Origin of the sequence: Paraburkholderia lycopersici (assembly GCF_900096975.1) — a bacterium.
GTDB lineage: Bacteria > Pseudomonadota > Gammaproteobacteria > Burkholderiales > Burkholderiaceae > Paraburkholderia > Paraburkholderia lycopersici.
Map to the genome: position 1 here is coordinate 1 of NZ_FMYQ01000002.1, position 115,343 is coordinate 115,343.

At 64.6% G+C, this 115,343-nt stretch carries 98 protein-coding genes and 5 pseudogenes (1 of these 103 running past the window's edge); 54 read left to right on the forward strand and 49 right to left on the reverse strand.

What is annotated here, in order from left to right:
• The 3 genes from BLU17_RS02915 to BLU17_RS02925 all read left to right on the forward strand — a co-directional run.
• Positions 1-984, forward strand: a 984-nt coding sequence (locus tag BLU17_RS02915; protein ID WP_143189164.1) for a cytochrome c oxidase subunit 3, incomplete at its 5' end; no start/stop codon positions are given.
• The gene (locus BLU17_RS02920) at positions 981-1,424 is read left to right on the forward strand and encodes a hypothetical protein (RefSeq protein WP_091994225.1); all 444 of its coding nucleotides are present in this window, start codon (positions 981-983) and stop codon (positions 1,422-1,424) included. The genes BLU17_RS02915 and BLU17_RS02920, both read left to right, overlap by 4 nt.
• Positions 1,406-2,743, forward strand: a complete 1,338-nt coding sequence (locus BLU17_RS02925) for a c-type cytochrome (RefSeq protein WP_245746704.1) — start codon at positions 1,406-1,408, stop codon at positions 2,741-2,743. Before BLU17_RS02920 ends, BLU17_RS02925 begins: the two co-directional genes overlap by 19 nt.
• A 49-nt stretch (positions 2,744-2,792) precedes the next feature.
• On the opposite strand, the gene BLU17_RS02930 is transcribed toward BLU17_RS02925, so the two are convergent.
• Entirely contained in the window at positions 2,793-3,101 is a 309-nt protein-coding gene (locus BLU17_RS02930) for a hypothetical protein (RefSeq protein ID WP_091994231.1), read from the reverse strand.
• A 2-nt stretch (positions 3,102-3,103) separates the two neighbouring features.
• On the opposite strand from BLU17_RS02930, the gene BLU17_RS02935 reads away from it, so the two are divergent.
• From BLU17_RS02935 to BLU17_RS02945, 3 genes are all read left to right on the forward strand, one after another.
• The gene (locus BLU17_RS02935; protein ID WP_091994233.1) at positions 3,104-3,295 is read left to right on the forward strand and encodes a hypothetical protein; all 192 of its coding nucleotides are present in this window, start codon (positions 3,104-3,106) and stop codon (positions 3,293-3,295) included.
• 17 nt (positions 3,296-3,312) lie between these two features.
• On the forward strand, positions 3,313-4,032 hold the full coding sequence (locus BLU17_RS02940; protein ID WP_091995038.1) for an MgtC/SapB family protein: 720 nt from the start codon (positions 3,313-3,315) through the stop codon (positions 4,030-4,032).
• A 250-nt stretch (positions 4,033-4,282) separates the two neighbouring features.
• The gene (locus BLU17_RS02945) at positions 4,283-4,684 is read left to right on the forward strand and encodes a CBS domain-containing protein (protein ID WP_245746706.1); all 402 of its coding nucleotides are present in this window, start codon (positions 4,283-4,285) and stop codon (positions 4,682-4,684) included.
• Positions 4,685-4,716: 32 nt separating this feature from the next.
• Here the strand turns inward: BLU17_RS02945 and BLU17_RS02950 are convergent, their stop codons facing one another.
• Both BLU17_RS02950 and BLU17_RS02955 read right to left on the reverse strand, forming a co-directional pair.
• On the reverse strand, positions 4,717-5,682 hold the full coding sequence (locus tag BLU17_RS02950; RefSeq protein ID WP_091994235.1) for an NADP-dependent oxidoreductase: 966 nt from the start codon (positions 5,680-5,682) through the stop codon (positions 4,717-4,719).
• Between the two features lie 17 nt (positions 5,683-5,699).
• Entirely contained in the window at positions 5,700-7,496 is a 1,797-nt protein-coding gene (locus BLU17_RS02955) for a thiamine pyrophosphate-requiring protein (protein ID WP_091994236.1), read from the reverse strand.
• Positions 7,497-7,781: 285 nt separating this feature from the next.
• On the opposite strand from BLU17_RS02955, the gene BLU17_RS02960 reads away from it, so the two are divergent.
• The 3 genes from BLU17_RS02960 to BLU17_RS02970 are packed head-to-tail and all read left to right on the forward strand — an operon-like array spanning position 7,782 to position 12,151.
• A complete protein-coding gene (locus BLU17_RS02960) occupies positions 7,782-8,948 on the forward strand; it encodes an HlyD family secretion protein (protein WP_091994237.1) in 1,167 nt (388 codons plus the stop codon).
• Between the two features lie 10 nt (positions 8,949-8,958).
• Complete coding sequence (locus tag BLU17_RS02965; RefSeq protein WP_091994238.1) at positions 8,959-10,539, forward strand: DHA2 family efflux MFS transporter permease subunit; 1,581 nt, start codon at positions 8,959-8,961, stop codon at positions 10,537-10,539.
• 1 nt (position 10,540) lies between these two features.
• Complete coding sequence (locus BLU17_RS02970; RefSeq protein WP_091994239.1) at positions 10,541-12,151, forward strand: efflux transporter outer membrane subunit; 1,611 nt, start codon at positions 10,541-10,543, stop codon at positions 12,149-12,151.
• On the opposite strand, the gene BLU17_RS02975 is transcribed toward BLU17_RS02970, so the two are convergent.
• On the reverse strand, positions 12,148-12,996 hold the full coding sequence (locus BLU17_RS02975; protein WP_245746707.1) for a CHAD domain-containing protein: 849 nt from the start codon (positions 12,994-12,996) through the stop codon (positions 12,148-12,150). The genes BLU17_RS02970 and BLU17_RS02975 overlap by 4 nt on opposite strands.
• Positions 12,993-15,083 carry a catalase HPII gene (gene katE, locus BLU17_RS02980; protein WP_091994240.1) on the reverse strand — a complete coding sequence of 697 codons (2,091 nt, stop codon included), beginning with the start codon at positions 15,081-15,083 and terminating at the stop codon, positions 12,993-12,995. Before katE ends, BLU17_RS02975 begins: the two co-directional genes overlap by 4 nt.
• A 142-nt stretch (positions 15,084-15,225) precedes the next feature.
• Here katE and BLU17_RS02985 point away from each other — a divergent pair, with 142 nt between their 5' ends.
• The 5 genes from BLU17_RS02985 (at position 15,226) to BLU17_RS03005 (ending at position 21,727) form a co-directional block, all read left to right on the forward strand.
• The gene (locus tag BLU17_RS02985; protein WP_091994241.1) at positions 15,226-16,806 is read left to right on the forward strand and encodes an FAD-dependent oxidoreductase; all 1,581 of its coding nucleotides are present in this window, start codon (positions 15,226-15,228) and stop codon (positions 16,804-16,806) included.
• Positions 16,806-17,741, forward strand: a complete 936-nt coding sequence (locus tag BLU17_RS02990) for a cation diffusion facilitator family transporter (RefSeq protein WP_091994242.1) — start codon at positions 16,806-16,808, stop codon at positions 17,739-17,741. Before BLU17_RS02985 ends, BLU17_RS02990 begins: the two co-directional genes overlap by 1 nt.
• A gap of 118 nt (positions 17,742-17,859) precedes the next feature.
• Positions 17,860-18,450 carry a (2Fe-2S)-binding protein gene (locus BLU17_RS02995; RefSeq protein ID WP_091994244.1) on the forward strand — a complete coding sequence of 197 codons (591 nt, stop codon included), beginning with the start codon at positions 17,860-17,862 and terminating at the stop codon, positions 18,448-18,450.
• Positions 18,447-19,451 carry an FAD binding domain-containing protein gene (locus tag BLU17_RS03000; protein ID WP_091994246.1) on the forward strand — a complete coding sequence of 335 codons (1,005 nt, stop codon included), beginning with the start codon at positions 18,447-18,449 and terminating at the stop codon, positions 19,449-19,451. Before BLU17_RS02995 ends, BLU17_RS03000 begins: the two co-directional genes overlap by 4 nt.
• On the forward strand, positions 19,448-21,727 hold the full coding sequence (locus tag BLU17_RS03005) for a xanthine dehydrogenase family protein molybdopterin-binding subunit (RefSeq protein ID WP_245746708.1): 2,280 nt from the start codon (positions 19,448-19,450) through the stop codon (positions 21,725-21,727). The genes BLU17_RS03000 and BLU17_RS03005 overlap by 4 nt, the downstream gene beginning before the upstream one ends.
• 173 nt (positions 21,728-21,900) lie before the next feature.
• Here the strand turns inward: BLU17_RS03005 and BLU17_RS03010 are convergent, their stop codons facing one another.
• The gene (locus tag BLU17_RS03010; protein ID WP_091994250.1) at positions 21,901-23,625 is read right to left on the reverse strand and encodes a dihydroxy-acid dehydratase; all 1,725 of its coding nucleotides are present in this window, start codon (positions 23,623-23,625) and stop codon (positions 21,901-21,903) included.
• A gap of 187 nt (positions 23,626-23,812) precedes the next feature.
• On the opposite strand from BLU17_RS03010, the gene zwf reads away from it, so the two are divergent.
• The 4 genes from zwf to BLU17_RS03030 all read left to right on the forward strand — a co-directional run bounded on the left by zwf (position 23,813) and on the right by BLU17_RS03030 (position 28,121).
• The gene (gene zwf, locus BLU17_RS03015) at positions 23,813-25,402 is read left to right on the forward strand and encodes a glucose-6-phosphate dehydrogenase (protein ID WP_091994252.1); all 1,590 of its coding nucleotides are present in this window, start codon (positions 23,813-23,815) and stop codon (positions 25,400-25,402) included.
• 22 nt (positions 25,403-25,424) lie between these two features.
• The gene (locus tag BLU17_RS03020; RefSeq protein WP_091994254.1) at positions 25,425-26,240 is read left to right on the forward strand and encodes an ROK family protein; all 816 of its coding nucleotides are present in this window, start codon (positions 25,425-25,427) and stop codon (positions 26,238-26,240) included.
• 498 nt (positions 26,241-26,738) lie between these two features.
• Positions 26,739-27,269, forward strand: coding sequence for a cytochrome b (locus tag BLU17_RS03025; protein WP_091994256.1), 531 nt, complete (start codon positions 26,739-26,741; stop codon positions 27,267-27,269).
• 117 nt (positions 27,270-27,386) lie between these two features.
• Positions 27,387-28,121, forward strand: coding sequence for a metallophosphoesterase family protein (locus BLU17_RS03030; protein ID WP_091994258.1), 735 nt, complete (start codon positions 27,387-27,389; stop codon positions 28,119-28,121).
• Between the two features lie 25 nt (positions 28,122-28,146).
• Here BLU17_RS03030 and BLU17_RS03035 read toward each other — a convergent pair whose 3' ends face one another.
• Entirely contained in the window at positions 28,147-29,868 is a 1,722-nt protein-coding gene (locus BLU17_RS03035) for a dihydroxyacetone kinase family protein (RefSeq protein ID WP_091994260.1), read from the reverse strand.
• A 359-nt stretch (positions 29,869-30,227) separates the two neighbouring features.
• Between BLU17_RS03035 and BLU17_RS33590 the strand changes: the two are divergent.
• The 6 genes and pseudogenes from BLU17_RS33590 to BLU17_RS03070 all read left to right on the forward strand — a co-directional run bounded on the left by BLU17_RS33590 (position 30,228) and on the right by BLU17_RS03070 (position 37,530).
• Positions 30,228-31,096: pseudogene (locus tag BLU17_RS33590) on the forward strand (DUF2345 domain-containing protein).
• A complete protein-coding gene (locus BLU17_RS03050) occupies positions 31,093-32,760 on the forward strand; it encodes a hypothetical protein (RefSeq protein WP_143189166.1) in 1,668 nt (555 codons plus the stop codon). Before BLU17_RS33590 ends, BLU17_RS03050 begins: the two are co-directional and overlap by 4 nt.
• A complete protein-coding gene (locus tag BLU17_RS03055) occupies positions 32,651-33,718 on the forward strand; it encodes an Imm71 family immunity protein (protein WP_091994270.1) in 1,068 nt (355 codons plus the stop codon). Before BLU17_RS03050 ends, BLU17_RS03055 begins: the two co-directional genes overlap by 110 nt.
• Positions 33,719-34,411: 693 nt before the next feature.
• On the forward strand, positions 34,412-36,049 hold the full coding sequence (locus BLU17_RS03060) for a GGDEF domain-containing protein (RefSeq protein ID WP_091994273.1): 1,638 nt from the start codon (positions 34,412-34,414) through the stop codon (positions 36,047-36,049).
• Positions 36,050-36,121: 72 nt separating this feature from the next.
• Positions 36,122-37,051 (forward strand): annotated as a pseudogene (locus BLU17_RS03065) (EAL domain-containing protein); the annotation flags it as partial.
• 152 nt (positions 37,052-37,203) lie between these two features.
• Positions 37,204-37,530, forward strand: a complete 327-nt coding sequence (locus tag BLU17_RS03070) for an RcnB family protein (RefSeq protein WP_091994277.1) — start codon at positions 37,204-37,206, stop codon at positions 37,528-37,530.
• Positions 37,531-37,600: 70 nt separating this feature from the next.
• Here BLU17_RS03070 and BLU17_RS03075 read toward each other — a convergent pair whose 3' ends face one another.
• Together BLU17_RS03075 and BLU17_RS03080 are read right to left on the reverse strand one after the other, a co-directional pair.
• Positions 37,601-37,981, reverse strand: a complete 381-nt coding sequence (locus BLU17_RS03075) for an SHOCT domain-containing protein (RefSeq protein WP_091994279.1) — start codon at positions 37,979-37,981, stop codon at positions 37,601-37,603.
• A gap of 111 nt (positions 37,982-38,092) precedes the next feature.
• The gene (locus tag BLU17_RS03080) at positions 38,093-38,653 is read right to left on the reverse strand and encodes a DUF308 domain-containing protein (RefSeq protein ID WP_143189167.1); all 561 of its coding nucleotides are present in this window, start codon (positions 38,651-38,653) and stop codon (positions 38,093-38,095) included.
• Positions 38,654-38,767: 114 nt separating this feature from the next.
• On the opposite strand from BLU17_RS03080, the gene BLU17_RS03085 reads away from it, so the two are divergent.
• Entirely contained in the window at positions 38,768-40,618 is a 1,851-nt protein-coding gene (locus tag BLU17_RS03085; RefSeq protein WP_091994283.1) for a beta-galactosidase, read from the forward strand.
• A gap of 2 nt (positions 40,619-40,620) precedes the next feature.
• On the opposite strand, the gene BLU17_RS03090 is transcribed toward BLU17_RS03085, so the two are convergent.
• Positions 40,621-42,591, reverse strand: a complete 1,971-nt coding sequence (locus BLU17_RS03090; protein WP_091994286.1) for an enterotoxin — start codon at positions 42,589-42,591, stop codon at positions 40,621-40,623.
• A gap of 267 nt (positions 42,592-42,858) precedes the next feature.
• Here BLU17_RS03090 and BLU17_RS03095 point away from each other — a divergent pair, with 267 nt between their 5' ends.
• The 3 genes and pseudogenes from BLU17_RS03095 (at position 42,859) to BLU17_RS03105 (ending at position 44,409) form a co-directional block, all read left to right on the forward strand.
• Positions 42,859-43,164, forward strand: a complete 306-nt coding sequence (locus tag BLU17_RS03095; protein ID WP_091994290.1) for a hypothetical protein — start codon at positions 42,859-42,861, stop codon at positions 43,162-43,164.
• Positions 43,165-43,212: 48 nt separating this feature from the next.
• Positions 43,213-43,398 (forward strand): annotated as a pseudogene (locus tag BLU17_RS03100) (succinylglutamate desuccinylase); the annotation flags it as partial.
• Between the two features lie 318 nt (positions 43,399-43,716).
• Positions 43,717-44,409, forward strand: coding sequence for a phosphatase PAP2 family protein (locus BLU17_RS03105; RefSeq protein WP_091994293.1), 693 nt, complete (start codon positions 43,717-43,719; stop codon positions 44,407-44,409).
• A gap of 33 nt (positions 44,410-44,442) precedes the next feature.
• On the opposite strand, the gene BLU17_RS03110 is transcribed toward BLU17_RS03105, so the two are convergent.
• From BLU17_RS03110 to BLU17_RS03120, 3 genes are all read right to left on the reverse strand, one after another.
• Complete coding sequence (locus BLU17_RS03110) at positions 44,443-45,885, reverse strand: aldehyde dehydrogenase family protein (protein ID WP_091994296.1); 1,443 nt, start codon at positions 45,883-45,885, stop codon at positions 44,443-44,445.
• 11 nt (positions 45,886-45,896) lie between these two features.
• On the reverse strand, positions 45,897-47,087 hold the full coding sequence (locus BLU17_RS03115) for a fumarylacetoacetate hydrolase family protein (protein ID WP_091994299.1): 1,191 nt from the start codon (positions 47,085-47,087) through the stop codon (positions 45,897-45,899).
• An 87-nt stretch (positions 47,088-47,174) separates the two neighbouring features.
• Entirely contained in the window at positions 47,175-48,959 is a 1,785-nt protein-coding gene (locus tag BLU17_RS03120) for an IlvD/Edd family dehydratase (protein WP_091994302.1), read from the reverse strand.
• A gap of 346 nt (positions 48,960-49,305) precedes the next feature.
• Here BLU17_RS03120 and BLU17_RS03125 point away from each other — a divergent pair, with 346 nt between their 5' ends.
• From BLU17_RS03125 to BLU17_RS03145, 5 genes are all read left to right on the forward strand, one after another.
• Complete coding sequence (locus BLU17_RS03125; RefSeq protein WP_091994304.1) at positions 49,306-50,658, forward strand: MFS transporter; 1,353 nt, start codon at positions 49,306-49,308, stop codon at positions 50,656-50,658.
• Between the two features lie 272 nt (positions 50,659-50,930).
• Complete coding sequence (locus BLU17_RS03130) at positions 50,931-51,713, forward strand: substrate-binding periplasmic protein (protein WP_091994308.1); 783 nt, start codon at positions 50,931-50,933, stop codon at positions 51,711-51,713.
• An 8-nt stretch (positions 51,714-51,721) separates the two neighbouring features.
• On the forward strand, positions 51,722-54,469 hold the full coding sequence (locus tag BLU17_RS03135; RefSeq protein ID WP_091994311.1) for a bifunctional diguanylate cyclase/phosphodiesterase: 2,748 nt from the start codon (positions 51,722-51,724) through the stop codon (positions 54,467-54,469).
• A gap of 205 nt (positions 54,470-54,674) precedes the next feature.
• A complete protein-coding gene (locus tag BLU17_RS03140) occupies positions 54,675-55,958 on the forward strand; it encodes a sensor domain-containing diguanylate cyclase (RefSeq protein ID WP_091994313.1) in 1,284 nt (427 codons plus the stop codon).
• Between the two features lie 22 nt (positions 55,959-55,980).
• Positions 55,981-56,367, forward strand: coding sequence for an MAPEG family protein (locus BLU17_RS03145; RefSeq protein WP_091994315.1), 387 nt, complete (start codon positions 55,981-55,983; stop codon positions 56,365-56,367).
• 189 nt (positions 56,368-56,556) lie between these two features.
• Here BLU17_RS03145 and BLU17_RS03150 read toward each other — a convergent pair whose 3' ends face one another.
• The 13 genes from BLU17_RS03150 to BLU17_RS03210 form a co-directional block, all read right to left on the reverse strand.
• Complete coding sequence (locus BLU17_RS03150; protein WP_091994318.1) at positions 56,557-58,101, reverse strand: methyl-accepting chemotaxis protein; 1,545 nt, start codon at positions 58,099-58,101, stop codon at positions 56,557-56,559.
• Between the two features lie 73 nt (positions 58,102-58,174).
• On the reverse strand, positions 58,175-58,594 hold the full coding sequence (locus BLU17_RS03155) for a PaaI family thioesterase (RefSeq protein ID WP_091994320.1): 420 nt from the start codon (positions 58,592-58,594) through the stop codon (positions 58,175-58,177).
• A gap of 46 nt (positions 58,595-58,640) precedes the next feature.
• Positions 58,641-59,417 (reverse strand): enoyl-CoA hydratase/isomerase family protein, encoded by a 777-nt coding sequence (locus BLU17_RS03160; RefSeq protein ID WP_091994322.1) that lies wholly within the window; start codon positions 59,415-59,417, stop codon positions 58,641-58,643.
• Positions 59,418-59,425: 8 nt separating this feature from the next.
• Positions 59,426-60,088 carry a 4-carboxy-4-hydroxy-2-oxoadipate aldolase/oxaloacetate decarboxylase gene (locus BLU17_RS03165; protein ID WP_091994323.1) on the reverse strand — a complete coding sequence of 221 codons (663 nt, stop codon included), beginning with the start codon at positions 60,086-60,088 and terminating at the stop codon, positions 59,426-59,428.
• Positions 60,085-60,756: an RraA family protein gene (locus BLU17_RS03170; protein WP_091995044.1), complete on the reverse strand. Its 672-nt coding sequence runs from the start codon at positions 60,754-60,756 to the stop codon at positions 60,085-60,087. The genes BLU17_RS03165 and BLU17_RS03170 overlap by 4 nt, the downstream gene beginning before the upstream one ends.
• A 39-nt stretch (positions 60,757-60,795) precedes the next feature.
• On the reverse strand, positions 60,796-61,449 hold the full coding sequence (locus BLU17_RS03175; RefSeq protein WP_091995046.1) for an RraA family protein: 654 nt from the start codon (positions 61,447-61,449) through the stop codon (positions 60,796-60,798).
• 42 nt (positions 61,450-61,491) lie between these two features.
• Complete coding sequence (locus BLU17_RS03180; RefSeq protein WP_091994326.1) at positions 61,492-62,490, reverse strand: DODA-type extradiol aromatic ring-opening family dioxygenase; 999 nt, start codon at positions 62,488-62,490, stop codon at positions 61,492-61,494.
• A gap of 41 nt (positions 62,491-62,531) precedes the next feature.
• Entirely contained in the window at positions 62,532-63,761 is a 1,230-nt protein-coding gene (locus tag BLU17_RS03185) for a CaiB/BaiF CoA transferase family protein (RefSeq protein WP_091994329.1), read from the reverse strand.
• Positions 63,762-63,772: 11 nt separating this feature from the next.
• Positions 63,773-64,219 carry a Zn-ribbon domain-containing OB-fold protein gene (locus BLU17_RS03190; protein ID WP_245746709.1) on the reverse strand — a complete coding sequence of 149 codons (447 nt, stop codon included), beginning with the start codon at positions 64,217-64,219 and terminating at the stop codon, positions 63,773-63,775.
• A 2-nt stretch (positions 64,220-64,221) separates the two neighbouring features.
• Positions 64,222-65,385: a thiolase domain-containing protein gene (locus BLU17_RS03195; RefSeq protein ID WP_091994334.1), complete on the reverse strand. Its 1,164-nt coding sequence runs from the start codon at positions 65,383-65,385 to the stop codon at positions 64,222-64,224.
• A complete protein-coding gene (locus tag BLU17_RS03200; RefSeq protein WP_091994337.1) occupies positions 65,382-66,527 on the reverse strand; it encodes an acyl-CoA dehydrogenase family protein in 1,146 nt (381 codons plus the stop codon). The genes BLU17_RS03195 and BLU17_RS03200 overlap by 4 nt, the downstream gene beginning before the upstream one ends.
• 17 nt (positions 66,528-66,544) lie before the next feature.
• Complete coding sequence (locus BLU17_RS03205; protein ID WP_091994340.1) at positions 66,545-67,726, reverse strand: acyl-CoA dehydrogenase family protein; 1,182 nt, start codon at positions 67,724-67,726, stop codon at positions 66,545-66,547.
• A 16-nt stretch (positions 67,727-67,742) separates the two neighbouring features.
• Positions 67,743-69,893 (reverse strand): acetate--CoA ligase family protein, encoded by a 2,151-nt coding sequence (locus BLU17_RS03210; RefSeq protein WP_091994343.1) that lies wholly within the window; start codon positions 69,891-69,893, stop codon positions 67,743-67,745.
• 315 nt (positions 69,894-70,208) lie between these two features.
• Here BLU17_RS03210 and BLU17_RS03215 point away from each other — a divergent pair, with 315 nt between their 5' ends.
• The 7 genes from BLU17_RS03215 to BLU17_RS03245 are packed head-to-tail and all read left to right on the forward strand — an operon-like array spanning position 70,209 to position 76,888.
• Positions 70,209-70,952 (forward strand): GntR family transcriptional regulator, encoded by a 744-nt coding sequence (locus BLU17_RS03215; protein ID WP_245746710.1) that lies wholly within the window; start codon positions 70,209-70,211, stop codon positions 70,950-70,952.
• Between the two features lie 39 nt (positions 70,953-70,991).
• Positions 70,992-71,369 (forward strand): RidA family protein, encoded by a 378-nt coding sequence (locus BLU17_RS03220; RefSeq protein ID WP_091994346.1) that lies wholly within the window; start codon positions 70,992-70,994, stop codon positions 71,367-71,369.
• A 54-nt stretch (positions 71,370-71,423) separates the two neighbouring features.
• Entirely contained in the window at positions 71,424-72,428 is a 1,005-nt protein-coding gene (locus BLU17_RS03225) for an amidohydrolase family protein (protein WP_091994349.1), read from the forward strand.
• A gap of 2 nt (positions 72,429-72,430) precedes the next feature.
• Positions 72,431-73,669, forward strand: coding sequence for a Rieske 2Fe-2S domain-containing protein (locus BLU17_RS03230; RefSeq protein ID WP_091994352.1), 1,239 nt, complete (start codon positions 72,431-72,433; stop codon positions 73,667-73,669).
• Positions 73,670-73,704: 35 nt separating this feature from the next.
• Entirely contained in the window at positions 73,705-74,706 is a 1,002-nt protein-coding gene (locus BLU17_RS03235) for a PDR/VanB family oxidoreductase (protein ID WP_091995052.1), read from the forward strand.
• Positions 74,707-74,726: 20 nt separating this feature from the next.
• Positions 74,727-75,530: a crotonase/enoyl-CoA hydratase family protein gene (locus BLU17_RS03240; RefSeq protein WP_091994355.1), complete on the forward strand. Its 804-nt coding sequence runs from the start codon at positions 74,727-74,729 to the stop codon at positions 75,528-75,530.
• A gap of 23 nt (positions 75,531-75,553) precedes the next feature.
• A complete protein-coding gene (locus BLU17_RS03245; protein WP_091994357.1) occupies positions 75,554-76,888 on the forward strand; it encodes a 3-hydroxyacyl-CoA dehydrogenase in 1,335 nt (444 codons plus the stop codon).
• Between the two features lie 76 nt (positions 76,889-76,964).
• Here BLU17_RS03245 and BLU17_RS03250 read toward each other — a convergent pair whose 3' ends face one another.
• The 3 genes from BLU17_RS03250 to BLU17_RS03260 form a co-directional block, all read right to left on the reverse strand.
• Positions 76,965-77,708, reverse strand: coding sequence for a GntR family transcriptional regulator (locus tag BLU17_RS03250; RefSeq protein WP_091994360.1), 744 nt, complete (start codon positions 77,706-77,708; stop codon positions 76,965-76,967).
• A gap of 494 nt (positions 77,709-78,202) precedes the next feature.
• Entirely contained in the window at positions 78,203-79,345 is a 1,143-nt protein-coding gene (locus tag BLU17_RS03255; RefSeq protein ID WP_091994363.1) for a porin, read from the reverse strand.
• A 79-nt stretch (positions 79,346-79,424) separates the two neighbouring features.
• On the reverse strand, positions 79,425-80,819 hold the full coding sequence (locus BLU17_RS03260) for a spinster family MFS transporter (protein WP_091994365.1): 1,395 nt from the start codon (positions 80,817-80,819) through the stop codon (positions 79,425-79,427).
• Positions 80,820-81,734: 915 nt separating this feature from the next.
• Here BLU17_RS03260 and BLU17_RS03265 point away from each other — a divergent pair.
• Complete coding sequence (locus BLU17_RS03265) at positions 81,735-82,298, forward strand: thioredoxin family protein (protein WP_091994368.1); 564 nt, start codon at positions 81,735-81,737, stop codon at positions 82,296-82,298.
• 84 nt (positions 82,299-82,382) lie between these two features.
• Here the strand turns inward: BLU17_RS03265 and BLU17_RS03270 are convergent, their stop codons facing one another.
• Positions 82,383-83,426 (reverse strand): alpha/beta fold hydrolase, encoded by a 1,044-nt coding sequence (locus tag BLU17_RS03270; RefSeq protein ID WP_091994371.1) that lies wholly within the window; start codon positions 83,424-83,426, stop codon positions 82,383-82,385.
• A 539-nt stretch (positions 83,427-83,965) separates the two neighbouring features.
• Positions 83,966-84,583, reverse strand: a complete 618-nt coding sequence (locus BLU17_RS03275; RefSeq protein ID WP_281247794.1) for a TetR/AcrR family transcriptional regulator — start codon at positions 84,581-84,583, stop codon at positions 83,966-83,968.
• A 154-nt stretch (positions 84,584-84,737) separates the two neighbouring features.
• Between BLU17_RS03275 and BLU17_RS03280 the strand changes: the two genes are divergently transcribed.
• The gene (locus BLU17_RS03280) at positions 84,738-85,508 is read left to right on the forward strand and encodes an alpha/beta fold hydrolase (RefSeq protein ID WP_091994377.1); all 771 of its coding nucleotides are present in this window, start codon (positions 84,738-84,740) and stop codon (positions 85,506-85,508) included.
• A gap of 454 nt (positions 85,509-85,962) precedes the next feature.
• The gene (locus tag BLU17_RS03285) at positions 85,963-86,265 is read left to right on the forward strand and encodes a hypothetical protein (protein WP_091994380.1); all 303 of its coding nucleotides are present in this window, start codon (positions 85,963-85,965) and stop codon (positions 86,263-86,265) included.
• A 290-nt stretch (positions 86,266-86,555) separates the two neighbouring features.
• Here the strand turns inward: BLU17_RS03285 and BLU17_RS33595 are convergent, their stop codons facing one another.
• The gene (locus BLU17_RS33595; RefSeq protein WP_281247795.1) at positions 86,556-86,930 is read right to left on the reverse strand and encodes a permease; all 375 of its coding nucleotides are present in this window, start codon (positions 86,928-86,930) and stop codon (positions 86,556-86,558) included.
• A gap of 144 nt (positions 86,931-87,074) precedes the next feature.
• On the opposite strand from BLU17_RS33595, the gene BLU17_RS03295 reads away from it, so the two are divergent.
• From BLU17_RS03295 to BLU17_RS03305, 3 genes are all read left to right on the forward strand, one after another.
• Entirely contained in the window at positions 87,075-87,494 is a 420-nt protein-coding gene (locus BLU17_RS03295) for a MarR family winged helix-turn-helix transcriptional regulator (protein ID WP_091994383.1), read from the forward strand.
• An 89-nt stretch (positions 87,495-87,583) separates the two neighbouring features.
• Complete coding sequence (locus tag BLU17_RS03300) at positions 87,584-88,891, forward strand: chloride channel protein (protein ID WP_091994387.1); 1,308 nt, start codon at positions 87,584-87,586, stop codon at positions 88,889-88,891.
• A gap of 151 nt (positions 88,892-89,042) precedes the next feature.
• Positions 89,043-89,444 (forward strand): hypothetical protein, encoded by a 402-nt coding sequence (locus BLU17_RS03305; protein ID WP_091994390.1) that lies wholly within the window; start codon positions 89,043-89,045, stop codon positions 89,442-89,444.
• A 1-nt stretch (position 89,445) separates the two neighbouring features.
• Here the strand turns inward: BLU17_RS03305 and BLU17_RS03310 are convergent, their stop codons facing one another.
• Entirely contained in the window at positions 89,446-90,462 is a 1,017-nt protein-coding gene (locus BLU17_RS03310) for a 2-hydroxyacid dehydrogenase (RefSeq protein WP_281247796.1), read from the reverse strand.
• A gap of 602 nt (positions 90,463-91,064) precedes the next feature.
• Here BLU17_RS03310 and BLU17_RS03315 point away from each other — a divergent pair.
• Both BLU17_RS03315 and BLU17_RS03320 read left to right on the forward strand, forming a co-directional pair.
• Complete coding sequence (locus BLU17_RS03315; RefSeq protein ID WP_091994396.1) at positions 91,065-92,549, forward strand: NfeD family protein; 1,485 nt, start codon at positions 91,065-91,067, stop codon at positions 92,547-92,549.
• Positions 92,546-93,319, forward strand: a complete 774-nt coding sequence (locus tag BLU17_RS03320) for a slipin family protein (RefSeq protein WP_091994399.1) — start codon at positions 92,546-92,548, stop codon at positions 93,317-93,319. Before BLU17_RS03315 ends, BLU17_RS03320 begins: the two co-directional genes overlap by 4 nt.
• A gap of 51 nt (positions 93,320-93,370) precedes the next feature.
• Here the strand turns inward: BLU17_RS03320 and BLU17_RS03325 are convergent, their stop codons facing one another.
• Positions 93,371-94,273: an aspartyl/asparaginyl beta-hydroxylase domain-containing protein gene (locus tag BLU17_RS03325; RefSeq protein WP_091994401.1), complete on the reverse strand. Its 903-nt coding sequence runs from the start codon at positions 94,271-94,273 to the stop codon at positions 93,371-93,373.
• Positions 94,274-94,709: 436 nt separating this feature from the next.
• Here BLU17_RS03325 and BLU17_RS03330 point away from each other — a divergent pair, with 436 nt between their 5' ends.
• A complete protein-coding gene (locus BLU17_RS03330) occupies positions 94,710-95,492 on the forward strand; it encodes an HAD-IIB family hydrolase (protein WP_091994403.1) in 783 nt (260 codons plus the stop codon).
• A gap of 257 nt (positions 95,493-95,749) precedes the next feature.
• Here the strand turns inward: BLU17_RS03330 and BLU17_RS03335 are convergent, their stop codons facing one another.
• Positions 95,750-96,193 carry a winged helix-turn-helix transcriptional regulator gene (locus BLU17_RS03335; protein WP_091994406.1) on the reverse strand — a complete coding sequence of 148 codons (444 nt, stop codon included), beginning with the start codon at positions 96,191-96,193 and terminating at the stop codon, positions 95,750-95,752.
• A gap of 110 nt (positions 96,194-96,303) precedes the next feature.
• Here BLU17_RS03335 and BLU17_RS03340 point away from each other — a divergent pair, with 110 nt between their 5' ends.
• From BLU17_RS03340 to BLU17_RS33600, 3 genes are all read left to right on the forward strand, one after another.
• Positions 96,304-97,548 carry an MFS transporter gene (locus tag BLU17_RS03340; protein WP_091994408.1) on the forward strand — a complete coding sequence of 415 codons (1,245 nt, stop codon included), beginning with the start codon at positions 96,304-96,306 and terminating at the stop codon, positions 97,546-97,548.
• 21 nt (positions 97,549-97,569) lie between these two features.
• On the forward strand, positions 97,570-98,928 hold the full coding sequence (locus BLU17_RS03345; RefSeq protein WP_091994411.1) for a pyridoxal phosphate-dependent decarboxylase family protein: 1,359 nt from the start codon (positions 97,570-97,572) through the stop codon (positions 98,926-98,928).
• A 202-nt stretch (positions 98,929-99,130) separates the two neighbouring features.
• On the forward strand, positions 99,131-99,289 hold the full coding sequence (locus BLU17_RS33600) for a zinc-binding dehydrogenase (protein WP_281247799.1): 159 nt from the start codon (positions 99,131-99,133) through the stop codon (positions 99,287-99,289).
• Here the strand turns inward: BLU17_RS33600 and BLU17_RS03355 are convergent.
• Positions 99,286-99,759, reverse strand: a complete 474-nt coding sequence (locus BLU17_RS03355) for a MerR family transcriptional regulator (RefSeq protein WP_245746714.1) — start codon at positions 99,757-99,759, stop codon at positions 99,286-99,288. The two genes, BLU17_RS33600 and BLU17_RS03355, sit on opposite strands and share 4 nt — an antisense overlap.
• Between BLU17_RS03355 and BLU17_RS03360 the strand changes: the two genes are divergently transcribed.
• Complete coding sequence (locus BLU17_RS03360; RefSeq protein ID WP_091994417.1) at positions 99,758-100,555, forward strand: alpha/beta fold hydrolase; 798 nt, start codon at positions 99,758-99,760, stop codon at positions 100,553-100,555. The two genes, BLU17_RS03355 and BLU17_RS03360, sit on opposite strands and share 2 nt — an antisense overlap.
• A 448-nt stretch (positions 100,556-101,003) precedes the next feature.
• Here the strand turns inward: BLU17_RS03360 and BLU17_RS03365 are convergent, their stop codons facing one another.
• The 6 genes from BLU17_RS03365 to BLU17_RS03390 form a co-directional block, all read right to left on the reverse strand.
• Complete coding sequence (locus BLU17_RS03365) at positions 101,004-102,707, reverse strand: ABC transporter ATP-binding protein (RefSeq protein WP_091994420.1); 1,704 nt, start codon at positions 102,705-102,707, stop codon at positions 101,004-101,006.
• A 9-nt stretch (positions 102,708-102,716) separates the two neighbouring features.
• On the reverse strand, positions 102,717-103,691 hold the full coding sequence (locus BLU17_RS03370) for an ABC transporter permease (protein ID WP_091994423.1): 975 nt from the start codon (positions 103,689-103,691) through the stop codon (positions 102,717-102,719).
• A gap of 55 nt (positions 103,692-103,746) precedes the next feature.
• On the reverse strand, positions 103,747-104,727 hold the full coding sequence (locus tag BLU17_RS03375) for an ABC transporter permease (RefSeq protein ID WP_091994425.1): 981 nt from the start codon (positions 104,725-104,727) through the stop codon (positions 103,747-103,749).
• A gap of 31 nt (positions 104,728-104,758) precedes the next feature.
• A complete protein-coding gene (locus BLU17_RS03380; protein WP_091995057.1) occupies positions 104,759-106,360 on the reverse strand; it encodes an ABC transporter substrate-binding protein in 1,602 nt (533 codons plus the stop codon).
• 316 nt (positions 106,361-106,676) lie between these two features.
• The gene (locus BLU17_RS03385) at positions 106,677-108,041 is read right to left on the reverse strand and encodes an LLM class flavin-dependent oxidoreductase (protein WP_091994428.1); all 1,365 of its coding nucleotides are present in this window, start codon (positions 108,039-108,041) and stop codon (positions 106,677-106,679) included.
• A 56-nt stretch (positions 108,042-108,097) separates the two neighbouring features.
• Positions 108,098-109,333, reverse strand: coding sequence for an acyl-CoA dehydrogenase family protein (locus tag BLU17_RS03390; protein WP_091994431.1), 1,236 nt, complete (start codon positions 109,331-109,333; stop codon positions 108,098-108,100).
• Positions 109,334-109,984: 651 nt separating this feature from the next.
• Here BLU17_RS03390 and BLU17_RS03395 point away from each other — a divergent pair.
• The gene (locus tag BLU17_RS03395; RefSeq protein WP_091994434.1) at positions 109,985-111,184 is read left to right on the forward strand and encodes an acyl-CoA dehydrogenase family protein; all 1,200 of its coding nucleotides are present in this window, start codon (positions 109,985-109,987) and stop codon (positions 111,182-111,184) included.
• Between the two features lie 202 nt (positions 111,185-111,386).
• Here the strand turns inward: BLU17_RS03395 and BLU17_RS33605 are convergent.
• From BLU17_RS33605 to BLU17_RS03425, 7 genes and pseudogenes are all read right to left on the reverse strand, one after another.
• Positions 111,387-111,643, reverse strand: a pseudogene (locus BLU17_RS33605) (LysE family transporter); the annotation flags it as partial.
• Between the two features lie 160 nt (positions 111,644-111,803).
• Positions 111,804-112,023: pseudogene (locus BLU17_RS33610) on the reverse strand (transposase); the annotation flags it as partial.
• Positions 111,987-112,310, reverse strand: a complete 324-nt coding sequence (locus BLU17_RS33615; protein WP_245746715.1) for a hypothetical protein — start codon at positions 112,308-112,310, stop codon at positions 111,987-111,989. The pseudogene BLU17_RS33610 and the gene BLU17_RS33615, both read right to left, overlap by 37 nt.
• A gap of 264 nt (positions 112,311-112,574) precedes the next feature.
• A complete protein-coding gene (locus tag BLU17_RS03410; RefSeq protein ID WP_091994436.1) occupies positions 112,575-113,186 on the reverse strand; it encodes a nitroreductase family protein in 612 nt (203 codons plus the stop codon).
• Positions 113,183-114,517: an LLM class flavin-dependent oxidoreductase gene (locus BLU17_RS03415; RefSeq protein ID WP_218136991.1), complete on the reverse strand. Its 1,335-nt coding sequence runs from the start codon at positions 114,515-114,517 to the stop codon at positions 113,183-113,185. The genes BLU17_RS03410 and BLU17_RS03415 overlap by 4 nt, the downstream gene beginning before the upstream one ends.
• An 83-nt stretch (positions 114,518-114,600) precedes the next feature.
• Entirely contained in the window at positions 114,601-115,272 is a 672-nt protein-coding gene (locus BLU17_RS03420; RefSeq protein WP_091994441.1) for a class II aldolase/adducin family protein, read from the reverse strand.
• Positions 115,273-115,338: 66 nt separating this feature from the next.
• On the reverse strand, positions 115,339-115,343 hold the 3' end of the coding sequence (locus BLU17_RS03425) for an ABC transporter ATP-binding protein (protein ID WP_091994443.1). 817 nt of this gene lie beyond the right edge of the window; 5 of the gene's 822 nt are visible here — the last part of the coding sequence; its start codon lies off the right edge, out of view — the gene reads right to left on this strand; its stop codon occupies positions 115,339-115,341.

The following is a 115,343-nucleotide window of genomic DNA, read 5'->3' on the forward strand; positions in this document are numbered from 1 at the left end:
CCGCCGCCGTACAACTTCGCGATCCTGCCGAGCGTGCGCTCGCGCGATCCGCTCTGGCAGCCCGACGCGAACGTGCCGCGCACGGGCTACCTGCTTCATCGCGGCCGCGAGGCGCTGGGCGTGACCCCGCTCACGGGCGAACCCGACGTCATCCTCAAGATGCCCGACGACACCTGCGCGCCCTTCGTGCTGGGCGTGGCCGCGACGCTCGTGTTCGTCGGGCTGCTGCTGCATTCGACGTCGTTCACGGCGCTCGCCGGACTGGCGTGCGCGCTGGCGCTGCTGGTGTGGCTGTGGCCGCAACGGGCGCTCGGTCAGCGCGAGCCGTTCGCGCCGCAAAGCGCCGCGCCCGCCGGCAAGACCGCCGGCGACGTCGCCGCGCGGAGCGAAGACGAAACGCTCGCGCTTCCGGTGGGCAGCGCCGGCGAGCACGCGGGCGGCTGGTGGGGTGTGCTCACGCTCGTCGTGACGGAGGCCGCGCTGTTCGGCTATCTGCTGTTCTCGTACCTCTACCTTGCCTCGCAAAGCGCGCAGCCGTGGCCGCCCGAGGGGCTGCCGAAGCTCGGCGTGAGCGGCCTCAACACGGCGCTGCTGCTCGCGAGCAGCGTCTTCGTATGGCTCTCGGGCGCGTTCGTGCGGCGCGCGCGTGCGTGGCCGGCGTTCTGGTCGATGATCGCCGGCATCGCGCTGGGCGTGGCGTTCGTGACGATCCAGTTCTTCGAATGGCACGACCGCCCTTATGGCCTCGCCTCGAATCTCTATGGTTCGTTGTACTTCACGATCACAGGCTTTCACATGGCGCACGTGATGGCCGGCGTGGCGATGCTCGCCGCGCTCGCGTTCTGGATCGCGCGCGGCTATTTCGACGGCAGACGCAACGCCGCGCTCACCATCGGCGGCCTGTATTGGCACTTCGTCGACATCGTGTGGCTCTTCATCTTTTCCGTGCTCTACCTCTCGCCATACTGGATGCGAGGACGATGATGCAGCCCGCCGCCCCTACGCCAGGCCGTGCGCCCGTTCCCGCGCGCATCGCACCCACGCTCAGGCAGCACGTCGCCGTGTGGTATGGCCTGCTCGGCGTGCCCGCCGTCTGGGCGGGCCATGTGCTTTTTTGCCAGGCGCTGGCGGCGACGGCCTGCGCGGGCGGCGTTCCCCAACGCAACGTCGAGCCATGGCACGTGGTGCACTGGACGCTCGCGTTCGTTTCCGCCGCCGCGTTCGCGCTTGCGCTCGCCGGCGCGCTGCTGGCGTGGCGCGCCTGGCGCGAAAGCGCCGCGCTCGATTATCCGCAACGCGACACCTTCCGCTTTCTTGCGTGGAGCAGCGCCGCGGTTGCCGTGGCGTTCACGATCGGGCTCGTCTTCACGATATCGGTACTCCTCGCGTTGCCGCTCGAGCGCCTATGCGAGGCATTGAAATGAACGCGCGCATGGTCGCGAAAGCGCGGCGCGCCGTGCATCTGGCGACATACGTGGCCGTGCTCGCGCTGCTCGGCGGCTGTGAGCGCGACGCCCCGTTCGCGACGACGAAGCCGCCCCCCGACGCCGCCCAGATCGCGCTGGGCGAGAAGCTCGCCAAAGCCGGCGACTGCGCTTCGTGCCACGACTCCGCCCGACGCGAGCCGTTCGCGGGAGGCCTCGCCGTGAATTCGCCGTTCGGGCCCATCTATGCGAGCAACATCACGCCCGACCCCGTGCATGGCATCGGCGATTACACGCCGGCGCAATTCGCGGCCGCGTTGCAGCGCGGCGCGGCGCCCGGCGGCAAACGGCTCTATCCGGCCATGCCTTATCCGTCCTTCGCGGCACTCGACTCGCACGACGTCAACGCCCTTTACCAGTACTTCATGTACGGCGTGAAGCCGGTGGCCAACGCCACGCCGCAAACGCATCTGCCGTTTCCGTTCGACCAGCGCTGGGTGATGACGTTCTGGCGCCTCGCATTCGCGCAACACGGACGCTTCGAGCCCGACCCGGCGCGCTCCGCGCAATGGAACCACGGCGCGTGGCTCGTGCAGGGCCTCGGCCACTGCGGCGCGTGCCACACGCCGCGCGGGCCCGCGTACAACGAAATGGGCTACACGCAGAGCAGCCCGCTCTATCTCACGGGCGGCGTAATCGATCACTGGTATGCGCCGAACCTCACGGGCGATCCCGGCAGCGGGCTCGGCCGCTGGAGCGCCGACGACATCGCCGTCTTCCTGCGCGACGGCCACAACGGCCGCGCCTATGCGTTCGGCGCGATGGCGCCGGTCGTGGAAGCGAGCACGCAATACCTGAGCGACGACGATCTGCACGCCATCGCGGTCTATCTGAAGTCGCTGCCCGCGCGCAAAGCGAGCGGCCACTACGCCGGCACGCCCGCCGCGCGCGCCGCCACGATGGCGGCGCTCGAGGGCGGCACGCCGGAAAGGCCTGGCGCGGGGCTCTATCTTTCGTACTGCGCGAAGTGCCACGCGGCCGACGGCGACGGCAAGCCCGGCCAGGCGCCCCCGCTGGCAGGCAGCTCGCTCGCGCTTGCCTCCGATCCGACGAGCATGCTGCGCCTCATCGTCGAAGGCAGCGAAAGTCCGCAAACGAGCGGCGGCGGCACGCCGCGCAAGATGCCCGCGTTCCGCACGCCATTCACCGACAGCGAAATCGCCCAGGTTGCGAGCTTCGTGCGCGGCGCGTGGGGCAACGATGCCGCGCCCGTCGCCCCCGCCGAGGTCACGCGCCTACGCGACGCCATTCATCGCTGAAAGGAGAAATGGGAAGCACCGCGCGCCGATCAGGGACTGGACGTCGAACTCACTGCCCCTTCGTGTCGCTGCTCGCGTCGGCGCCCGGGGTGTTGGTCGTGTCGTTCATCGGCTTCGTCGTGTGCTTCTTGTGATGCGTGCGATGCGTAGACTTGTGCGTGGCGCCGGTGGCGGAAGGATTCTGCTCCACACCCTGCGTTTGCGACGGATAAACCCCGCTCGCGCCGCCGGTCGCTTCGCCCGCCCCGGTGCTGCTGCTGCCGCCAGCCCCGCCGCCGCTGCCTTGCGCGAGGGCGAATCCCGACGTTGCAAGGGTGACGCTCACGAGTGCCGGAATGAAATAGTGTCGTCGCTTCATGGTTGGGTTTCCTCATCATCGTGTTGAAGGAAGTGCGGGCGGCCGTACTGAAACCACCCGCGCCGGATCTGACCCGCGCATGGGGTGTGCCGCGATTGGCAAGCGCCTTCAAATGGCGCTTCGAACAGGTCCGCTGCAAGGGCATGCGTCTTGCGCCCGTGATCGAACCCCATGCCTTTCCCGATTGCCCATGATGCAAGCCGCCGCCCTCATGAATCCGATGCCTTCCGCCGTGAGCTGGCCCGATTTCGCGGCGCGACTAGCCGTGGCCGTGGCGGCCGGCGCGCTGATCGGCCTGAACCGCGGCGAGTCCGGCAACGCGGCCGGGCTGCGCACGACCATGCTCGTCTGCCTCGCCGCATGCCTTGCCATGCTGCAGGTGAACGTGCTGCTGACGCAGCATGGAAAACCGCAGGATTCCTTTGTGACGCTCGACCTGATGCGTCTTCCGCTCGGCATTCTCTCGGGCGTGGGCTTCATCGGCGCGGGGTCGATCCTGCACAAGGACGGGCTCGTGCAAGGCGTCACCACCGCGGCGACCATGTGGTACGTCACGATGATCGGGCTTTGCGCGGGGGGCGGACAGTACGTGCTCGCCGTCGCGGGCACGGTGCTGGGACTCGTCGTGCTGCGGACGCTCCAGCATATCGAGCACCGCCTGCCGCGCGGCCGGCGCGCCCACGTCACGCTGGGCCACGACGCCGGCGACGACGCGCGCAGACTGATCGACGAAGCATTGCGGGGCCGACGTTGCCGCGTAGCGCTGCTAGGCGTGACGCATCACACGGCGGAAACCGCTGCACACCGGCGTCTCGACGCCTCCTTCGAGGTGCGCTGGCAAGCACGCCCGGACGATCACGCCGTGGAGACGGCGCTTTCCGCCCTCGTCGCGCGCGTGCACGAAGAGGCCTCGTGGACGATCGAGCGGTGAGCTTGCCGCGTAGCGCTGCCGCCCTGGCTCAAGGCGCGCTGCGATGGCCCTTCGACTACGCGGTCAGCAGCGTCGCCATGCGAGGTCACGGTGCGCTTGCATCACTACGCGTAACGCTTGAAACCGGCACCCGCGCGAGCCGGCGCCCGCGATTTCCGCCTTCCGCCGCTCGCGGCACGCGCGATGCGCGCTTGTGTCTTTTTGTGTCTTTGCATCGACAGCCTGTTCGGGAGGAATGCATGAGCCAGATATGCGAAATCATGTCGCGGGAACCATCAACGAAGCGGCGGAGTTGATGCGGCGTCACGATATCGGCGCGCTACCCGTGTGCGACGGCGGCCGCGTGGTCGGCATGGTGACCGATCGCGACCTCGCGGTGCGCGCACTCGCGAGCCGCCGCGCGCCGCACGACCCCGTCGCGCGCGTCGCCACCGAGGGCGTCGAATGGTGCGACGACGACGAAGACGTCGACGTCGTGCAGCGCCGCATGGGCGAGGCGCAAGTGCGCCGCCTGCCGGTGGTAAGCCGCCGCCGCGAGGTGGTCGGCGCGATGTCGATCGGCGATATCGCCACGCGCTGCGCGGGCACGCAGCGCGAACGCGTCACGAACACGCTGGAAGACGTCTCGCAACGGCGCCGCAGCGGCGTGTGATCTGGCGCCACGAACGCGCGGCGCCGCCGGGATCACAGCGCGTCGTGCCACTCCCGCATCACCACGAGCTTGCCGTGCAGATGCGACGCGGCGAGGCGCTCAAACCCCCTGGGCGCGTCGTCGAAGTCGAAGCGCTCGACCACCTCGACCTTTACGGCGCCTTTTTCGACGAGATCGACGATATGCGCGAGCTGCGCGCCGTCGGGCCGCGCCGTGTAGCGCGTGGCCCGCGCGCCATGGCGTGCTGCTTCGGCCTGCGAAGGTTCGCTCAAGGTCGAAACGAGCGCGCCGCCGTTCTTCACGACCTGCCACGAACGCTCCTGGGTTGCGCCGCCCACGAGGTCGAAGACGAGGTCCACCTCGCCCGTCGCGTCTTCGAAGCGCTGCGCGTGATAGTCGATGACTTCGGTCGCGCCGAGCGCCATCAGCGAGGCCCGTTCGCCCGCGGATGCGGTAGCGACGACGCGCGCGCCGCAATGGCGTGCGAACTGCACGGCAAAGCGCCCCACGCCGCCGCTCGCGCCCTGGATCAGCACGCGCTCGCCGCTTTGCAGCTTGCCGTGGTCGAAGAGCCCCTGCCACGCCGTGAGCGCAGCAAGCGGAATGGCGCCGGCCGCGTCCACGGCGCATTTCGCCGGCGCGCCCGCCAGCACCGTCGCGGGGGCGACCACGTAGTCGGCGAGCGCGCCCTGCCCCTGGCCCACGAACGCGCACACGCGTGCACCGAGCGGCCACGCCTGCGCGCCCTCGCCTCTGCGCACCACCACGCCGGCCACGTCGCGGCCCAGCGTAAAGGGCAAATCGTCTTGCGAAATGAGCGGATAGCGGCCTTGCAGCGTCTTGAGGTCGACAGGATTGAGCGCGGCGGCCTGAACCTCGATCAGAACCTCCCCGCGACCGGGCTCGGGCACGGGCACGCTCTCCTGGCGCAGGGCTTCCACGCCGCCGAAGCGCGTCACGCGCCATGCGAGCATCGTGTTGGGTACGTCAGCGTCCATCAATCGCTCCTTGGGGATCAAGACTTCTTGCCGGGGATGACGCTCGCCATCACCTGGCGCGCCGTGTTGGAAATCACGCTGCCTTCGCTCGGGTCGCCTTCCATGAGCGCCCGCGCGAAATGGCGCGCCTGATCGATCGTCACGTGCGGCGGCAGCGGCGGCACCTCGGGATCGGTCTTCACTTCGATCACGACCGGACGCACCGTGGCAAGCGCCTGCTCCCAGGCCTCGCCCAGTTTCTCCGCGTCGTCCACGTAAATGCCGGTGAGCCCGATCAGCTCCGCGAAGCGGTGATACGGCACGTTGGGAATGTCCTGCGAGGCCTCGAATTTCGGATCGCCCTGCATGACGCGCTGCTCCCACGTGACCTGGTTCAGGTCCTCGTTGTTGAACACGCAGCAGATCCAGCGCGCGCTATCCCATTGTTTCCAGTACTTCGCCACCGTCACGAGCTCCGCCATGTTGTTCATCTGCATGGCGCCGTCGCCCACCAGCGCGATCACAGGCCGTCCGGGATGCGCGAACTTCGCCGCAATGGCGTAGGGAACGGCCGCGCCCATCGAGGCGAGGCCGCCGGAAAGCGAGCACATCATGCCGCGGCGGATCTTGAGATCGCGCGCGTACCAGTTCGCGCACGACCCCGAATCGCTCGTGACGATCGCGTCATCGGGCAAGCGCGGCGAAAGCTCCGTCACCACGCGCTGGGGGTTCACCTTGCCGCCAGTCGCCGCATGTGCTCGCTCTTCGAGCACGCGCTGCCAGCGCTCGTTTGCGTGGACGATGCGATTGCGCCAGCTCGTGGCGTTCTTCTGCTCGAGCAGGGGCAGCAGCGCGCGCAGCGTGGCCGCGCTGTCGCCGACGAGACTCACCTCCATGGGGTAACGCACGCTGAGCATGCCTGCGTCGATGTCGATCTGCACCGCGCGCGCGTCGCCTTCCTTCGGCAAAAACTCCGAGTACGGGAAACCGGACCCGACCATCAGCAACGTGTCGCACGCGTTCATCATCTCGTCGGTCGGCTTGGTGCCGAGCAGGCCGATGCTGCCCGTCACCCAGGGAATGTCGTCGGGCACCGCAGCCTTGCCGAGCAGCGCCTTCGCCACGCCCGCATGCAGACGCTGGGCCACGGCGATGACTTCGTCCGTGGCGTGCATCGCGCCCGCGCCCACGAGTATGGCGACGCGGTTCCCCGCGTTGAGCACGTCGGCCGCGCGCGCGAGATCGGCCTTGCGCGGGACGACCTCGGGCGCGGCATAGCCGACGCCGGAATGCGCGGTGCCGTGCTTGCGCGCGGGCGCTTCGTATTCGAGCTCCTGGAGATCGTTGGGCAGCACCATGGCCGTGACCGTGCACCGCGAGAGCGCGATGCGCACCGCGCGGTCCACCACGTGGCGCACCTGCCCCGGCACGCTGGGCTGTTGCACGTACGCACCCGCCACGTCCTTGAACATGGAAACGAGATCGAGCTCCTGCTGATAGTGCGCGCCCAGGGCGGCGCGCGCCTGCTGACCCGCGATGGCGAGCACGGGCATATGGTCGAGGCGCGCGTCGTAGAGCCCCGTGAGCAGGTGCGCTGCACCCGGGCCCGACGTCGCGATGCACACGCCCAGTTCGCCCGTGAACCTGGCGTGGGCGCTCGCCATGAAAGCGGCCATTTCCTCGTGGCGCGCCTGCACGAATTCGATCTTGCCCTTCGCGCGCTGAAGCGCGCCGAACACCCCGTTGATGCCGTCGCCGGGGTAGCCGAACACGCGTCGCACGCCCCATTCGTGCAAGCGGTCGATGATGAAGTCGCTCACCGTAGTCGTCGCCATTTGCCGTTCTCCTTGCCGATGGTCCGATCCATCTGCGAGATTTGAAACCTGGGGACCGCAAGCGCCGGTCCGTCCGGCGTCACACGCGCAAACGTCGAACCCGGCAGGCACATTTCAGCCACGCGACGGGCATGTCGATTGCTCAGCAGGCACCGTCTCGCCGGGCGAGGCGCACGCCGGGACCCCACCGCGATTCATCCTTTCCGGGGAAAGCGCATTCACCAGAGCGCCGCATGAACTTTTTGCCTTTTTCAGCCGATTTCACCGACGAGCCGGGAGCCGCCCATGGCTGAGCGGCGAGGATCTGGCGGCATTGGCGCATGGTCGCGCGCGCATCGAGGCACGCCGCGGCGCGCGGACGCGGCCAGGCAGCGGAATGACGACGACGCGAAAAAAGGCGAGCAAAGCCGCAAGAGCCCCGGCAAAAAGCCGTTGATCGTGCTGGGCGTCGTGCTGCTCGTGATCGCGATCGGCGCGTTCATCTGGTGGTTCGTCACGCGCAACGAGGTGAGCACCGACGACGCCTACACCGACGGCAACGCCATCACAGTCGCGCCGAAGGTGTCGGGCTATGTCACGCAACTGAACATCGACGACAACGTGTACGTCCACAAGGGCGACCTGATGGTCGAGATCGACCGGCGCGACTACGCGGCCCAGGTCGCCCAGGCGCGCGCGCAACTGGGGCTCGCGAAGGCGCAGTTGCTTTCGGCGCAGGCCCAGCTCGACATCGCGCGCGTGCAGTATCCCGCCCAGTACGAACAGGCGCGCGCGCAGATCGAAACGGCCAGCGCGAACTATGCGCGCGCGCAGGCCGACTACGACCGGCAGCACAGCGTCGACCCGCGCGCGACGACGCAGCAGAACATCGACACGGCCAACGACCAGCAGCGCGTCACGCACGCCGACGTCATGAGCGCGCGCGCGCAACTGAAGACGGCGAGCCTCGTGCCGCAACAGATCCGCCAGGCCGTCGCCGCCGTGGATGCGCGCCGCGAACAGGTCGCGCAGGCCGAGGCTCAACTCGACACGGCACAGCTCAATCTCGCGTGGTGCGATCTGCGCGCGCCCTCGGACGGCTGGATCACACGGCGCAACGTGCAGTTCGGCAGCTTCCTGCAGGCGGGCACGTCGCTCTTCTCGATCGTGACGCCGCAGTTCTGGATCACCGCGAATTTCAAGGAGTCGCAGCTCACGCGCATGCGCCCCGGCGACAAGGTGAAAATCAGCGTGGACGCCTACCCGAAGCTGGCGCTGCACGGCCACGTGGACAGCATCCAGCTCGGCAGCGGCTCGCGCTTTTCCGCGTTCCCCGCCGAAAACGCCACAGGCAACTTCGTGAAGATCGTGCAGCGCGTGCCGGTCAAGATCGTGATCGACGACGGCCTGCCGGGCAACCGGCCGCTGCCGCTGGGGCTGTCGGTCGAGCCTACCGTTTATCTGGGGCGGTGAGCGGCCGGCCATGAGCGATTCGCACAGCACCTGGCGCCCCGCAGGCAACCCCTGGCTGATCGCGATCGCTGTCACGCTCGCCGCGTTCATGGAAGTGCTCGACACGACCATCGTGAACGTCGCGCTGCCGCACATCGCGGGCACGATGTCGGCGAGCTACGACGAGGCCACCTGGGTGCTCACGTCCTACCTCGTCGCCAACGGCATCGTGCTGCCGATCTCGGCGTTCTTCGGACGCGTGCTCGGGCGCAAGCGCTACTTCTTGCTCTGCATCGTCGCGTTCACGGTGTGCTCGTTCCTGTGCGGCGTCGCGACGAGCCTCGGCCAGCTCGTCGTCTTTCGCGTGGCGCAGGGCTTTTTCGGCGGCGGCCTGCAGCCGAACCAGCAGTCCATCATTCTCGACACCTTCGACCCGAGCCAGCGCGGCCGCGCCTTCTCGATCTCGGCCGTGGCGATCGTCGTCGCGCCCGTTCTCGGTCCGACGCTCGGCGGCTGGATCACCGACAACGCTTCGTGGCGCTGGGTCTTCCTCCTGAACGTGCCCGTGGGCATTCTCACGACGCTCGCCGTCACGCAGCTCGTCGAAGACCCGCCGTGGGTGAAGCGCGAAACGCAACAGCGCATGAACTGGCGCACCGTGGACTTCTGGGGCATCGGGCTCATCGCGCTCGGCCTCGGCTGCCTGCAGGTCATGCTCGATCGCGGCGAGGACGACGACTGGTTCTCGTCGCCGTTCATCGTCACGTTCGCGGTGCTCGCGGTGCTCGGCATGATCGGCGCTGTCTTCCGGCTGCTCTATGCCAGGCACCCGGTCGTGGACCTGCGCTGCCTGCGCGATCGCAATTTCGCCGTGGGCTGCTGCATGATCGCCGCCTTCGCCGCGGTGCTTTATGGCAGCGCCGTGATCGTGCCGCAGCTCGCCCAGCAGCAACTCGGCTACACGGCCACGCTCGCGGGCCTCGTGCTTTCGCCGGGGGCGCTGCTCATCACGATGGAGATCCCCGTCATCAGCCGGCTGATGCCGCATGTCCAGACGCGCATGCTCGTCGTGGCCGGATTCGTTCTGCTCACCGTGGCACTCGTCTACGCACGCACGCTCACGCCCGATGTCGACTACGTGACCCTCGTGAAGCTGCGCAGCGCGCAATCGTTCGCAATCGGCTTTCTGTTCGTGCCCGTTACGACGCTCGCCTATCTCACGGTGCCCAGGAAACTCAACAACGACGCCTCCGCGATCTTCACGATGTTCCGCAACGTGGCCGGCTCGATCGGCATTTCGGTTTCGACGGCGCTGATCCGCGAGCGCTCGCAAGCCTGGATGGCTCACCTCTGCGCGTATATGTCGCCGCTTTCGCAGAGCTATCAGGACACGCTCACGCGCGAGGCGCATACGGTCATGCAAAGTAGCGGCGCGCCGCTCGCGCAGGCCATGCAGACGGCGAACGGCCATCTCTACGAGACGTTCGTTTCGCAGGCAACGATCCTCGCCTACATCGACGTGTTCGGCATTCTCGCGTGCTTCTGCGTGGTGTTCGCGCCGCTCGCGCTGCTCTTTTCTCCCGTGAAGGCGTCCGGTTCGGGAGGGCACTGAAATGCGCGCGCTCGACTTCACGCTCGCCGCCATGCTCGCCGCCTCGCTGTGCGCCTGCACCGTGGGCCCCGATTTCAAACCGCCGCGAGCGAACGCGCCCGGCGACTGGAACGCCATGCAAAGAAGCGCGGGCGCGGAGCCTCGGCAAGCGCAGCAGCCGGCGCCGGCCTCGACGCCCACGGTCGAGTCCGACCCCGACCCGCGCTGGTGGCGCAGCTTCGGCGATCCAACGCTCGACGCGCTGATCGGGCGCGCGCTGAACGGCAACCCCGACCTGCAGATCGCGGTGGTGCGAATCGCACAGGCGCGCGAGCAAATCCGGCAAGCCGTCGCGCAAGGTCTGCCGAACGTGCGCGCGAGCGCGAGCTACAAGCGCGAGCAACTGGGTGCCAAGGGCTTCCTCGAATCGTCTGGCGTGTACGACAAAGTCGATGCGCTTGGCGCACCGGACTCGCCCGTCGACAGGATCGCGCCGGGTTCGGGCGCAACAGTCGAACGCGGCGTGCAGGGCGTGCTCGACCAGATCACCGCGCCAGTGAACCTGTGGCAATCGGGATTCGACGCGTCATGGGAACTCGACCTCTTCGGGCGCGTGCGCCGCTCCGTCGAGGCGGCGAATGCGCAAGCCGATGCCGCGCTCGAATCGCAGCACGACGCCCAGGTCTCGCTCGAAGCCGAAGTGGCGGAGACCTATCTGCAACTGCGCGGCGCACAGATGCTGCACGCGACGGCCGAAGACCTCATTGCCCAACAGCGCGAAACCGTCGAACTCGCGCGCAGCGCGGCAAAACATGGCCTCCAAAGCGAACTCGACGTAGAGCGCTCGCAGGCCGAGCGCGCACAAACCGAGGCTTTGCTGCCGCAATACGATCAGCAGATCGCGCAGTCGCTCAACGCGCTCGCGGTACTGGCAGGCGAAGCGCCGGGCGCACTCGACGCCGCCCTCACGCCGCCGGGCGCGCTGCCCGCCACGCCGCCCACGGTGCCGGTGGGCCTGCCCGCCGCGCTCGCGCGCCGCCGCCCCGACATTCGCCGCGCCGAGGCCACGCTCCACGCCGCGACGGCCAACGTGGGCGTGGCCGTCGCGCAGTTCTACCCCGATATTTCGCTCACCGGGCAGATCGGCACGCGCGCGAGCTCGCCGCACGATCTCGCGCACTGGGCGAGCCTATTCTGGTCGTGGGGGCCGAGCGTTTCGATGCCGGTGTTTCAAGGCGGCGCGCTCGTGGCGAACCTGCGCCTCTCGAAGCTCCAGCAGGTCGAAGCGGCGCTCGACTATCGCAAGACCGTGCTGGGCGCGCTGCGCGACGTGAACAATGCGCTCGACGTCTATCGCACCGACCAGGTACGTCTCCTCTCGCTCAACGAGAGCGTCGCCGCGCAACGGCGCGCCTACGATCTCGCGCGCGCGAGCTATCGCAAGGGTATCGTGTCGTTCATCGACCTGCTCGATGCGCAGCGGCAGTTGAGCAGCGCCGAGCAAAACGCCCAGCAAGGCGAACTGCAGGTCTGCACCGATCTCGTTTCGCTGTACAAGGCGCTGGGCGGCGGCTGGGAGGACGGCGGCCCGCTCGCTTCGGGAACGTCCGGAACGTCCTCCTCAGCGCCCTAGCCGAGAAGCTTCGACGCCGCGCGGAACCGGTGCTTGCGCTCGCGCTTGAGCGCCGCGAGCGCGGCGTCGGCGTTGGCGGCATCGGCGAAGACCTCGCGGTGCTGCGCGAGCAACTGCTCGCTCGCGACGGCATCGTTTAGCTTACCGAATCGATCTTGAAGCTTTTTGAGGGACTTCACGCCACGAGACTCGCGGCGCGGTAGCGTCGGCTCGAAGAATTCCAGCAGATAGCGCAAGCGTTTCGCGCCTTTGCGCACCTCGTGCCACGGGGCGTAATCGCTGCGTTTCGCCTCCTGCGCACGACGCATGCGCTTGCCCAACGTGCGCCGCGCCGCCTTTACGCGCTCGCGCGCGAGGCGCCTGATCGGCGAGCGATGCGCCGACGTGTTGAGCTCGCGGTTCGCGTCATGCAGCATGTCGCGCAGCGCATGCTTGAGGTCGATCGCCGAAAGGGTCTGGCGGACTCGCTCGCGAGCCGCGTGCCGTGCGGCGGCGAGGCGCTCGTCAGCGAACGCCGAACCGCTTTCGGCGTCGGCGCGCTCGAGCAGCGCGATCGCGATGTCCCAATCGCGCGCCTCGCCGGCCGCCGCGGCGGCGCGCTTGAGAAGGGCCCGCCGCGGCTCGACGAATGCGCACCCGAGCAACGGCCGCCACGCCCACAGCAGCGTTCGCAAGCGCCGCAACGCGACGCGAAGCTTGTGCAGGTTCTCCGGATCGGGGTCGAGCGATGCGGCCCGCGCCAGCGCCTCGCTCACCATCGGCTGCGCGTAGCTGGCGAACTGCGATTGCGCGTCGTCTCGCCCGCCCGCCGCGCCCTCCGCCTCCGGTTTCGTGCCCGCGCTCACGCCGGCACCGCCTGCGCGTCGCGCGACCACACGCGATGCTGCCCCGCCGTCTCGATGAATGCCTTCAGCACACGCTTGAGGTCGGCGGCGTCGCCGCTCGCCACGCCATCGGCCGGATCGGGCAATTGCGCGGCGGCCAGCACGAGCCGGCCCGTATCGACCGCGCCGATCGCCTTCAGGTGCTTGAACGCTTCGAGCACGAAATGGCGCGCGTCGCCGGACTGCGCGAGCGCTTCCGTGGCCGGCTGGCCGCCGGGCACGAACACCGCGTCGAACATGACCGAGGGCATGCCAGTGATGGTTGCATCGGGCGCGACGTCGCCGATGGGCGCGAGCGTCGGCGCGATGACGAGCGCCGTCGCCCCCTCCAGCGCGAATGCGTCGCGCAGTTGCCTGAGCATGGCGGGGTCGGCGCCGGGCGCGGTGAGCAACGCGATCTTGCGCGTCTTGATGCCCGGCTGCACGCGATTGAGAAGACTCAGCGCGGGCGAGGCCGGAGTCTTAGGCTTGCCTGGCTTGCTGCCCGCTTTGGGTTTCGGCAAACCGAGCGCTTGCGCCACGCTTGCGGCGAGATCGGCGTCGATGTTCGCGAGAATGTCGTTGACCTGACGCTCGCGAATTTCCGGCTTCGTGACCTTGCCCAGTTCGAAGGTGTAAGCCGCCTTGATGTGCGCTTTCTCGGGCCCGGACATGCTGTTGTAGAACATCGTGGCCTGCGAGAAGTGATCCTTGAACGATTCGCTGCGCGTGCGGATTTTCACGCCGTCCATGCGCTCCTGGTAACTTTCGAAGCCGCCGTCCGCCGGCAGCGTTTCCTTCGGCCAACCGTCGCTCACCGAATTCGGCTCATAAGAAGCCTGTCCGACATGGATGGTCTGCCGGTGCATGGCGTCGCGCTGGTTGTTGTGGAACGGACACACAGGCCGGTTGATCGGTATCTCGTGGAAATTCGGGCCGCCGAGCCGGCTGATCTGCGTATCCGTATAGGAGAACAAACGCCCTTGCAGCAAGGGGTCGTTCGTGAAATCGATGCCCGGCACGATATGGCCCGGGTGGAACGCCACCTGTTCCGTTTCCGCGAAGAAGTTGTCCGGATTGCGATTGAGCGTCATCTTGCCGATGATCTTCACCGGCACGACCTCCTCCGCAATGAGCTTGGTCGGATCGAGCAGATCGAAATCGAACGCGTGCTCGTCGCTCTCCTCGACTATCTGCACACCAAGCTCGAACTCGGGGTAGTCGCCGCGCTCGATCGCCTCCCACAAATCGCGCCGATGAAAATCGGGGTCCTTTCCCGCGATTTTCTGGGCCTCGTCCCAGAGCAGCGAATACGAGCCCAGCACGGGCCGCCAGTGCCATTTGACGAAGCGCGCCCTCCCCTCGGCGTTGACGAAACGGAACGTATGGACACCGAAGCCTTCCATGGTCCGCAGGCTGCGCGGTATGGCGCGATCCGACATGGCCCAGATAACCATATGCGCGCTTTCCGGCACGAGCGAAACGAAATCCCAGAACGTATCGTGGGCAGTGCCGCCGGTGGGCATTTCGTCGGGCGCCTCGGGCTTGACCGCATGTACGAAGTCGGGGAATTTGATCGCATCCTGAATGAAGAAGACGGGCATGTTATTGCCGACCAGATCGAAATTGCCCTCCTCCGTGTAGAACTTCGTGGCGAAGCCGCGCACGTCGCGCACGGTGTCCGACGAGCCGCGCGGGCCCTGCACCGTCGAAAAGCGCACGTATACCGGCGTTTCCTTTGCGGGGTCCTGCAAAAAGGCGGCGCGCGTGAGTTCGGCCTGCGACTCGTACACCCGGAACACGCCATGCGCGGCCGAGCCGCGCGCGTGAACGATGCGCTCCGGGATGCGCTCATGGTCGAAGTGCGTGATCTTTTCACGCATGATGAAGTCTTCGAGCAGCGACGGGCCGCGTGCGCCCGCCCGCAGGGTGTTCTGGTTGTCGGCGATCTTCACGCCCTGGTTGGTGCGCAGCGCCTCGCCGTCCGCATGCGCGCGGAACCGGTCGAGGCTCTGCGATTTCGCGTCAGTGGGCTGTGGCTTGCCGTTGGGGCGATTGCGGTGCGGCATGGATGGCTCCTGTGAAAAATCGGTGGGCTGGCCTGCTGGGAGAGCAAGCGATGTGCCGCCGCTGCGGCGTTCGGGCGCGTGAGATGCGGCACGCCGTTTGCGCGAGCGCGCCAGTAAGAGGAACGAGCGAGTGGAGCGCACGATGGCGCGATGGATCAAGGCACTGGACCTGGCGGCGTTGCCCGCGCCGGGCATGCGGCGCGTCTCGCTCGAGGGGAAGGCGGTGCTGCTCGTCAACGCCGGCGACAAGATTCGCGCATTCGGGGCCGATTGCCCGCATGCGGGCGCGCCGCTCGAGCAAGGCGCGCTCTGCGAAGGGCGCATCGTGTGCCCATGGCACAAGGCGGCCTATTCGATCGAGACAGGCCAGTGGCTGGAGCCGCCCGCACTGGAAGGACTGACGTCGTACCCCGTGCGCGTGGAAGCCGGTGCCGCGTATGTCGAACTGGCCCCCACGCACGCGGCGACGGCTCACGCACCGCTGTCGCGCAACGCGGCGGGAGGCCGCCTCGCCGTCATCGGCGGCGGAGCGGCGGGAGCGGCAGCCGTCGCCACGCTGCTGGAAAGCGGCTTCCGGGGCGAGGTGACGATGTTCGCCGCAGAGTCGCAAGCGCCCTACGACCGCACGTGCCTGAGCAAGTTCGTGCCCGCGGGCGAGATGGCCCCCGACGAAGTCCCGCCCATCCTGCCCGACTGCGTGACCCGCGATGCGCGACTGCGGATCGACCACAGCGAGGTAAGACGATTCGATGTCCAAAGTAAATGCGTCACGCTCGCGGAGGGTCGCGAACTCGTGTTCGACGCGGTGCTCATCGCGAGCGGATCGGTGGCGAAGCGTCCCGACATACCGGGCGCGCAACTGGGCCACATTTACACGCTGCGCAACGTGAGCGACGCCGGAGCCATCCTCAATGCGCTCTCGCCCGGCGAGCACGCGGTGATTCTCGGCGACAGCTTCATCGGGCTCGAAACGGCCTCGGCGTTGCGCAAACGCGGCGTCGAGGTCACGATCGTCGCGCCGGGCGGCCTGCCGCTGCAACGCCCCCTCGGCGCGCGCGTGGGCGCGATGTTCCGCGACTGGCACGAAGCGAATGGCGTAGTGTTCCGGCGCGCGAAGGCGGTGCGCTTGACGGGCGCGCACGACGTGGAAATGCTCGAACTCGACGACGGCGGCTCGCTGCGCGCGAAAGCGGTGATTGCCGGCATCGGCGTGCGTCCCGCTACGCGGTTCCTGAGCGGCATCGAACTCGACGACGATGGCGGCGTCAACGTCGACGCCACGATGCGTGTAACACGCGATGTCTATGCGGCGGGCGACATCGCGTGCTTCGTACCGCGCGGCGCTCCGTCGGGCGGCGCTCCGCTGCCCGGCACGATGCACACGCCGCAACGCATCCGCATCGAGCATTGGCGCGTTGCCCAGCAACAGGCGCGCGTCGCCGCGCTCAACATGCTGGGCGGCAACGCGCGCTACGAGGGCGTGCCGTTCTTCTGGACCCAGCACTACGACAAGCGCGTCGACTACCTGGGCCACGCCGGGCACTGGGACGACCTGCTGATCTCGGGCCGCCCCGGCGACGCCCGCTTCAGCATCCTCTATTCCCGGCTCGGGCGCCTCCAGGCGGCGCTGGCCTGCGGCCATGAACGCGAAATGGCGCTCCTGAGCGAGCGCATGCGCGAGCCCATGTCGACCGGTGCCGCGCGCGACGTTCTGAGGTTCTGATGCGGCGCGGCGCAGCGCCCGCCCCGGTTGCGCGCGCCGTCTACTACGCGCTCGCCTCGAACGTCGTGGTGGCGCTCTGCAAATTCGCCGCCGCTGCCTACACCAATTCGGGCGCCACGCTCGCCGAAGCGGCTCACTCGAGCGCCGACTGCCTGAACCAGGTGCTGCTCATCGTGGGGCGGCGCGCGGCCCTCGGGCCGCCCGACGAGCAGCATCCGCTGGGCTTCAGCCGCGAGACGCATTTCTACGCCATGCTCGTCGCGCTGCAGTTCTTCATCGTGGGCGGCCTCGTTTCCATGGCGATCGGCGCGTGGCGTCTCTGGCATCACAGCGGCGTGGATCACCTGCAGGTCGCTTTCGGCGTGCTGGTCGTATCCGCGCTAGCCGAGGGCAGCGCGTTGCGCGCGTCGATCCGCTCGATCGACAGAAAACGCCGTGCGGGCGGCTTGTGGCGCTGGTTCCGCGAAACCGGCGAACTGGAAAACATGCTCTCGGTCGGCGAGGACGCCGCGGCGCTCGTGAGCCTGCTCGTCTCGATCGCCGGCACCGGCCTCGCCGCGCTCACCGGCCGGCCGGGCTTCGACGCGCTCGGCAGCATAGGCGTGGGCGGCGTGATGATGGCGACGGCCGTGTTCTCGCTTCGCGAGATCAAGTCGCTGATCGTCGGCGAGGCCGCGCGCGCGAGCGTACGCCGCGCAATGCACGCATGGCTCGACGCGCGCCCCGAGATCGGCCGCGTCGTGAGCCTCGTAGTGCTGCGCTGGTCGGACAGCCTGCTCGTCGCCGTGCAGGCCGAACTCGTCGAGCGCCGCGACGCCGTGGCGCTCGTGCGCACCATCGACCACATCGAGCACGATCTGCAGAAGGCATTTCCGGCGGCGCGCTGGGTGTTTTTCGAGCCCGAACTGCGCGAACACGGCGAACACCCGCTCTGATGCGCCCGCGAACCGGCAATCGAGGGGGCGACCAGGAAGGCCCCGTGAGCGGGCAAGCGTATTGCGCACAGCGTCGGCGAACCTCTCTAACCCCTGATCGAACCCCAACGAGGCCGCCATGCATACAGCCACCCGCACCCGCGCGCCGCGCGCGCACGACGCACAGGACAGCCAAAACGAAGCGCATCGCCAGAACGGGGCCGCAAGTCCGCCCGACGCCGTGCCGATCGAGCTCACGATCAACGGTGCGCGACACGCGCTGCGCGTCGAACCGTGGACCAGCCTGCTCGATCTGCTGCGCGAGCAGCTTCAGCTCACCGGCACGAAGAAGGGTTGCGATCACGGCCAGTGCGGCGCGTGCACCGTGCTCGTGAACGGCGTGCGCATCAACGCGTGCCTCGCGCTGGCCGCGGCGCACGACGGCGCCGACGTCACCACCGTGGAAGGGCTCGCGCAGGATGGCGCATTGCACCCGGTGCAGCAGGCGTTCGTCGATCACGATGCGTTTCAATGCGGCTATTGCACCCCAGGCCAGATCTGCTCGGCCGTGGGGCTGCTCGCCGAAGGGCACGCCCACTGCCGCGACGAAGTGCGAGAGCAGATGAGCGGCAATCTGTGCCGCTGCGGAGCCTACGTCAACATCACGAACGCCGTGGAGGCGGTGCGCCGCGCACAGCGTCTCGCCGCGAGCGAAGGAGACGAACCATGAACCGCTTCTCGTATGAACGCGCGAAGAGCGTCGCGGACGCGGTGCGCCTGCACGCTGCGACGCCCGGGGCCGTGTTTCTCGCCGGCGGCACGAATCTCGTCGATCTGATGCGCGAGAACGTCATGCGCCCCGCCGCGATCATCGACATCACGCGGCTGCCGCTGCGCGATATCGAGCAGACGCAAGACGGCGGCCTGCGCATCGGGTCGCTCGTGACCAATAGCGCGCTGGCATGGGACGCGCGCGTGAGCGCACGCTACCCGCTTCTCGCGCAGGCGCTGCTGGCGGGTGCGTCCGCGCAGATCCGCAACGCGGCGACCGTCGGCGGCAATCTGCTTCAGCGCACGCGCTGTCTGTACTTCTACGACCCCGCGACATGCTGCAACAAGCGCGCACCGGGCAGCGGCTGCGCCGCGCTCGACGGCGTGAACCGCATGCATGCGATCTTCGGCGCAAGCGAGCATTGCATCGCCACGCACCCGTCCGATATGTGCGTCGCGCTCGAAGCGCTTGATGCGACGCTGCACGTAGCCGGCCGGCGCGGCACGCGCACGCTGCCGTTCGACAGCCTGCACCGGCTGCCCGGCCGCACGCCGCACCGCGAGACGACGCTCGCCGACGAGGAACTCATCACCGCCATCGAGTTGCCGCGCGAAGGTTATGCGCGGCACAGCACGTACTTGAAGCTGCGCGATCGCCAGTCGTATGCGTTCGCGCTGGTTTCGGTGGCGCTGGGCGTGCGCGTCGAGGACGGCGTGATGCGCGCGCTCGGTTGCGCGCTGGGCGGCGTGGCTCACAAGCCCTGGCGCAACGGCGAAGCGCAAGCGCTTCTGATCGGCCGCGCCGCCGACGATACGCGCGCGATAGCGCGCTACGCCGACGCCGTGGTCGCCCAGGCGGACCCGCGCCCAGGCAACGCATTCAAGGTCGATCTCGCGCGGCGCGCCATCGTGCGCGCGTTCGAAGTCGCGCTTGCGTCCAACGGGGAGGAATCGGCATGAGCACCGTTTATGAACCTCGTAGCGGCATGCGCGCGGGCGCTCACATCGGCGCGCCGGTCTCGCGCGTGGACGGTCGAAGCAAGGTCACCGGCGCCGCGCGCTACGCCGCCGAATTCGGCGCCCCCGGACTCGTACACGGCGCGGTCGTGAACGCGACGATCGCACGCGGCGAAATCGTCTCGATCGACGCGTCCGCCGCGCAAGCGTTGCCCGGCGTGCTGCACGTTCTCACGCACGAGAACCGCCCCGCGCTCGCAGAAGACGACGCGGCCTGGAAGGATCAGATCGCACCGGGCGGTACGCCGTTTCGCCCGCTCGCCGGCACGCGCGTCCGCTGGGCGGGCCAACCCGTTGCGCTCGTCGTGGCGCAAACGCGCGAGCTCGCGCACTATGCGGCCTCGCTCGTGCGCGTGCGTTATCGCCGCGAGCCGCATCGGACCGAACTCGCCAGCGTGTTGACGGACGCCGTCATCCCTTCCACCGGGAAGGGCGGCTTCGAGCCGCCGCCCGAGCCGCGCGGCCACGCCTACCGGGCGCTCGCCTCCGCCCATGCGCGTACCGACGCGTTCTACAGCACGCCCATGGAGTTCCATCAGCCGATGGAAATGCATGGCTGCACCGTCGTGCCCTCCGCCGACGGGCGCTTCACGGTCTACGAAAAGACTCAGGGCGTGAGCAACACCCAGCAGTACCTGATGAAGGTATTCGGCCTGCAGCAGGATCGCGTGCGCGTGATTTCGCCGTTCGTGGGCGGCGCCTTCGGCTCCGGCCTGCGTCCGCAATATCATCTGCCGCTCGCAATGATGGCCGCGCGCACGCTGCGCCGCCCCGTGCGCGTCGCGCTCACGCGCGCGCAGATGTTTACGTTCGGCCACCGGCCGGCCTCGATCCAGCACGTCGCGCTCGGTGCGCGCAGCGACGGCCGGCTCGCAGCGATCGTTCACGAAGCCGTGGGCGAGACCTCGCAGTTCGAGGACTTCACCGACGTCGTCGTCAACTGGGCGGGGCAGCTCTATCGCGCGCCGAACGTGCAGCTCGGCTACAAGCTCGGGCGGCTCGACGTCTACACGCCGCTCGACATGCGCGCGCCGGGCGCCACGCAAGGCCTCTATGCGCTCGAATGCGCTATGGACGAACTCGCGGTTGCCCTGGAAATGGACCCGCTCGAACTGCGCATCCGCAATTACGCCGACGAGGACCCGAGCAAGCACTTGCCGTATTCGAGCAAGGCGCTGCTCGACTGCTACGCGCAAGGCGCGGAGCGCTTCGGCTGGGGCGCGCGCATCGCGACGCCGCGCGCGATGCGCGACGGCCACGAGCTGGTGGGCTACGGCATGGCGACCGGCATGTGGGACGCCATGCAGACCGAGGCCAGCGTGCGCGCCGTGCTCAACGCGCAAGGCCGCCTCGAACTCTCCAGCGCCACGGCCGATATCGGCACGGGCACCTACACCGCGATTTCGCAGATCGCCGCCGATGCGCTGCACATGGGCATCGACAACGTCGCGTTTACGCTCGGCGACACGTCGCTGCCGCCCGCGCCGATCGAAGGCGGATCGTGGACCGTGTCGTCGGTCGGCAGTGCCGCTTCGGCCGCCTGCGCGCAGTTGCGCTCGCGGCTCGCTCAACTGCTGCCCGCGCATGGCGGCGTTGCGTTCGCCAATCTCGACCCCGCCATGCTCGACGCAGCGCTCGTGATCGAGGACGGCGAAGTGCGCGTGCACGGCGCGACGGGCCGTGAGCGCGCGCGCGTGCGCATGGCCGACCTGCTCGCCGACGCGGGCATGAAAACGCTGGAAGAACAGGTCACGCTCAAGCCCGAAGCAATCCAGAAGCGCTTTTCGATGGCGACGCATTCGGCTGTGTTCGCCGAAGTGCGCGTCGACGAAACGCTAGGCGTGGTACGGGTCGCGCGCGTGGTGAGCGCGATCGCCGCTGGCCGCATCGTCAATCCGAAGACGGCCGCGAACCAGATCGCGGGCGGCGTGGTCTGGGGTATCGGCATGGCGCTGCAGGAGCACGCGCAGTTCGACCATACGCTCGGGCGCATCATGAATCACAACCTCGCCGAGTACCATATGCCCGTCAATCGCGACGTCGGCGAAATCGACGTGCTGTTCGTGGACGAGCACGACGACGTGGTGAATCCGCTCGGCGCGAAAGGCGTAGGGGAAATCGGCGTGGTAGGCGTGGCCGCCGCGATCGCGAACGCGGTTTTCAACGCCACGGGCAAGCGCGTGCGCGATCTGCCGATCACGCTCGACAAGCTGCTGTGAGGCGCGGATACGCGGCGCGCGCGGCAGTCGTGGTGCGCGCCGCACAGGCATGGGCCGGGCATATCGCGCCCGATCTCGCGCGCAAGGGCAACGGGCTCGCCTTCCGGCACGCCGACGCGCAACGCTACGCGCTCACCCGAGATCGCCGCGCGCACGCGCGAGAACCAGCGGTGTTACGTCAAGAACCGGAAATCGCACCCCTCGTCGGCCTGCAGGATTTCGCGTTCGTAAAGACTCGCGTAGCCACGCTTATGCCGCCATTGCGCGCGCGGCGGCTGCGCCTGGCGGCGCCGCTCGAGTTCCTCCTCGGGCACGAGCAGTTCGAGCGCGCGCTGCGACACGCTCAGGCGAATGCGGTCGCCGTTCTTCACGAGAGCGAGCGGGCCGCCCGAGGCCGCGTCGGGCGTGATGTGCAGCACGATCGTGCCGTATGCGGTGCCGCTCATGCGCGCGTCCGAGAGGCGCACCATGTCCTTCACGCCCGCGCGCGCGAGCTTGCGCGGAATCGGCAGGTAGCCCGCTTCGGGCATCGCGGCTTCGCTCGCGGGGCCCGCATTCTGCAGCACGAGGAAGTCGTCGGCGGTTACGTCGAGCGCATCGCTGTCGATGCGGTTCGCCAGATCCTCCAGCGAGCCGAATACCACCGCGCGCCCTTCTTTTTCGAACAGCGCCGGTTCGGCCGCCGAGCGCTTCAAGATCGCCCCGCGCGGCGCGAGATTGCCGAACAGCGCGACGAGCCCCCCTGTTTCGCGCACGGGCTGCGCCGCGGGCCGCACCACTTCGCGGTCCACCCAGCTCACCGCGTCGAGCCGCTCGCCGAGCGTTTCGCCCGTGACCGTGCGGCAATCCAGATGGAGCAGCGACTTGAGTTCGCGCAAGATCGCGGGCACGCCGCCCGCTACGTAAAGATCCTCCATGTAGTGGGCACCGGTCGGCTTCAGGTCCACGAGCACCGGCGTGGTCTCGCTCAGTTCGTTCAGGCGGCGCAGATCGACCTTGATGCCCAGACGCCCCGCGATCGCCGTGAGGTGGATCACGGCATTGGTCGAGCCGCCAATCGCCAGCAGCACGCGCAGGGCGTTCTCGACGGACTGGTGCGTGATGATCTCGCCCGGACGGATCGGGTTCGCGATCAGGCCGAACGCCACGCGGCCCGTCTCTTCGGCAATGCGCAGACGGTCGGCGTCGACGGCCGGGCACGCCGCGCTGTTCGCGGGCATCATGCCGAGCGTCTCGGCGATGATCGCCATCGTGCTCGCCGTACCCATCACCGCGCAGGTGCCCGCTGTCGAGGCGAGGCGCCGCTCGACGGCGTCGATTTCGTCGGCGTCGATCTGCGCGGCGCGGAAGCGGGCCCAGAAGCGGCGGCAATCCGTGCAGGCGCCGAGGCGCTCGCCGCGATGCCGGCTCGTGGACATCGGCCCCGCCACGAGCTGCACGGCCGGAATGTCCGCGGAGGCCGCGCCCATGAGCTGCGCGGGCACCGTCTTGTCGCAGCCGCCCAGCAGCACGACCGCATCCATGGGCTGCGCGCGCGTCATTTCCTCGACGTCCATCGACATCAGGTTGCGGAACTTCAGGCTCGTGGGCGTGAGAAAGGTCTCGCCGAGCGAGATGGTCGGAAATTCGATGGGCAGGCCGCCCGCCGCCAGCACGCCGCGCTTGACCGCCTCGATCATTTCCGGAAAGTGGCGGTGACAGTTGTTGAAGCCGCTCGCCGAATGCGCAATGCCGACGATGGGGCGATCCAGCATTTCGCGGCTATAGCCCATCGAGCTTGCGAAGGTGCGGCGCAAATAGACGCTGAATTCGCGGTCGCCGTAATTCGTGAGGCCTTTGGCAAAGCCGGTTGCGCTCGCCTCCGGCTTGTTCGGCTTGTTGTCGTGCGATTCACTCATCACTTTTCCTCGCCAGGGATTCCTGCAGTCGAACGACGACTCTACACCTCGCGCGCCGCCAACGCGGCCCGTCGCGCGACTTTACAGAACGCCTTCACCGGCGCATTGAACTTCGCTGCGCGACCACGCGGTCATTCAAGGTATTGCAATTGCTGCTCGCTTTATTTCGGTCAAATGAAGCGAAATCATGTCGACAAACCAGCCTCCCCACGATGCCTCCCGCACGACGCAGAGCGCGAAAGTGCCGTCGCATCCGCATGGCGCCGCCTCGCCGGCCGGCAGACATCCCGCGCCGCCCTGTACGCTCGTGATCTTCGGCGCGGGCGGCGATCTGACAAAACGCCTCCTGGTGCCCGCGCTGTACAACCTCGCCGTCGACCGCCTGCTCGACGACGGCATGCAGATCATCGGGGTCAATCATGGGGAGCGCGAAACGAAGGCGTGGTGCGACGACCTGCACGACGCGCTGCAAAAGTTCGCCGCCGACAAGGCCAGCACCTTTCACGCGGGCAAGCTCGACGACAGCGCGTGGAACTGGGTCGCGCAGCGTCTCTCCTACATGGCGGGCGAATTCGAGGACGACGGCACGTATCGGCGCCTCGCGCAGCAACTCGGCGGCGAGGCGCGCGGCGGCGTCGTGTTCTATCTCGCGGTGGGCGCGCGCTTTTTCGAGCCCATCGTCGAACGTCTCGGCAAGGCCGGCTTGCTTAGCGAAGGCGATGGCATGTTCCGCCGCCTCGTGATCGAAAAACCCTTCGGCGCCGATCTCGCTTCGGCGCGCGATCTGAACCGGCATCTGCGGACGTTCGTGAAGGAGTCGCAAATCTATCGCATCGACCATTTTCTCGGCAAGGACACGGTGCAAAGCATTCTCGCGCTGCGCTTCGCCAACGCGATGTTCGAGCCGGTCTGGCGGCGCGAATATATCGACAGCGTGCAGATCACGGCTTCGGAAGTGATCGGCGTGGAAGGCCGCGGCAAGCTCTACGAGCAGACCGGCGCGTTTCGCGACATGGTGCCGAACCATCTTTTCCAGCTGCTCGGCATGGTCGCCATGGAGCCGCCCAACTCGTTCGACGCCGAAGCCGTGCGCGACAAGAAAGCCGAAATCTTCGCGGCGCTCAAGCCGCTCACGCCCGATGACGTGGTCTTCGGACAATATGCGAACGGCCCCGGGGGCGTGGCTTACCGCGACGAACCGGACGTCGCGAAAGACAGCCGCACCGAAACCTACGCCGCCGCGCGCGTACAGATCGACAACTGGCGCTGGGCGGGCGTGCCGTTCTATTTGCGGACCGGCAAGCGGCTCACCGCGCGGAGCACGGAAATATCCGTACAACTAAAGAGTGTGCCGTTTCTCCTGTTCCGCGATACGCCTGTCGTATCGCTCACGCCCAATATCCTGACGCTGCGCATCGATCCCTCTCACGGCATGAGCTTCGATTTCAACGTCAAGACGCCGGGGGCCGTCGTGCAGATCGGCGCGGTGCGCTCGTCGTTCGACTACGACGATTTCTTCGCGGAGCAAGCCAATGTCGGCTACGAAACGCTGCTGTACGATTGCATGCTCGGAGATCAAACGCTCTTTCAGCGCGCCGACGGCGTGGAGGCGGCGTGGGCGGCGGTGGATGGCGTATTGCATCGGGCACTCGGCGCCGCGCTTCCCGTGCATGAATACACCGCGGGCACCGAAGGTCCCGCCCAGGCCGACGCGCTGCTCGCGCGCGACGGCGGCGCATGGCGCGCGCTCGCGCAAGCTGCACCAAAGAAGCCGTGAACCAGACAGCAATGGAGAACGTATGGCCCCAAAACAGAAAGTGACGAATCTGACACCCACCGCACCGGTCGTCGAAAGCATTCTCGCCATCGACATCGGCGGGAGCGGCCTGAAAGCCGCGATCATCGACATGGACGGCGCGATGCGCACGGAGCGCGTGCGCGTGGCCACGCCGCATCCCTGTCCGCCCGCCCTGCTCGTCGATACGCTTCACGCGCTCGTCGAGCCGCTTATCAAGCAGTATCCGCCGGCGCATGTGTCGATCGGCTTCCCTGGTTTCGTGCGCAACGATCGTGTGCTGACGGCGCCGCACCTCGGGCCGCAAGACTGGATCGACGTGCCGCTCGCCGAAATGATCGGCAAGCGCCTCGGCATCCCCTCGGTGCGCATGATCAACGACGCCGAAATGCAAGGGCTCGCCGCCATCGAAGGCCGCGGCCTCGAATTCGTCATGACGCTCGGCACGGGCGTGGGCACGGCCATGTTCCGCGACGGCGAGCTGATGCCGCATCTGGAGCTCGCGCATCATCCCGTCAGCAAGAAGCACGCTTACGACGAGTACATCGGCGACGCCGCGCGCCGCAAGGCCGGCAACAAGCGTTGGAACGCGCGCGTCGCGAAGGTCGTCGGCATACTCGAATCGCTCGTGCACTACGACAAGCTGTGGATCGGCGGCGGCAACGCCTCGCATCTCACGTTCGAGCTGCCGCCGAACGTGGCGACCGTGCCCAACGCCAGGGGCATCGAAGGCGGCGCACGCCTCTGGCATCCGCGTTCGGTGCGCGAAACGCGGCAGCTTCCCGAAGCGGCGCTGCGCGCCGGCAAGTCAGGAGCCTAGCCGGCTTTTCCCGCGGTTTCCGAGGTCAGGCATCGCGTCCCCGTCGCGGGCGTTGCGCGAGGCGAGGTTCAGCGTCTTGCGCTGGCGTGCTCGTCCGCCATGCCTGCCCGTTTGCCGGCCGGCGCGGCCGAAAATAGCCGCCCTTGTTTACGGCGACGGTTCCCTTGCCGGGCCGGGAGAAACCGGTACGGCCGCCCGCATCGTATGCCACGTCATGATGCAATGCATGTGGGCGTCAAAATCGGGGCTGGCTTGAGAATAGTGTCGTACCATTCAGCAGCGTGCCCGCGCCGGAGGGCGTAGCAACGGATCGAAGCCGGCCACGGAATCGAGCGCACTCTGCGGAGCCGGTGCGACAATCGTCCGGCGTACCATGAGACGCTGCCTGCGCAGCGGCAGCGCTTCGGTCGGGTAGGGCCCGCGTGCTTAATGGTCTGTTAAGTCTCGTGTTTCTACAATCGTCGGTTTCAACCGCGCAGTCCTCCACAGGGAGCCCTCATGCAAAACGCCGCCAACTCGCGTTACGACTTCGTGGCGCGTCTGCTTCACTGGCTGGTCGTCGTCATCGTCGCGACGCAGTTCGTGATTGGCTGGACCATGCCGGACGTGCACCGCGACACGCGGCCCGTCGGCGAAATCGCGTGGCATCTGGGCGTCGGCACCGCGCTCCTCGCTGCCATGGCCTGCCGTCTGCTCTGGCGCGCGACTCATCGTCCGCCGCCCGACGAACAGTCTCCGCTGATGCGCACCGCGGCAGGCCTCACGCATTTCGGCCTGTACGTCCTGCTCGTTGCGGTGCCGGTGCTAGGATGGATCAACGCCTCGTCGCGCGCGTGGGCCGTCATGCTGTTCGGCGTTCTCCCGTTACCCGCGCTCTCGCCGGCGGGCTCCTCGTTCGGGCACGCCATGGGCGACGTGCACAGCGTGCTCGCGTGGGTGCTGTTCGGGCTCATTTGCCTGCACGTCGCCGCGGCGCTCTATCATCGCTTCGTGCTCAACGATCGCGTCCTGCAGCGCATGAAGCTCTAAGGCGGCCTCGGCGAGCAGACCGCCGCGAAGCACGAACGAACGAGCCGTGGACACGAGGCAGCGGATCGTCCAGAATCGGCCACTTGAGCCCTTCCGCGGGTCGCAACCGTCTGCACCATGAAAATCGCGGCACTTTCCGATATCCACGGCAACCTGCCCGCACTCGAAGCGGTGCTCGACGACATCGGGCAGCGAGGCGCGGACGTCGTCGTCAACCTTGGCGACATGCTCTCTGGCCCGCTTTATCCGTCGCAAACCGCCGACCGGCTCATGCAGCTTGGATTGCCTACGATTCGCGGCAATCACGAAAGACAGTTGCTCGCGGCGGATCCGTCGCGCATGGGGCCGTCGGATCGCTTTGCCCGCGCGGCGCTAAGCCGCGCACATCTGGCGTGGGTTCGCGAATTGCCCGCCACGCTATGGCTCGAAAGCGACGTGCTCCTCGTGCATGGCACGCCGCAGGACGACCTCTCGTATTTCCTCGAAACGGTCACCGCAGACGGATGCCGAACGGCCACGCATGGCGAAGTCGGACGCCGCGCCGCCGATGTCGAAGCAACGTTGATCCTATGCGGCCATACGCATTTGCAACGGTCGATGAAACTCGCGGACGGCCGCCTCATCGTGAATCCGGGCAGCGTCGGCCTGCCGGCTTACGAGGACAGCCACCCCTTTGCTCATCGCATGGAAACGGGCTCTCCGCACGCCCGTTACGCGAGCATCACGAGAACGCCGGACGGCTGGGAAGCGGTATTCCGAACCGTCGAGTACGACTGGCATGCCGCCGCCGAACAAGCGGCCTCGAACGGCCGGCCCGACTGGGAAGCCGCGCTTCGCACCGGCTATTGCTGAAGCACCGCCTCGGCTCGCGAACGCATCAGTCCGCTGCGATATGCGGCTGTAGCGCCTTGAGCCAGCACGCCACCACGACCGCCCCGCCATCGGGCGTGCCGATGGCGCGCGCGCCCAGGTAGCTTGCCCTCCCCGCCCGCGGCGTCATGCGCGCCGTATCCTGCGCGCCGGATTCCGCTGCGCGCACCGCGTCCGCCCATGCCTCGGTAACGGAGCGCGCCGACTGCAGGCCGTGTTCCAGCGCCTCGACGGCGGGCACGAGCGCGTCCAGCATCGTGCGGTCGCCCGGCTTCGCGCCGCCAAGTTCGCCGATCGCCTCGGCTGCGCAGCGCATCGCGTCCACCCAATCGCGGGCGTTGGGCTGGGCGCGCCCGGCCAGCCTGCGAGAGGCGCGCAGCAGCGCCGTCGCGTAGAACGGCCCCGAGCTGCCCGCTATCGCGCGGCGCAACGCGGCGCCGGTTGCGGCAAGCGCGCCGTCCGGCGTGCCGAGCGCGCTCGCGGGCAGGGTCAGCAAGGCCTGCGCCGCGCGCTTCATGCTGGCCCCGAGATCGCCGTCGCCAGCGCGGGCATCGAGGTCGGTGAAGCGCGCCTCGTTCTCGATGAGCGCGTGCGCAACGGCATGAAGCGCCGGCTCGAGCCGGCGCGCCCACGGCCCGTTGCCCGCGTCCGCACGCGCCGCCGCCGGTTGCGCGCGCGAGTCGGAGGACACGTGCGCCGGCTCCACGCGGATCTCGCGATTGAGCGTCCCGACACCGGGCCACGCGCACGCTTCGGTATCGGCGTCGAGCAGCGCGAGCCTTGCATCGTCGAGCCGCAGAACGGAGATCGAGCAGCCCGGCATGTTGAGCGCCGAGAGGAACGTGCCCGCCCACGCGCGCTCCACGACGACGCCCCGGCGCGAGAGGCCCTCGAATGCGTCGCGCATGACGATCGACAGTTCCATTGCGGGCGTCGCGCCAAGCCCGTTCACGAGCAGGGCCACGCGCTCGCCGCTTTTCAACTTCAGTTCCCCGGCGATATTGGCGAGCAGCGTTTCCGCGAGATCGCCGGCGGCCATCGGAATCGTGCGCTCGACGCCCTTTTCGCCGTGTATGCCCATGCCTAGCTCGATCTCGTCGTCGGCGAGGCGAAAACCGGCCTGTTGCGCGCCGGGCAATGTGCAACCGTCGAGCGCCACGCCCATTGTGCCGAGGTTCCGGGCCGCATCGCGCGCGATCGCCGCGACCTGCGCCAACGCGTCGCCGCGCGCGGCGGCGGCGCCCGCGATCTTGTGCACCAGCACGGTTCCCGCAATGCCGCGCCGCTGGCCGCGCTCCGTGCGAGCGCGCAGCGACACGTCGTCAGCCACGACGACGATTTCGACGGGAATGCCTTCGGCTCTCGCCAGTTCGGCTGCGAGACCGAAGTTGAGCCGGTCGCCCGTGTAGTTCTTCACGACGAGCAACGCGCCGTTCGGCCCCGCGGTCGCGCGAATCGCGGCGAGCACCGCGTCGGTAGAGGGCGACGTGAAGACCTCGCCGCACACGGCGGCGCTGAGCATGCCGCGCCCGACATAACCGCCGTGAGCGGGCTCGTGACCGCTGCCGCCGCCCGAAATCACCGCGACGGGACGCGCCGGCGGATGCGCCAGCGCCTTGCGGACCAGCACGTTTTCGTCGCCGAGCACGGCGACATGCGGGGCAGTCCGCGCGATCCCTTCGAGCATTTCGCGGACGACACGCGACGGATCGTTAACGAGTTTCTTCATGGCTCCCTCGAAAGAGTGACAGAGGCAGTGGTTGCGCATTTTGGGCGAGATCGTCTATTGAAGCACGGGCATGAACGCCCTGCAGATTCATGTTCCCGCGAACGTGAAACCTGGAGCGGTGCGCCCTTGTTCATCGAGGTCAGGCATGGAGTGGCGACGTGCCCCTCTTCATCCGATACATCCGCTGGGTAAGGCCTGCGTTTTTTTCATCCCGCCAGGTTACAGGTCTCGCCGCGAGTACCTGGCGCCTTCTAACCTTCCCAGGGAAAGTCAAAGACTGGTAAATGGAGCCAGTGCGCGTTGATCGATACCGATCTTTAAAACTTATCCGATTGTTTTTTTAAGGCGCGCGAAGAACGATGAATGTATTCAGGTCGAGCTTTGCTTGTCCTTTCGGTGTAGCAGTGCAAACCCGCTCCATCAAGCAGCAGACCGCCGACCTTCGCGGCACGGCAAAGAGCGCCCCCAATGACTTCCCGGAGTTTGCCAGTCCGCTTATTGCGCTTTCCAGTCCTGCGGGTATCGGAACTTCCACGGCGGGCAGCACGCATATCCAGAGCGACGAGGACACCGCCATCACGACCGGGCGCAGCATTGGCTTTGCGGTGGGCAAGTCGTTTCACGCCGCAGTGCTCGAAAGGATTTCGCTGTTCGTGCGCAAGGCGGGAATGATGCTCGTCGCCGCGTCAGGAAAAATCTGTATCGAGGCCCAGGGAGACGGCATCGACGTGACCGCGAAGAAAGAGTTCATATCGCGAGCGAGGACGGCTGGATCAATCTGACCGCCATGAAGGGCATACGCCTGAATGGTGCGGGAACGACCGTGGAACTGAGCGTCGCCGGGTTGCTTGGCGCTACGAACGGGTTGTTCCTCGTCCACGCTGACGACCACAAGACCGACGGACCGCAATCCACGCCCCCTGCGTTCCCGCCGAAGGCTTACACCGACAGGTCGTCACTGTCGCATCTATATCACGACGGCGAACCGGTTCAGGGCGCGAAGTTCGACATTCATTACGACGATGGCAAACGCTACAGCGGCACGCTTGACAGCGCGGGTCATGCCGATCTGAGCGACGCACCTCTCGGTGCGGGCCGGATGAAGATCGGGTCGGATTCGCGCCCATTGCAGGTCAAGGCCAATGACCCCAATCCCGACTACAAGTCGCGCTGGGGAGAAAGCGATTTCAGTGCATCCGCAAACAAGCAGAACAATGGTGGCGTATGAGTGATATGACGGTGAGCAACCCCGCAGAAAATCGCATTGGGGCAATCGAGACGGGAAAACGGATATGGGCCAATGCCGCCGCTGCGGCCGATTGGATCGGCGGCGCGTTGAAGGGGGAATTCGGCCAGCAGCAGACCACTGGCCAGATTGTCTTCGATGCAACGATCAGCATGTTTCCGGTCCTGGGCGAAGGTACGGCGGCACGCGATACCGTCGCGATCATCATGCATATGGCCGACAAACGGGAGGCGATGGAGGACCGTTGGGCATGGATCAAGCTGGTACTCTGCCCGATTGCCGTTGTCCCGATCTTTGGCGGAATCCTGAAGGGTATCGGAAAGCTGGTCATCCGCGCCCTTGAGAAGTCTGAAGACCTGGCGAAGCTGGCCGAAGAGGTCGTCCGGTTCGTGAACCGCATGTGCCACGGTAACGCCTATGAATGGCTGCGCAAGCTGGATTTCACAAAATACGAAGTAAAGGTCGTCGGCGGGCTGACGGAAGCGCTGGACCGCTTCTCGGGGGCCTGCCGGTATATCGTGCGCAACATGGGGAACGCGCTACCTTCGCATGTCGTCACGTATCTGTCGGGCTTGCCTGCGAAACTCCAGCCGATCCGTAACGCGGCAAACCGGATGGTTCCGCAGGCGCTGCGCGACCTGAACGACTGCCTTGCCCGCGTGCGCGCACATATGGTTGAGGGCACCTGGGCGGATATATCGGTCGGGTCCGGCAAGGTGACGACGCGTGAGGGCGAAGGGCAGATGGTGGCGGCTGCTCGCGACGCCGGAAAGGAGGCACATCCAGCCGCGAAGCTCGCGGATTATAGCCATGTCGAGGGGTGGCCGGATTTAAGGAGAGGCAGCCACATTGCACAGGATGAGAATACTGGTGCAAAAAGCTATACCGTTATCAAATCGTTCAGCGACCAGGCACCGATTGAGGCCGTGACGCTTGCGCCGGGCAAGTACAACCTGGCGCGCGTGCTGGATAACACGAGGCGCACGACGAAATCACGCTACAAGCTGAAAGGGACGATCTCGACGCGTACCAAGCGTTCCCCTAACTGGCTACCGCGCATGGCGAAGAACGGGCGCGAGTGGCGCGAGAAGTGGGCCGTCAAGATGGATTGGAATCATAACGGCGCGTATATCCACCTGGATCATATTCCGACCCGCACTGAGCTTATGGCAATGGGCGTGGCGGATATTCCAGCAGACTGGAACGGGTTGCGCATCTGGAAGGGGATGGTATCGAGCCAGTACGACAAAGAACTGGGCCGATGGCTTGAAGGCGGCGAGACCCAATACATCATCGATTTCAGCCATCCCTATAACAAGGTGCTGGAGGACTACGTCAAGAAGCTGATCGCGATGCCAACCAACTGGAAGGATGTGACTTTTTGCCGGTTGACCGGGTGGCAGTCCGCCCGCTGGACAAGGATGAAATCCTGCCGAAGGTCGTCCCGCAGGGCTATACGAACCGTGCGCCTGCGGTTGCTGGTCGCGCATTGCCCAGCCATGACAGCGCTCAGGCGCAAAAGTGAGGAATACCGGTATGTCAGACTTTATTTATGTCGCGGGAAAAAACGACGATTCGGCGCGCGACCGCGCGTTCTACCTGCTCAGGAAGTACACGAGCGCCACACTGTTACGACACGCGATTGACTTGTACCGCGAATTCCTGCGCGACTTCGAGAGGGAAATCAAGCGGCCTGAAGTCGAAATCGACTATAGCGATGATCTTGTGGAGTTTATGCGTTTCCTTCAACCGATGGAGTATGCCGAACCGTTATTGACGAACCCTGCGCGGCGCGCGGAAGCATTCGGCATGCTGCGCGAAGGCGTCAAGTTCAGCAGCTACATCTGGGGTCGAAAGTATGAGGAGCTTGGCGCGGCTGATCCATCAGACCTGTTCTACAAACTTGGATATCGGGAAGACAAGACGCAATCAATTGGTATATTTGGAAAAGCGTCGTTGGCTAGTTCGCTAATATCGTTGATGCTCACAACGATTAATAAGGAATCGGTTCTGTATTTAAACGATGAACCTGACTCCCGTTCTGTAATGCGCTGGACCTACGAAAGCATTTTCTTTGACGATCTGCCCTTCAACCGGATTCCGCCCATCCGCTTTCCCACGCATCTTCCTACCTGCCCGCCGCGTAACGAAGACAATATGGACGAGGTATGGAGCGGCCGCGAGATTCCCGTGACGGGCATCTGGGAACCGTGGGCGATTGATCCGAAGATCGGTGTTCGTTGCCCCAACTACTATCTCGCGGGCGACATCGCGAGCCAGTATCAGATCGAAGGCACCGATACGCTGGAGGATGTTCGCTGGCGGTTGATCTGGAAGGACTTGCGCTACCCGAGCGGTCAGACTCCAGTCGAGGAGGATGACTACTTCGCGCCGGCCCCGTCCGCCAACCTTAACGCACCGGTCGTGCGTCAGGCACGTCCAGGCGAAGTGTGTCCCGAAAGTGGCGAATGGTACGCGCCGCACCTGAACAACAGGACGTTCAGGATGAGCACAGGCGAAATCATGCCCGGACCGGAGTTTGCGTCTACGGGAGCCGTAATCTGGTATCTCAAACCGCGCCCGGATAGCGGTAGCACACTTTAACGTTGGTAACTGCCACGTTTGGGTGGAGCGCTCAAAGTACCGAATTTTCGATATTCTGATTTTTTCACCCAAATCCTTGCCGCAATAGTTGGGGTAGCATCGCGACCATTGTGATATGGAGTTAGCAAAATACGGAAACAGTTATATCCATGATCTCATCTACGGCGGGCATATCGAACGAAGATCGAATAATGTCGAGAGAAGCGGAATCCGGTTTTCAAAAAGATTGGATTTTTGTCATCGGTTGGACTTCGTGGAGCGGCTGAAGCAGAAGGATAAAATCTTATCAGCCGCAGATAATGACAATGCTTTCTATCGCGACAATCAGCGTGTGACAGTTCGACGACTTCGCGATTTCGTGGACGGCTGGAATCCGGCTGTCAAAGACGAATGGCGCGTCAGTCGTATTCTCCGATATCGATCTCCAGCAGGCTAGCGCACCTTCCAGGTAAAAACACCAATTAAACAGGCACATCAAACCGGTTATTCGGGCAGTAGCGTCGATTGCAGTTCTGTCCCTGCTTTCGCTGTCCTCACGCCCAGAACGCCATGGTCCATCTGCCCGCCCCCGCGCTGACGCCAGTGCCTTCACAAGTAACCTGCCCACTCATGCGGAGCGACGTTGCGCCAGTGACGACGTGCCCGAAAGCGTTGCGCCGCAATGAACGTAGCTGAAACACCTGGACCCATCGCGTGCGGACCCCGTCGCGCGCCCGGCAACGCCAGGGCATCGCCCTGGCGGTTGCACTGATACTGTGCCTCGCAGCAGGCGCGATCCTCAGCGCGAACCTCTCCCGCGGCACGGCAGATTCGCGTCTCCGTAACGAACTGAACGTCACCTCGGAACTCGACGCGCTGCTCACGCTGCATATCGCCGCCAACACCGACTTCCTGAAAGGCGTGGGCACGGCAGGTTACGCCTCGCGCGCGTGGCCAATCAAACGGGCCGCGGCCGTTGCCGGCATCTACGACCGGCTCGAGCACGACTTCACCGGCACGCCGCGCAACGAGCGCGCGGTCCGCGAGCTGCGGCAACTCAGCGCCGTGTGGCCCGAGGAACTCGACGCCGCCGCGCGCAATATCGCGCTGGCCGACGCCGGCGCGAAGCTCGAGCCCGGCCTTCTGCAGCGCGCGAACGAAACGCTCAGCTCCATCATGTCGCATCTCACCGAACTGCGGACCGTGCAGCGCGAGCGGATCAGGATCATGCAGTTCGGCGCCCAGGCCCAGCTCGCCCGCCAGAAGATCTCGCTCATCGGTACGGCGACGGCCGGCGCGCTGCTGTTCCTCTTCACGCTGTTCACGAGCCATCGAGCGGCATCCGGTGGCGATGCTCATCTTCGACGTCAGGCCAGGGACCATTTGCGCATTCGCGGCCGGGCCCTGGAGGCTTCGCGCAACGCCGTGATCATTTCGAAAAACGCCGATGGCGGGAACGTCGTCACTTATGCGAACGGCGCGTTCGAGCGCATCACGGGGCGAACGGTGGCGGAAGCCAACGGTGCCGAGCTTTGGAAGATCCTCGATTGCGAAGCATCGGGTCCCCACGCCGATATCATTCGGAGTGCAATTCAATCCGGTAGGAAGGTTTCAGAACTGCTCAAGTGCTACAAACCGGATGGATCGTCCTATTGGGCCGAACCGCATATCGCGCCGGTTCTCGACGAGTGCAATCGTCCGACGCATTGCGTCACCGTGTTCAACGACGTTTCCGAGCGCATTCGCTATCAGGAACAATTGCGCATGCAGGCCAACGAAGACTCGCTTACGCATCTTCCGAACCGGCTCGGCCTCAAGGCGAGGCTGAACGAAATGGTCAGAACCGCGCTCGCGGAACAGCAAAAGCTCGCGCTGGTATTCATCGATCTCGACAACTTCAAGGAAGTCAACGACTCGCTCGGCCATACGGCGGGCGACGAAGTGCTGTGCGAAGCGGCACGCCGCCTCTCTGCGAATATCGCGCACGGCGAGATCGTGTCGCGCTATGCGGGCGACGAATTTGTCGCCGTACAGCACGGCCGGGGCGACGTGGAGAGTTTCGTCGGCGTCGCGGAAAAGATGAAGGAATCGCTCACGCATGGGCTCCTCATCGGCAACAAGGTGATCGTGCCGCATGCCTGCGTCGGCCTCGCGGTGTTTCCCGACCATTCCAGCTATCCTGATTCGCTTCTCAAGCATTCCGACTCGGCCATGTATCGCGCCAAGTCGGTCGGACCCGGCACCATGCAGGTCTTCGAACCTGCTATCGCCACGCAGAATCTGGAGCGGGCGAGCCTCGCGCGGGCGCTGCGCGTTGCGGTGTCGTCGCGCGCGTTTTCCGTTGCCTGGTAGCCGCGAGTCAATCCGACGACGGGTGAAACGACAGGCTTCGAGGCACTCGTTCGCTAGCGCGACCCCGAACGCGGTCAGGTCAGCCCGGCGCGCTTCGTTCCGCTCGCCGAAGAAAACGGCTCGATCGTGCAAATCGGCGAGTTCGTGCTCGAGGAAGCGTGCCGCCAGGCACACGCATGGGCACGCCAGTATCCGGACATCGTCGTGTCCGTGAACGTGTCGCCCGTTCAGTTCGTGCGCTCGGATTTGACCGCTACGGTGGCCGCTACGCTTGCGCGCACGGGCGTCAGTCCGCGCAACATCGAACTGGAGATCACCGAAGGCGTTCTCATGGCGCCCCGCTCGCTCGCCACGCTGCGCGCCCTTCGCGAGATGGGCCTGTCGATTGCCATCGACGACTTCGGCTCGGGCTATTCGAGCCTTGCGTATATCCGCAGCTTCATGGCCGACCGGCTGAAGCTCGACATGTCGTTTGTGAACGGCATCGGCCATTCGCGCGCCGACGAGGTCATTGTGAAAGCCGTGCTGGCCCTCGGGCAAACGCCAGGCATGCGCGTGGTCGCCGAAGGCGTGGAGACGCTGCGCCAACTCGAATTCCTGATCGAGAACGGCTGCAATGAGGCCCAGGGTTACTGGTTCGCGCGCCCTGTGGACGTAGCTGCGGCGCAGGCCTATCTGGAAGCGAGTCACGCGCCCGGCGTCCCCCAAAGCCAAGTTGCTCCAGAGGCTGACGAACCGCGTTTGCGGCAGCGTCCTCGCCGGCGCGATTCGCAGCGCGCTGCGTGCGCTGCCATCCGCTCGCCACACCGCTCGACGATACCGTCAACGCGCACCTCCGCCGAGCGGATCGCTTCCATCCGCAACTTGGCACGCGACGCCAGGTGTTATCAAACAATATCGAGCAAATGCATTCACAGGAATTACCCGAAACCGACACAAAATCCTCCACTCCTAAATTTCTTGAAGTCGCAATTCCCTCTACTACTATGGATAGGCAGTTAACATCCCTAAATTATTCTATTTCTCTGCTTTCACCTACCCTTTGAGGGCAGGTTTGCACAGTCGGTTATCGTGGCTTTCAGGATGTTCCATAACCGAAGAAGCCATCGATCATGGCGCCGTCAATCACCTTCTTGCCTCAAGGAGATCGGATCATGAAAAGCCAACTCGTCCTTTCTGTCATCGCTGCGCTTCTCGTCGGTTTCTCTTCTTCCGCGCTCGCGCAAGGCACATCCGGCGGGGATCAAAGCCAGGGGACAGGTCGCCAGCAGGTCATGCCAACCATGCCGCATCGCGACTGGCACGAGGGCCAGCAGGTGCCTTCGAAATACCGGCACTACAATTTCATCATGAACGACTGGAAGTCTCATAACCTCGACGCCCCCAAGCGCGGCCAGCAATGGCTAGGCGTCAACGGCGACTACGTGCTCGTCAATAGAAGCAACTGGAAAATCTCGAAAATCGTTTCGGGCACTGAGTAAGAGAGGTTATTCGTTCACCCGCCGTTTTTGCCTGCTCCAGGCGTGGGCGATGCCCTGCCTGGAGCAGGCATCAATCGACGAGCCGAGAACGCAGGCGCTTGTATTCGTCTTCCGTAATCGAGCCTGCTGCCTTTAGACGATCGAGCTTTTCGATTTCATCAGCGACACTGTAGCCAACGATGTGGCGCAGTTCCTCGCGTGCCTTTTGCGCTCGCTCCTGGTTGCGGGACGCCATGTCTCTACCCTGCGTGAGGATATAGGCGAATATGCCGATATAGGGAAGAACGATGAGAAATATTACCCAGATGATCTTCAGAAAACCCGATATGTCGGTTCGCCGAAACAGATCGCTTGTGATCGTGATGAAAAGCCAGAACCACAATATGAACATGAATATCGAAAAAGCATCGATAATGAAGTTTGAAAACGTAAAGCCGTTTGCGACGATCATGAAAGTTCTCCCTCGGGTGCGTGAGGCAAACTGCAACTGCGCGTTGATGTTCGCGTCATAGGCGCCATGACCCCGCTAGCAGGCATAAAGGCGGCCTCCGCCAGTGCCCATTCAGGTCAGGCCCTTCTTGCGCTCGCGTCCAGCAAGCGGTACGACAGCCATCGAAATGAGATCGAGGCCGAGGAACAACCCAAGCAGGGGAAGCGGCACACTCGGGAAATTGGCGGCAAGAAAGATGGCGAGCAGGAAGGACAGCGCAGCGCCGACAAGACTTATATTGTTGATCTTCACGTCCTCGCCAAGCGAGGCAATGATCTTGAAGAAGCCGTCGAGCACGAAGAATATCATCAGCATCACGGTAAGACCGCGCGCCCGTGCGCTGTCGTTTACCAGAATGAGGATGCCGATGAGAACGGGTACGATAACGGGAGGAATTCTCCTGATGAAGAGCTTCCAGCCTCGCGCAGTAAAGAGATTCAGGGCGTGCACGAAGCCGCAAAAGAGCAGCATTCTCGCAATGAAAAGTGTACCGATCAAAGATCTTGTCGTGAGCGACAGGATGATGCAGAGAATTCCCGCCACGACGAGAAGGGTTGAACTCGCAATCGGGAAAAAAGCACGCTTTTTCATATTCGAATGTAACTGCATCAATACGGTTACATAGCTCGACATGTATGACTTATGTGTATGCTTATCGAATTGCAGGCTTTAGCGAAATTAAGCGTTCTACTATCGGCCGTGGAAGTATAGTGCGTCACCCTGCAAATACAAGGGCGCGAGTGCATCATGAATTCCGAACGCAGCCACACCTTCTCGTTCAGTCCCGACGGCGAACACTTCCTGATCGACGGCAAGCCGTTTCAGATCCGCAGCGGCGAGATGCATCCGGCGCGCATCCCGCGCGCGTATTGGCAGCATCGAATTCTCACAGCGAAAGCAATGGGGATGAACTGCGTCTCGTTGTACATCATGTGGAACTACCACGAGACGCGTGAAGGCATATTCGATTTCCACAGCGGCAACCGCGATATCGAGTCGTTCATCCGCTTGTGCCAGTCGGAAGCGATGTGGGTGCTGCTGCGCCCAGGCCCATACGTGTGCGCCGAGTGGGACCTTGGCGGCCTCCCTTCGTATCTGCTCGGCGACCCAACCATTCGCCTGAGAACCGACTCCGCCACCAGTCCTCGCTATATGTCGGCCGTAGCGCGCTACATCGATGAACTGGTCCCGCGCATCAAGCCATTGATGATCGAAAATGGCGGACCGATCCTGATGATCCAGATCGAGAACGAGTATGGATCGTATGCGAGCAATCCGGCTTACCTCGAAGCCCTCAGACAGCTCTGGCTAAAGGGAGGCATAGCCGGGCCGTTCTATACCGAAGACGGTCTCCCGCAACTGGAGCACAACCGCACCACGGTAAGCGGCGGTGCGATCGCGCTAAGCAACGGAAACGCGGCAACAATCGCGGCCGTGCGCCGCGCGTTCCCCACCGTACCCGCAATGGCTGGAGAGGCGTACCCCGGCTGGCTTACCCATTGGGGCGAAGCAACGTTCGCGGGCTCGGACTACGATCTCTCCGATACCCTGACGGCGTTCATGCAGTCGCAGCTATCGTTCAACCTCTACGTCATCCATGGGGGCACGAACTTTGGTTTTTACGCGGGCGCGAACGTGGACGAATCGGGCAACTACCAGCCCGATATCACAAGCTACGATTACTGCGCGCCGATCAGCGAGCAAGGCATGGTGACGCCGAAGTACGTGAAGTATCGCGAGATCATAGCCAGTTATCTGGCCGATCCATTGCCGGAGATACCCGATGCGGTCGCCACGCTCGGACATACCGACACGGCGATCTCGACGCCGGCACTGTACGCGTCAATATGGGACAACCTGCCTGCGGCCCTGCCGCGCGATCAGAGCGTCGATCCACAGCCGTTCGAGCACCACGGTCAGGCTTTTGGCTTCATGCTCTACAGGAAAACGTTGCAGACGCATGCAAATGCAGTGCTGGATATCAGCAGCGTTCACGACTACGCGACAGTTTTCCTCGGCGAGAAGTACGCGGGCGGTGTTTCGAGAGCGCCAATCCCGCGCGGGTACGCGCGGGCGTTACGCATGATGCATCGTGCGCCGCTTGCGCTGCGTTCCGCGATGCAGGATTGCAAGCCTCGCGGTCCCGTTCCGCTCGAGATTCTTGTCGAGGGCATGGGGCGCGTCAATTTCGGCCCAGAGATGGCCGACCGCAAAGGGCTGCTGGAGCCAGTCCGGATGCAGCAAGCCGATGGCTCGATTTTGCCGTTGCAGGATTGGGAAATCTTCCTGCTGCCGATGGACGAAGCATTTATCGAGAGTCTGACGGAACGCTGCACGAACCCGCTCAAACCCGGGCTTTTTTTCAAGGCGGTACTGCGGCTGGATGAAATCGGCGACACGTGGCTGGATATGCGCGACTGGACCAAGGGTATCGTGTGGGTCAATGGTCACAATCTCGGACGCTACTGGAACATCGGCCCGCAACAACGCTTGTTTTGCCCCGCGCCGTGGCTCACTCGAGGTGAGAATGAGGTATTGGTCTTCGATCTGCACCAGATCGAAGCAAAGCCGTTGCCACTGGCAAATTCGTTGTACTAGCGCTAGCGCGGCGTTCCCTCGGCCAGCGGCACGAGTTCCAGCGTAAGCACTTCGAACGGCGCGAGCTGGACCTCGTGCGGCACGTCCGCTTCCATTACCGCCGGAGTCGTCGCACAGGCCACTGTGCGCCAGCGGGTTCGTGAATGGAATCGTCCTGGCACCGCGGCCGGCAACTCCAGATGGCGCCGCAAATCGATTGCGAAGCGTTGCGTACAACGGTGCGGATTGCGTAGCGTCACGCAGGCCTTGTGCGGCGCCCACGCGGCCCAACCGTAGACGGCCTGTTCGTCGGGCGCTCCGCCTATCCAGTGGCTGTCGCGCAAAACGTCGGCATTCTCGCGCGCCCACCTGGCGGCGGCGGCGAGCTCGTCCCAATCGCTTGCGCCAAGCAGTGCCGGCGTGATGTACAGCTCCTGCAACTGCGTGCCGCTCGCGAAGAAGGAGCGCACCTCATTGGCGAAAGCATCGCCTGCAGACGTATTGAGACGCGGATTGCACTGTGCATAGACAATGCCGTGCAGCATCAGCGAATTGACGGGAAAGAACGGACTGCGCAGCACGACGTTGCGATACGTCTGCGCGTCGCGGTACGTGATCCAGCGCTCGCGGTTCGTGCCGCTGCCGGCGAGGCCGTCGTCGCTGCCGCCGCGCCAGATCGCGTCTACATCACGCAGCCAGAATGGCGACGGATGCGTTCCTGTCGAAAGATTGATGAACGTGTCCGGCCTTGCCGCGCGAATGTCCGCGATAAGCTGGATCGCGGCATCCCAGTCGCTGTCGAAGAGGCTGCCCGGAAACACCCGATCGGCATTGCCAGTGCCGTCGAACTTGAACTGGTTCACGCCGTCCCGCATGAGCAAGTCCATGACGACTTCGCGAAAGCGCTGGAAATATCTCGGCCCCGACAACGCGAAGCCGCCATCGATAACCTCATAACCGGCGACGATACCTCGCCTCACGCGCTCATGTTTCGGCGCGCCGTAGCCGCCCCAAGGCGAAAGCCATACGCCGGGCGCGGCGCCATAGCGTCGCGCGGCGGCGCGTAATGCGGCGAAACCATGCGGAAACGCCTTGCTGAAATGCCAGCCGCCGTCGAGGTCGTCCCAGCCATCGTCGAACAGAAACGAATCGATCTGCACGGCGCGCGCGGCATGCAATTCGCCGCCAATCGTTTCGATACGCTCCAGCGCCGCGTCCTCCGTGTAGGGCGTGAGGTAGCCGATATCCCCCCAGCTGTTGTAGTGCAGAAATGGGCGATAGGGCCTCGCCCGCTCCCGCTCCAGGTAAGCGGCGAACTCGCGCCGCCGCTGACCGTCTGCCGCCACGCCGGCTACCGCGGAATAATCCAGTGTGCGGTTCCTTTTCAGCGGCAACGTGCGTTGCAGCGTAAAGGAGACGCTACCGTCGCCCTCATGACTAGCTGCCAGCGGCATCTCGAAGCCGAGATAGAAATTGCCGGCGATGATTGGCGTGCCGTTTCGCTCGCCACTGAACTGTGCGCCGGCAACCCGCGCCTCCAGCAACGAAACGACAATGATGGCTTCATCCCGAAGAAGCGCCGTAACCGCGATCCCCATGCGCAGATAGCGTGAATGCACGCGTTGCTCTACGCTCCATTGAATCTTCAGGCGGCCTTGCGGGTCGGTCAGAGTGAAGCTCACACGCCGCCCTGCGGTTCGTTCGGCTAGTCGGGATGCGTGGACCTTGGGGACGAGTGCCTCTTCCCTCACGGGCGCAACGATCCTCGCTTCAGTCGGGCCGACGGTAGTCCCGTCTGCGAACGTGAGCAAAAATGGCGCGACGATGGGCAGCGCATCTCCGCGAGTGCGATCGATCAACGAAAAGTCGGTGAGCTGCGCATTACCGAATGTCCAGCGCAATGCAATTACGCCGTTGCCGAACGAGCTAGCACCGCCTTTCGTCCGGAACACGGGCATGCCGTCTTGTGGGGACGAAGCTTCGATGGCGCGCATGGCGGACCTGCCTCGATCAGTGGAGCTTCCATAGATTAGTGACAATGATCGCGCTGGGCAACACGCTCAAGCGAACGAAAGTTCCAGCCCTCAGTTCGCGCGCAACGTAACTGGCCACTACCTTATGTGAACCTTAAAACTGTCGAACGCATTCCATGCTTTACCGCTGGTTACACGATTGACAATTCCGAGGGTCTCTTTCGCGTCCGCTACGACTAGAATCCGCTTCCATCACAACCGCGTCGGTTGACTGGAACAGAGATCTTTATGAATCGCCTGACGTTTTATCTTCTCGCAGGGCTGGCAGGAACATGTGTGAGCACGGCGGCATTCGCTCATGCCGATGTCGGCGTCTATCTCGGTGTTCCCGGGCCGGTCTACGCAGCGCCTCCGTCGGTGTATGAGGCACCGCCCGTGGTCTATGAAGCGCCGCCCGCAGCAGTTTACGAAGCCGCGCCGGTGTACGGCTACGGCTACAGCTACCGTTACGACCGTGACGACGACGAACGCCGCTGGCACGACCATGGACATCACCGTGGCTGGGAGCATCATCACGGCGACGACGACGATTGACCGGCATCCCGGATAGGGACTGACATGATCGCCTTTATCGGCGTGCGGGTGGAACCGGGCCAGCCGACCGCCGACATCGTCGATCCGCTCACCGATCGCGTCGTCACCGCCACGAGTTCCGTCACCGGCGCGCTATATGCACGGCAACGTGCACGCTTTGCCACCGCCGGGATGGAAGTGGCGTGGGTCGCGGGAGCCACCCCGCTTCGCAGCGGCTCACTGCTGCCGAACTAAGCGGATTGCCTCGGTTTAAAGGGGGCCATGCCGCTGAGCCGAATGATCGGACACGTCGTTCGAAAGCGAAACGATATGTGACCAACCGTAACAATAGCCACGGACCTACTCACCGGTGGCGATATCAGGCCTTTCCCGCGCGGCCAGAGCGGCGGCAAGCGCATTTTACACTTGCTTTCGATTCTTTACCTACGCGCGATGATTTCAAACATACGATGAAAAACGCCTTGCGCGTCAGGCACAAAGGCGGCCCGCGAATAACGCCGCGGGCCGCCTTTCTCATTCGTAATCCAATCAGCGGAATGGCCCACACAATAAATGAACCGCTTCGACACCGTCATTCTGGGAGTTCTCACTCAAGCCCATCTTGCCCCGTTGCTCAATCACGCGATTCGGGTAATGGCGGGACTCTATACGTTCAAAGGTTACTTGCTGATCCCGCTATTGTGGTGGATCTGGTTCCAGCCGAGCGAACGCCGCGAATGGCGGCGCGAGATGGTGATCGCCACGCTGGCGAGCGGCCTGATCGCGCTCGCGGCGGGGCGCCTGCTCGCGCGTTTTCTGCCGTTTCGCCAACGCCCGCTTTTCAATCCGGAACTGCATCTGCATTTCGCCTCGTCGTCGCTGAGGGCGGCCGGACTGACCGACTGGAGTTCGTTTCCAAGCGATCACGCCATGCTGTGGGTGGCGATCGCGATGGGAATATTCCTCGTATGGCGCGTCGCCGGGATATTGGCGCTTTTATATGCGGCAGTGGTCATCTGTTTGCCGCGTGCATATCTGGGCTATCACTACCCGACGGATCTGCTCGCGGGTGCCGCGATCGGCGTGGTGATTACGTGGCTCATGACGCGCGACGCGGTCAGGAAACGAACCGCCGCGCCCCTTCTGCTCTGCAGCATGCGCTATCCCGGGCCGGCCGCAATGCTCGGGTTTCTCGTGTGCTTCGAGCTCGTCACCCAGTTCGACGATCTTCTGCGACTCGCCCATTCGGTGTTGCATGCGACGTGACGGGCGGCGCCGAAAGACGCCGCCCGCGTCCGCTCAAACCGTGCCCGGATTGATATAGGCCGTCTTGACCGTAGTGTAGAACTCGCGCGCATAGCTGCCCTGCTCGCGCGGACCATAACTCGATCCCTTGCGCCCGCCAAACGGGACGTGATAGTCCACGCCCGCCGTTGCGGTATTCACCATGACCATGCCGGCCTGCACATGACGACGGAAATGGTTAGCATAACCGATCGACGTCGTGCAGATACCGGCCGACAAGCCGAACTCCGTGTCGTTCGCCGCGGCGAGCGCTTCATGGTAGTCCTTGACCTTGATGACCGAAGCGACCGGGCCAAACACCTCTTCGCGGTTGATCCGCATCCCCGCCGTCGTGCGGGTAACCAGCGCGGGCGCGAGAAAATAGCCGCGCGTCGCGCCTTCAACGCGTTCGCCGCCAAACACCTCGCCGCCCTCCTCGCGCGCAATCGCAATATAGCGCTCGTCCTGCTGAAGCTGCTTGTCGTCGACCACAGGCCCGATATGGGTCCCGTCCGCCAGCGCGTCGCCGGTCTTCAGCGTTTTCATGCGTGCCTTCATGGCCTCCACGAAGCGGTCGTGAATGCCTTCGGTCACGATGAACCGGCTCGACGCCGTGCATCGCTGGCCCGTCGAGAAGAACGCGCCATTGATGCACGCCTCCACGGCCACGTCGAGGTCGGCGTCGTCGAGCACGACCATGGGATTCTTGCCGCCCATTTCCAGCTGGAACTTCTTGCCCGTCGCAAAGCACTTCGCGCCGATCGCGCGGCCCGTCGCGACAGAGCCGGTGAAGCTGACGGCATCGACATCAGGAGAGCTGACTATTGCCTCTCCCACCACCGATCCACGGCCCATCACCAGGTTGATGACGCCGGCCGGCGCACCGGCCTCGGCAATGATCTTCACGAGCTCCCACGTGCTGGCCGGCACGAGGTCCGCGGGCTTGATGACGACCGTGTTGCCGTAAGCAAGCGCGGGCGCGATCTTCCACGCGGGAATCGCGATCGGAAAGTTCCAGGGCGTGATGAGCCCGATGACGCCGAGCGGCTCGCGCGTCACCTCGACGGTCATTCCCGGCCGCACCGAAGGCACGATCTCGCCATCGAGGCGAAGCGCCTCTCCAGCAAAAAACTTGAAAATCTGCCCGGCGCGTCCGACCTCGCCGATTGCCTCGGGAAGCGTCTTGCCTTCTTCGCGCGCGAGCAACCGGCCCAGCTCGGCCTTACGGGCGAGAATGACGCTGCCCACCTGATCGAGCAGGTCGAAACGTTGCTGCGGCGTCGAAAGCGACCACTGCGCGAAGGCCTTGCGCGCGGCGGCAATGGCGTCGCGCGTCTGCGCCCCGTCGGCCTGCGCGAATTCGCCGATCGCGTCGTCGAGGTTGGAGGGGTTGAGGTTGGTGGAGGCCGTGGCGCCGCGCACCCACTGGCCACCGACGTAGTTGTCGAACCGGTTCATGTTGTCTTTCCTCATTCAGTGGCTAAGAGCAATCCGCGTGCGGCGAGATTGCGGTAAAGCGCGCGCACGCCGAAGGTCCACGGTGCGAGTTCCGTGCTTAACCGTACGGTGTTGGTCAGCGCGCCGAGTTGCGGCGTGGAGATGGTGACCTTGTCGCCGAGGTGATGGGTAAAACCGCCGCCTTCCGCGTCGCGGTCCTTGATGGGCGAGAACATGGTGCCGAGAAAGAGCATGAAGCCGTCCGGGTACTGATGATGCGGCCCCCACGTCTGCGCAACGAGGTCGGCCGGGTCGCGGCTGATTTCGCTCATGTGGCTCACGCCTTCGAGCACGAAGCCGTCGTCCGCGCCCTTCACGCGCAGCGAGACACTGGCCTCGCGGACCGAGTCGAGACTGAACGATTCGTCGAACAGACGCACGAACGGGCCGATGGCGCACGACGCGTTGTTGTCCTTGCACTTGCCGAGCAGCAACGCCGAACGGCCTTCGATATCGCGCAGATTGACGTCGTTGCCGAGCGTCGCGCCGGCGATCTCGCCACGGCTATTGACGGCGAGAACGATTTCCGGCTCGGGGTTGTTCCAGTTCGACACGGGCAGCAACCCGACGTCCGCGCCAAACCCCACCGCCGACATGGGCTGCGACTTCGAAAAGACTTCCGCGTCGGGGCCGATGCCCACTTCCATGTACTGGGACCACGCACCGCGCCGTTCGAGTTCTGCCTTGAGCTTCATTGCCGCCTCGGAGCCGGGCTCGAGCTTCGAGAGATCGGTGCCGATCGTCGCGGCAATGGTCTCGCGAACCTCGCGCGCCTTCGCGGGATCGCCGCCCGCCTGCTCCTCGATCACCCGTTCGATGAGACTGACCGCAAACGTCACGCCGCACGCCTTGATGGCCTGAACATCGTTGGGTGCGAGCAGGCGAAGCGTGGGTTCCCCGTTGCCCGGCAGATTCGCGTCGACGAGTTTCCCGACCGGACCGAGCGACTCCCCCGTCACGGTGCGCGCAAACCGGGCAATGTCCTCGCGGTCGAAAAGGTCTGCGGTAGTCGGCGCGCTGCTCGTGACGTCGAGGACTTCGCCATTGCGAACGAGCACCACAGAGGGTCCTTCATGCTCGCCCGCCTTGCGCCACACGCGGCCAACGAGAAGCGCCCGCTCGACATCGACGGGAAGCCAGTTTGATCGGGAATTCGAGGTCATGGTGCGAAATGTCTCCAGTTCATGTGCGCCGCTCATGCGGCAGGGCGAGCCCGATGCATCCAGGCCGGCCCGATCCGGGTTGGCGGCCTAGTGTGAGTGGCGCGGATTTCCGCGTTCGGCGATGACTTTCAGGTAGAGCGTGGCGGGTTCGAGGCACCCGCCCGTCGACAGTTGGCCCACCGTCTTGCGATACAACGCCTGCCACGGCGTCTGCGCGGGCGGGATGGCAAAGCTCGCGGTTTCGCGTCGTCGCGCCAGCTCTGCTTCGTCGACGAGCACGTTGACGCTGCGCGCATTCAGATCCACGCGAATGCGGTCGCCCGTTTGCAACAGCGCGAGCCCGCCGCCCACGGCGGCCTCGGGAGACATGTTGAGAATGGACGGGCTTGCCGACGTACCGCTTTGCCGGCCGTCGCCCATCGTCGGCAGCGACGTGATGCCCTGGCGCACCAGTTCGGCCGGCGGCGCCATGTTCACGACCTCGGCGCTGCCCGGATAACCGACGGTGCCGGCGCCGCGAATCACGAGAATGCAGTGCTGGTCGATTTCGAGCGACGGATCGTTGATGCGCGCGTGATAGTCCTCCGGACCATCGAACACGATCGCTCTCGCCTCGAACGTATTCTCCGCGCCCGGCTCGCTCAAATAGGTCTGCCGGAACGCGTCGCCTACCACCGACATCTTCATGATGGCGCTGTCGAAGAAGTTGCCCGAAAGCACCATGAATCCCGCGCCATGCCTGAGCGGCTCGTCCGTGGTCTTGATGACTTCGCGATCAGGTTCGGGCGTGCTGTCCGCAATCGCGCCAATGGTAAGGCCCGACACGGTCAGGCAATCGCGATGCACGAGGCCGGCGCGATCGAGTTCGCGCAGCACGCCGGGCACGCCGCCTGCCCGGTGAAAACTCTCGCCCAGATACTCGCCCGCCGGCATGCAGTTCACGATGAGCGGCACCTGCTCGCCAACGCGCTGCCAGTCTGCCAGACTCAGTTCCGTGCCCATATGCCGCGCAATCGCGATGAGATGCGGCGGACAGTTCGTGGACGCGCCAAGTGCCGAAGCGACCACGATGGCATTCTCGAACGCCGCTTTCGTCATGATGCGCGACGGCCGCACGTCGTCGCGCACGAGGTCGACGATGCGCTTGCCCGTTGCGTACGCCATCTGGCCGCGTTCGCGGTAGGCTGCGGGAATGCTGGCGCAGCCGGGCAGCGACATCCCGAGTGCTTCGGCGAGGCTGTTCATGGACAGCGCCGTGCCCATCGTGTTGCAGTGGCCGATGGACGGCGACGAAGCCGTGGTCAGCTCCATGAAGCCCTCGTAATCGATTTCGCCGGCCGCCAGCAGATTGCGCGCGTGCCAGATGACCGTGCCCGAACCGACGCGCTGACCACGATGCCAGCCGTCGAGCATCGGGCCGCCCGAGAGCACGATGGCCGGCATATCGACCGTCGCCGCGGCCATCAGGCACGCGGGCGTGGTCTTGTCGCAACCCGTGGTCAGTACGACACCGTCGAGCGGGAAGCCGTGAAGAATCTCGACGAGACCGAGATAGGCGAGGTTGCGGTCGAGCGCGGCGGTGGGCCGGCGGCTTTGCTCCGCAAGCGGATGGACGGGAAACTCCATCGGAATGCCGCCCGCGTCGCGAATGCCCGCCTTGGTGCGCGCCGCGAGTTCGATATGGTGGCGATTACAGGGTGCGAGGTCGCTGCCCGTTTGCGCAATGCCGATGATGGGGCGGCCCGATTGCAGTTCTTCGCGGGTCAGCCCGTAGTTCATGAAACGCTCGACGTAAAGCGCCGTCATGTCGGCATGCGCCGGGTCGTCGAACCACTCCTGGCTTCGCAGGCGCCGTGGATTGGGCTGGGTCATGTCTCTTGCTCCGTTGTACCTTGTCTCGACGATGTGGCGGGCGCTGACGAACGCTCACGAACACACCCATAAATAAGCCGATAGCGCTTGCCGAAGTGTTATCGGTAACATTCAAGATGTTAGCACTTTGCGCCGCATCTGTGGACCGGGTCAGACTACGCGCTTTTCCGCTAAATGACCAGGCGACGGGCGGCCGAGGCGGAATCCCCTGGGTTGCCGCGGAGCCGCGTGCCGTGCTAACGTGGTGCGCCGTTTTGTTACCGGTAACATATTTGGGATGCACCAGCAGGTAACGCTCGTCGCAGCGACACCGTTCGATGGCACATTTAAAAGGAGACACAAGCCCATGCCGACCATGACCCAGATTGCGGATTCGCCGCCCGCCGTCAACGAGACCGAAGAACAGCTGTACCGCAAGGTCTTGAAGCGCATTCTGCCGATATTGCTTCTGTGCTACGGGGTCGCCTACCTGGACCGCGTGAACGTCGGTTTCGCGAAGCTGCAGATGCTCGACTCGCTCGGCTTGAGCGACAGCGTCTACGCCGTGGGTGCGAGTATCTTCTTCTGGGGCTATTTCCTCTTCGAGATGCCGAGCAACCTGCTCCTTCACCGCTATGGCGCGCGCTTCTGGATTGCGCGCATCATGGTGACGTGGGGCATCGTCTCTTCGTCCCTCGCGTTCATCTCGCCGCTCGCCGGCTTCTTTCACGTCCAGCCCTCGACGATGTTTTACGTCCTCCGGTTTCTGCTCGGCGTATGCGAAGCCGGCTTCTTTCCGGGCATCATCCTTTACCTGAACTACTGGTTTCCGGCGCGGCGCCAAAGCGTGGCAATGTCGGGATTCCTGATCGCCATTCCCGTGAGCCTCACGTTAGGCGGCATCCTCTCCGGGTGGCTAATGGAGAACACCCACGGCCTGCTCGGCCTCGGCGGCTGGCAGTGGATGCTGCTGCTCGAAGGCGTGCCCTCCATACTCGTTGCCTTCGTGGTGCTCTTTCGCATGGGCGACGGCATTCAATCGGCAAAATGGCTGAGCGCTTCCGAAAAGGCCATGCTGCAAAGGAATCTCGAGCACGAAAGCGCAAAGAAAACACATAGCGCGGCAGCGGCGCTCAAGAGCCCTCGCGTCTGGCTGCTCACCTTCATCCTGCTGACATTCAATACCGGTTTTTACGGCCTGGCGTTCTGGCTGCCCTCCATCGTCAAGGCGTCGGGCGTGAAGAGCACGTTCAATGTCGGCCTGCTGACCGCCATTCCCTATCTCAGCGCGGTCGTCGCGATGATCTGGAACGCGTCGCACTCGCGCAAGACGGGCGAACGCCGGCTGCACGCGGCAATTCCTGCCTGTATCGGCGGCATCAGCCTGATCCTGAGCGCGCTTTCCGCGCACAACGTACCGATTTCAATCGCATTCCTGACCATTGCGACCTGCGCGATTCTCGGCCTGATGCCCATTTACTGGACATTCCCGGGCCAGATCCTCTCGGGCACAGCGGCCGCGGCAGGTATCGCGCTCATCAACTCCGTCGGCAACCTCTCGGGCTTTACGGGCTCGATGATCACGAGCGTGGCAAAGGACCTCACGGGCGACATCAACAACGGCACGTATGCGCTCGGAGCCTGCCTGCTGATCAGCTGCGTCCTTATTCTGTCGATTCCGAAGAACATGTTGAACGGGGACCCGGCCGAAGGAAGCTGATCGGTTTGCTAACTTGCCAGAATGGATCGCCGCCACCAGCACGCTTGCGCGAAACTTCTCTACACCATCATTAATCGGCAATAGAGCGCCGGCCTTGTGGCGGCGCTTTTTTTTGCGTGAGCGATTTGTCCGCGCATCCGTCCCGTGCACAATAAGCGTGCGAAAGAACTTCGAGCAGCCTCAAGAAAAAGCGGCGCACTGCCGATAACACGTACAGACTGTTTTCCGCCCGACAGACTGTACGCAGGCTACTCTCACGCAACGGAGACGCTGTGATTCGAAACTGCCTTGGAGGGCTGCTGCTGGCGCTTGGCTGTCTCGGGACCGCGATTGCGGCGGGACCCGACTGCTCGCGCTCATTTACGCTTGCCTTACACGATCACGGGTTGCTCTATTCCGTCGACACGGACACCGGCATCGACAAGGACTTCGCCGACGAACTGGCGCGCCGCAGCGGCTGCCAGATCCGCGTGAGCCTGATGTCGCGGGCGCGTATCTGGAAGCTGATCGAATCGGGCGCGCTGGATTTCAGCCTCTCGGGCATTGCCAACGACGAGCGCAATCAGTACGCGGATTTCGCCTGGTATTTCAGCAACAAGTACTATCTGCTGGTGCGCAAGGATTCGGGCATCCACCAACTGGATGATTTCGAACACAACGACAAATTTCAGCTTGGCGTGATTCGCAGCTTCCGCTACAGCGCATCGGCCAACCGGCTGGTCGATTCGCTGGCCGCGCAAAACCGCGTCAGCCAGGCCGGCGGTCTGGAGCCGCTGTATGAAGCGCTGATCCTTGGGCGCATCCAGGGCATGATCATCGAGCCTTTCGATTATCCCGCCATCGATGAGGCGAAGATCCGGGACGTGACGAATATCGTGGAGTTCGACGACCCTCCCATTCCGCATGGCCTCATCATGTCGAAGAAAGCGCTCTCGCCCGAGGAACGCGAAAAGTGGCGGGCACTGGTCAACGAAATGATTGCGGACGGGACGGTCCGGCGCATTTTCGTGAAGTACTTCAAACCCGACCTCGCTGATTCGATGGTCCCCTTCTAGACGCCGCCATGACCCGGACGCGCCTCGTTCTGCTCCCGCTGTTGATCCTGGCCGCCGCGCTCGGCGTGACGTGGGCGCTCTGGAATCACGAACGGCAAGCCGCGCGACACGAACTCCTCACGCAGTTCGATTTTTCGCTAGGCGACGCGGTGAGCCGCATCGAGCAGCGCATGGGCACATACGAACTTCTGCTGCGCGGCGTGCAGAGCCTCTTCGCCGCCAGCGGCAACGTGGACCGCGATGCGTTTCGCGCCTATGTCGGCACGCTCAATCTCGACGCCAATTTTTCGGGCATCCAGGCCATCGGCATCATCGAATGGGTGCCGGAGATGCAAAAGGCCGCGCATATCGCGGCCATGCATCAGCGCGGATTGCCCGGCTATACGATCCAGCCCGACGGCCAGCGCGAAGACTATGCGCCCATCATCCAGCGGGAGCCGTATATCGGCGCCAATCGCGCGTCGCCCGGCTTCGACGCCTGGGCCGACCCCGTGAGGCGGCGCGCCATGGAGCAGGCGCGCGACACCGCCATGGCGACCATTTCGGGCAAGGTGCGCCTCTCGGTGGATACCGGCCCCAACGCCAGTCCCGGCTTCGTCATGTACCTGCCGGTCTACGCACACGGGCAGACGCCGGAAACCGCAGTGCAGCGGCGCGCCCAACTGGTCGGCTGGGTCTATGCGTCCTTCCGCATGCACGACGTCATCGCAAGCCTTTACGGCGAAGAACCACCCGGCCTTTCCATGGCCATCTACGACGGTGTGGAAACTTCGCCTCAAGCGCTGCTGTACAAGACCTCCGGCGCACCCGGCATTCACGTGCCCTCGGACCTCTCGGCCAGCGAATATCTCGTCGTCTGCGGCCACGACTGGCTGCTGAAGATGACGGCGCGCGACGGCTTCAAGGCGCGTTTCGGCCGCGACGCGGCGACACTCATCGCGATTACCGGCACCGTCCTGAGCCTGCTGCTCGCGCTCCTCACGAGGCTCATGATGACCGGCCGCAGCCGCGCGATACGGCTAGCCTCGTCGATGACGAAGGAACTGCGCGAGAGCGAGGAAAAATTCCGCGCCATCGCGGACTGCACGGTCAACTGGGAAATCTGGTGGTCGCCCGAAGGCAAGCCGCGCTGGATCAACTCGGCGGTGGAGCAGTACATCGGCTATACCGTCGAAGAATGCATGGCCATGAGCGACTTCGCCCGCACCGTGATCTATCCGGGAGATATCGCCCATGTCGAGCCCGAGTTCCGCGGGGCGCAACGAGGCTCCCGTGGCGACAACCTCGAATTCCGGTGCGTGCGCAAAGATGGGTCGCTGATGTGGCTCTCGGTGTCCTGGGTGCCGATCACCGATTCCAGGGGCGACTTCATCGGCTTTCGCACGAGCGGGCGCGACATCACCGAGCGCAAGATCGCCGACGAGCGGATCAAGGAACTGGCGTTCTTCGACGCGCTGACCGGATTGCCCAATCGCACGCTGCTGCTCGATAACCTGAAGGACGCCATTGCTGCGAGTGCACGCAACGGCACCAGCGGTGCGCTGCTGTTCATCGATCTCGATCACTTCAAGACGCTGAACGACACGCTGGGACACGACAAGGGCGACCTGCTGCTGCGGGAAGTGGCCAAGCGCCTCGCGGCGAGCGTACCCGCGGGCGACACTGTGGCGCGGGTGGGCGGCGACGAGTTCGTCGTGGTGGTCGGCAAGCTGAATCCGGACCGAAACGAAGCGGCGCAGCAAACCGAAGACCTCGGTCAGCGGATTCTCGCCGTTCTTGGCAATCCTTACCGACTCGGCGACATCGACTACCGCAGCACCGCAAGCATTGGCGCAACCGTTTTCCAGGGGCTTCAGACATCGACCGACGACCTCATGAAACAGGCCGATCTCGCCATGTACAAGTCCAAGGAAAGAGGGCGCAACGCCGTGCGGCTTTTCGATCCCGACATGCAGACGGTCGTGGTCGAGCGTGCCGCGCTCGAGGCGGCGCTGCGCGACGCCATCGAAAACGACGAGTTCGTGCTTCACTACCAGATGCAGATCGACGGCGACCGCGTAACCGGTGCCGAGGCGCTGGTGCGCTGGCTTCATCCCAAGCGCGGACTCGTGTTCCCGGCCGATTTCATTCCCGTGGCGGAAGAAACCGGGCTGATCGCCAAGCTGGGCAACTGGGTCCTGCATGCCGCCTGTATCCAACTGGCGCACTGGGCCACGCGGCCCGACACGGCGCACTTGACGATTGCCGTCAACGTGAGCGTCCAGCAGTTGCACAAACCCGACTTCGTGGACGCCGTGCTGACGACGCTCCACCGCACGGGCGCGAGACCGGACAGGCTGAAACTGGAGCTGACGGAAAGCGTGCTGGTCGACAACGTGCAGGAGATCATCGAGAAAATGGAAGCGCTGAAGGCCCACGGCATCGTCTTCGCGCTGGACGATTTCGGCATCGGCTATTCTTCGCTTTCCTATCTAAAGCGCCTGCCGCTCGCGCAACTGAAAATCGACCGCTCTTTCGTGCGCGATGTCCTTGTCGATCCCAACGACGCCGTGATTGCGAGAAGCATCGTGGCGCTGGCGCACAGCCTTGGAATAGGCGTGATCGCGGAAGGTGTCGAAACCGAAGAACAACGTGCCTTCCTCGCTTCGGCGGGGTGCTACGCATATCAGGGTTACCTCTTCTGCCGGCCGGTTCCCATCGAGGCGTTCGAAGCGGCGCTCGGCCGGATGGAGGCACGGCAGTGTCTCGCGGAGTGACTGCGTAACGCCGTTCGACGCGCCACGCATCGCCAAATCGACGGGAAACTTTCCTCACTGCGCAGAACGCGCAATCCGATATGTTCGAAAACGTGCCGAAGCCGCGTCCAATGCGCGATGTACAACGTTGCCTGCCATCGTCGTGCAATGAGGACTACTATATCGTCAGTGTATTGGTATTGGGCAACCGGATCGAGGAGGCTCGATGGCCGACTGGTCGAACATGATTCGCGATTTCGTCGACGAAATCGCTGCGAGCGTCGCGATGATTGGCCGCGACGAACGCGGCCAGTTCGTCGTTTCTGCATGCAACGATCATTTCATGCAGATGACGGGCGGCAAGCGCGGCACCATCAAATCGTTTCCGGCCTCATTCGACACGCTGATTCCCAATTACGCGCGGACGGAATTCCGCCAGAAACTGGGCGAATGCTTCGAATCGGGGGTCGCGCGGGAACTGGAACAGGCCTACGATCTAAGGGACGGAACGCACTGGTGGCGCTTGTCGTTGAAGCCGCTGCGTCAGTCGGAAGGCGGAAGCCCCGTGCTCGAAATCATGGTCACGGGCCTCGAAATCACGACGAAGATGCTGTTGACGCACGAACTCGAAGTCAGCACGTCGCGGTTTCGTTCCGTCGTGGACGCGGCCTACGACGCGATCATCACGATCGACCAGCAGCACTGCATTACGCTCTTCAATCGTGCCGCCGAGCGTTTGTTTGGCTATTCAGCCGAGGAAATGCTCGGCCAACCCATTACGCAACTATTGCCCGACCGCTATCGCGCCAATCATTCGCAGTATGTTCACCAGTTTGCCCGCTCGCCCGTGCGTTCCCGGCAAATGGACGAGCGTAACCGCGTATATGGGCAGCATCGTGACGGCTCACCGCTGCCCGTCGAAATTGCGATATCGAAAATCAATGTCGGCGGACTGATCGAATTCACCGCCGTGATTCGCGATATCGCCGACCGTGTTCAATTGATGGATTTGCTCCAGAAACAAGCCGTTACCGATGAATTGACCGGCCTGCCCAATCGCAGAGAGTTTTCCGATACCGTAGAGGCGTTTTTGGGGTCGGACAACAAGCTTTCGGTTTTCATTCTCGATATCGATTTCTTCAAGAAGATCAACGATAGCTACGGACACGATGTCGGCGACGAAGTGCTGCGCGTCATGGCAAAGGTCGTGATGAACGCCGACAAGCGCATCGACGTGTTTGCCCGTTGGGGCGGCGAGGAGTTCGTCGCCGCGCTGCCGGGCCTCGATATCGAGGAGGCAACGGCCGTTGCCGAGGACTTGCGCCTGACGATCGAGCAGCAGAATTTTGCGCACACCTGGCGACTCGACAAACCCATTCCGTTTACGGTGAGCATTGGCGTGACCGAACGCTTGCCTGGCGAGCATGACGTCGGCGCGATCGTCAAGCGTGCGGATCTGGCGCTGTATCGAGCCAAGGAGAGCGGACGCAATCGCGTGGAAGTTGGCTGAACCAACCGACAAGGAGCGTGGAATGGACAGAATCGCGCTCTCCTGCGTAGCCGTCCTGGGCTTATTGCTGTTCGGCCTCGGGCTGTCCATTTCCATGCTGCGGTTTCGCGAGCGCACGCTTTCGGGCGGCGCGCCGGACCCGTCGGATCTGCTGCACAAGTTCGTCCGCGCGCACGCGAACACCGCCGAATATGTTCCGTTCTTTGCGGTGCTTTTTCTTTATCTGGGCGCGCATTCGCCAACGCCCGCCACCGTGGCGCTGATGGTGGCCGCGACTGTGTGCAGGTGCCTGCTCGTCGTTGGCCTCATTGCCTTCCCGAGCATGGCGAAGCCCAATCCGGCGCGATTCGTCGGCGCGCTCGGAACCTACGCAGCCGGTATCGCACTCAGCCTCGCGTTGTTGCATTGAGCGGCAACGGCCAGCGCACGCCGGGAACAAACCTTCGTTGCGCGTGCAACTTCTGCGGTTTTTTCTTCGTTTCGACGTGATCGTGTTCGCGCTGCGAGCCCGGTATTTTCGCCGTGACACGGCGTTTGCGGTTGATATGCGGGGTTGGCGGTTAGTTGCGTCATGGCGTCGACCGAGCAGCCGCCCGGACTACGCCGAAGGAAGCGCGAAGCGCGCAATTGCTTCGCGCAGGCTCGCGGCCTGATCGCGCAGCGAATGCGCCGCTGCTGCGGCCTCCTCGACCAGCGCCGCGTTCTGCTGCGTCACCCGGTCCATTTCGCTGATCGCCTCGTTCACCTGCTCGATACCGGCGCTCTGCGCCGACGACGCCGCGCTGATTTCATCGAGGATTGCATGCACGCGCGTAACCGACCGCACGATGTCGCCCATCGTCTCGCCGGCATTCGACACTTGCTCCGCGCCGGCCTCCACAGCCTGCGTCGATGCATCGATGAGATTCTTGATATCGCGCGCCGCTGCCGCCGAGCGTTGCGCGAGGCTACGCACTTCCGCCGCGACCACGGCGAAGCCGCGCCCGTTCTCGCCAGCACGCGCCGCCTCGACCGCCGCGTTGAGCGCGAGAATGTTGGTCTGGAACGCAATACCGTCGATCACGCCGATGATGTTTGCGATCTCCCGCGAGCTGTTCGTGATGTCGCCCATGGTATGCACCACGCCGTCCACGGCGTTGCTGCCGCGCCTCGCAACCTCGGCGGCTGCGCTCGCGAGATGCGCTGCCTGCCCCGCGCTTTGCGCATTGCGCTTCACGTTGGCCGTTATCTCGTCCATGCTTGATACCGTCTGCACGAGCGCGGCGGCCTGCTTTTCCGTGCGGCTCGACAGATCGGCGTTGCCCGAGGCGATTTCGCGCGCGCCGACGTTGATGTTCTCCGCGCCGGCCTGCACGCGTGACACCGTCTCGACAATTCCGTCGCGCATGGTGGCAAGCGCCAGCATGAGGCTGGGCTGGCCGCTGCTGCGCACCGGCACCTGCTCGACGAGGTCGCCTTGCGACATGCGCCGCGCCGCCTCGACCGCCACCTCCATCTCACCGCCGAGCGCACGCATGATGCTGCGCACCACGAACGCCATCACCAGGGTGGAAGCACCTGCAAGCAGCGCGGTAACGACGAGCCAGCGCAACAGATTTGCATAGAACTCCGTATCGATATCGTCCATGTACATACCCGTGGCGATGTACCAGTCCCACGGCGCGAAGCGGACCACGAAGTTGGTCTTGACCGGATGTACGTCGCTGTGTGGCTTGCGCCCCACGTAGTCGGCAAAGCCGCCGCCGTGCTGGTTGCCAGCGGCCACGAGCTTGGGAAACAGAGGCTGGCCGGCTCCGTCCATCATGCGGCTCGCGTCCTTGCCGGCCATTTGCGGCAGAAACGGATTCATCACGATCACAAGATGCGAATTGATGACCGCGACATAGCCATCGTCGCCGTAGCGCAGTCCGCCCAGCGCAGAAAGCGCCTGCTTGCGCGCCTCGTCCTCGCTTAGCGCCCCCTGCTGCGCGAGATGGTAGTAATGGTCGGTCAGACTTTGGGCTTGCTGGACAAGCGATCTCAACTGGTTTCTACGATCGTCGAGCATGGTCGAGCGCGTCTGCCACGCGCCAAATCCGCCGACCAGCACGAGACCGATCCACAGAACGGCGATCATCGAAACGAGCTTGCGGTTCAAGGTCATATTGGAATTTTTATAAGGATGGCGAAACAGAATCCGCAAGTACCTGTCCGGACTCCCCGATACGCGCGGTGCCTCAGCGCACGACGACCATGCACACCGCCGTCGCCGTCGCGACGAGTTTCTCCTCCTGCCACAACTCGCCGTTCACGTTGCATACACCCCGCCCTCTGCGCACGAGCGTCGCCCGGCCGGTCAGCTTGCCTGGCTTTGCAGGCCGCAGGAACGAGGCGTTCAGGTTCAGCGTCGCGCAATGCTCGCCCTCGGCCAGCGTGGAAACGACCAGTGTCGCCGTCACGTCGTCGAGCATGGCGCACAGCATGCCGCCCTGCACCTGGCCCGCTGGATTCAGGAATGGAGCGCCTCCCTCGTACTCTGCCTCCAGCGAGGCTTCGCCCAGCGATATAAACGTACCGCCGAGCATGGCCGTAATGGGCGGCGGCGAGCCGCGCTCGCCATACAGCCGCGCAAGAACGGGCTTTTCGTCGATGTCCATTGAAGGTCTCCCTGTTTGCCTGCCGCGAAGCGCAGCTATTCACTATTCATTCGCCACGAAACACCGGCTTGCGCTTTTCCTTCCACGCGAGCGATCCTTCGCGCAGGTCCTGCGAAGTGTCCGCCCGTGCCACGTCGCGCTGAAACTCGTCCTCGTCCAGCGTGCCGTTCGCGATCCGGTTCAGATGTTTCTTCATGCCGAGCAGCGCGAGCGGCGCCATGCCGGCCAGTTCGATACTCAGGCGCTCCACTTCGCCGTCCAGCGTTGCGGGCGCAACGACCGCATCGAGAAAGCCGCAAGCCAGCATCTGCGCGGCATCGAGCGTGGCGGCGCGCAGCAACAGATTTTTCGCCACATTCAGGCCGAGTCGCGAGACGTAGCGCTGCAGGCCGCCACGATAAAAAAGCAGCCCAAGCCGTGCCGCCGGAACGAACATCTGGCTGGCTTCAACCCCAATGCGAAAGTCGCAGGCGAGTGCGAGATCGGTCGCGCCGCCAAAAACGCCGCCGTTTATCGCGGCGATCGTCACGGGGCGCGCCTGCTCCAGTTCGTTCGCGAGCGCCTCGAAGCTCGCCCCCGCGTTTTCGTCGGCCACGCTGCCGATGTTGAAGCCGGCGCAAAAGTGCCGCCCTTGCGCGCACAGACGCAGCACGAGCACGTCGCGCGCGACGTTCACGTCGCGAATAAAACCGCGCAGCGTGGCGAGGTCTTCCGGTTCGAGGCGATTCGCCATTTCAGGGCGTCGCAACGTGACCGTCGCGATCGGGCCCGCAACGGTAAGCTCAGGCGCGAGCCCGGGTGAATGGGCGGGTTTCGAGGTCATCTCCAGCCTTAGTGGAAATTGTAGATCTGCATGGTCGTTTCGCCGGTCTCGATGCGTTTGCAAATCGTCGCTTCGTCGGCTTCGCGCTGCGCGCCCCTGGCCACGACCTCTGCCGCTCGCGCGCGCGGGATGGCCACCACACCGTCACGGTCCCCGACGATCAGATCGCCTGCACATACCGTAACGTTTCCGATCCGCACCGGCTCGTTGATCCAGCCGATCGCGCCATAGTCCTTACCCGTGCCGCGAATGGAGAGTCCGCGCGAGAACACCGGAAAACCGATGCTTTCCAGCAGGTCCGCGTCGCGCACCGCGCCGTCGATCACGAGACCCGCGAGCCCCCGCACCTTCGCGGCGGTCGTCATCACCTCGCCCCAGTAGCCATGCTCGTACACGCCGTTCGTGTAGACCACGAGCACATCGCCCGGCTGTGCGAGCGCAATCGCGCGGTGCAGCCAAAGGTTATCGCCGCCGGGCGAATGCACGGTGACAGCCGTGCCGCAAATCCTGAAGTCCGGCGCGACGGGCTTGATTGCCGCGGGCAATGCGCCGATCTTCCCGCCGGCTTCGTGCAGCGTGGCAGCGGGCACGCTGCGCGCGGCCTCGACCACGCTTGCTTCGACGCGTTCGATCGCAGTGCGAATCGTCGTCGCGCTATCGTGCTCTTTCATGCTTGTTTCTCCCGCGTCTGCAACTGGTGGTACTTGAACTGCTTGCGCGCCTCGTCCAGATGCATGCCGCTGCGGCAGGCCTCGCGAATCGCGTCTTCCGCGCGGTGAATCGTCTCCGCTGCTTCGAGCACGGCGTCCTCGTGTTCGCGCGGAATCACGATCACGCCGTCGGCGTCGCCGCGCAGAATGTCGCCGGGCTGCACGCGCGCCTCGCCCACATTGACCGGAATATTGGTCGCCTCCACCTGCACGCGGTCCTTGCCCGTGCGCATCCAGTGATCGCGGCTGAAGATCGGGTAGCCGAGCTTCAGGCACAGCGACACGTCGCGGCAGATGCCGTTGATTACCGTGCCCGCAATGCCGCGGCGATGCGCGATTTCGGTAAGGATGTCGCCCCACACGGTGGCATCTTCGCGGCCGCCGTTATCGAGCACGATGACGGCGCCCTCGGGTACGTCGTCGATATAGTCGCCCACCGTGCCGGGCGGATTGGCGGCGGGACCGTACTTGAGCGTCCAGGCGCGGCCCGCCAGGCGGAAGTCCATACTGCGCGCCTTGATCCTGTAGCACTGGCCGTTGATGCCGAGCTTGTCGAGCGCGTCGGAAAGCGTGGCCGTGTCGAGCTTGCCTGCACGTTCCACATTGCGGTCGTCGCGGTTATCGTTCATCGTCATGGTTCCGGAAAGTGTCGTGAATTGCGGATGCGCTCAGGCAAGCATGTGTTCGTAGTTGCCGCCCATTACCTTGCCGACTGGCGTGCCCGCGAGAATCGCCTTGGCCATCGCGGCTTCCCTGGCGACGATCATCTCGGCGGTTTCGAGCACGGCGTCGATGTCGGCTGCGCGGATGAAGATCACCGCACTGTTGTCGGCCACCACATAGTCGCCCGCCTCCACCCGCACCTCGCCGATCTGAACCGGTACGTTGGTGCCCTTTTCGACCACGCGGCCACGCGCCGTGCGCGCCGTGGTCGCGCGACTGAATACGGGCAACTCGTAGCCGATGGCTTCGTCGATATCGCGCACGTGGCCATCCGCGACCACGCCCGCAACTTCGCGCACCTTGGCGGCCAGCGAGAGCAGGCCGCCCCAGCATCCTGCTTCCACGCCGCTGCGCTGCTCGACCACGATCACGTTGTCGGCGTTGGCCTGTTCGATCGCGGTGCAGCCGAGATGCACGGGCGGCCCCGGCGGCGCGACGCCCGTGCCGAGCTTGACGGTGATCGCACGGCCAGCAATGCGGCGCTCGCCCGAGCGCTGCGGCAGGCCGCTAACCACGCCACCCAGTTTCAGTTTGTCGAGCGCATCGGAGACGGCGCAGCAGTCGAGCCGCCGCAAGCGCTGTACGTTTTGGTCAGCCATGTCGTTGTCTTCCATGTATGTCTTGAGCCGATTGAGGCGGGATCAGTCGAGCGTGCGCCACGCCGCGAAGCAAAGGCCGGTTCCGGTCAGCGCAGGACTGCGGTAGCCCGGCGTGTACGACACCCATTCGAGATCGAGCGACTTGACAGCCTCGACCGCGATGATCCAGTTGCGAATTTCGGAACTGCCCGCCTGCAGTTGCTTCGGATCTAGCGCGGCAAGCCAGGCGCTGTCCTTGCGGCGGATCGCATTGATGATGCCGTTGTCGAGGTCCTCGTCCACCACGAAGTGCGAGAGGCCGCCCGAAGCGAGCACGCCAACGCGCAGGTCTTCCGGGTAGGCTTCGATCAGCTCGCGCAACGCGGCGCCAAGCTGAATGCAGCGGCGTGGCGTGGGCTGATTCGGCGGATCGAAGGTATTCACGATCACCGGAATCACCGGCAAATCGAGGCCTTGCAGGTAGCGCCGATGAATGAACGAGAACGCGTGTCCCTCGTATTGGCCGCGTTCGAGACCATCCATCGCCGCGATGTCGAAGTCGCGCTCGCAAAGCTCGCGGATCACCCAGCGCGCCATTGCTGATTTGACGGGATAGTGCGCGTCCCCGTCCGGCTCCTGACGCATGGCGCGCGCCCGCGCGTACCAACTGTCGTTCGGGCTCGTCTCGCGCTTCGCATTGCGAATCGTCTCTCCGTAGTAGATGGCAAACGCCGGATTGTTCGTGGTTCGAAACAACTCCGTCTGGTCGTCGCCGACCACGATCAGCACGTCGAGCTTCGCGGCGCGAATGCGCTCGCGCAATTCGTCCATTGCCGCTTCGGCCCGATCGTAGCGCTCGCCCATGCGTTCCGGCGTGACCATCGCTTCGGCTTCCGCGGGTGCGCGCTCCAGCAGGTCATCGTATGTGACGTGATTGCCGCCCTTGTCGAAATAGTGTGGATTCTTCGGGTCCACCGCGCGAAAGCCGTGCTGCCAGTCTTCGCGCTGCGAAACCAGCATGATGCTGTGCGACGAGCCGAATGCGGCTACGAGGCGTGCCATGTCGTCTCCTTCTCCTGTACGTTGTTGCTCTGCTCGAGCGCTCAGACGACGAACGCCGCGCGCCACTGTTCGATTTGCTCGTCCGCGTAGCCAAGCTCGCGCAGAATGGCCTGCGTATGCTCGCCCTGCTCGGGCGCGAGCCGGGGCGACGCTTCGCGCGGGTAGCGCGAAAGACGGAACGGCTGGCCGACGAAAGCGACTTCGCCCTTGCCCGGCAGATCGACAGGCCACGCCATCCCGAGATGCTTGACCTGCGGGTCCTCGAACACCTCGTCGATGCGGTGAATCGGCCCGCAAGGCACTCCTGCCTTGATAAGGACTGCGGTCCATTCTTTCGTCGTGCGCGTCTTGAAGACTTCGCTCACGGCGTGGTTCACGGCGTCGCGATTCTCCACGCGGGCCGGATCGGAGTCAAAACCCGGCGCGCGCGCGAGATGATCGAGGCCGAGCGCCTCGCACAGGCGCGTCCACATGGTCTGACCGATGGCCGCGAGATTCAGGTAGCCGTCCTTCGTCCGGAACACGCCGGTGGGCACCGTGAGCGGATGCTCGTTGCCCACCTGCTGCGGCACCTTCTTGTCCACGAGCCATTGCGCGGCCTGGAAATCGAGCATCGCGAGCTGTGCTTCGAGCAGTGACGTCTGTACCCACTGCCCCTCGCCCGACGCTTCGCGCTCGAGCAACGCCGTGAGAATCGCCATTGCGCAGAAGTGGCCCGCACAAAGGTCCGCAATCGGAATACCCACGCGCATCGGTCCTTCGCCCGGCTTGCCCGTCACGCTCATGAGCCCGCCCATGCCCTGCGCAATCGAGTCGAAGCCCGGCCATTTCGCATACGGTCCGTTCTGGCCAAAGCCCGAAATGCTCGCGTAGACAAGGCGCGGGTTGATCGCACGCAGCGCATCGGGGCCGATGCCGAGACGGTCTTTCACATCAGGCCGGAAGTTCTCGATGAATACATCCGCGCGCTTGACCAGCTCATGCAGAATCTCGCGGCCCGCAGGGTCCTTCATGTTCAGCGTGAGGCTTTCCTTGTTGCGATGCAGATTTTCGTAGTCGGCGCGATTGTGGTCGCGCCCGCCGATCATGTCGTCGCCGCCGGGCGCGCCGGGCGGAATCTCAAGCTTGATCACGCGCGCACCCATGTCGGCGAACAGACGCACGGCGGTCGGTCCCGCGCGCACGCGCGAAGCGTCGATGATCGTGAAGCGTGACAGCGCGCCTTTACGATCCCGTCCAGTTGCCTGCGTATCCTTCAAATCCTGGCTCATGGTCGCCTCCCTCAGGCCGGAGTAAACATCGCAACGGGATAGCCACCGTCGCTGGGCTTGAACACCACTTGCACGCGTTGGCCAATGGCGAGGGACGCCGGATCGCAGTCCACGAGATTGGTGAGCATCGTCACGCCTTCGTCGAGCGTCACGTAGGCGAGCGTGTAACGCGCTTCGTCCTTGCCCATCGTGCTGTGCGAATAGATCGCGCCCATGCCCTTCGACTCGATCCACCCGGTATTCGCGCTCAGGCAGTGCGGGCAGATGTCGCGCGGGTAATAATGCGTCTCGCCGCAGTCGGCGCAGTGCTTTACGAGCAGACGCCCTTCACTCGCCGCCTCCCAGAACGGCAGCGCCTCGGGCAACGCCCGCGGCGCGGGGACGCGGCGCGGACCGGCGGGCTTCGCCGCTTTCGCTGCATGCTGCCCTGATTCCATATTGCGATTAGTCGTACTCATCGTTAAACCCGTTCCAAAATGAGCGTTGCGGCCGTGTGCCGCGAGGCGAGCGCACCGCCGATGCCGTTCGCGAGCGCAATGTCGCAGTTCGGCACCTGCACGGCTGGGTGCGCTTCGCCACGCAACTGGCGCACGGCTTCGATGACCTTCGTCACGCCGCCGCGGTTTGCCGGATGGTTGTTGCACAGGCCGCCGCCGTCGGTATTGAATGGCAGCTTGCCGACGCCCGAAATCAGGCCGCCGTCCTGCACGAACTTGCCGCCCTCGCCCTTCTTGCAGAAGCCGAGATCTTCGAGTTGCATGAGCACGGTGATCGTGAAGCTGTCGTAGAGCGACGCGTACTTGATATCGGCCGGCGTCAAGCCCGCTTCCGCGAACGCCGCCGCGCCCGACCATCTGGCCGCCGACCACGTCAGATCGATCCGGCCGCCCGCCGCATGCCTGGGCGCTTCGCCCGTGCCGCGCACTTTCACGAGCGGGCGCTTGAGCTGCTTTGCGATCTCGGGGCGGGCGACGATGAGCGCGCCTCCGCCGTCGGTCATGACACAGCAATCCAGACGATGCAGCGGGTCGGCGACCATCGGCGAATTCACGACATCCTCGACGGTCACGACGTTGCGCAGCATGGCGTGCGGATTGTGCTGCGCGTGATGCGAGGCCGCGACCTTGATCCACGCGAGCTGCTCGCTAGTCGTGCCGTATTCGTACATGTGGCGCTTTGCCACCATGCCGTAAAGGTTCTGCGTGGCCGGGCCGAACGGCAGCTCGAACTGTACCTCGGGTGCGTCCGGGTCCGGCGCCTTCAGTGCAAGCGCCGCGCCCGCTGCGCGCGGACGGCCCGCGAGCGTGATGAGCGCCACGTTGCAGCGGCCTGCTGCAATCGCCTCGGCCGCGTGCGCGACGTGGAGAATCGGCGCAGAGCCGCCGCACTCGGTCGAATCGACATGGCGCAGCTTCAGGCCAAGGTATTCGGCGATCGTCGTAGTGCCAAGGCCGGGCGCGTCGCCTGCGCAGAAGTAGCCGTCGATGTCGTCTTTCGTCAGGCACGCGTCTTCGAGTGCGCCCTTCGCAACGTCGGCGTGCAGGCGCACGACGGAAAGATCATCGGCCTTGCGCGTGGGATGTTCGTACGCGCCGACGATATACGCTTTTCCGTTCAGGCTCATACGTTCTCCTCATCAAGGCGATGCGACGTAAAGCGGTTCAGTTGCCACGTCGCGTCTCCGTAGGTCATGTTGATCGCGAACATGCGCTTGGCGTAATGACCCGCGCGGCACTCTTCTGTCATACCCATTGCGCCGTGCAACTGGATCGCCCATTCTCCCGCGTTCTTGCACGCATCGCCGATAAAAGCCTTCGCCGCCGAGACAAATCGGCTGCGGCGCGCCGGGTCGCTTTCGTCGACCGCCATCGCGGCTGCGCATGCCATCGACTTGCCCTGTTCGAGCGCGATGAGCGTGTCGGCGATGCGATGCTGGAGCGACTGGAACTTCGCGAGCGGCGCGCCGAACTGCGTGCGCGTCTTCAGATGCTCGACGGTCAGTTCGAGCAGCGCCTCCAGCGCGCCGACCGATTCCGCGCACAGCGCGGCGTTCGCGCGGTCAAGCGCTGCTTCGACGAGCGCGCAGGCCTCGCCCGCCTCGCCGATCAAATCGGCCGCGGTGACGGCCACGTTCGCAAAGCTCACGTGGGCCGCGCCACGCGCATCGATCGTTGCGAAGCTACGCCGCGTGATACCCGGCGCATCCGCATCGACGAGGAAAAGCGACAGGCCATGCCTGCTGCCGCGCTCGCCCGACGTCCGTACCGCCACGACAAACGCGTCGGCGACCCCGCCGTCGAACACGAGCGTCTTGGTGCCCTCGATGCGCCAGCCGTCGCCGGTTTCCGTCGCCCGCACCGCGAGGCGCGAGAGGTCGTAGCGCGCGTCGGCTTCGCCCACCGCGAGCGCGAGCACCTTATCGCCGCACGCGGCTGCTTCGAGCCATTGCGAACGCTGCGGCGCGCTGCCCGCCACACCGATCAGCGCGGCGGCGGGCATGCCGCTCGCCAGCCACCCGGCGCCACCCAGCGCGCGGCCCAGTTGCTGCGCGACGAGCATGGTTTCCACCGCGCCGTAACCGCTGCCGCCGAAGTCGGGGGCGATCGTGAGGCCGGTGACGCCGAGTGCGGCGAGGCCCGCGCGGCGGCGCGCCGCGAGCGCCGCGTCCTCGGCATTGCCGCGCTGGTGCGCGGGATATTCGCCGTCGCAGAAGCGGCGTACCGCATCCTGCAGCGCGACGTGATCTTCGGTCAGAGAAAAGTCCATGATTTATCGTGTCCGCTTCAGGCGTTGAACAACGCGCGGCTGATCAGGTTGCGCTGCACTTCGTTGGTGCCGCCGTAGATCGACAGCTTGCGCGCGTCGAAGTAGTTGGCCGCGATGGCAATGACGTCCTCGGAGCTCGGCGCCTCATGGCCCGCCTGGTCGAGCAGCGCGGCCTCGTCGAATGCAATGGCGTCGGGGCCGGCGATGTCGGCAAGCAATGCATAAATCGCCTGACGCAGTTCGGTGCCGCGCACCTTGAGCATCGAAGCCTCGACCGCCGGCACGCGGCTTTGCTGGTTCGCGCTCAGCATGCGCAGGCCCGTGAATTCGAGCGCCATCAATTCGATCTCGAGACGGCTCACGCGCGCCTCGAAAAGCGGGTCGCCGGCGATTCCCTGCCGCTTGCCGAGCTGCTTGACGCGCGCAAGCTGCTGTTTGCACGAACCGATGCCCGCAATACCGGTACGCTCGTGTCCAAGCAGGTACTTGCCATATGACCAGCCCTTGTTCACCTCGCCCACGAGGTTCTCGACCGGTACGCGCACATTGTCGAGATAGACCTCGTTGAGATCGGTGCCGCCTTCGAGCATGCGGATGGGGCGCAATTCGACACCCGGCGACTTCATGTCGACGAGCAGGAACGAAATGCCCTCCTGCGGCTTCGCGTTCGGGTCGGTGCGAACGAGCGCGAACATCATCTCGCACCAGTGCGCGTACGAAGTCCAGACCTTGTGCCCGTTCACGACGAAGTGATCGCCGTCGCGAACGGCAGTCGTGCGCACACTGGCGAGATCCGAGCCCGCGCCCGGTTCCGAAAAGCCCTGCGCCCACCACGTTTCGCTGCGGCGGATGGCGGGCAGGTAGCGCGCTTTCTGTTCAGGTGTGCCGAACGCGTTGAGCACGGGACCCAGCATGTTGATGCCGCTCGCGATGATGCGCGGCGCACCGCCGAGCAGCGTTTCCTCGTCGAAGATGTAGCGCTGCAGCGGCGTCCATCCCGGGCCACCTGCTTCTTTCGGCCACGAAGGCGTGATCCAGCCGCGCTCGTAAAGGCGCGTGTACCACTCGACGTAGTCGGCGCGCTCAAGGCGCAGGCCCAGCTCCGCCTTGCGCTTGAGTCCCGGCGACAGGTTCTTCTTGACGAACTCGCGCACCTCGGCGCGAAACGCTTCGTCCTCCGCGGAGAATTCCAGTCTCATTGATTCATTGTCCTTATCAGTGATGTGCGGCGTCTCGCCCACCGCACACGACGAGCGCATCGAGCGCGAGCACACGGTCGGGATAGGCCACGAGCGGGTTCACGTCGATCTCGGTGATCTGCACGTTCGCGCGCATCTGCGCGCCGATCGCGGCGACGGCCTTCGCGATGGCGGCCACGTCCACGCCTGCCGCGCCGCGCACGCCGTCGAGCAGCGCCGACGCCTTCAGCCGACGCAGTTCCGCGACGATGTCGGCTTCGGCCATGTCGGCCGGGATCAGCCGCACGTCCTTGAGCGCCTCGATCCAGATGCCGCCGAGACCCACCAGCACGACGGGTCCCCATTCGGCATCGCGCTTCGCCCCGACCACGAGTTCGAGACCGCGCGGCCCCATCGCCTCGACGAGCGCGCCATCCAGCGTCAGCTCGGGGCGATGCGAGGCCACGCTCGCATGCAGCTTGTCCCAGCCGCTGCGCAGCGCGTTCGCGTCGGCGAGGCCCACCACCACGCCGCCCACGTCGCTCTTGTGCGGCAGCTCGCTCGCCTGGGCTTTCAGTACGACCGGGTAACCAATTTCCTCTGCAATCCTGATCGCTTCGTCAATCGACTTCGCGAGCCGGCCAGGCGGCACGGGAAGGCCCGCGGCGGCGAGCCATTGCTTGCCCTGATATTCGGCGTAAATGCCGTTCGCGGGCACGGGGCACGGCAGCGCGATTGCCGCGGGTTGCACCGTTTGCGCGCGCTCGGCACGCTGCAACGACTCGCCATAAGCGGCCACGCGTGCGCAGGCCCGCAGCGCGCGGTCGGGCGAGCGGAAGAACGGCACGCCGCTCTCGGCAATCGCCTCGACGAAGAACGGCTCCAGTGCGTTGTTGTCGCCCATCACCGCGAGCACGGCCGGTTTGGTTGCGCGCGCAAGCGCCGGCACGAGATGGTCGGCCTTGTCGCGCTGCGCGATGGACGGACCGCCCATGATCGAAAGCACGAGGCTGCCGATGTTCGGATCCGCGAGCACGGTGTCGATCAGCTCACCGATCAAGCCCGGATTGCGCACGCCGATCGTCGTATAGTCGAGCGGGTTGTCGGCCACGGCGAAGTCGGGCAGCAATTCGGTCAGCTTCTTGAGCGTGGGTTCGGTAAGCTGCGGCAGACTCAAGCCGATGTCGTCCGCAAAGTCGAGCGTGATGTTCTTCACCGCGCCCGATGCCGTCATCACCGCCGTGCCCGCCGCGGGCGGCACGGGGAAGCGCGCGAGGATCGTGGTGGTGTCGAACAGTTCGTCGAGCGAATCGACCACCACCACGCCTTCGCGGGCAAGCAGCACACTCGCCGTGGTGTGGTCGCCCGCCAGAGCGCCCGTGTGCGACTGCGCCGCTTCGCGGGCCCGCGCGCTTTTGCCGGGCATCAGCATCACGATCGGCTTGCCTGCCGCGCGCGCTTCGCGCGCCAGTGTGAGGAACGTTTGCGGCCGCCGCACCTGCTCGGCGTAGACGGCGATCGCGCTGGTTTGCGCGTCGGCGACGAACCACGCGAGATAGTCCTCGATGCCGAGCACGGCTTCGTTGCCGGTGGAAACCGCCGCCGTGATCGGCTGGCCGCGACCCATGAACGCGTCGCGCAGATTCGCCGCCATGGCGCCGCTTTGCGCCACCACGCCCACGCCCTTGCGGCCCGCGCACGGGTATGGCGCGAGCGCCTCGAAGGTTACCGGCACGCCTTCCTCGAAGTTGGCGAAGCCCATGCAGTTCGGCCCGATCAGCGCAATGCCCGCGGCATTCGCGGCTTCGGTCAGCGCCCGCTGTTTCGCGCGGCCCTCCTCGCCCGCTTCGGCGTAACCCGAAGCGAAAATCACCGCCGCACCCGTGCCGAGCGCGCCCAGCGTGCGCACCGTGTCGAGCACGCCGGCTTCCGGAATGCAGAGCACCGCGAGATCGATGCCTTCGGGCAGCGCCCCGACACTGTTCACGCAGGGGCGGCCGTTGATTTCCTGGCTGCTGCGCGACACGAGATGGATCGCGCCCGCATAACCGAAGCGCTCGAGGTTCTGCAGCACGAAGTTGCCGAACGAGCGCGGGTCGGCGGAAGCGCCGACGATCGCGATCGAGCGCGGCTTGAGCACGCGTTCGACGGGCAGCACGACGGCGGCTTCGGGGAGTGACTGACTCATCAGGGCATGCCTCTTCTTGATTGCTTGATCGGGATACCGGAACGGTCGCCCAGGATCGTTTCGATGAGGATCATTCTGGCATACCAGAACAGCATTCTCAATACACCAGAGGCTCATTTCCATGCCTGGCGTTTTCCCCTAGTCACCCAGGGAATAGTCATGGCATCAGCCATATATCACTGATTTATATGCAATTTCTCTTGTCGACAGGTGACATCAGGGGCCACACGCGTCGGTATAAGAAAAACCCCAACTTGAATACCACAACGTCAAATTGGTATATTTGCTTTACCCGAACACCACAACCGCGTCTCCATGAAACCTGTAGTCGACCTGTCCGTCGAGCTTGAGGGCGCCGCGCCCGACCTGCCCGCAGCCGCGCCGCGCATGCGCGCGAGTCTCGCGAACGACATTCGCGAGATGTTGCAGGCCGAGATCGAAACGGGCCAGCTCGCGCCCGGCACACCAATCGACGAGCGCGCGCTCGCTGCGCGGTTCAACGTATCGCGCACGCCGGTGCGCGAAGCGCTTCAGCATCTCGCGGCGCGCGACCTCGTGGTGATTTCGCCGCGCCAAGGCATTACGGTGGCGCGGCTCTCCATTGCGAAGGTGCGCTCGATGCTCGAGTACATCGGCGAACTGGAGGCGCTTTGCGCGCGTTTTAGTGCGCGGCGCGCGAGCACCACGCTACACGAGGCGCTCGATCGCGCGCTCATGGCCTGCCAGCAGGCCGCGGTGGAAGGCGACGCGGGCAAATACGCACGCGCCAACGCGGTCTTTCACGACACGATCTACGACGGCAGCCGCAACGAGTGCCTTGCAGACCAGATCCGCTCGGCGCGACGCCAGTCGGAACGCTACCGTGTGGCCGACCTGCGCAACCGCAGCCAGATCAGCCGCTCGTTGCAGGAGCACTTCGAGATAGCCCGCGCGATCCAGGCCGGCGACGAAGCAAAGGCCGCCGACCTGATGCGCCGCCACGTTCCCGCAGGCACGACCGGCTTTTCCGAATTTCTCGCGGCCGTGCCGCGTCATTTCTTCGACTTCGGCACCGACTGACAAGCCTGGTCATCCTGAATAATTTGAAACGGAGACAACATGCCTCGCTCGATCGATGTCCCAGGCCTCGCGCACAACGCCCCGATTCCGGTGGGCGCGCGCGTGGCCAACGTGCTGTGCTCGTCGGCGATTGCCGGCAAGGACCCGGCCACCGGCAAGCTCGCGGGTGCGAGCGCCGACCAGGCCCGCCTTGCTTTCGACAACCTCAAGCGCTTTCTCGACGCGGGCGGCGCAACGCTCGCGGACGTCGTGAAGCTCACCGTGTACGTGAAGGACGACAGCGTGCGCGAGCACATCAACGCGTACTGGCTCGCGTTCTGGCCCGACCCGGCGCAGCGGCCCGCGCGTCATGTCGTCGTGCACGAACTGCAGCACGGCATGGCGCTTCAGCTCGAAGCCATGGCCGTGGCGTACTGAACTCCGGCTCATTCCCGCAACGCAAAGCACACCTCCATTGAAAAAGGCCCCAACGTGATCATCGACTCCCACGCCCACGTCGTCATGCCGCCCGAGAGCTTCCGTTACATGGCGGAGCTCATCGGCGGCCGCGCCAATCCGTCCACGAAGCCCAATGTGCCCGACGCCTCGGTGCGCAAGGCCGCCGAAGAACTCGTGCGCAGCATGGATTCGGTCGGCACCGACGTGCAGTTCATCTCGCCGCGCCCTTATCTGCAGATGCATTCGGTCAAGCCTGGGCGTGTGACGGAGCTCTGGTCGCGCCACTGCAACGACCTGATCGCGCGCTTCGTCGCGATGTTCCCCGACCGCTTCCGCGGCGTGGCAGGCCTGCCGCAGTTCATGAACGAGTCGCCGGAAGTGCGCGTGGTGGCGGAGCTCAAGCGCTGCGTGAACGAACTCGGTTTCGTGGGTTGCCTGCTGAACCCGGACCCGACCGAATCCGAAGGCCCGACACCGCCGGGTCTCGGCGATCCGTTCTGGTATCCGCTCTATGAGGCAATGACGGCGCTCGACGTGCCCGCGCTCATTCACTCGGCCGGAAGCTGCAGCCCGCGCGAGTCGTACACGCTCAAGTTCATCAACGAAGAGAACATAGCGGTCATCTCGCTGCTCGAATCGGACGTGTTCCAGAAGTTTCCGAACCTGAAGATCGTGGTGGGCCACGGCGGCGGCGCGATTCCCTACCAGATGGGCCGTTTCCGTTCGTGGGCCGTGCGCCGCAATCACCCGCAAACCTTCGACGAGCAGCTTCGCAAGCTTTATTTCGACACCTGCAACTATTCGAAGGAATCGATCGAGCTGCTGCTCAAGGTCGCCGGCGCCGACAACGTTCTGTTCGGCACCGAAAAGCCGGGCACGGGCAGCGCGCGCGACCCGGTCTCCGGCCGCGACTACGACGATATGAAACCGGTGATCGAAAGCATCGAATGGCTCACCGAAGCGCAGCGCCGCAACGTGTTCGAATGCAACTGCCAGCGCGTCTATACGCGCGCGTTCCGCCAATATAAGGAGGCCTGAACATGGCCATGACCGTCGAAGAGAACGAATTGCTCACGCGCGTCGAAAACGGCGCGCCCATGGGCGAAATGATCCGCCAGCATTACTGGATCCCGGCGGTGCCCTCGGCGAAGCTCGAGGCGGACGGCGCACCCGTGCTGGTGCGCCTGCTCGGCAGGAACTACGTGGCATTTCGCACGACCGACGGCAAAGCCGGCGTGATCGACGAGCTTTGCCCGCACCGCAAGACCTCGATGATGATGGCGCGCAACGAACACAACGGCCTGCGCTGCATTTTCCACGGCTGGAAGGTGAATGTGGAAGGCCAGGTGGTCGAGGCGCCGAACCAGGTGGGCGATCAGGCGCAGTTCTGCAAGCGCGTGAAGACGAGCCAGTATCGCGTGGAAGATCGCGGCGGCATCATTTGGGTGTGGCTCGGCAAGGGCGATACCCCGCCGCGTTTTCCCGACCTGCCGTTCACGCAACTGCCCGCCGATCAGCGCTCGGTCACGAGCGTCGAAGTCCCCACCAACTGGGTGCAGGGTGTGGAAGCCTCGATGGATTCGTCGCACGTGGGCGTGCTGCACGAATCGACCACGCAGATCACGGCGGGCGGCGGCAACGAACGCATGCATATGACGAAGGCGCTCGCGCCTCGCCTCGAATTCGAAGAGCGCCCTTATGGCTATCGCTATGCCGCGCTGCGCGACCTCCCCGACGACAAGATCTACGCGCGCGTGAACAATTTCGTGATGCCGTGGTACGGCATCATCTGTGCGCCTGACGCGAACAGTCCGAGCACGGTGTTCTTTTCGACGCCCGTGGACGACGTCACGCACCGCGCCTGGTTCGTGCATTTCAATCCCACGCGCAAGCTCGGCATGACCGTGATGTCGGCTACGCCGGACGTATGGAACTTCCCGCCACTGCCGCCGGGCACGCGCGAGCAGAGCTTCGGCCAGAACCGCGACCTCATGAGACGCGGCCACGCCACGGGCTTCCATCAGCACCTGGGCACCGAGGACTTCGCAATGTTCCTTGGCCAGGGCCCGATTGCGGACCGCACCACCGAGCAGCTCTGCTCCGCCGACGGCGCCGTGCTGCGCGTGCGCGCGCAACTGCTCAAATCGGCGCGGGAGTTCATGGCCGGCAAGACGCCCACGCTCGCGGACAACCCCGACCTCGACTACTCACGCGCGATCTCGATTGGCGGCGTGTTGCCAGCGGGCACCGACTGGCGCGTGCTGACCGAAAGCGCGTAAATCGCGCGTAACCCCGTATTTCCGGAATGACTTCGATGCTCGCCCCGATGTTCGCCCACTCGCTTCTCACGCTGCGCGTCGCCGCGGTCGACGCTCCGACTTCGCTCATCAAGTCGATCACGCTCGAAGCGGCCGATGGCGCGCTGCTACCCGGCTTCGAGCCGGGCGCGCACCTCCAGGTCGAGATCCCGCCCGCGACGGCGGGCGGCGCAGCGCAGTGGCGCTCGTATTCGCTGATCCATCTCGACCCCGCCGTCGATCCGCGCAGCGGCGTGCGCGCATACCGCCTCGGCGTTCGCCGCGAAGACGAGGGCCGGGGCGGTTCGCGCCACATGCATGCGCTCGAGGTGGGCGCCACGCTCAACGTGCGCGCGCCGGTCAACCACTTCGCGCTCGCCGCGCCGCCGCGCGTGCTGCTCATCGCGGGCGGCATCGGCATTACGCCGATCGTCTCGATGGCGACCGCGCTCGCCGCGCAGCAACGCGACTTCGAGCTGCATTTCAGCGGCCGCACGCGCGAGGCGCTGCCGTTCGTCGACGAGTTGCGTGCACTCGCCGGAGCGAATCTCGTCCTGCATGCCGACGACGACGCGGCCACGCGCCTCTCGATCGACGCATTGCTCGACGGCGCACAGGTGAACCAGCCGATCTACGTGTGCGGACCGGCGGGCATGATCGAAGCCGTGCTCGCCGCCGCGCGCGAGCGCGGCTGGCACGAATGCGATCTGCACTACGAACTGTTTACGGAAGCCGCGCCGCAGGAAGGCGACACCGCGTTCGAAGTCGAGCTGAAGTCGTCGGGCAAGCGCCTCACCGTGCCCGCGGACAAGTCGCTGCTCGACACGCTCGTCGAAAACGGCGTCGACGTGATGTACGACTGCCGCTCGGGCTACTGCGGTTTGTGCACGACCGGCGTGTGCGACGGCGATATCGAGCATCGCGACACCTATCTTTCGGACGCGGACAAGGCGGGCGGCAAGGTCATGCAGGTCTGCGTATCACGCTGCAGGCGCGGCCGCCTCGTGCTCGACCTTTAATACAGACAACGGAATTCGGAATGAGCGAAACCCTGGTTACCTACGAACTCGACGGGGCGGTCGCCCTGATCGGATTGAACCGTCCCGACAAACGCAACGCCATCAACGAGGACGTGATCGCGCAGTTGCGCGACGCCGTCCTGCGCGCCGGCGAAGAAGCCGACGTAGGCGTGCTGTTCGGGCACGGCGGCAACTTCAGCGCGGGTCTCGACCTGCGCGAAGCGCTTTCGCGCGCCACCGGCCAGACCGCGCCGCCGCGCAAGCGCCGCCGCCACTCGTGGCACGAAGTGTTCGACGTCATCGCACGCGGGCCGATTCCGTTCGTCGCGGCGCTGCACGGCGCCGTGGTGGGCGGCGGCCTCGAACTCGCGACGGCCGCGCATGTGCGCGTGGGCGACACGACGGCATTCTTCGGCTTGCCCGAAGGGCAGCGTGGCATCTTCGTGGGCGGCGGGGGCACGGTGCGCATTCAACGTGTGATCGGCTATACCGTGATGGCCGATTTGATGCTGACGGGGCGCCTGCTCTCCGCCGAAGAAGGCATGCGCGAGCACGTCATCACGTATCTCACGCCGCCGGGCGAAGCGCTCGCCAAGGCGAAGGAACTGGCCGCGAAGATCGCGCAAAACGCGCCCGACACCAACTGGCGCATCACCAACCTGCTGCCGCGCGTGAACGATCTCTCGCACGAAGACGGGCTCTTCCTCGAATACATGAGCTCGAACATGGCGCGCTCGCCCGAAACGGCCAGGCGCCTGCAGGAATTCGTGGACGGCAAGGCCAAGCCGCTCGAGCGCCCCGACGCGCGGAAAACCACGGCTTGACCAGGGACGAGGCACAACGAACCATGAATGCAGCAAACGAACTGAATCCGCAGGAAACGGCGGCGCGTGAAGCAGCGCTCGCGCATGTGAAGGCAGCCGAAAAGGCCGCCGCGCAGATTCCCGTCGGCAACGCGGCGGCGCGCCCGATCGCGCGCGCCGCCGTGATCGGCGCGGGCACGATGGGCGGCGGCATCGCCATGGCGCTCGCTGCGGCGGGTATCCCCGTCACGCTCATCGACGCGACGCAGGAAGGTCTCGCGCGCGGCCTCGCCCGCATCGGCGACAACTACGAGAGCAGCGTGAAGCGCGGCAAGCTGGAGGCCGCCGTGCGCGACGAGCGCCTCGCGCGCATCGCGGGCTCGCTCGCCGTCGCCGATGTCAAGCATGCCGATATCGTCATCGAGGCCGTCTTCGAAGACCTCGCGCTCAAGCAAGGCATCTTCCGCGAACTCGACGTGCACGCGAAGCCGGGCGCGGTACTCGCCACCAACACTTCGGGCCTCGACATCGACGAAATCGCCGCGGTGACGAAGCGCCCCGCCGACGTGGTTGGCGCACATTTCTTCAGCCCCGCCCACGTCATGCGCCTGCTCGAAGTCGTGCGCGCGGCCCAGACCGCCGACGACGTGATCGCGACGCTCATGGACCTTGGCCGCCGCATGGGCAAGGTTTCGGTGCTGGCGCGCATCTATCCGGGCTTTATCGGCAATGCGCTCTTTCGCAACTACAACCGTGAGGCGCATTTCCTCGTCGAAGACGGCGCGCTGCCGCACGAAGTGGATGCGGCGCTCAAGGATTTCGGCTACGCGATGGGCATCTTCGCCGTGCACGACATGGCCGGCAATGACGTGGGCTACCAGACGCGCAAGGCGCAAATGGCGACGCGCCCGACCGACCGCCGGTGGAACGATCTCATCCTGAAGCTCGTCGAGATGGGGCGCCTTGGCCAGAAGAGCGGCAAGGGCTGGTATCGGTATGAACCTGGCAGCCGCGAGCCACAGCGCGATGAAGAACTCGAGCGCTTCATCGTCGAGGAATCGGCGCGGCTTGGCATCGTGCGCCGTCCGATTTCCGCCGGGGAAATCGTCAAGCGCTGCGTATACGGCATGATCAACGAAGGCGCGAAGCTGCTGGAACAAGGCGTTGCCTTGCGTGCGAGCGACATCGACGTCGTATATGTGACGGGCTATGGCTTCCCGGCGCATCGCGGCGGCCCGATGTACTACGCGGACCAGATCGGTCTCGCGAGCGTTTATCGCGACGTCAAGCGCCTATACGACGAGTACGGCTACTGGTGGAAGCCGGCGCCGCTGCTCGAAAAGCTCGCGGCGCAAAACGGCCGCTTCGCCGATCTCTGATCGCCTGCTTCGATCGTCTGTCCCGCCGTGCTTTCGCGCACGGCGACTTGCGAGGCGGTCTGACCGCCTCGCGCCATCAGTCGTCGTGCTCGCCGTTGAGCGGGCCGGCCTCGGCCGAAGCCGCTTCGCGCGGATACGCCATCGGCGCGTCGTTGAAAAACTCGGCGGGCAAGGTGGCGAGAAACTCGGAAAAACCCGCGTCGCCGCCCGGCGAGTGTTGCGCCATGACCTCTTCGGCCGTTGCCTCGTCGCCGGAGAGCAAGGCTTGCGCAAGGCGCTGGTGATCGGCGATCACCTTCTCGCGGCGGCTCGGCGCGAGGAACAGCTTCGGACGGTAGCGTGAGATGAGGCGCCGAATTGCGCGAATCTGCTCGGCCAGGTAGTCGTTATGGCACGCCTGGCAGATCACCTCGTGGAATTCCGCGTTGCTGCGCGCGAAACGGCGGGCGTCGCTCTGGTTCAGCGCCTCGACGCCTTCGTCGATCGTGCGCTGCAGCTCCACGCGCTGCGCGTCGTTCATGCGCCGTGCAGCGAGGCGCGCCGAGACGGCTTCCAGCTCATGCAGGAGTTCGAGCATGTCGCGCAGTTGCGGGACCGTCATCTTGGTTACGAACACGCCCTGGCGCGGCACGATTTGCACGTACTGCTGCGCGGCGAGTTGCTGCAGTGCCTCACGAATGGGCGTGCGCGACACGTTGAAACGCGCGGCGAGCGCGCGCTCGTCGAGGGCCGCGCCGGGCACCAGTTCGCCTCGCTCGATTTCCGATTCCAGGAGCGCCTTGATTTCGGCCGAACGGCTCAGTTTGGGTGGCTGACTCATTGAATGACAGACAGTGGGGTTCGAAAGGCCGCGCCGGCAGCGCCATGTTTGGGGCGGGCAGCGGCGCTTAAAATCCATATCATACCGTGCAGGTATACCAAACGCCCAACGGTGTGTTACCCCAATGAGACGGATCGGGCCTGGGGTGGTCCGGAAATGGCCTGCACGGCCCGCCGCGCCTTGCAACGGGTTCCCGGGCGCGCGAGCACGTTCCGGGGGGCCGCCGCGCGCCACGACACGCCGATCGGGCCCCGGCGCCGGGAGGCGCTGCCACGTCGTACCGTCATGGTGCGAAACATTTTGCCTGGCCGTTCGAGTCGGAGTCGCCTTCAATATGCGTGCAGACCCGTGAGGATGCAGATTCGCACCCGGGCACCCGAGGCCGGGAAACCTGCATGGCAATCGATTCGCGTAGTCCTCCACCCGCAGAGGAATCCTAAAAAATGCGCCGGCATCGGGGTTCTCATCCCAACCACCGGCGCACCGGAAAACGTTTAGAACAGGTGGCGAATGCCGATCTGCACGGCCAGCTGGTTAGCCGTAGTCGAAGCGAGGTTACCGTACAGCGAACCGCCCGCGCCCGGCACCGAATAAGGCGTCGAGACGAGGAAACTGTCCGCGAACTTCTGGCCTGCGAACGCGTGCTGGAAGACGCCGAACAAATACACGTCGGTGCGCTTGGAGAGGCGATAGTCCACGCCGGCGCTGTAGAGGTTGTACTTGCCGAGCTTGTGCTGGTCCACGTACGTAAAACCGCCGCCGACCGTGAGCATCGGCGAGAACCTGTAGCTCGTGCCGGCTTCATAGGCGCTCACCGTCACTACGCCGAGCGGGCTCTTCGACGCATTCGTGTAGGTGTACACACCGTTGATCGACCACGCATCGTTCACGTTCACCATGCCGCCAACCGCGACCGTGTAGATCGACTCGGCATCGAGCGCGACCTGCGCCATCGTGCCGACGCCGCGCGCCGCATTGCCGCCATCGGTTTTCGTGATCACGGCGGCCATGGAATACGGCGCGTTGAACGTGCCGGTCGGGCTGTACTTGATGCCTCCGCTTATCACACGCGGGTTGCCGGTCGGCGTGCCGCCGAAAGCGCCCGCAATGTTGCTGAAACCGTACATCACGCCCGCGCCGAAACCATGCCAGTTCGGCGTTTCGTAGCGCACCATGTTGCTGACCGGCTCGCCGGCCAGGCGGTCGATGTCGTAAGCGCCGTGAAACGCATATGAAGGCGCGAACTGCGCGACATTCGTGTAATAGGAGACGTAGTCGTAAATGAAATCGTAGTCGTAGCCGGCGATCAGCGTGCCGAACGTATCGCTCGACAGCCCCACGAATGCGCGGCGTCCGAACAGCGCGCCGCCGTGGCTCGCGGTGCCGGTATTCAGCGAGAAACCGTTTTCCAGCGTGAAGATCGCCTTGAGGCCGCCGCCCAGATCTTCTGCGCCTTTCAGGCCCCAGCGCGACGCCTGGTTAATGCCGTCGTCGAGCTTGAAGAGCGAATGACCGCCCGCGTTGCTCACATAGGTAAGACCATCGTCGATGATCCCGTACAGCGTCACGCTGCTTTGCGCGTGCGCCGCTGTCGCCACCGCGGCCGCTATCGCGCCCGCCCATACCTTCTTCTTCACTTGACGATCTCCTTGTATTGCGGGCTATGGCGCCCGCTTATTTACCGCTGTATTTCCGCCGGCTGTTACCGGCTACGAATTACTTGCTGCGCGAAAGATGGCGCGAGGCGAGGAAGTAGTGGACCGCCGACCACACGAGCACCACGCTCACAGTCAGCATCGCGTAGCGGATGCCGTAGGCCGAGGCGTCGTGACACGCCGAAGCGAATGGCCCTTGAACCGCGGCTGCCGCGCCATGGAGGCCGTGCGCGCCCCCGGCTTCGCAAACCTGCTTGAACTGGCCCGCGGTGAAGAGGCGCGCCGCAAATCGATCGCTAAGGAATCCTACGGCTGTGGGCCCGAGCCCCTGACCCACCAGATTCATGAGAAGGAACACACAAGCCGATGCCGTGGCGCGCATGCGCGGCTCGACAATGCCATGCACGACGGCGAAGGTCGGCCCGTTCCACATGCTCAGCGTGACCGTGGCAACGAAAATCAGCGCAACGGCAACGGGCCAGTGCCCCAGCGTGAACGCGATCGCGACGAGCGGGAAGCCGATCGCCGTGCCTAGCGCGGGCACCCAGGCATACCAGCGGCGGTTCTTCGCGCCCAGCGAATCGGCGAGCAGGCCGCCGAGCATGTTCCCGAAAATGCCGCCCACGCCGATCATGAAGCCGAAGATCAGGCCGGCCTGCGCGAAGCTCAGTCCATAGACGCGGTTCAGATAGATCGGGATGAACAGGTTGATGCCGTATTGCGCGAATCCGGCGACCACGGTGCCCAGCAGCATCTGCACGAAGGCGCGGCTCGTGAAGAGGACCGTGAGCACCTCGCGCAGCGGCGGCACGGGGGCCGCGGCATGCATCGCGCCCTCTTCCGCCCCGCCGCGCTTCGGTTCGCGCAGCGTAAGCCAGGCGAGCAGGCCGAAAGCAAGTCCCGGCAGGCCGACCACGAAGAACACGGGACGCCACCCCATGTGCTGGACCATCAAGCCCCCGCCGAGCGCGCCGGCAAGCACGCCGATGGGCGGCCCGAACGCGTAGATGGAAAGCGCGCTGGCGCGGCGGCGCGGGCCGAACTGATCGGAGATCAACGAATGCGCGGTGGGCGTGCTGCCCGCCTCGCCGATGCCCACGCCAAGCCGGTACAGCAGCAGTTGCCAGTAGGCGCCTGCGGTACCGCACAGTGCCGTCATGATCGACCACGCACCGATCGACAGCGCGATCAGCACGACGCGATTGAAGCGTTCGGCCAGACGCGCGATCGGCAGGCCGAGCAGCGAATAGAAGATCGAGAACGCGAGCCCGTTGAGCAGGCCGAGCTGCAGGTCGCTCAGGTTCATCTCCATTTTCATCGACTGGCCGACGACTGCGATGATGATCCGGTCGACGAAGCTCGATGCGTAGATCAGAACGAGCAGAAGCAGAAACCAGCTGCGATACCAGCCCGCTTCAGACCTGGCTCCCATGTTCTGGGCTGTCAGTTCCTTCATTGTGGTGTCTCCGAGGTGAGCTTCAGGTGGTTGGTCGCCCGCCGTTTGTATGCCACAATGCTTCTGTGGGATTTTTTATTGATTCTCTAGCATAAACTTTGGGTGCGCAAGAATAACCCGCGTCAAACACATCATCGTTTTCACTAGGGGAACTCGTCTAATAAAACGACTCGACGGAGACCGGACGAACCTCGCCGGGCGCCAGCGCCCGCAGGCTCGAGTACGCTGGCGTTGGTGACTCGTGACGAAGAAACATAAGGGGAGCCAGGGACGGCGCAGATCAATTTATTGCTTGCGCAACGAATAGGGTTTACCCGTGACTGGCGGGGCCGTGGCATATCCAGGGCCGGGTTCTGTTTTTATTCGATCGACAAGGCGTCGAAGCTTGCCAGGAAAGAAACGGTCGGCGAACGCGATCCATCGCCCGTACCGGCCCATCTGCGCTGCGCCGTTCAGGCCGGCAGCGCCAAGCCCCGTGAGCGGCAAGAGCGTGACCGCGAGACCGAGCCGCATCGGCAGGCGGCCGGTCGCGAAAAGGCCAGCCGGGGCGCGCGAAAACGAACGGCACAACCGGCAGGATGCAGAGGCGCATTCGTGAGCGCACCGTCCACGAATGCGATGACACGGGTAACATAAGTTCGGTCTACAGACGAAATGCGCCACATGGCGTATTTCGGTGCCCGTGTATCGCGGGCATGTCCGGAACGTGCACGCCGCGCATCGCGGCATCGGCACGTCCGCACCGGCGCGCGAACATGGGCGGATATCAATACGCCGCCGTGTCAGGCGATCTGTATCTCCACGTATCGTGCTCCCACGGCGACACATGCTGTTTCAACGGGGCCGCGGCGGGACATTCTCCAGATACGTGGGAGCGGTCCAATACGCTCGTCTGTTCACTCAAGGAGACCCATCATGCTCGCTCGCCTCAAGATCGCCGCCGTTGCCTTCGGCCTCGCCGCTACCGCCGCGTTCGCCGCTTTTGCCTCCACCGACGAATCGGCGCGCGGCTCCGGCGCGCTGCAAACCGGCGCTCAAGCGCCCAATTTCACGGGCATCGACGCGTGGCTCAACAGTCCGCCGCTCGACCTGAAGCAGTTGCACGGCAAGGTCGTGCTCGTGGACTTCTGGGCCTTCGACTGCATCAACTGCGCGCACACTATCCCGCACCTCAAGGCGCTCGATGCGCGCTATCGCGACAAGGGACTGGTGGTGGTCGGCGTGCATACGCCGGAGTATTCGATCGAGCGCGATACCGCAAACCTGAAGAAGGCGATCCGGCAATATGGCATTACGTATCCGGTCGCACAGGATAACGGCTATGCGACTTGGAATGCCTATGGCAACCAGTATTGGCCGGCCATCTATCTCATCGACCAGAATGGCAAGCTCGTCTATACCCACTTCGGCGAAGGGAATTACGCCCAGACGGAGCAGAAGATTCGGGATCTGCTCGGCATACACGACAAGCAAGGCTAATTGTCTCGTGCCGCCGCCCCTCATATCAGGGGCGGCGGCTATTTTCGGGTACCGCCAGAATCAACCGGTTACGCCGCGCGCCGCTCACAGATGCGTGACCTGCAGGATGGCCTGCGCAAACTCCCGGGGCGCCTCCTGCGGGAGATTGTGGCCGATGCCGCCGCCGATGTTCCGGTGCTGATACTTGCCGGTGAACTTCTTCGCGTATGCGGCAGGCTCGGGATGCGGCGCGCCGTTGGCGTCGCCTTCCAGCGTGATGGTCGGCACCGTGATGGGCGGCGCGGCGGCAAGACGCTGCTCCATGCCGTCGTACTTCGATTCGCCCTGCGCAAGTCCGAGGCGCCAGCGGTAGTTGGAGATCACGACGGCCACGTGATCCGCGTTCTGGAACGACGCGGCGCTGCGCGCGTAGGTGGCGTCGTCGAAATTCCACTTCGGCGAAGCGAGTTGCCAGATGAGCTTGTTGAACGCGTCGCGGTTCGCGGCATAGCCCTGCGCGCCGCGGTCGGTCGAAAAGTAGAACTGATACCACCACTGGAATTCGGCTTTCGGCGGCAGCGGCTTGCGGTTCGCTTCCTGGCTGCCGATCAGATAGCCGCTCACGGAAACCAGCGCCTTCACGCGCTCGGGCCATAGCGCGGCGATGATATTGGCCGTGCGCGCGCCCCAGTCATAGCCGCCGAATACGGCCTGATCGATCTTCAACGCATCCATGAGCGCGACGATATCGACGGCGGTAACGGCTTGCTGGCCGTTGCGCGGCGTGTCGTCCGAGAGAAAGCGCGTCGAACCGTAGCCGCGCAGATACGGCACGATCACGCGATAGCCCGCTGCGGCCAGCATCGGCGCGACCTCGACGTAGCTATAGATGTCATACGGCCAGCCGTGCAGCAGGAACACCGCCGGACCGTTCTTCGGTCCCGCTTCGGCATAGCCCACGTTGAGCAGCCCCGCATCGATCTGCCTGATCGGGCCGAACGATACGCCGCTGCCCGTGCGCGAGTTTCCTTGCTCGCCGCCAGCCGACTGCGCGTGCGCGAGACCGCCGAATGCGAAATCCGCAAGCGTGAGACCAGCTAGCGACGTACCGAGAAGGCGGCGACGCCGGACGTTGACGGGATCAGGCATGACCAGTTCTCCTTTTGGTGTGGATGAGGGCCGCGCCCAAACGGCTTGACCTCATGAATTCGCCCACCGGAAGGCCGGTCGATCAGACTCGCGGTGGGGGGCAAAACGCCTGGAGGAATTTATACTCGCGCACGGAGATCGCTTTGTATCGCAATGTGTACGCCCGAAGTACCTACACAAAGCGAATCAAAAAAGCCGGCGCGCCACGCCGGCGACCAGGCAGCAAAAGATGACTGACGGTTTGCGCAAGAGCCGAGCGCGGCCACGCAGTAGCCGATGAATGCGCGTCGGCATTGAATGCAGACGGGGCCGAAAACGGGAGCGAGTGGCTACAACAGCGTCAACGGCGACGGGGCAGCACATTCGCTCCTGAGCGCCGGGGTTATGACGTGTCGCATGAGCGCAAATACCGCGCGTGGCAACGATGCCTGAAAATATCGGCCCTGTCCGCTGCGAGAGCGCGAATCGACGGTGTCGCTCGCCCGAGTGCCGCATCCCCGAGCCCCAGCTACGTCCAGAAAGCGCTCGCTCTTCGTCCGTCACGTAGATCGTGCGCGTCTGCGCGGCTTCACCAGCCTTTGCACCGCGCCCTCGGCGACATCCTTGAACAGGGCGACGCCGCCATAAGCGCGCGCGGCAAGCATGGCGCCGTAGACCACCGACACGAGCGTTACCGCCTCGGTTTGAACCGACGAATCCAGTTTGATGAGATTGTCCTTCACACCCGATTCGAGCACCCGTTCGAGCCACGAAGCCAGGTTGCCGAAGAACGCTGTCACCCCTTGCGCCACTTCTTCGGGCAGCGATGGGAGCTCGGCGCCCAGCATGCCCGCGACGCAAAACGGAGCCGTGTCGTCCGCAATGCAGCGTTCCCAGTGGCCGATGTAGGCATGCAACTGGACAACGGCGTCGGCGCCACCCGCCAGGAGCGACGCCGCATCGGCGTCGAATGCTTCCTGCCACTCGTTCAACACGGCGATCACGAGATCTGTCTTGGCGGGAAAGTGGTGGTGAATGCTCGCCTTGCGAATGTCGATCGCTTCCGCGATGTCGGCATAGCTGAACCCGTTGTAGCCACGACGCATGATGAGTTGCCGTCCCGCTGCAATGATCCTGTCTGCCGTAAGGTCCCCACTTGCCGTCATTTTACCTACCATCTAGTCGGTTGAATTGTCGATAGCTTACGCCGGGTGGGGACCGATTGCCACTCGCAAAGATTTTCTTGCCTACCAGCCATCCTACTAGTAGGATGGCTTAATCGAACAGGCAATGGCCTGTCGAGTTCCCCGTTACCCATACCGGAGCATGAAAATGAAAATTTCCTCATACGTAACCCGCATCGCCGCCGCCGTCGCCCTTTCGGCCGCCGCTCTCGGCTCGCAGGCCGCCACGGCCGCGCCGGTCAGGAATGTCGTCCTCGTCCACGGCTATTTCGCCGACGGTTCGGGGTGGCAAGCCGTGTCGAAGATCCTCGCGCGCGACGGCTACAAGGTCTCCGTGGTTCAGGAGCCCGAAACTTCGTTCGACGACGACGTCAAGGCGACCACCCGCGTGATCGATGCCCAGGACGGCCCGAGCATCCTCGTCGGCCACAGCTACGGCGGCGCGGTGGTGACCGAGGCCGGCAACGACGACAAGGTCGCGGGTCTCGTCTACGTCGCCGCGTTCCAGCCCGATACGGGCGAAACCCCGCTCGAACTGACCAGGAAGATGCCGCCCGCGACCAAGGCCATCAAGGCGACCGCCGACGGCCACCTGTACATCGATCCGGCCAGTTTCCACGAGGATTTCGCGGCCGACCTGCCCGCTTCCGAGGCCCGCTTCATGGCCATCTCGCAGGTAACACCCGCCGCACAATCGTTCGGTGTGCCAATCACGCACGCCGCGTGGAGAACGAAACCGAGCTGGGCGGTCGTGGCGACGGCGGACCGCGCGATCAATCCCGACCTGGAGCGTTTCATGACACAGCGCGCAGGCAGCAAGACGGTCGAGATCGACTCGAGTCACGTGGCCTACATGTCACACCCGGCCGAGATCGCGAAACTGATCGAGCAGGCCGCAGCGCAATCCAGCAAGGAATGACGCCGCGCGGCGCGCTGCTCGGGCCATGTGCGCGATCCAGCGGCTCACATCGCCGACGCGTACAGGGTCGCACATTGCCAAACGCAATCGACCGGCCCGAGGGCAGCGACAGCGCGCAATCGCTGCCTGACCTATACTAAAGAAACGTTTCAGGAAATCGGGCCATTAGATATTTTCTATTGTCCGTGGTATCGAGCAGTCACATCGCCTCAGCCGCCAGTTATCACGATCTCGTGCAATGTCGTTGCACACGCTGGCCGGCGATGAAATAGCACGCGGCGGACGCGGCTGAACGGAGCAGCAAACCTGCCGGGCGCAGACAAAAGCTGCGCACTGCGACGCGCATCGTCCCAGTGCGGATAAATACACCGACGACGGCGATTGCTCAAATCATGGTCAAGCAGAAGGCGATCGGCTGCGTCGATATTCCAGCCCAAACATGGAGGATTGAGTCATGCAGAAGGCAATCAGCACATTAATTGCGGCGGGTGCAGCGCTTGCGCTGGTGGGCGGCGCTTATGCACAGAGCAACAACACGCTGGCGACCCCGACCACCGTGTCGCCGGCCGCCAATACAACGAGCGCAACGAGCGGCTACGGCACGCCTGGCGCCACGAACTCGGACAGCGGCACGGGCGCCGCTTCGCAGAACTCGCTCTCGCAGAAGAGCACCGACACCAGTTCGACGTCCGACACCAGCGCTTTCGGGAGCAACAATACGCTGGCGACGCCCACCACCGTATCGCCAGCCCACTAGCAACCGTTGAGCATGGCAACCAGGCGCAGATAACGTAGAGCGAACAACCGCTTCGAGCGCCTGGAGCACAGGTGGAGTCGCGACCAGCGCCATGGTTCGCGGAACATCGCCGGGCTTCGCTCAGTCGTGACCGACCATTATTTCCCGCTGCCCGGCGCTAGAAGGAAAAGGCCGCTGCCCTCGTGGATAGCGGCCTTTCTTATTCCCGACATCTTCCTTTCAGTAGTCTGTGTGACACCGATTGGCGGGATGCCCGTCCACGAATACGAATCGGGTTTGTCTGGAGCCGCCTAACGTCGGTTCACGACTCGATTGCGGCCGCATCGAAACGTGCGCCGCTTGATCGGTGAAAGGGCAGGCGTCGTTCTTTCCTGCTGCGAATTCACATCATCGACGATGCTCACGCGAATTCGCGCCCAGCATACCCGATCCTGTGGCCATGTCGCTTCATGCCCGCCATTCATCGAACGCGCCATGGCAACGGCGGCATACGAGCACGACGACGATGCTGCGCCAAGCAGACTCGCCCATGCGATCGAGCGCGGCGAGGCATCCGGCAGCAGCTTCGACAACTCCGCGCGCGAGACCATCACTTCGACGGCCGCCGAGAACAGGAAACCAGGACTCAGGCCCCAGAACAATTGCCAGAGCATGGCGAACGCCATCCACAGGGCGTGCCCGACAGCGGAAAGCGCGTGCGTGGTAACCTCCCCGACGGCCGGGCGGCCGTCGTAGTCCCGTTACCGGCCGCAACCTGCTTGCCTGGCAACCGGGCAGTGGCACAACCGGCAACGCATCAGGGACAGCACATGAATTCAGGCAAATCATCCAGGCGTACGCTTCCGGGCAAGCGCGATCTCGAAGCCATGTCGGCGTTCCGGTACGACCTGCGGAAGTTTCTGCGGGCTTCAGAAGAAATTGCCAATGCCGCCGGCATCACGACGCTCCAGTATCAGTTGCTGCTGCACGTGTGCGGCTTCCCCGACCGGCAATGGGCAACCGTAGGCGAACTCGCGGAGCGGTTGCAGGCGGCGCCGAACGGCACGGCAGCGCTCGTCTCGCGCTGCGAATCGGCGGGCCTCGTGAAGCGCAAACCCGATCCCGCCGACCGCCGCCAGGTGCAGGTCCACCTCACGGCGAAAGGCGAGAAGTTCCTGCTCGAACTCGCGGCCGAACACAAGGCGATCTACGGCGCGTTTGGCTGGGTGTTCGACGAAGCAGGCGGCTAGCCCCGGCCGCACTGGCCTGAAACGCCGCGCCGGTCGCCCAGCCAATTTATGTCACAATATGCCTTAAATGGCGTTTTTCCGGCGATCCCATGCGATTTCCCACCTTTGTTGACCGTCGCACCATCCTGCGCAGCCAGCGGCGCTGGCTATATTTCGGCGTGTTCTGGCTTGGCGCCGTCGCGACGGGACTCGTGGCGGTCTTGTATGCGCGGCTCATCGACTTCGGCTACGACGTCTTTCTGCGGATGATCGCCCACAACTGGTGGTTGCCGCTCGTCATCACGCCGGCAATCGCGGCGTTCAGCGTCTGGGCCACGCGCCGCTGGTTTCCGGGCTCGGAGGGCAGCGGCATCCCGCAGGTCATCGCGACGCTGCACGACGTGCGCGGACTCGGCCCGCGTCTGCTTACGCTGCGCATCCTGATCGGCAAGATCGCCCTCTCGTTTCTCGCGATCCTCGGCGGATTCACGATCGGCCGCGAAGGCCCGACGATTCATGTGGGCGCGGCGCTGATGTTCAGCCTGCGGCGTTTCTACCCGGCACGGCTGCGCAGCATTTATGGCGTCGGCCTCGAATACAAGCTCGCGCTCGCGGGCGCGGCCGCCGGTCTGTCCGCCGCGTTCAATGCGCCGCTCGCGGGCGTCGTATTCGCCATCGAGGAACTCACACGCAGCTTCGAAGCCCGGACCAGCGGCGTCATCATCACGGCGATCATCTTTGCGGGCGTCGTCTCGCTCGCCCTGCAAGGCAACTACGTGTATTTCGGCACGATCGCCATCGCAGGGAAATTGCCCGATCTGCTCGCCGTCGCGGTCATTCTGGTCGGTGCGATTACAGGGCTGGCGGGCGGCGTGTTCTGCTGGCTGCTGCTCAACACCGGCCGATGGATGCCCGCCCGGTTATTCGCTCTCCGAAATGATCATCCCGTGGTATTCGGCGCGCTGTGCGGCCTGTTCATCGCCGTGATCGGCGTGGCGAGCGGCGGTCATCTGTTCGGCAGCGGCTATGCGGAAGCCCGCGGCATGCTCGAAGGCCATTCGCAGCTTGGCGCGGCCTATCCGGTCCTGAAGATGGCCTCGATGGTGGGCTCGTATCTGCCGGGCACGCCAGGTGGTCTCTTTGCGCCGTCTCTCGCAATCGGCGCGGGCGTCGGCAATGCGCTGCATATGGTGTTCGGCCAAATGCAGCTGCCGATGCTGATCGCGCTCGGCATGGTCGGCTATCTGGCCGCCGTCACGCAAAGCCCGATCACAGCGTTCGTCATCGTCATCGAAATGATCGACGGGCACGCGCTGGTAATCTCGTTGATGGCGACCGCGCTGATTTCGAGCCAGACATCGAAGCTGTTCGCGCCGCCGCTTTACGAAGCGCTGGCGCAGCGCTACCTGAAGCGTTGACCCAGGCAGACCGGACCGAGGCCCGGCCCTCGACCGCGTACTGAACGACCAGCCGCGGCTGGCGACCGGAGCGCTTGCCGCGCCCCACGCGCCTCGTGCGCGCGATGTATGATTTCGGCGGGATCGCGCACCGTATATCGTGGGGTACGTCATGGGAAGCGAATGGAAACGCCGCATCAGGCTGTTTATCCAGCGTTTCTGGCAGCCGACCAGCGCATGCATGACGTGTATGCCGGGGAGCTGGGGCAACGTCATGAGCCTCACCCATTGGGCGATTGCATTCAAGACGGGGCTGCTTACCGGCGCGCTGGCCGTGCTGCTTACCTTCACGCCGGCGGCGAAGTGGTACGCAAATCGCTATGGCAACGCACTGCTCGTTGGCTGCCTGACCGCAGCACGCGATGCCTACTCGCACACGAGCCGCTACCGCTTTCATTTTCTCGAACACATCGCGACGGGGGTCGTGTCAGGCCTGTTTGCACTCGCCGCGTCGTACCTCTTCGAGGACCGCGCACGCCGCATACGCATGGTATGGGTACGCCTGTTCGGATGATTCAACCGCGCCCGGCGGAAGGCGTGTCGCCTGGCGCATCCACGATATTGCACGGCGCACCCTCACGCCAGGCCGCGACGTTGCGCAGCGTCGTCTGCGCGATCTCGTTCATCGCTTCGCGCGTAAAGAATGCCTGGTGGGACGTGACGATCACGTTCGGAAACATCAGCAGGCGTGCGAGCACGTCGTCCTGCAATGGTGCATCCGAGTGGTCCTCGAAAAAAAGCCCGCCTTCCTCCTCGTACACATCGAGACCCAGGTGCCCCAATTGGCCGCTCTTGAGCGCATCGACGAGCGCGCCGCTTTCCACAAGTCCGCCGCGCCCGGTATTGATCAGCATGGCGCCGCGCTTCATTTTCGCGAGCGCGTGACGGTCGATCAGGTGGCGTGTCGCCGGCACCAGCGGGCAATGCAGGCTCACCACGTCCGACTGCGCGAGGAGGGTATCGAGCGCGACATAGCGCGCGCCGAGCGCCAGCAGGTCGGTGGCCGGCGTGCCCGGATCGTGGGCGAGAACCTGCATGCCGAAGCCCGCCATGATGCGCGCGAAGCACCGGCCGATAATGCCCGTACCGATCACGCCGACCGTCTTGCCGTGCAGGTCGAAACCGAGCAGCCCGGCGAGCGAAAAGTCGCCTTCGCGCGTGCGCGAGACGGCGCGCGGCAGTTTGCGGTTCAGCGCGAGGATCAGCCCGACAGCGTGTTCGGCCACGGCATGGGGCGAGTACGCGGGCACCCGCGCGACGGCGATGCCAAGGCGCTGCGCCGCCAGCAGATCGACATGGTTGAAGCCCGCCGAGCGCAGCGCGACGAGGCGCGTGCCGCCCTTATGGAGGCGTTCGAGTGCAGGCGCGTCGAGCGTATCGTTCACGAACGGGCATACCACGTCGTACCCGTCGGCGAGAACGGCGGTATCGGCATCGAGATGCGATTCCTGGAAGTGCAAATCATATTGAAAAGCCGCATTCGCTTCGGCAAACGTGTCGATGTCGTATTGGCGGGCGCTGAACAGGATCATGCGTGGACGAGCTGAAGTAGAGGTACGGGTTCCCGACATGGAGACCTCATGCGAGCTTGGTGTGCGCACGGTGCGCACAATTCGCGCCTTGACCGGGACCATGAAGCGTTTGCGGGAACCGGACGGCTGGCGGGCCGGTGCATCGGCGTTCCGACAATGGTACCAGCAGCACGACGGGAGATCAGGGTCCGGCATGCGCAGGTTACACGCAGCGGCGGGAGCCTGCCGCGTGGGCTGAAGATCATGTCCACCCGTAATGGCGGACACGTGGCAGCCCGGCTCCGTATCGATACCAATGCCAAGGGCAGCAGTCAGACTGCCGGCCAGCGGAACTTGCGTCGACCGGTTGGCTTTTCTCACTGCTCCCGGGCGCTCCCGTAAGTCAACGCAATATCAGCCACAAAGCCGTCGCACCCAGTCCCGGTTCGGGCGTTCCATTCAGAAAACGGCGGAATAACCATGCGGCGCAACGTTCGGCGTGCTCCACAGCCGGTTCGCGCTTTATGCGGAAAGCGCCTAATCTTCAGATATCGGCTCTTGCCCCATCTGCGAACCGGAGCGCGCGCCGGCGTGCGTCGCATTCCGGCCGTTCTGGACTCCCGATGCGCGATCATCGCCCCTCGCATGCCGCGGTGCACGACGCGCCGCACACCCATCCGCAGCACCCGCTGGCGGCGCGGCTTGCTCGGGGCGTGTTGTTCGTGGCGCTGCTCGTTGCGTGGGCCGTCGCGGCCGCCATCGGCGCATTCGCGGCGAACCCGCCCATCGTCGTCATGACCGTGAACGGGGCGATCGGCCCCGCGAGCGCCGATTTCATCGTCCGGTCGCTGGAACGCGCCGCACGTGAGCGCGCGCCGCTCGCGGTTCTCGAACTCGATACGCCTGGCGGCCTCGACACCTCGATGCGCCAGATCATCAAGGCTATCCTCGCCTCACCGGTGCCGGTCGCGGCGTTCGTCGCACCCAGCGGCGCGCGCGCCGCGAGCGCGGGCACCTATATCGTCTATGCCAGCCATTTCGCGGCGATGGCGCCCGGCACCAACCTCGGCGCCGCGTCGCCGGTGCAGATCGGTGTGGGCGGTCCGCCAGCCGGCCCGGAAGCGGCCTCGGGCGCCTCGGCCGCGCACGGCGACGACACCGCATCGACCGAAACCCGCAAGGCCACACACGACGCCGCCGCCTACATTCGCGGCCTCGCGCAACTGCGCGGGCGCAACGCCGCGTGGGGCGAGCGCGCGGTGCGCGAGGCCGTGAGCCTCTCGGACGAAGAGGCGCGCGACCAGCATGTGATCGACCTCGTCGCGCAGGATCCCGCCGATCTCGCGCGCCAGCTCGACGGCCGCACCGTCACGACCACCGCGGGCGCGCAGCGCCTCGCAACCGCGCATGCGCCGCTCGAAGTCGTCGCGCCCGACTGGCGCAACCGCTTCCTCTCGATCATCGCCGACCCGAATGTCGCGCTGATCCTGCTGACGATCGGCATTTACGGGCTCTTCTTCGAGTTCGCGAACCCCGGCTTCGTGCTGCCCGGCGTGGCGGGCGCGACCTGCCTCCTTGTCGGCCTGTTCGCCATGCAGTTGCTCCCCGTGAACTACGCGGGCCTCGCGCTCGTGCTGCTCGGGCTCGCGTGCCTCGTCGCGGAGGCATTTCTGCCGACCTTTGGCGTGCTCGGCTTCGGCGGCCTCGTCGCGTTCGCGATCGGCGCGCTCATGCTGATCGACACCAGCGTGCCCGGCTACGGCATCCCGATACCGCTCGTCGCGGGCCTCGGGCTAGGCGGCGCCGCGTTCGTCGCAACGGTGTCGAGCGTGGCGCTGCGCGCGCGACGGCGGCCCGTGGTGACGGGTGCCGAGGCCATCGTAGGCAGTATCGGCGAAGTGATCGACGACGGCCTGCATCCCGATCCGCGACCCGGCCACACGGCCTTTTCCACTGGCTGGGCGCGCGTGCACGGCGAGCGCTGGCATGTGGCATGCGCGACACCGCTCGCCGCCGGAAGCCGCGTGCGCGTGAGTTCGCGCAGCGGCCTCACGCTCACCGTCGTGCCGCTGCGCGACGCGGCGCACAACGAAGGAGAACGTTCATGATCGGCTACACGTTCGGTTTCACCGGTCTGCTGATCGCGCTGGCGATACTGATCGCCTTGTCGTCGATCCGCATCTTCAAGGAATATGAGCGCGGCGTCGTGTTCATGCTCGGGCGCTTCTGGAAGGTCAAGGGGCCGGGCCTCGTGCTCATCATCCCCGTGGTGCAGGTGGCCGTGCGCATCGACCTGCGCACCGTGGTGTTCGACGTGCCGTCGCAGGATGTCATCACGCGCGACAACGTTTCGGTGAAGGTGAACGCCGTGGTCTATTTTCGCGTGGTGGACCCGGAAAAGGCCGTGATTCAGGTCGCGCGCTACGTCGAGGCGACGAGCCAGCTCGCGCAAACCACGTTGCGCGCCGTGCTCGGCAAGCACGAACTCGACGCACTGCTCGCCGAGCGCGAGCAGTTGAACGCCGATATCCAGAAGGTGCTCGATTCGCAAACGGACGCGTGGGGCATCAAGGTGTCGAACGTGGAGATCAAGCACGTCGACCTCAACGAAACCATGATCCGCGCGATCGCCCGCCAGGCCGAAGCGGAGCGCGAGCGCCGCGCGAAGGTGATTCACGCGGAAGGCGAACTGCAGGCGTCCGAAAAATTGCTGCAGGCGGCGCAATGTCTCGCGCAGCAGCCGCAAGCCATGCAACTGCGCTATCTGCAGACGCTCACCACGATCGCCGCCGACAAGAACTCGACCATCGTCTTCCCGCTGCCGATCGAATTGCTCAACGCGCTGATCGCGCGCGCGGACACGCCGCGCGAGCGTTGAAGGACGCCGGGTGCAGGCGCGTTTTCGCGCACTGGTCCGGTGCCGGCACTCTCAGTGCCAGAAGATCGCAAGGAGAATGGCGCTGAATAAACACCACTTCATGACGTAGTAGGTCGTGCGGTTCCATGCCTTGAGCCGCTTACCTGCGAGGCGTACCGAATAGATATAGCGGAACGCGTGATTCAATCCTCCTGTACGGTCACCGGTTCCGTTCGGCGAAGCTGCCATCCGCATCAGGAAATCGCCGACGATGCGATTAACAGCCCCGGCCCAACGGTACTTCATTGGTCGCTCAATGTCGCAAAAGAGGACGATGCGATCCTGTTCTGTGTGGTTGGCGGCATGGTGCAGATAAGTCTCGTCGAACACGACGTCCTCGCCATCGCGCCACGAGTACGGAATACCATCGACGACGATCGCGCAGCGGTCGTCGTTCGGCGTGGTGAGCCCGAGATGATAGCGCAGCGATCCGGCGAATGGATCGCGGTGCGGATTGAGCGATCCGTTGGCAGGCAACATCGCGAACATCGCTGCCTTCACAGTCGGAATACGCTGCAGAATCTCGATTGTCCGAGGGCAAAGCGCTGCCGCGGAAGGATGTGGATCGCCGTACCATTTCAGGTAAAAGCGTTTCCAGCCGGTACGGAAAAACGAATTGAAGCCAATGTCATTATATTTCGCGGCAGACTGAATACGGCTTGCATCGCGAAGTGCAAGCGCTTCTTCGCGAAAGGTTTTCCACTCGCTTTTGAGTAATGAGAGTTCTGGAAAATACGAAGTCGGAATATACGGCGTATTCGGAACTGCAGAGAAAATATAGGCGAAATAGTTCAGCGGCGCGGTGAATGTCGAATGATCGCCGAGCTGCCGAAAGAAACTGCCGTGACGCGTGTTGCCACGGCGGTGCGTGTACGCCGCGCATAACAGAAAGAGGATGAGAAAGACCCAACGCATAGAAAACGACCCAGTCCGGTACAAAACTGGAAAGATTTTAAGAAATTTTGTGGTTGATCGCCACGAAGCCGACCAGCCAACGGCCAACGCTTCTGAATTTCGCTCGATATTGGGGTAGTGCCGAAGAGCGCATCGCGACGCAGATCCATAGGCGTCGTGCCTGCCTGATCGGGCGACCTGGACCGTCACCTGACGCGGCGCCAGTTTTTCCGACCCGGGCCTCCGGCGCCGGAAGTGCCTTGCGATCGAGCAGCCCCGCATCCTGAACGCCATAAATTCAGGTCTCCGGTTAGGCAATCTCGCCCTAACGCTCCACGGTTTCCTCCGAAGAATCAGAAGAACAGAATCATGATATAAATCCAGGCCAATGGAATGCTACGCCAACGGCCTGTCGGCACGTGACGAATAGTGAACCACCAGAGAATCCGGAGAGTCCATGCGCGCACTATCCGAAGCACCAGACAATGAATTCCGCCATGTCCGCTTCGTCCTGACCGACATGGACGAAACGCTCACCTGGCAGGGCAGGCTGTCAGCCGGAACCTATACCGCGCTTGAACACCTTCAGGCCGCCGGCGTGCACGTCATTCCGGTCACCGCAGCACCCGCTGGCTGGTGCGACCAGATGGCACGAATGTGGCCAGTTGACGGCGTTATCGGAGAAAACGGCGGACTGTATTTCGAGCGCTCGGAAACTGGGCATGGCATTGTCCGACATTACTGGCATCCCGATGAGTCACGCATCGAGATTTCCGAACGTCTCAGGGCCATTGCAGACACCGTGATGACGACACTGCCGGGCACCCGGTTTGCCGACGATCAGCCATTCAGGTTGAGCAGCATTGCTTTTGCCCGCCCGGACGACCCCGCCGCTGGCGATCGGATTGTCCGCGCGCTGAGAGACGCGGGAGCCGACGTAACGATCAACAACCTGTGGATTCTTGGCTGGCTCGGCGGATACGACAAGCTCTCGATGACGCGTCGCATCCTTGCGGAACAATACGGTATCGATATTGATCGCGAACGCGATGCCATCCTCTACAGTGGCGATTCGACCAACGACGCGCCCATGTTCGCGTTTTTCACGCACACCGTCGGCGTCAGCACCGTGACGCAGTACCTGGATCAGATTCCAGTTCCGCCATGCTGGATCACACGCGGCCCCGGTGGCACAGGCTTCATCGAAGCTGCGGAAGCCGTCATTCGCGCCAGGAAATAGCCCGATCATTGCCCGCAGCGGAAGCCGCTCATTCAACGATCGATGTCGGGAACGACCTCCGGACCCTATTGCCTATCCGGTCGCGCCGGATACGTAAAACCGCAGCAGCGCCCCGAATTCTTCGCGTGCGAACACGCGCGCTGCTTTCCCCGATCCCGTGTTCTGCGCTCCACCACATCCGGGCAAGATCGTGTACCTTCGGCCGCCCGGAATACCGGTAATGAACAACGGGTAAGCCGATCGCGCATGGCTTCACGTTACTTTTGCCGCACCTCGGTCGCGGCCGGTACCAGCACTGTGCCGTCTTTCGCCGTCGGAGCCATGAACGGAATCGGCTTGCCGGTACGTTTATCGACCAGCATCGAATGGTGTTCGCCGCGCCCGAACAGGTACCGTTCGCCCCATTGCTGCAAGGCCACGACGACAGGGAACAGATGTTCCCCCTTGGCCGTCAGCACGTATTCCTGATAAGCCGTGCCATCCGATGCCGGCCGGGTCGCCAGAATCCCCTCCTCGACCAGGTGACCAAGACGGTCGGACAAAATGTTGCGGGCGACACCCAGATTGCGCTGGATGTCGCCGAAGCGATGGATGCCATCGAAGACGTCGCGCAGGACCAGCAGCGACCAGCGATCGCCGATCACATCCACTGAACGGGCGACGGGGCAGGTTCCCCCACTGACTGATTTACGGCGTGGCATGGCGTCTCTTCCGGCCAATATGTGGCCCACAATGTAGTTGCATTTTAAAACTGTACGCTCTAGCATTCAATCAGTTTTGTTTTGAAACCAGATTGAACAGACACTGGATCATGCAGACCTCTTCCGCGTCACCGTTGCCATCGAGCGGGAGCAACACTTCCGCTCGCCCTGCGGACCTGCCCCGCAGTCTGGTATGCCTCTTCGCCACCGCCAGCGGATTGAGCGTGGCGAACGTCTATTACGCGCAGCCGCTGCTTGATGTGCTGGCGAGGGATTTCGGCATCACCCATGCAGCTATCGGCGGCGTGGTCACGGCAACGCAGATCGGCTGCGCGCTGGCCTTGCTGCTGCTCGTGCCGCTGGGCGACCGGGTGAATCGCCGCCGGCTGATGGCAATGCAGTTGCTGGCGCTGGTGATCGCACTCGCAACGGTTGGCATGACGCGGTCGGCTTCTGCGCTGCTGGCGGGCATGCTCGCCGTCGGTCTGCTGGGTACGGCCATGACCCAAGGGCTCATCGCCTATGCGGCCAGCGCCGCTGCACCCCATGAGCAAGGCCGCGTCGTCGGCGCAGCGCAAGGCGGCGTCTTCATCGGCCTGCTGCTGGCACGGGTATTCGCCGGGGCCGTAAGCGATCTTGCCGGATGGCGTGGCGTGTACTTCTGTGCTGCCGTGCTGATGTCGGCGATCGCGCTGCCCCTGTGGCGACGATTGCCCGCGTTGACCACGACGCCCGACCCGATGAGCTACCCGAGACTGATTGCATCCATGCTGACGCTGCTGCGGCAGGACACGGTGTTGCAGGTGCGCGGCGTGCTGGCGCTGCTGATGTTCTCGGCACTCAACATTTTCTGGAGTGCGCTGGTGCTGCCATTGAGCGCGCGGCCCTATGGTTTCTCACATACCCTCATCGGTGCGTTTGGTCTGGTGGGTGCGGTTGGCGCGCTGGCCGCCGCGCGCGCCGGGAAATGGGCCGACCGGGGATACGGCCAGCGCACCAGTGGAGCGGCACTCGCATTACTGCTGCTGTCCTGGTGGCCGCTGTCACTCATGGGGGGCTCGACCGGTGCCCTCGTGGCCGGCATCGTGCTGCTCGACCTGGGCGCCCAGGCGCTCCACGTCACCAACCAGAGCATGATCTTTCGCACCCGTCCCGAGGCGCATAGTCGACTGGTCGGCCTTTACATGCTGTTCTACGCGGTCGGTAGCGGGCTGGGCGCAATCGGGACGACAACGACCTATGCCCGTGCCGGCTGGCAGGGCGTGTGCCGGCTGGGCGCCGTTGTCAGCCTGCTGGCGTTGCTGTTCTGGTGGGTGACGCGGCGCACGATACCTGCCGTCTCGCCGCAGGCCTGAAACGAAAAAAAGGGAGCAAAAATGAACGAACTGGATTTGCTGGGCCAGGCCGATGCACGCGGCCGGCGCTATACCGAAACGAACGCACATCGCCGGGTATTTCCTTCAGCCGACGCCATCGCCGCACTGGCGGCCTTTGACGAACCGCTGCCCGAACACGGCCTGTCCGCCGAAGACACGCTGGCGCTGCTGGACGACGTGGGATCGCCCGCCACCACCGCGTCCAATGGCCCGCGTTACTTCGGTTTTGTGATCGGGGCCTCGTTACCGGCCGCTGCGGCTGCGGAACGGCTGATGCTGGCGTGGGATCAGTGTGCGTCGACATTCGGTAACTCACCGGTATCGGCCACCCTGGAACGCATCACGGCCCGCTGGGTACTCGATGCACTGGATTTACCGCGAGACAGCGCCGTGGGATTCGGTACCAGCGCCACGGCCTGCACGTTGACCGCGCTGGTCGCCGCACGGCGCACGTTACTTGCCCGGCAGGGCTGGGACTTCGACAGGCTGGGCCTGCACGGCGCTCCCGAAATCAAGGTGGTGGTCTCCGACCTGGTTCACATCACGGTCAGGAAAGCGTTGCGCGTGCTGGGTTTCGGGCAGCAACAGATTGTCCATGCGCCAGTCGATGCCCAGGGGCGAGTCGATGCCTCCCGGCTGCCGCCGCTCGATGAGCACACGATCCTGTGCCTGCAGGCTGGCGAGGTGAATACCGGCGCATTCGACCCGTTCGAGCAGATTATTCCGGTTGCCAGAAAGGCCGGTGCCTGGGTGCATGTGGATGGCGCATTCGGCCTGTGGGCGCGTGCGTCGTCGCTGGCCCACCTGACACGGGGCATCGAGCACGCCGACAGCTGGACGACCGACGCGCATAAATGGCTGAACACGCCCTACGACTGCGCCATGACGATTTGCCGCGATGCACAGGCACTGTCGGAAGCCATGAACAGCGACGCGGTGTATTCCGGCGCAAGCGCTGACGCACAGAAGAACCTCACGCTGGAATTCTCGCGCCGCCCCCGGGGCATTCCGGTGTGGGCGGCGTTGCGCAGCCTCGGCCGCAAGGGCATCGCCGGACTGGTCGAGCGACACTGCTCGCAGGCCCGTCGCGTCGGCGAGGGCTTGGCGCAGGCCGGCTTCGAGGTGCTGAACCGGATCACGCTCAACCAGGTGCTGTTCCGTTGCCCGACCGACGCGCAGACACTGGCAGTTTGCGCGGCGGTACAGGAAAGCGGCGAAGCATGGTTCGGCGGCACCGTCTGGCAGGGACGTCCCGCGATGCGTATCAGCGTATCGTCCTGGCGCACGACGGACTCGGATATTGATGCACTGCTGGACCTGATCGTAAGGGTGAGCCATCCCGTCCGGGCCAGTGTCTGACTTCTGCCTACCGAGTTCCGGCGTCTGCGCGGTTCCGGCGCGGTCTTGCCGGCGGCACTGACCGATTGCCTGGTGTCGAACACCGTAAAGTAACTGAAGTCTCCACTGGAACAAGCTCGTGCCGCGGGCGCAGACGAGGCGATCAACTACGTGACGCGCCCGACTGGAAACGCGAAGTACGGCCGCGGACTCGACTCAGCATCTGGTCCGGGTCGCGAAGTTCCAGGCGCAACACGGACTCCATCCGGTCGTGGATCGTGAGTTCGACTTCGGCGATGTCCCGCAGGCTTACGCGCCTCTGCGCGACAGGGCGCATGTGGGCAAGGTCGTGGTGCGCGTAGCAGGGCAGGAAGCACGCTAGCGCTGCGAGCCCGGATTGTGCCCGCAAGCACTATCAGCCTCGACACTATTCAGGAAGCTCGCGACGATCTGTCTGCTCTCGCCAATGTCTCGAAGCTTCTCGTCGAGTTTCTCGACTTCCTGCCGCAATGCAGCCCGGACTTCCCTGCACGGTTCGAAGCGTGGCTGGTTGTCCAGAATGCACGGCAGCAGGATGCGGATGGTCTCGATCTTCAATCCCGCGGCATTTAGCATGCGTATGCGCTGGGCGGCCTGTACTTCAGCATCGCCATAGTCGCGGTAACCGGCGTCCGTGCGCGCTGGCTGCAGCAAGCCTTCCTGTTCGTAGTAGCGCAGCATCCGCTCGCTGGTACCGGTGTAACGCGCCAGTTCTCCGATTCTCATGACGGCCCCCCAATAGTCCTTGACCTTGACAGCGCTGTCAGAGTTTAGCCTTGGATCGTCTTTCACAAAAGCGGGGTTCAGGGTCATGGCGGTGGTCGAAATTGATCGTGCGAAGGTCTCTTACCGGGTCGACGGGCACGGGCCTGGACTGGTGCTGGTACATGGCACTGGCGGAAATGGAGAAAGCAACTGGGGACATCTGGTCGGACGGCTCGCAGCGGACTGGACTGTGGTGCGGCCCGACTATGCCGGTTCTGGAGCAACCGCCGATGACGGACAGCCCTTGTCCGTGCCGGTTCTGGCTGCGCAGGTCGTCGGGGCCGCACGGGCGGCCGGCGCGGCGCCCTTCGATCTTGCAGGCTTCTCGCTGGGAGCGAGCATAGCCGCCTACATCGCGGCCGAATACCCGGACGACGTGCGCGCGGTGGTACTGCTGGCGGGTTTTGCGTCGGGGGCCGACAGCCGCATGCAACTGGAGTTCGGACTGTGGCGCGACCTGATCCGCACCGACCGACGCGCGATGGCCAGGCTGGTTCTGCTAACCGGCTTCAGTCCCGACTTCGTGCGGGAGCTCACCGTGCAGCAGATCGAGGAGAACATCGACGCCATCGTCAGTGGCAACCAGTGGGAGGGCATGGCTCGACAGGTGGCGCTGGACCTCTCGCTGGACGTGAGCGAGCAAGCCAGACGCATCAACAAGCCCACCCTGGTCATTGGCTGCACCCAGGACCAGATGGTACCGACTGCTCACGCGCGGGCACTGGCAGCCACGATTCCGGGCGCACGGTACGCGGAACTGGAAAGTGGTCATCTGGCGCCGCTGGAGAAGCCTGATGAATTCGTGCGGCTGATGACGGATTTCCTTCGTGCCGGGAAACAGTAAGCGCCCGGCTTCTTCTCCCGATGCTGGCCGCCTTTGTCGCACGGACTACTGAATACTTTCCCATGGGCCTGTTGACGCAGATTGCCGGTGAAAAGTGCCGCCGGCGCAGGCAGGCTTCCTCGTGAGCGGCTACGCATGAATTGCGGCGTCGACAGCAGCGCCCTTCACCCTGACGACCCGGCGACTGCCCCGGCGCCCGTATTCGCCGGATTGCCTGGCATCATTGCGTTGGCGACGGCCGTTGCCTCTTCGATATCGAGGCCCGGCAGCGCGGCGACGAACGCCTCGCCGCCCCACGATGTCTTTGGCTGTCCATGCGGAGCATCCCAATAACGGCTTGGCGGGTCGATCTCTGCGGAACGCGCTTATCGATATCGCACACGGGTCATTGCACCGTGCATTTGCGCGCTCGCGCGATGCCCGCAATGAACGGCTTCGCCGCGTGCCTTCACGCCGCTTCGGCTTGCAGCTCGCGGCCTGGAATCGCGGCCAGCAGCGTGCGCGTATACGGATGCCGGGGTTCGCGCCAGATATCCCGGTGGTCGCCGCTTTCGACGATCCTGCCCTGCTGCATCACATGCACACGGTCGGCGATGTAACGCACGACCGAGAGATCGTGCGAGATGAAGAGCATGGAAAGCCCCAACTCGCGCTTGAGTTCGACTAGCAGATTGAGGACTTGCGCCTGGATCGAGACGTCCAGCGCCGATACCGGCTCGTCGCAGATCAGAAACGCGGGTTCGAGCACCAGCGCACGCGCAATACCGATACGCTGACGCTGCCCGCCCGAAAATTCATGCGGAAAACGCGCGAGCGCCGCCGCGGGAAGACCCACGCGCTCCAGCACCGAGCGCACGCGAGCACGGCGCGCTATCGCGTCGCCCATGCCGTTCACGGCCAGCACGGTTTCGAGAATGTCGCCCACCGTGCGGCGAGGGTTGAGCGATGCATAGGGATCCTGAAAGACCATCTGGAACTTGCGCCGCAAAGGCCGCAGCGAACGCTCGCCGAGCTCGGCGAGATCGGTCCCGTCTAGCTCGATCGAGCCGCTCGCAACCGGCGTGAGGCGCATGATCGCACGCGAAAGCGTGGACTTGCCGCAGCCCGACTCGCCCACGAGCCCGACCGTCTCGCCCCGGCCGATATCGAACGACACGCCGTCCACGGCATGATGCGCCGGCGCGCCATGGCGCGGCGGATACGTCACGCGCAGGTCGCGCACGGCGAGCAGCGGCGCGGTATCCGCAATCTGAATGTTCGACGCCGTGCGTTCGGGCACCGTGCGCGGCACCACCACGAAGCCGCCCTCCTCACCGGGCCGGTCCGACGTTGCCGTGTGACGGATTTCCGGCAAGGTCCACGATCGATAGTGCAGATCGTCGGCCAGATTGAGCGAAGCGCTCAGGAGTCCTCGTGTATAGGCGTGGCGCGGATGCGCAAACAGTTCCGGCGTCGCCGCCTCCTCGACCTTGCGCCCGGCCAGCATCACCGCCACGTGGTCCGCGTGGTCGGCCACGACGCCCAGGTCGTGCGTGATCAGCAAGAGCGACATCGATAGCTCGCGGCGCAATGCGTCGAGCAGTTCGAGGATGCGCGCCTGGATCGTCACGTCAAGCGCGGTAGTGGGTTCGTCGGCAATCAGCAGACGGGGGCGGCACGCCACCGCCATTGCGATCATCACGCGCTGGCGCTGGCCGCCCGAAAGCTCGTGCGGATAGTCGTCGAAGCGGCGCTGCGGCTCGGGCATGCGTACGAGATCGAGCAGTTCGATGGCGCGCGCGCGGGCGGCCCGGCGCGACAGCGCTTCGTGCTGGCGCAGCGTCTCCACGATCTGCGCGCCAGCCGGAAGCACGGGATTGAGCGAGGTCATCGGCTCCTGAAAGATCATCGAGATCCGACTGCCGCGCAGTTCGCGCACCGCCTTGGGCGGCAAACCCAGCAGTTCGCGCCCCTCAAAGCGCACGCTACCCGTGACGCGCCCGGGCTCTGGAACGAGCTGCATGAGCGAAAGCGCCGTCGCGGATTTGCCGCTGCCCGACTCGCCCACCAGCGCCAGCGTCTCTCCCGCCGCGATATCGAAGCTCACACCGCGCACGGCTTCGTGCGCCCCGAATTTCACGCGCAGATCGCGCACTTCGAGCAGTTGGCTCACGTGACACCTTTACGGTCGTTGCCGTTGACGCGGATTGAGGGCCTCGTTCAGCCCGTCGCCGAGCAGATTGAGCGCAAGCACCGCGAGTACGATGGCCGCGCCGGGAATCGCCGTGAGATACCACGCGGCGCGCAGCGAATCGCGGCCGGAACCGATCATCGAGCCCCAGCTCACGACGTTCGGGTCGCCCATGCCGAGAAACGACAGCGACGACTCGATCAAAATAGCGCTCGCCACCATCACCGAGGCCGTGACGATCACGGGCGGCAGCGCATTGGGCAGGATCTCGCCGAAGATGATTCGCGTATTGCCGAACCCCTGACTGCGCGCCGCGAGTACGAAATCCGAGCGCCGCAGCGCGCGGAATTCCGCACGCACGATGCGCGCGACCGTGGGCCAGGAGGCAATGCCGATGGCGAGCGCGATCACCACCACGCTGGGCCGCCCGATCGCCACGAGCACGATCACCAGCAAAAAGGATGGCACGGTCTGGAACAGTTCGGTCACGCGTACCAGCGCGTCGTCGATCAGGTTTCCGAAATAGCCGCCGATAGCGCCCACGAACGTGCCGATCACGAGCCCGATGCCGGCCGAGGCCGCGCCGATCAGCAGCGACACGCGCGCGCCATACGCCACGCCCGCCGCCACGTCCCGCCCGAGCGAGTCGGTGCCAAGCCAGAATTGCGGGTCGCTGCCCGGCCACTCGAACGGGCCTCCCACCATGTCGAGCGGATCGCCGGGGTAGAGTCGCGGCGCGAGCACGGCAAGCAGCACGAACGCGGCGAGCAGCAGGAGACCGGCGCATGCCGAAGGATTGCGCAACAGCGCCCGCCAGAAAGCGCGCCCGGCGCGCCGCGCGGGTGCGCCATCGGCATCGGCGCCACGGCGGCCGGCCAGCGCCGACGCCAGCTGGCGACGCCACGGCGACCCCTGGTGCGCGGCCGCCCGGGCATGACCCGGCAGATCCGGCGATTCGAAACTCATTGAGGTTCCTCCGATGACGACTCGCAGAGGCTGCGCCCTCCGCGACCTGGCTGATTCAACCTACGCGCGGATCGAGCCATGCCTGCAGCAGATCGACGAGGGCGTTCGCGACGATGACGAGCAGCGACGACAGCAGCAGCACTCCCAGCAGCACGCTGAAGTCCCGCGCCAGCACCGCATCCAGCGCAAGACGGCCGAGCCCGGGCCAGCTGAACACCGTCTCCGTCACGGCCGCGCCACCCAGCAGCGTGCCGAAATGCAGCCCCACAAGCGTGGTGAGCGGCATCAGCGCGTTGCGCAGCACGTGCCGCAACGTCACTCGCCACGGATGCAGCCCTTTGGCCTGCGCCGTGCGCACGAAATCCTGGCGCTGCACTTCGATCATCGCGGCGCGCGTGATGCGTGCATAGATCGCCACGAAGAAAGTCGCGAGCGTTGCCGCGGGCAGCAAGACGTGTCGCGCGATATCGGCCGCGTAGGCGAAGCCGTGCAGGTTCGCGCCGATCGTGACGTTGCCGCCGCTCGGCAGCCAGCCCAGACGGACTGCGAACAGAATGATGGCGAGCAGGCCGATCCAGAAGCCCGGCGTCGAATAGAACAGCAGTGCGAACACCGACAGCACGCGGTCCGGCCACTTGCCCGCCCAGTGCGCCATCACCGCGCCCAGCACCACGCCGGCCACGAGCGCGAGCGAAAGCGCCACGCCCATCAGCAGCAACGTGTTGGGCAGCCGCGAGAGGATCAACTGCATCACGGGCATGTCGTAGCGCGGCGAATAGCCAAGGCTGAAATGGGCAAGATGCTTCAGATACGTCCATAGCTGCACGAGGACGGGCTGGTCGAGCCCGAACTTCGCGCGCAGCATGGACATCGTTTCCGTCGTCGCGGACCCGGCTTCGCCGGCGATTACGTCGGCGGCATCGCCCGGCATCAGCTTGAGCAGGAAGAAGTTGAGGATAACGATGCCGAGCACTGTGGGCAGCGCCTGCCAGGCGGTGCGGCGCAGGATCGTTTGCCAGCGGGCGCTTCGGCTCATCGTCGGGTTCCGTTACGGGACGTGGCGCATTTCAGGCACTCAGCCATACATCGGCGAAATTGCCCTCCAGGCCCTGCGCGCTCACCGTGTGATCGTGCACGCGGCGGTTGGCAAGCGTGACCATGCGCGGCGCGACGAGATTGAGGATCGGCAGATCGTGGTAAACGGTCTGCTGGAACTGCCTGTAAAGCGCCACGCGGCGGCTTTCGTCGACTTCGACCGATGCCGCCTCGAGCAAGCGGTCCGTTTCCGGACTACTGTAATGCGGCGCGTTCGAGAACGGCACGCCGGGGCGGATGTTCTTCGACCAGTAAAGACGCTGCACGCCCACCGCCGGATCAAATAGCGTGTTGACGCCGATGCTCGTGAAATCGAACTGGCGGTCGGCGTAGACGCGCTTGAGGAACGACGGCAGGTCCTGCGAGCGCACCGTGACGTCGATACCTACGCGCGCAAGCGCCGACTTCACATAGCCCGCCTGGCGCTGGTACATGTCGCCATACGGAAGGTAATCGTGCGTCAAGCTGAAGCGTACACCGTCCGCGCCGCGCGGCTTGCCTGCCGCATCGAGCAGCGCCTCGGCCGCGTGCGGATCGAACGCATAGGGCGCGATATGCGCGTCGTGATAAGGCGAAGCGGGCGTGATCGGCGTGGGCGAGACATCCGCGTAACCGTAGGCCACGGTCTTTTGCACGACCTGCGGGTTGATCGCATGCGCAATGGCCTGGCGCACGCGCAGGTCTTTCAGCACCGGATGATCGAGATTGAAATCGATCTCCGCCAGGGGCTCCAGAAAGCGGTAGCCGCGCGTTTCAGTCGCGAGCTGCGGCAATTGCGTGAGGCGCTGCAAGTCGGCGAGCGGCACGGGGTTCTCGCCGCCCAGATCGAGCGCGCCCGTTTCGAACGCCGCAGAGCGCGCAGCCGGATCAGGAATGACCTTGTAGACGAGCGCGTCGATATATGGCTTGCCCGCGTCCCAGTAATCGGGATTGCGCTCGTAGACGATGCTCGCGCCGCGCGTCCACGACTTGAAGCGAAACGGACCGGTGCCGACAGGCGCATTGTTGTGCGGGTTTGTGAGCGGATCGCCCGAGGCGTACAGATGCTTCGGCACGATCGGCGACTCGCCCGCCGAAAGTGCCTTGATGAGAAATGGCGCGGGCTTCGATAATTCGATGATCGCCGTACTCGCGTCGGGCGTTTGCACCTTCGTCACGTTCGCAAAGGTGCTGTGCCCGCGCGGGTGAATCGCCCTGAGCAACTCGACCGAGAACGCCACGTCGGCGGAAGTGAACGGCTGCCCATCGTGCCAGCGTACGTTGTTCCGCAGCTTGAACGTGTAGCGCAAACCGTCGGGACTCACGGTCCACGCGGTCGCGAGCTGCGGCTGCGGACGCAGGTCGAAATCATAGGCGAGGAGCCCCTCCAGCACCTTCGAGCTCACGGCGAGCGCGGGCCCCGTGGTCTGGAAGATCGACACCAGCACGGGCGGCTCGGGATTGATCAGCACGTTCAGCGTGCCGCCGCGTTTGCGCGTAACGGCACCCTGGGCGCGGGCAAACACGGGCAACCCCGCCGTAGCGGCGGCCGCGCCGCTTGCGATAAGGAATTCCCGACGGGTCAAACGTGACATGCTGATGCGTCCGATATCAAGAAGGCCGAGCGTTGCGATCTGCCACAATCGGTAGATTCGGGCAGTGACGACAGAGCTGTAATCGTAGCAACGGCCTTCTCACGCACTAACCAAGCGATGCTGCTAACCATATGACCCGGTGCGCCGAATGATGAAAGCGGTCACGCAACACCTCAGCCGATCGACCAGCAGGGCGCCCGGCGCCGCAACGAGCCTCCAAGGTGTCCGTCCTCCCGACAGCCCGGCGGCGCGCGCGCTTGCGCAGCCGCTCCTGCTGGCAAGAAGCGCACCGTATAAGCGGCAAACGGACTCCGCTTCAGGCTCGCTCAAGCCCCGCGCCAACGGTGGCCGCGCGCACGCCCGGCCGCTCAAGCCCGAGATGCGAACGCAGAGTATTGCCTTCGTATTCGGTTCGAAAGAGGCCACGACGTTGCAGGATCGGCACCACGCCGTTCACGAACGCGTCCAGGCCGTCGGGCAGCGCGTCCGGCATGAGATTGAAGCCGTCTGCGGCCTCGCCCTTGAACCAGTGCTCGATGTCGTCGGCTATTTGCTCCGGAGTGCCAACGATCACCCGATGCCCGCCGCCACCCGCGAGCGAGCGAATCAGCTCGCGCACCGTGTGACCGCCTCGCCGCGCCTCGGCAATCGTGGCGTGAAAGAAGGTGTGGTTGCCGTTGCCTCCGTTGGGCAGCGCGAGATTCTCGGGCAGGCGCGCGTCGAGTTCGAGCTGGTCGGGCGAAATACCCAGTGTGCCGGCAAGGCGCGTGAGGCTGTAGCGCCACGGAATCCGCTCGACGAGTTCGTCGCGCCGCCGCAGCGCCTCGGCCTCGGTCGCGCCGATAACAGTCGTGAGGCCCGCAAGCACCTGGACGCCCTGCGGCCGGCCGTACGCGGCGGCGCGTGCATTGAGGTCGCGCCGGTACGCCGCCGATTCCTCGAACGACTGCGACGCGGAAAACACCGCTTCCGCGTGACGCGCCGCGAGATCGCGGCCGTCCCCCGAGCCGCCCGCCTGCACGAGCACCGGATGACCTTGCGGCGGACGCGGAAGATTCAGCGGCCCGTGCACCTTGAAAAAACGGCCATCATGTTCGACAGGACGCACTTTCGTCACGTCGATGAAGCGGCCGCTCGCCTTGTCCCCAACAAAAGCGTTGTCGTCCCAGCTATCCCAGAGCGCCTTGACGAGTTCCGTGAACTCCACTGCGCGCGCATAGCGTTGTGCGTGATCGGGCACCGCGTCGTGGCCAAAATTGCGTGCCGAAGGCAGATCAGCCGTCGTGACGACATTCCAGCCCGCGCGCCCATGACTCACATGGTCGAGCGTGGCGAAGCGCCGGGCGATGTTATACGGCTCGTTGTAGCTTGTCGAAGCCGTCCCGATCACGCCGATGTGCGTGGTCGCCGCCGCGATACTGGCCAGCAGCACGGTAGGCTCAAGCGCCGTGATCGGGCGAAAGTCGATCTGATCGATGATCGCCGCGTTATCGGCAAGGAACACGGCGTCGAACTTCGCGCTTTCGGCCAGTTGCGCGACGCGCACATAGTGCGCCACGTCCACGAACGCGCGAGGATCGGCATCGTCGAGCCGCCATGCCGACGGCACGAAGCCCGAGTGCAGGATATTGACATTCAAATGCAGGCGGCGCGACGCTTCGGTCGCCGAGGTTCGGCTCATCTCGCAGGCACTCCTCAAATCATGGGCAGCGCGGCCAGCACCAGCCACGCGAGGTTTCAGAACACGCGGCCTTCGGTGAGGTGCGTCGTCACCCCGTTCAAGGCATAGTCGCCCACCACCCGCGCCTTGTGCAGCAACGGGTTGTGGCTGAAGATCGTGCGCAGGTTGCGCCAGTGCCGGTCGAAATTGTGCGCACGCGAAGTCGCCGACGCGCCGCCCGCTTCGAACAGACGCTCGGCGGCTTCAAGCGCCAGCTTGCTCACCACGAGCTGCGTGCGCGCCGTTGCGAGCGCCCCTTCCAGCACGAGCGATTCCGCATCCGGCGTCCCCGCGCGGATCGCCTGCGCCGAGCGATCGAGCGTGCGGGCATTCTCCTGCACCAACGCGTCAATCGCATGGCTGTACGCGGTGAGCGTGCCGACCACCTGCTGGATGAACGCGTCCTCGCGCGCGGAGGGCGCCGTGCTGTGCAGCACGGGGCGCCCGTGCTCCAGCACGTAGCGTTTCGCATCGGCAACCACGTTGCGCACGATGCCTGCGGCCACCGTCACCAAGTGGAGTTGCCGCAGCGCGCCGCAGTGGCGGCCCGCGAGCGTGGTCAGGCTGCGTTCCGTGATCTCGTCTGCGCGCACCAGCAGATTCTCGAACACGAGACTGCCGCTCGCCGTCATGCGCTGGCCCATGCCGTCCCAGTCGTCGAGCACCGCGAGCCCCTCGCGCCGCACCGGCACGACGGCCACCACCGGGCGGCCCTCGTCGTCGAGCACGCTCAGGCGCGCGTAGTCGGAAAATGCCGTGCCCGTTGCATAATATTTGCGGCCGTCGAGCCGGTAATGCTCGCCGTCGCGCCGGAGCTTCGTGGTGTACTCGCCCGGACGCGACGTCCCCAGTTCGGTCGACGCGCCGCCAAAAATCGCGCCGTCAATCACGCGCTGGATCTGCAAATTGTTGAACGACGTGCGAGCCGAAAGCAGCAGCACCTCGGTCTGGTCGTAGTGAATGCGCAGCGCATGCGCGAGATTGCTGTCCGCTGCCGCCAGCGTTGCGATCACCTCGAACTCGTCCACGAGCGTGCCGCCCAAGCCGCCCCATTCCACCGGCAACCTCAGACGTCCCAGCCCTGAGCGTCGGAACGCTTCGAAGCCCTCGAAGGGCAGTTCGCGGCGTCCTTCGCGCCCGGCCGCATCCTTGCCGATGATCTCCGCCAGCGACGGCAAGTCAGCGAGCGCATCCTGCAATGAGGAACCGGCCGCGCGATCGCGCACCGGAAGCTGGGTGGGAAGAGCGGACATCGAATTTTCCTTTTCGTCAGGCCCGCGAATCGCCAGGATTCGCGGGCAGCGCACGGCGTTTCACCGAAAGGAAAAGTATAGGGAGCGCGTTGTCCGCGACTAACCACGGAATTCTAATTTTGTTATTCGCCTGCCTGCATTGACCCGCCTCGCGCACAGTCGCGCAGCACGATGGCGCGGCCAAAGCAAACCACGCCTGCGCATGGACCTATTTCACTTTTCGTTCTTTGACCACGCGGCGAACGCTTGCCGATAATCGCCTGCTCCATACTGCCGCGCGACGCGTTTTACGCGTAGCGCCCATTCTCGACCAAGGAGTCTTCATGATGCGTCTCTGGTACACAACTTCGCCAATCGCCGGGTCGAAGCAGAACAGTTGAGCGCTGCCTGGCGCGCAGCGCGGCGCCGACACGCGAGCCGGAAAGCAGGACCGCCGTCTGAGCGAAACCAAATGGCGGCCAGCGACGATCGAACTCGCGCGGCGCGTCGGGACACATGCGCGCTCGCGCAACCTCACCGACGCGCAGGTCCTCCACACGGCGATTCAATGGCCCCGGCCAGCCGTCCTTCGTGCGACTCGTGCGCCATGGCGCCACGCAAGACGCGCGCGCCGGGCGGCGACGCTAACCACCAACCGATCAGGAAGGCACCGTGAACGCATCGACTACTCCGAATGCCACGCGCGCGCGAGACGAAGATCAGCCCGCCGCGTTGGTCGAGCGCGCGGCGCTGCTCGGCCGCGCATTCGCCGCCGTGGCCGACGAACATGACCGCAACGCCACGCCGCCGCTCGAGCAATTCCGCGCATTGCGCGAAGCGGGTTTGCTGCGTGCGAATATTGACCCCGGTAACGGCGGCTACGGCGCAGGGCTCGCGCTGTCGCGCGCCATCGTCGCGGAGATCGCCTATGGCGATCCATCGGTCGCGCTCATACTCTCGATGCACTACAGCCAGCACGCCATGATCGTGCACGACGCACGCGAACAGACGGGCAACTGGCCCGCGGCGCTCGCACGGCGTCTCACGCAGGCGAGCGTGGAAGGCCGCGCGCTCGTCAACGCGGCCCAGGTCGAACCCGCGCTCGGCTCGCCTTCGCATGGCGGTCTACCGGAGACGCTCGCGCGCCGCGACGGCGACGCGTGGCGCATCACTGGACACAAGCTCTATGTGACGGGCGCGCCGTTGCTTACGTGGATCAACGTGCTCGCCCGCACCGACGAGCCGGAGCCGCGCCTCGGCCACTTCCTCGTGCCTCGCGAGGCGGCGGGCGTGCGCATCGTGGAGACCTGGGACCCACTCGGCATGCGGGCCACCGCGAGTCACGACGTGGTGTTCACGGAGGTGGCGATTCCCGTTGACAATGTCGTTGGCTTGAAACCCGCGCATCTTGGCGTGCAGCGCGATCCGCACGCCACGGCGTGGTACTTCAGTCTGGTCGGCACGGTCTACGACGGCGCGGCGCGCGCTGCCCGCGACTGGCTGCTCGCCTTCCTCAACGAGCGCAAGCCGGGTGCACTGGGCGGGGCGGCGCTGGCCACCGTACCCATCGTGCAGGAAAGCGTGGGACGCATCGAAATGCTGCTGACGACCAACGACTGGCTGTTGCGCACGCACGCCGACGCGATCGACGCGGGTACCGCGCCCGCCGGGTTATCCGCCGTCGTCAAGCATACCGTCGTGGACAACGCCATTGCGGCCGTGGATATCGCGCTGGAACTCGCGGGCAATCATGGCATCGCGCGGCACAATCCGCTCGAACGCCATCACCGTAATGTACAGTGCGCGCGCATTCACGCGCCGTCCAACAGCTTGCTGCGTGCAATGGCCGCGCGCAGTGCGCTGGGCCTGTGATACAAGCCCCGACGTACACGCCGGGGCAATGGATTAACCGAAATAACGCACGGAACCCGACCGTCCACAAGAAGGGGAAGCCGTCCCAAAAGCATGTGCCCGCTTGCCGCGCGCATTCTCCTGATATCGAACTCGCTGGGCGACAAGGGACGGTCGCCCACACGCAAAGCGGCCGTTCAGACACGCTCCGCCGGGCGCTTTGTTAGCGAAATGCCTGCCGGATTCCCAGCGCGACAATGAGGCCTCCACATGTGAGGTCGATCCATGCCTTCGCGCCACGATATGCCGCCGCAATCGCCGCGCGCGATAGAACGAGCGCGACTGCTCCGTACCAGCACATCGCTGTTGCGCCGACAGTAGCAAGCATGGCAAAGAAGGTCGGCATGGAAACGTGGGTGGGCGCCGCTGAAGAAAACACCGCCGCATAAAGGCGATGGACTTCGGGTTCGCGATATTTGTTCTGAAGCAATTCGCAATTGACCGCTGTTGGCCGAAGCCACGTAAAAACGTCCGGACCAGCCGACCAGTAGAGAACCCGACGGAGCGCATTTGCGTGGAGCCAAGTTGCCAAAGGCTGATCGGATTATGCTACGCCATCGAGTAAAGTCAGCGCGTTAGGTCACGCGCTGGCCAACTTCATCGCCCGCATCGCTTCTGCGAATCCCGTCGCTCGAGGTTATATGCCAGCACGTGCAAACTCATTTCGGCAGCGATACGCCGAAGCCCGCGCGTCTGGAGTGAGTCGAACCCATCTGGTGTTTGAGGGTGCCGAACACGTATTCGACCGTTCGGCGGCGTACCGTCATTGCGTCAAGCTGGCGATCCGGCCCGTGCTGCAGCGGACAACGCGGACAGGCACGGCTCCAGTAGCCATGTATTTCTGCAAATTGGCGCTCTCAAGCGACGTGTATCCGTATATCGCACGTTGACCCGCCGGGCACAGGTACTGGTCTTCACTGGCGATGTAAATGAAGTCGCTCCGGTCGAACCGTCCGTCTGCCTTGGCGCCCCGGCGGTTTTGCGTTTTCGGGACCATTGCCGCGATACCTGCATCGTCGCAAGCCTTGATTTCCTGTGCGCTGAGGTATCCACGGTGTGCCAGTGCCTTGATCTTCCCCTTGCCCATAGCGTCGCGCTCAGCCCTGGCCATTGCTGGCCATTGGACTCAACTGCGCCCGGTCGCCGCCAACGCTCGTGACTTCGTGGGTCACGATGAGATGGTGTCGAGTATCGACGGCTATCCTCGTTTTACTCCAGGAGGCGTATTTCCGCAGCCCCTCCATGGTATCTAGTGCTTCGGCACCGCAGCATTGCAACAGGCGATTTCAGCTACCATGGTTCGCTGGCCATTGCGGAGGTGCACCGCTCCTGGAAACAGCGGATGTCAGGGTCAACCACGCTCGCCAGGGTCCTCGAACGCAAACCGCCCTTCTGCGACGAACGCATTCACGGGTCTCCGCTGGGTCGGCCATTCGCGCTCCTGCAGATCCCGTGGCAGCACCGACGAATCCGCACGCTTACCGACCGCGATCGCCACTTCCACCTGGTATCCTTCAGGCACGTTCAAGACGATCCTCGCCTTCGCGCGATCGAACCCGCCAATCGCGTGCGCACTCAGGCCCGCATAGTACGCCTGAAACGCGAGACTGGCCCACGCGGCACCCGCATCCAGCGAATGACTAACAAGCGGACTCGGCTCACTGGAACCGGGACGCACGTGCGTCCTCGCCGAGAGCAGCACGATCAGCACCGATGCATTCGCGGCCCATCGCTGATTGTTCTCGTTTAGAAGACCGAATACCGCCGGCCAACTGGCGGAGTCCTTGCGCGCATAGATGAACCTCCAAGGCTGTGCATTGTTCGCCGATGGCGCCCAGCGCGCTGCCTCGAACAAGGCGTACAGCGTTTCGTCATCGACGGCGGCTCCCGTGAACGCGCGCGGCGACCACCGGTTCGTGAAGATTGGAGCGATGTCGTACTCTGCTTTGCGAGGCTGGGTCATGATTGCGCGACCGAGTGGGTAAGAGGATTGTTGGGGCGCTGCAAACCGAGGTTCTCGCGATAAGTTCTGCCTCCGTATTCCGTGCGGAAAATGCCGCGGCGCTGCAGTTCCGGCACTACGAGACGGGTGAAATCTTCGAAGCCACCAGGCAGATAAGGCGGCACAACATTGAAGCCGTCCGCGCCACGCTCGACAAACCACCGCTCGATCGTATCGGCTACCGTCTTGACCGAACCGATGGCCTGCAGATGCCCCCGCGCAACCCGAAAGCGCAGCACGAGTTGCCGGATCGACAGATTCTCGCGGCGCGCCAGCTCAAGTTGCTGCTGAAAGCGCCCTTTGCCATTCTCGGGCGCGCGATACGGCAGATCAGGCAACGGTTCATCAACCGGGTAGCCGGACAGGTCGAAGCCGCCAAACTCCACGTTGCTCACATCGACGAGTTCCTGAAGTTCGTTAAAGCGATCCTGCGCCTCCTGATCCGACTCAGCCACTACGACGGACAAGCCGGGTGTGATCTTCAACTGGTCTTCATCGCGACCGTACTTCGCCATACGCCCTTTGACATCGGCATAGAACGCGCGAGCCACATCGAGCGATGTCGCCGAACAGTAACTCATTTCCGCGACACGCGCGGCGAACTCCCGTCCACTTTCCGAATTGCCCGCCTGGACAATGACCGGATAGCCCTGAATCGGCCGCGGAAAATCCAGCAATCCTTCGGTAGCGACATGTTTGCCTTCAAACTTAAGCGGATGTGACGCACGCGGATCATAAAAAATGCCGCGCTCTCGATCAGGTCTGTCGAATGCATCGTCGTCCCATGTATCCCACAACGCTTTCGCGGCATCGACGAACTCGGCAGCCCTTTCGTAACGCTCCGCGTGCGAGCGCGGCGTGACAATGCCGAAATTCTTCGCCGTATGTTCTGAAAACGACGATACGACATTCCAGCCCGCGCGCCCGCCGCTAATGTGATCGAGCGACGAAAACTTGCGGGCCACGTTGTACGGCTCGTCGTAGTTCACGTTGACCGTCGCGACGAGACCGATATGGCGCGTCGACACTGCAATTGCCGAGAGCAGCGTGAAGGGCTCGAACTGATAGCTCTGCGCGCTACGTCCCGTCTGCGGCGTGATTTCGCCCGAGCGGCCAATAAAATCCGCGACGAAGAACGCGTCGAACCGCGCTGCTTCCGCGAGCTTTGCCGCGCTGATCCACCACGCCAGATCTGGCCGCCCATTGCCCGTCGAGCCCGGATGACGCCACGCGGCAAGATGATGTCCAAACCGCTGGAAAAATACATTGAGAACCAGTTGGCGGTTCCTCATAACCATCGCTCCACTTCGTTTATTTCCCGTGATTGCCGCAGCCTGATGCACTGCGGCAGTCCTGCGCAGCCGGACAGCGTGAGTTACGCCGCAGCGTATTGCGAAGCACGCTCCAGCAGGCCGGTGCGTCTCCATTGGAGTTCGATCGCACCAGGCGTGTATACCTGCGCGCCGCCGATCTGCGCCGCGATCGCCTGGAAGCGCGCCGCTTCCTCGATAAGCAAAATCAGTTCGGCCGTCTTTGCGATGCCCTTGCCCCAGAAATTCGCGCCGCCGTTCGATTCCAGCAACGCAGGCGGCGGAGCCAGATCCGGCCGTGCATCAAGCCGTTCGCGCACGACCTCGAGCGAACTGCGTGTGCGTTCGAGGTGATTGGGAATTTCACGGGCAAGCAGATGGCGCTGCGCCGCGACGTACAAGATGGGAAATGACTTATGCGCAAGCGACCATGCGGCGAGATATGGCGTATGCGCATGAATCAATGTATCCGCTTCGAGCCGTGCCTCGTGGAGCAGCGACTCCGGCCGGTCGGAAAAGCGGCTAATGTCGATGCGCGGTGTCTTGTCCCGCTCCCAGGGCTGTGGGAAACGCAAAGTCAGTAATTTGTCTTGTCCGGGAATACGATGTGACACATGGAAAATCAGGCTCGCCGAAAGCGTTCCCGATTCACGTAGAAAGTCGAATGCGTGTGCGGCTTCATTTCTGGCTGCGTCGATATAAAGGGTAACTTCATCGTCAGAGATCGTGTGTGACATGGTGAGTGCCTGGTTCCTCAAACGGTTAGAAAGATAAAATCGATGTGTGATGTCGCGCCGCTTTCGCTATC

Coding starts and splice junctions, on each gene's coding strand:
- BLU17_RS02920 (WP_091994225.1), top strand. CDS start 981: ATGATGCAGCCCGCCGCCCCTACGCCAGGCCGTGCGCCCGTTCCCGCG.
- BLU17_RS02925 (WP_245746704.1), top strand. CDS start 1,406: ATGCGAGGCATTGAAATGAACGCGCGCATGGTCGCGAAAGCGCGGCGC.
- BLU17_RS02930 (WP_091994231.1), bottom strand. CDS start 3,101: ATGAAGCGACGACACTATTTCATTCCGGCACTCGTGAGCGTCACCCTT.
- BLU17_RS02940 (WP_091995038.1), top strand. CDS start 3,313: ATGAATCCGATGCCTTCCGCCGTGAGCTGGCCCGATTTCGCGGCGCGA.
- BLU17_RS02945 (WP_245746706.1), top strand. CDS start 4,283: ATGCGAAATCATGTCGCGGGAACCATCAACGAAGCGGCGGAGTTGATG.
- BLU17_RS02950 (WP_091994235.1), bottom strand. CDS start 5,682: ATGGACGCTGACGTACCCAACACGATGCTCGCATGGCGCGTGACGCGC.
- BLU17_RS02955 (WP_091994236.1), bottom strand. CDS start 7,496: ATGGCGACGACTACGGTGAGCGACTTCATCATCGACCGCTTGCACGAA.
- BLU17_RS02960 (WP_091994237.1), top strand. CDS start 7,782: ATGGCTGAGCGGCGAGGATCTGGCGGCATTGGCGCATGGTCGCGCGCG.
- BLU17_RS02965 (WP_091994238.1), top strand. CDS start 8,959: ATGAGCGATTCGCACAGCACCTGGCGCCCCGCAGGCAACCCCTGGCTG.
- BLU17_RS02970 (WP_091994239.1), top strand. CDS start 10,541: ATGCGCGCGCTCGACTTCACGCTCGCCGCCATGCTCGCCGCCTCGCTG.
- katE (WP_091994240.1), bottom strand. CDS start 15,083: ATGCCGCACCGCAATCGCCCCAACGGCAAGCCACAGCCCACTGACGCG.
- BLU17_RS02985 (WP_091994241.1), top strand. CDS start 15,226: ATGGCGCGATGGATCAAGGCACTGGACCTGGCGGCGTTGCCCGCGCCG.
- BLU17_RS02990 (WP_091994242.1), top strand. CDS start 16,806: ATGCGGCGCGGCGCAGCGCCCGCCCCGGTTGCGCGCGCCGTCTACTAC.
- BLU17_RS02995 (WP_091994244.1), top strand. CDS start 17,860: ATGCATACAGCCACCCGCACCCGCGCGCCGCGCGCGCACGACGCACAG.
- BLU17_RS03000 (WP_091994246.1), top strand. CDS start 18,447: ATGAACCGCTTCTCGTATGAACGCGCGAAGAGCGTCGCGGACGCGGTG.
- BLU17_RS03005 (WP_245746708.1), top strand. CDS start 19,448: ATGAGCACCGTTTATGAACCTCGTAGCGGCATGCGCGCGGGCGCTCAC.
- BLU17_RS03010 (WP_091994250.1), bottom strand. CDS start 23,625: ATGAGTGAATCGCACGACAACAAGCCGAACAAGCCGGAGGCGAGCGCA.
- zwf (WP_091994252.1), top strand. CDS start 23,813: ATGTCGACAAACCAGCCTCCCCACGATGCCTCCCGCACGACGCAGAGC.
- BLU17_RS03020 (WP_091994254.1), top strand. CDS start 25,425: ATGGCCCCAAAACAGAAAGTGACGAATCTGACACCCACCGCACCGGTC.
- BLU17_RS03025 (WP_091994256.1), top strand. CDS start 26,739: ATGCAAAACGCCGCCAACTCGCGTTACGACTTCGTGGCGCGTCTGCTT.
- BLU17_RS03030 (WP_091994258.1), top strand. CDS start 27,387: ATGAAAATCGCGGCACTTTCCGATATCCACGGCAACCTGCCCGCACTC.
- BLU17_RS03035 (WP_091994260.1), bottom strand. CDS start 29,868: ATGAAGAAACTCGTTAACGATCCGTCGCGTGTCGTCCGCGAAATGCTC.
- BLU17_RS03050 (WP_143189166.1), top strand. CDS start 31,093: ATGAGTGATATGACGGTGAGCAACCCCGCAGAAAATCGCATTGGGGCA.
- BLU17_RS03055 (WP_091994270.1), top strand. CDS start 32,651: ATGTCAGACTTTATTTATGTCGCGGGAAAAAACGACGATTCGGCGCGC.
- BLU17_RS03070 (WP_091994277.1), top strand. CDS start 37,204: ATGAAAAGCCAACTCGTCCTTTCTGTCATCGCTGCGCTTCTCGTCGGT.
- BLU17_RS03075 (WP_091994279.1), bottom strand. CDS start 37,981: ATGATCGTCGCAAACGGCTTTACGTTTTCAAACTTCATTATCGATGCT.
- BLU17_RS03080 (WP_143189167.1), bottom strand. CDS start 38,653: ATGTCGAGCTATGTAACCGTATTGATGCAGTTACATTCGAATATGAAA.
- BLU17_RS03085 (WP_091994283.1), top strand. CDS start 38,768: ATGAATTCCGAACGCAGCCACACCTTCTCGTTCAGTCCCGACGGCGAA.
- BLU17_RS03090 (WP_091994286.1), bottom strand. CDS start 42,591: ATGCGCGCCATCGAAGCTTCGTCCCCACAAGACGGCATGCCCGTGTTC.
- BLU17_RS03095 (WP_091994290.1), top strand. CDS start 42,859: ATGAATCGCCTGACGTTTTATCTTCTCGCAGGGCTGGCAGGAACATGT.
- BLU17_RS03105 (WP_091994293.1), top strand. CDS start 43,717: ATGAACCGCTTCGACACCGTCATTCTGGGAGTTCTCACTCAAGCCCAT.
- BLU17_RS03110 (WP_091994296.1), bottom strand. CDS start 45,885: ATGAACCGGTTCGACAACTACGTCGGTGGCCAGTGGGTGCGCGGCGCC.
- BLU17_RS03115 (WP_091994299.1), bottom strand. CDS start 47,087: ATGACCTCGAATTCCCGATCAAACTGGCTTCCCGTCGATGTCGAGCGG.
- BLU17_RS03120 (WP_091994302.1), bottom strand. CDS start 48,959: ATGACCCAGCCCAATCCACGGCGCCTGCGAAGCCAGGAGTGGTTCGAC.
- BLU17_RS03125 (WP_091994304.1), top strand. CDS start 49,306: ATGCCGACCATGACCCAGATTGCGGATTCGCCGCCCGCCGTCAACGAG.
- BLU17_RS03135 (WP_091994311.1), top strand. CDS start 51,722: ATGACCCGGACGCGCCTCGTTCTGCTCCCGCTGTTGATCCTGGCCGCC.
- BLU17_RS03140 (WP_091994313.1), top strand. CDS start 54,675: ATGGCCGACTGGTCGAACATGATTCGCGATTTCGTCGACGAAATCGCT.
- BLU17_RS03145 (WP_091994315.1), top strand. CDS start 55,981: ATGGACAGAATCGCGCTCTCCTGCGTAGCCGTCCTGGGCTTATTGCTG.
- BLU17_RS03150 (WP_091994318.1), bottom strand. CDS start 58,101: ATGACCTTGAACCGCAAGCTCGTTTCGATGATCGCCGTTCTGTGGATC.
- BLU17_RS03155 (WP_091994320.1), bottom strand. CDS start 58,594: ATGGACATCGACGAAAAGCCCGTTCTTGCGCGGCTGTATGGCGAGCGC.
- BLU17_RS03160 (WP_091994322.1), bottom strand. CDS start 59,417: ATGACCTCGAAACCCGCCCATTCACCCGGGCTCGCGCCTGAGCTTACC.
- BLU17_RS03165 (WP_091994323.1), bottom strand. CDS start 60,088: ATGAAAGAGCACGATAGCGCGACGACGATTCGCACTGCGATCGAACGC.
- BLU17_RS03170 (WP_091995044.1), bottom strand. CDS start 60,756: ATGAACGATAACCGCGACGACCGCAATGTGGAACGTGCAGGCAAGCTC.
- BLU17_RS03175 (WP_091995046.1), bottom strand. CDS start 61,449: ATGGCTGACCAAAACGTACAGCGCTTGCGGCGGCTCGACTGCTGCGCC.
- BLU17_RS03180 (WP_091994326.1), bottom strand. CDS start 62,490: ATGGCACGCCTCGTAGCCGCATTCGGCTCGTCGCACAGCATCATGCTG.
- BLU17_RS03185 (WP_091994329.1), bottom strand. CDS start 63,761: ATGAGCCAGGATTTGAAGGATACGCAGGCAACTGGACGGGATCGTAAA.
- BLU17_RS03190 (WP_245746709.1), bottom strand. CDS start 64,219: ATGAGTACGACTAATCGCAATATGGAATCAGGGCAGCATGCAGCGAAA.
- BLU17_RS03195 (WP_091994334.1), bottom strand. CDS start 65,385: ATGAGCCTGAACGGAAAAGCGTATATCGTCGGCGCGTACGAACATCCC.
- BLU17_RS03200 (WP_091994337.1), bottom strand. CDS start 66,527: ATGGACTTTTCTCTGACCGAAGATCACGTCGCGCTGCAGGATGCGGTA.
- BLU17_RS03205 (WP_091994340.1), bottom strand. CDS start 67,726: ATGAGACTGGAATTCTCCGCGGAGGACGAAGCGTTTCGCGCCGAGGTG.
- BLU17_RS03210 (WP_091994343.1), bottom strand. CDS start 69,893: ATGAGTCAGTCACTCCCCGAAGCCGCCGTCGTGCTGCCCGTCGAACGC.
- BLU17_RS03215 (WP_245746710.1), top strand. CDS start 70,209: ATGAAACCTGTAGTCGACCTGTCCGTCGAGCTTGAGGGCGCCGCGCCC.
- BLU17_RS03220 (WP_091994346.1), top strand. CDS start 70,992: ATGCCTCGCTCGATCGATGTCCCAGGCCTCGCGCACAACGCCCCGATT.
- BLU17_RS03230 (WP_091994352.1), top strand. CDS start 72,431: ATGGCCATGACCGTCGAAGAGAACGAATTGCTCACGCGCGTCGAAAAC.
- BLU17_RS03235 (WP_091995052.1), top strand. CDS start 73,705: ATGCTCGCCCCGATGTTCGCCCACTCGCTTCTCACGCTGCGCGTCGCC.
- BLU17_RS03240 (WP_091994355.1), top strand. CDS start 74,727: ATGAGCGAAACCCTGGTTACCTACGAACTCGACGGGGCGGTCGCCCTG.
- BLU17_RS03245 (WP_091994357.1), top strand. CDS start 75,554: ATGAATGCAGCAAACGAACTGAATCCGCAGGAAACGGCGGCGCGTGAA.
- BLU17_RS03250 (WP_091994360.1), bottom strand. CDS start 77,708: ATGAGTCAGCCACCCAAACTGAGCCGTTCGGCCGAAATCAAGGCGCTC.
- BLU17_RS03260 (WP_091994365.1), bottom strand. CDS start 80,819: ATGAAGGAACTGACAGCCCAGAACATGGGAGCCAGGTCTGAAGCGGGC.
- BLU17_RS03265 (WP_091994368.1), top strand. CDS start 81,735: ATGCTCGCTCGCCTCAAGATCGCCGCCGTTGCCTTCGGCCTCGCCGCT.
- BLU17_RS03270 (WP_091994371.1), bottom strand. CDS start 83,426: ATGCCTGATCCCGTCAACGTCCGGCGTCGCCGCCTTCTCGGTACGTCG.
- BLU17_RS03275 (WP_281247794.1), bottom strand. CDS start 84,583: ATGGTAGGTAAAATGACGGCAAGTGGGGACCTTACGGCAGACAGGATC.
- BLU17_RS03280 (WP_091994377.1), top strand. CDS start 84,738: ATGAAAATTTCCTCATACGTAACCCGCATCGCCGCCGCCGTCGCCCTT.
- BLU17_RS03285 (WP_091994380.1), top strand. CDS start 85,963: ATGCAGAAGGCAATCAGCACATTAATTGCGGCGGGTGCAGCGCTTGCG.
- BLU17_RS33595 (WP_281247795.1), bottom strand. CDS start 86,930: ATGGCGTTCGCCATGCTCTGGCAATTGTTCTGGGGCCTGAGTCCTGGT.
- BLU17_RS03295 (WP_091994383.1), top strand. CDS start 87,075: ATGAATTCAGGCAAATCATCCAGGCGTACGCTTCCGGGCAAGCGCGAT.
- BLU17_RS03300 (WP_091994387.1), top strand. CDS start 87,584: ATGCGATTTCCCACCTTTGTTGACCGTCGCACCATCCTGCGCAGCCAG.
- BLU17_RS03305 (WP_091994390.1), top strand. CDS start 89,043: ATGGGAAGCGAATGGAAACGCCGCATCAGGCTGTTTATCCAGCGTTTC.
- BLU17_RS03310 (WP_281247796.1), bottom strand. CDS start 90,462: ATGATCCTGTTCAGCGCCCGCCAATACGACATCGACACGTTTGCCGAA.
- BLU17_RS03315 (WP_091994396.1), top strand. CDS start 91,065: ATGCGCGATCATCGCCCCTCGCATGCCGCGGTGCACGACGCGCCGCAC.
- BLU17_RS03320 (WP_091994399.1), top strand. CDS start 92,546: ATGATCGGCTACACGTTCGGTTTCACCGGTCTGCTGATCGCGCTGGCG.
- BLU17_RS03325 (WP_091994401.1), bottom strand. CDS start 94,273: ATGCGTTGGGTCTTTCTCATCCTCTTTCTGTTATGCGCGGCGTACACG.
- BLU17_RS03330 (WP_091994403.1), top strand. CDS start 94,710: ATGCGCGCACTATCCGAAGCACCAGACAATGAATTCCGCCATGTCCGC.
- BLU17_RS03335 (WP_091994406.1), bottom strand. CDS start 96,193: ATGCCACGCCGTAAATCAGTCAGTGGGGGAACCTGCCCCGTCGCCCGT.
- BLU17_RS03340 (WP_091994408.1), top strand. CDS start 96,304: ATGCAGACCTCTTCCGCGTCACCGTTGCCATCGAGCGGGAGCAACACT.
- BLU17_RS03345 (WP_091994411.1), top strand. CDS start 97,570: ATGAACGAACTGGATTTGCTGGGCCAGGCCGATGCACGCGGCCGGCGC.
- BLU17_RS03360 (WP_091994417.1), top strand. CDS start 99,758: ATGGCGGTGGTCGAAATTGATCGTGCGAAGGTCTCTTACCGGGTCGAC.
- BLU17_RS03355 (WP_245746714.1), bottom strand. CDS start 99,759: ATGACCCTGAACCCCGCTTTTGTGAAAGACGATCCAAGGCTAAACTCT.
- BLU17_RS03370 (WP_091994423.1), bottom strand. CDS start 103,691: ATGAGTTTCGAATCGCCGGATCTGCCGGGTCATGCCCGGGCGGCCGCG.
- BLU17_RS03375 (WP_091994425.1), bottom strand. CDS start 104,727: ATGAGCCGAAGCGCCCGCTGGCAAACGATCCTGCGCCGCACCGCCTGG.
- BLU17_RS03380 (WP_091995057.1), bottom strand. CDS start 106,360: ATGTCACGTTTGACCCGTCGGGAATTCCTTATCGCAAGCGGCGCGGCC.
- BLU17_RS03385 (WP_091994428.1), bottom strand. CDS start 108,041: ATGAGCCGAACCTCGGCGACCGAAGCGTCGCGCCGCCTGCATTTGAAT.
- BLU17_RS03390 (WP_091994431.1), bottom strand. CDS start 109,333: ATGTCCGCTCTTCCCACCCAGCTTCCGGTGCGCGATCGCGCGGCCGGT.
- BLU17_RS33615 (WP_245746715.1), bottom strand. CDS start 112,310: ATGGGCAAGGGGAAGATCAAGGCACTGGCACACCGTGGATACCTCAGC.
- BLU17_RS03410 (WP_091994436.1), bottom strand. CDS start 113,186: ATGACCCAGCCTCGCAAAGCAGAGTACGACATCGCTCCAATCTTCACG.
- BLU17_RS03415 (WP_218136991.1), bottom strand. CDS start 114,517: ATGAGGAACCGCCAACTGGTTCTCAATGTATTTTTCCAGCGGTTTGGA.
- BLU17_RS03420 (WP_091994441.1), bottom strand. CDS start 115,272: ATGTCACACACGATCTCTGACGATGAAGTTACCCTTTATATCGACGCA.